Source organism: Microbacterium paraoxydans, from assembly GCF_019056515.1.
In the GTDB taxonomy this organism is placed as follows: Bacteria; Actinomycetota; Actinomycetes; order Actinomycetales; family Microbacteriaceae; genus Microbacterium.
Window position 1 is genome coordinate 2,689,490 of record NZ_CP064873.1, and the last position, 108,521, is coordinate 2,798,010.

Here is a 108,521-nt window from a genome sequence, read left to right on the forward strand (position 1 = left end):
CAGCGACTTCTTGCCGTCGACGAGGATCTTGTTCACCAGCGAGGTGACGATCGGAGCGCCGTAGACCGGGTCGTTGACGACGGGGCGCTTGGGGGCGGGACCCTTACGAGGCATCTAACTCAACCCTTCTTCGCGCCGTAGCGGGAACGAGCCTGCTTACGGTTCTTGACGGCCTGGGTGTCCAGAGCGCCACGGACGATCTTGTAACGCACACCGGGGAGGTCCTTCACACGACCGCCGCGGACGAGCACCAGGGAGTGCTCCTGCAGGTTGTGGCCCTCACCGGGGATGTACGCGGTGACCTCGGTCCCGTTGCGGAGCTTCACACGAGCGACCTTGCGCATCGCCGAGTTCGGCTTCTTCGGGGTGGTGGTGTAGACGCGGGTGCAGACCCCGGCCTGCTGCGGGTTCGACTTGAGCGCGGGCGCCTTGGTCTTCGAGACCTTGGGCGAGCGACCCTTGCGAACCAACTGCTGAATGGTTGGCACGTTCTCTCCTCATAGTGCTGCACGGTGACAGCGTGATGGGTTTCACATCATGACCCACCGGCACGCCGGAACCGGCGAGCTTTTGGTGTGGTGGGTATGCCGTGGGGGCGGACCGGCGAGGTGCCGACGCCCAGCGCGCACGTCAGGACGTGCACACACCTGATCAAGTGTAATGCCGCGTAACCTGACGGTCAAATGACGGCCGCCCTCGCCCGGCCCGCGCGGAGTCAGGGGATGTCGGGGTCGAACGGGGAGTCCAGCGACTCCGTCAGCTCGGCGAGGAGCGCCTCGATCTGCGGCTCGACGTGCCGGGACACCGCCGCCTGGATCGTGATGCGGTGCCGGAGCAGGATCCCGCAGATCTCCCGGCCGACGAGGTTCGCGTACTCGTCCGCGAGGGCGACCTCCTGTCGCAGTGCCGTCTTGGCCTCGTCGGAGAGCGGAGGCAGCGGTGGCAGCTCGGCCGCGGAGTCGTCGGCGAGGCCGGCGATCGTGAAGAGGAAGGGGGCACCGGGCACCGGCTCCGGGTCCAGCGGCATGCCCTCGAACTCGGGGTCGAGGTCTTCCGTCGGTCGATAGCTGCGTGCCCTGTTGCGCGCGGCCTGCTGGTCGAGTTCCCGCTGCAGCGTGGGGAGGTTCCGCGCGGTGTACTCGGCGACCGCGTGGTCGACGATCGTCTTGATGCGCGTCGACAGGCCGTGCTGGACGCCGTGCGGGGTGGTGCCGGCGATTCCCGCGGCGGCGAGGATGGGCGAGCCGAGACAGCGTCGGCAGGGCGCGGTCCGGCCGCGGTGCGTCGCCGGCTCCCAGCGCGGCACCCAGCGCAACCAGGCCTCGACGGCCTGGTCGACCTGCGTCTCCAATGAGCGCTCCACCCCACCAGCGTACGGCGCGTCGCCGCTCACGGCGCGGATTTCCGGGGTGTCATTCCCCCTCGTCGCGCTCCCACGGCCATCGCGGCTGCGCCGACTTCGTGCGGCGCAGGGCGATCCCGCCCCAGGCGGCCACCGCCGCCGCGGCGAGGAGCACGAGACTCGCGCCGCCGCGGACGAGATCTCCGGCGACGGCCGTGGCCACGACCACGTCGCTCGTCGCGACGAGCACGGCGAACCAGACGGTGGCCAGGTGCACGAGGGCCGTGAGCAGCGCGATCACGGGAGCGGAGCCGAAGGAGGCGTGTCCCCGCCGCACCGTCGCCCACAGGACCAGTGCGAACACCACGACCGCCGCGACCATGCCGGACACCCCGGGGATCTGCCCGAGGCCCGGTGCATCGATGATGTCCCGGTCGGTGGCGACGCTGAGCGCACCCAGGCCGAAGACGGCGAGAGCGAAGAAGGCGATGGTGGCCATCACTGCCGCGAGGACAGCCGAAACCCCCGCGGACTCGGGCCCGCGGGGGTTCGGCGTGGTGGTGTTCGTGATTACCTCGACAGGGTGGGACCGGCCTCGAGGGTGCGCTCGTACTCGCGCTGCGCCTCCTCGTTCAGCTCGGTCTTGCGGGCGCCGCTGCGGGCCACCCAGGCGCCGAACCAGATCGTGAGCTCGCGGGCGAACACGAAGGCCGCGATCGCCAGCGGTGCCAGCAGCTGCTCCCCCGCGAGTTCGAGGCCCTGCGACGCCGTGAGCTTCCAGAACGGCGCCTCGAAGAGCTGCCCCAGGATGTGTCCGGCGTAGGCGATGAGTCCGACCACGATGCCGAACACCACCCACAGGCCCCAGCGGCCACGGTTGATGATCGCTCCGAGGAGCCAGAAGCCGAGGAAGAACACGACCACCGGCGTCCAGAAGCCCCAGGTGAGCAGCGGGGCCACGAGCGCCTCGCCGATGTTCTCCCCGTTCACGTCGCCGGCGAGAGCGCCGAGGCCGAGGACGGTCGCGAGGTAGAGCAGCGCGAAGGCGACGGTGGCGAGCAGGCCGATGGCCCCGGCGGTGCCGCGGTTGCCGCGCTCGCGCGGCGGCTCCGGCGCCTGCACGAAGATCGGCTGCGGCTGCTGAGGCTGCGGCGCGGCGGCAGCGGCACCGTTCGTGAGCGGCTCGGAGGGCACGATCCGGGTGTCGGTGTCGTCGGCATGGGAGGCGTAGGCGGCGCCTGCCATGGCCGACTCCTCGTGCGCGCGGGGGGCCGAGGTGTCGTACAGCGAGGTCTCCGGCGTCGCGTACAGCGACGTCTCGGGGGTCGCGTCGCGTCGCTCGTCACCGAAGCGGTCGGCGCCGGGACGGTCGCCCTCCGTGCGGCTCGGTGCCGGTGCGGAGGAGGCGAAGGTGCCGGGGTGCTCCCGCTCGGCGGCCTCGAACGCGGCGAGATCGGGGTCGACCGCGGGCTCCTGCCGCGCTGCGGCCTGGTCGGCCGGCGTCTCCGCAGACGCCGGCGTCGCGCCTTCGGCACGCGAGCGGTCGACGTCGTCCGCGCCGCCGGGAACATCTCCGCGGGCTGCCGCTGCGGCGTCGAGACCGGCGTTCGCGCTGCCGACGACGTCGTCGACGTCGTTCGACTTCTCGGGCTGACGAGCCTCGGGATCACTCATGGGATGCGCCTCTCATCGGGGATGTGCAGTGCGAGATTACCGCCGCGCGTCCCGGCGCTTCCGGAGGCGTGCCGTCGTGTCGCCATACGCGTCGCCGCGCGGGTTCCGCGGCTCAGGGGAAAGTGCTGCGGAGCGCGTCGCCGGCGAACTGCGCGAGGATCGGGAGCATCGGCAGTGAGAGCCAGACCAGAGCGCCGACGATCCCGGCGCACACGATGCCGGCGAACCAGCTCATCCCGAGGTTCCGACCACCCACCCGTGCCATGGTCCCACCGTAGGCCCGCGCCCCCGCCCGGGCCGTGAGCAACGCCGCGACGCGGCGGCCTCGGTCAGCGGACGCCGCGGCCGCGCATCCGCCACAGCAGCCAGAGCCCGGAGGCCGGGACCAGCAGGAACCCCAGCAGCAGGAGCAGGTGCCACTCCCCGAAGGACGGGACGAGCGGGTTCACCACGTCCGACACCGCGTCGCCGTCGGTCGAGCTGCCGGAGGCCGACCCCGTCGAGAACCCCGTCATGGTCGAGGTGATCAGGAAGGACAGCCCCGTGGCCGCGAAGGGCACGAGGATCGCGAGCGCCTTCTCCCAGGTCCGCCACATCGCACTGAGGCTCACGAGCACCGCGCCCACGAACCAGCCGACGACCGGCACCACGATCCCGCCGAAGCTCAGGGTGAGCGCGGCCGCGATCGCGAAGCCCCGCGTCGCCGTCGTCGGCGTGCGAGGTGCCGACGGAGCGGGCGCGGGCGCAGGGAACACGACGGGCGGCACCGTCGGCACCTCGTCCCCCGCTTCACGGGCGATCCCTCGGGGATCCCCCAGCCTGTCGATCCGTTCCGCGGTCGCCTCCGCGTCGAGCCCGTCGAGCTCCTCCGCGATCCCGCCGCGGATGTCCGACGCGACACCGTGCGGGAGGCCGCGCATCGCCTCGTCCAGCCGGGCCAGGTAGTCGTCACGCAGCTCGGCTGCGGTCTTCTCGGTCATGGTCATCCTTCCCCCACCATGCCCGTGACGGCACGGGCGAACGGCGCCCACTGCGCCCGGAAGCGCGCGAGCTGATCGATACCGGCATCCGTGAGCCGGTAGTACTTGCGCGCCGGACCGCTCTCGGACGGCCGGTCGAACGTCGTCACCCAGCCGTTGTCCCGCAACCGCCCGAGCAGCGGGTAGAGGGTGCCGATGCTGGCGATCAGCCCGGCGCCGGTGAGTGCCTCCGACAGCTGCCAGCCGTACATGGGCTCGCGCGAGAGCAGGCCGAGCACGCAGTACTCCACCACCCCCTTGCGCATCTGCGCCCCGGCGTCCGCTGTCATGCCTCACAAGGTAGCATGTGACGCACGCTAGCGCTGCCCGATGCGTCGATCAGCCCTTGGTCGCCCCCGCGGTGAGACCGCCGACGATGTACTTCTGCAGGAAGAGGAAGAGGACCATCACCGGGATCGCCGCCATGACCGCGCCGGCGGAGAAGGCCGACCAGTCGGCGTAGCGAGGGTTCGCCACGAGCTTGGTCAGACCGACGACGAGGGTCTGCTGATCCACGTCGACGAGCATGACGCTGGCGATCACGTACTCGTTCACCGTGCCGATGAAGGAGAGCAGACCGACGACCGCGAGGATCGGGGCGACCAGGCGGAGGATGATCGTGAAGAAGATCCGCGCGTGCCCGGCGCCGTCGATGCGGGCGGCCTCGTCGATCTCCTTCGGGATCGTGTTGAAGAAGCCGTACATCAGGTAGGTGTTCACACCGAGCGCGCCGCCGAGATAGACGAGGATCAGGCCGGTGTGCGTGTTGAGGCCGATCGCCGGGAACCAGTCCCCCAGCGTCGACATCAGCAGGAAGATCGCGACCACAGCGAGGAGCTGCGGGAACATCTGCACCACGACGATGGTGACGAGCCCCACGCGACGGCCCGCGAAGCGCATGCGGGAGAAGGCATATGCCGCACACGCTCCAATGAACACGGTGACCGCGCCCGTCACGACCGCGATGAGCAGCGTGTTCAGGAACCACGTTCCGTACGGGTTCTGCGGGTCGCTGAGGATGCGCACGTAACTGTCGATCCCGATGGCCGAGAAGAGCTGGTTCGACCCGGTGAGCGTGCCCTTCGGGTTGAGCGAGGCCGACACGACGTACAGGAGCGGGAAGAGGGCGAAGGCGCTCACCACGATGGCGACGAGGTGACGCCATCCGGTGTCGGCGAACCAGGCGCCGAACGAACGACGCGGCGGAGCGGTGCGCGGGGCGGTGGCGGTGCTGGGGACGGTGCTCATGTCAGTTCAGCTCCTCGAGGGCCTTGGTCTTGCGGAAGCTGATGATCGAGATCGTCGCGACCACGACGAAGATCAGGATCGTGAAGGCGGAGGCGAGACCGTAGTCGCGGGTCTGACCGGTGAAGGCCACCTTGTAGACCATCGAGATGAGGATGTCCGTGTGGCCGACGGGGATCGACACGTCGCTGAAGCGCGGGCCGCCCTTGGTCAGCATGTAGATCAGGTTGAAGTTGTTGAAGTTGAACGCGAACGACGAGATCAGCAGCGGCGCCACGGTCACCAGCAGCAGCGGCAGCTTGATGCGGCGGAAGATCTGCCACGCGTTCGCGCCGTCCATGACGGCGGCCTCGTTCACGTCGTCCGGGATGCCCTGCAGCGCGCCCATGCAGACGAGGAACATGTACGGGAAGCCGAGCCAGAGGTTCACCAGCAGCACGGACACCTTCGCCAGCACCGGATCGGTGAGCCACGGGATGGCCGCGCCACCGAACAGCACCTGGTTGATGAACCCGAAGCTCTCGTTCATCATCCCGGCCCAGACGAGCGCGGAGAGGAACGCGGGGAAGGCGTACGGGAGGATGAGGATGATCCGGTAGCCGTTGCGGAAGCGCATGCGCGTGTTGTTGAAGACGAGCGCGAGCAGCAGGCCGAGGAAGAAGGTCGTCGCGACGGAAACCAGCGCGAAGACGAAGGTCCAGACGGTGACCGAGATGAGCGGACCGCGGATGGACTCGTCGGTCACCGCGCGGACGAAGTTGTCGAAGCCGACCGTGGTCTGCCAGCCGGGCAGCAGCTGCTCGCCGTCCTCCGCGGTGAACGCACCGTCGCCGGTATCGCTGTAGACCGTGCCGGTCGCGGTGTCCGTGATCGTGTCGGCAGCGGCGTCGTAGGTCAGCGTCGAGACGTACAGGTAGCCGTTCTGCCCGTCGGGTGCACGGAGGCTGCCGTCGTTGGGGTCGTCGCTGAACGGGACGGAGAGCTGCTCCAGCTCCTCCGACAGGGTGAAGACGGTGGCCAGCGGAAGCGTGGTCCACCCGTCGACGGCGACGGCCTTGCCACCCTCGAACTCCGCGTCGACCTCGGCGAGAGGCTGCTCCGCCGTGCCGAGGAGCGCATCCCCGTCGTCGGGATCCGTGACGAGGAGGCCGTAGGTGCCGAACTGCTCGACCACCGTGACGGGATACGTCGGGGAGTCCTCGACGCGCTCCTGCGCGGAGGCGAGCAGCGACGAGATCGCCTGCTCTTTGCTCCCGTTGTGACCGGTGCCGTAGTTCGTGAAGCCGATGTAGCCCGTGTAGAGGAGCGTGAAGACCTGGAACAGGACCAGGAAGATGATGCCGGGGGTGAGGTACTTCGCCGCGATGCGCTTGCGGGAGAAGTAGATGTAGTTGACGACGACCGTCACCGCGACGACGAGGCCGAGCACCAGCCACTCGCGCTGCACGAGCAGCACGAACACGGCGTAGACGGCGATCGCGTCCACGATCGCCAGCAACAGGATCTTGAGCAGCATCCACCCGATCGGTCGGGAGGCCGCCTCGGCGATCTTCGCCGCCTGGCGCTGCCGAGGCGTGGGGGGCGCGGTGCGCTCTTCGGTGTCTGTCATGTCGTCCTCGTCATGGTCCTGCCGGGGCGGGCTGGGTGGCCCGCCCCGGCAGGGTCGTCATCTTGTCGGCCGTTACTCGATCGCGGCGGTCACGTCGTCGACGAGCTTCTGCCACGTCGCCTGCGGGTCCTCGCCGTTGATGATGGCGGCCTCGGCCACGCCCCAGAACTGCCAGACCGCGCCCATGGCAGGGATCGCCGGCATGGGGACCGCGTCGGCGCCGACGGACTGGAAGCCGGCGATGATCGGGTCGGACGCCGCGGTGTCGGCGGCAGCCGTGAGGGCCGGGAGAACGTTGCCGGCCTTGAACAGCTCCAGCTGCACGTCCTCCGTGCCGAGGTAGTTGACGAGGAAGTCGTTGGCCGCGACCTTGTTCTTCGACTCGGCGCTCACGAAGAAGCCCTTGACGCCGGCGAACGGCGAGGCCGTCTCCCCCGTCGGGCTCGGGATCGGGTCGATCTCGACGTTGATGCCCGCCTCGGTGGCCGCGCCCACGTTCCACGGGCCGGTCAGCCAGAAGGCGGCGGTGCCGTCGAGGAACTGCTGCTTGGCGATCTCACCGTCGATGTCGGTGTTCAGCGTGCCGGCCGCGCCCTGCGCGCCCAGCCAGTCGGCGAAGGCGAAGCCGCCCTCGCTGCCGAGCTGCAGGTCGGTCGGGTCGTAGCTGCCGCTGTCGTCGGTGCCGAAGACCGGAGCGCCGAACGCGGTCTGGAACGGGTACAGGTGGTACGGGTTGCCCTCGGCGCCCTGCTCCACCACGAAGGTGCCCTTCGAGACCATGTCGTCGAAGCTCGTCGCGGGCTCGGGGACGAGGTCGGCGTTGCGCAGGACCGCGATGTTCTCGACCGCGTACGGGAGCATGTAGACGGTGCCCTCATAGGTCGCCGCCTGGAGCGCGACGGGGAGGTAGTCCTCGGAGCTGTCGCCAAGCTCGATCGGCGCGACGACACCGTTGGTCGAGAGCTCGCCGAGCCAGTCGTGAGCGCCCATGACCACGTCGGGGCCCTTGCCGGTCGGGACCTGCTGGATGAAGTCATCCTTCATGTCGTCGACGGACTTCCCCACCAGCTTGACCGTGACACCGGTCTTCTCCTGGTACGCGTCCGCCGCGCCCTGCAGCGCGTCGACCCGCTCGGCGTCGACCCAGACGGTCAGCGTGCCGCCGCTGTCCCCACCGGAGGAAGAGTCGTCGCCGCCGGAGCCGGTCGAGCAGCCGGCGAGCGTCAGAGCCGAAACGATGGCGATGGCGCCCGCGGCGACCATGCCCCTCTTGTTCACCTTCATTGGTGTGTGCCTCTCTCAGTGCTGAGCGCCTGCAAGACTGCAAGCGCTTACAGTATGCATCGTTTCGAAAGGCGATCACAATCTGCAACCGCGTCGATATCAACCCGTGATCGGCCCGGCGCCCGGCACGAGGCATGAAAACGCTTCCATATCAGCCGGAGGCGGAAGCGTCAGCGTGCGACGTCACCGCCCGCACGATGCGGCGCATCGCGGATGACGCGGTCGATCCAGTCACGACGCGGCAAGGCGGCGATGGCCCCTCGGGGGAACCAGCCCAGTTCGACGATCTCGCCCCTGTCCGGTGCCGGGTCGCTGAGCAGTTCGCACTCGTAGGCGACTGTGACGTAGCCGACCTGGTCGCCGTTCGGAGAGGTCACCGCCATCGGGTCGCCACCGTACGCGCCGATCAGTCCTGTGATCCGGAGACGCGCTCCCGGGGTGCCGCGCCCACGGGACTTTCCGCACAGCCGCGGATACAGTTGAGGCATGGCTGACAGTTCCTTTGACATCGTCTCGAAAGTGGATCGCCAGGAGGCCGAGAACGCCCTGAACCAGGCGCGCAAAGAGGTGGAGCAGCGCTACGACTTCAAGGGGACCGGTGCTTCGATCGCCTGGAGCGGCGAGCAGATCCTCATCACCGCGAACACCGAGGAGCGCGCGAACGCCGTCCTCGACGTGTTCCAGTCCAAGCTCATCAAGCGCGGCATCTCCCTGAAGAGCCTCGACTCGGGCGAGCCCTTCGCCAGCGGCAAGGAGTTCCGCATCCTGTCGAGCCTGAAGGACGGCATCTCCTCCGAGAACGCGAAGAAGATCGGCAAGATCATCCGCGACGAGGGCCCCAAGGGCGTGAAGAGCCAGATCCAGGGCGACGAGCTGCGCGTGCAGTCGAAGAGCCGCGACGACCTCCAGGCTGTGATCGCTCTCCTCAAGGGCAGCGACCTCGACATCGATCTGCAGTTCATCAACTACCGCTGACGCCACTCGCGTCGGAGGCCAGGGCTCGGGAGTCATCCCGGGCCCTTTCTTTTCCCCGGTCAACGCATACCGAGATATCGGTGTTCTTCGTCGAGACTGGAAGCGGTCGTGACTCGTCACGACTCCGACGCCATCCCCGCCCGACACCCGATCGCCGCGGTGGATGCGCTTCGAGGATGCCACGCCGGCTCAGGGGAGGGAGCGGCGCGGGCCCCCGGAGCTCGCGTCGGCCTGGGGTCTGCCGACGTCGCACGCCGACCGGTCCCGGGTTCATGACAGGCCTCCCCGCCCGCTGCGCGCCCCCACGCGGATCGGCCCCCCGAGGAGGCATGACGGCAATCCTGCGGCCGTCGCTCCCCTCATCGCCCGGGAGCGGACGTCGGTCGCAGACCGAGAACCACCGGGGGCTGGGCCATGGCGCAGATCGAGTCGAAGAGCATCGGAGAGAACAAGCAGCTGCTGGCGGATGAGGTGTTCCACCACATCGGGCGGCTGATCACGGAGGGAGAGTTCGCCGAGGGCGACCGGATCCGGGACGTCGACGTGGCGGACGAGCTCCACGTCTCGCGGACGCCGGTGCGCGAAGCACTGCAGCGCTTGGAGCGACTGGGACTGGTGACGATGTACCCGAGCCGGTACACGGAGGTGACGATGGTCACGCCGCAGGTGGTGGCCGAGTCGCTGGAGTTCGCCGGCTACCAGGGAGGCATCACGGCCCGGATGGCGGTGCCGCGACTCAGCGCGGTCCAGCGCGAGCGGGTGCAGGAGCTCATCGCTCGAATGCACGACTCGCTCACCGACGGCGCGTCCACGGCACGGGCGCGATGGGCGGTCTTCGCCTACCTCGCCGACCACAGCGGGAACCGTCAGCACCGGATGCTCATCGACGATGTCGCCGTCGCGGTGACCCGGAACCTGCGCGCCTGGGTGGTGCGCCCCGGCGATCGCGAGCGGATGCGACAGGTGTATGCCGACTTCGCCGAAGCGGTGCGCACCGGCGACGGCGACGAGGCGGAGCGCCTTGCGCGCGCGATGTACTACGTCTGAGCGGCGCGCCAGCCGACGACCCAGCGGTGCAGGCGACGATACGCGTCCTCGCGGGCTTCATGTCGGGACAGGAAGACGTCGTGCAGGGCGCCGTCGATCCGTTCGACGGTCACGGAGGAGCCGAGCCGCAGGGCCGCGCGGGCGATGTCGTCGACGACGAGCACGGAGTCGGCGGAGGTGAGCTCATCCGACCACCGGGTCGGCGGCACGAACCGCTTCGACAGAAGGACGCAGACCGGCGCCGCGATGTCCAGACCCGCGGCGACGGCCTTGTGCCCGGTGAGGATCGCATTGAGCCACCCGGCGTACACGGCCATCGTCTGCACGGGACGCCACGCGGTGTTGACCTCCATCGGGTCGTCCGGGTCGGCCACCTCCTGCTGCGCCCGCGTGTAGTAGCCGAGGTCGACCTGCGGCGCGACGTCGAGCGGCCGGATCCGCGCTTGGAACTCGACCATCGGGGCGATCGCGGCGCGCACGGGGGCGAACTGGAACTCGAGCCAGGGGCTGTTCAGGATGAGGGCATCGGCCGCGCCGGGATGCCGGGCCGTCCACAGGCTCAGCGTCAGCCCTCCGGTCGAGTGTCCGAGCAGGATCAGGCGTCGCCCGCTCTCCTCGCCGCCCTCGCCGCGCCCCATCGCGTCCAGGGCCGCGGCGATGTCCTCGTCGTAGGTGGACAGGTCGGTGATGTAGCCCGGGGTCTGGCCCTCGCGCAGACTGCGCCCGTACTTGCGCAGGTCGAGAGCGAAGAAGCGGGCACCACGAGCGGTCCAGAATCGGGCCAACCGCTTCTGGAAGAAGTAGTCCGACCACCCGTGGATGTAGAGCACGTCCACGCCCTCGAGCAGCGGGCGACGGCGCCGAGCGCGCTCCCACCACGGGACCGGAGCCGGCAGCGCGCGCACGAGGGTGGCCACCACCGGGCCCTGCTCGTCACTGCCGAGGTCGAGGGTGAGCTGGGCGAACTCGTCTCCGAGCACATCCGGGATCCACTCGGCCATGCGTCCTCCCCCTCGTGCCCAGGCTAGCCCACGGCCGTCATTCGCCGCCGGGGCGGGCCACGGAGAAATCGTCCGCGATGGCGGCGCCGATCGGGGCGAGGTCGTCGATTCCTGACCCTTCGAACGTGGTCAGACGCAGCCAGTCCTGCCCCACCCGGAGGTCGAGCACCGACCGGCCGAGCTCGTCGACGCCGGTCACGGCGGCGTCCGCCCCCTCGACGTCGACGGTGTCCTCGCCTTCCAGCCGGTCGAAGGCCCAGGCGCCGCCGGGAAGCGTGGTGAGGGTGAGGTATCCCTGCGCCGCGTACTCGTCCTCGGCCGAGGCGTAGTAGCAGATCCGCGAGCCGTTGCGCTCCTGGTACACCTCGGCCGGGATGGACCAGCCGCCGAACGCGTCGACGACGTGCACCTCGGCGCCGACCCGCTCTGCGAGCTCGGTGGCGGTGAGGAAGCGCGTGCAGTCGACCCCGGCGACGGCGCTCTCTGGAACCTCCACGGGCTGCAGCGAGGCGGCGGCGGTCGCGGCGAGCCCGCGCAGCACCTCCTCGAGCGACGCGGTGTCGTCCGGTCCGCGCTCCGGGTCGACGACCGCGGCCGAGAGGAGCACGTCGCCGTCGACGATCTGGAAGAAGCAGTACCCGCCGCCTTCGCAGCGCGCCTCCTCACCGAAGTATCCGCCGCGGGACTCCGCCCCCGTCGTGACCTCGTCCGCGTCCGGGAGGATCGTGACCTCCCAGTTGCGCTCCGCCGTCCCCGCCGAACAGGCGATCCCGCCGGCCCGCTGGAACATGTGCTGCGCCGGTCCGGGGTACCAGCTCGGGGAGGACCAGACTCCGAGGACCTCGGCGACGTCGCCGCCGGCTTCGCCGAGCGCACTCGTCATGGCCGCGTCGACATCGGCGCAATCCACGTCGAAGGCGGGCGTCGGCACCTCGGCCCCCGGTGTCGGCGCGGTCGTGACCGCGGCCGACGGCGTCCTGGTCGGCTTCACCTCGGGTTCGGGCGCACAACCGGACAGCAGGAGCACGGCCACGGCGCCGAGGGCCAGGAGTGCACGAGGTCGCATGGCCTCAGCCTAGGGGCGCGGGGACCCGGCGCCGGGAGCACGCCCCGGCGCCGAGACGACTCACTCGCCGCGGGAGACGCGCACCATCTCCTCGCGCGGGACGACCTTCACGCGCGCCCGCTCCTGGGGCGCGCCGAGGCTGATCTCGTGCTCGTCGAGGCGGTGCCAGCCGTCCAGGTCGGTCCAGGCGACGCCGCGCTCGGCGAGCAGTGCCGGGATGGCCTCCTCGGACGGGTCTTCCGGGTGCCACCACGAGCCCTGGTCGTTGATCAGGTGACGGACGGTCTCCATGGCGTCGGACTTCGTGTGGCCGATGAGACCGACCGGGCCGCGCTTGATCCAGCCGGTCGCGTACACGCCGGGGACGCGGTCGTTGGAGTCCTTCGCGAGCACCTGGCCCTCGTGGTTCGGGATGACGCCGTGCTTCTTGTCGAAGGGGACGCCCGGCAGGGGCGAGCCGAAGTAGCCGATCGCGCGATACAGCGCCTGCACGGGTACCTCACGCAGCTCTCCGGTGCCGACCGCACCACCCTGACCGTCCGGCTGGGTGCGCTCGTACACGAGGGCCGCGACACGGCCGTTCTCGTCGGTGCGCACCTCGACCGGGCGCGCCCAGAAGTGCAGGTGCAGGCGGCGCGAGGCGGTGCCGCCGGCGTTGTTGACGGAGTCGCGCTTGCGCCAGGACTGCAGGATGCGGTCGATGACCATGACCTGCTTGTTGCTCGCGACCGCGTCCTTCGAGGCCTCGTCGTAGTCGAAGTCCTCGTCGTAGACGACCATGTCGACGTCGCGCAGCTCCCCCAGCTCGCGGAGCTCCAGCGGCGTGAACTTCACCTGGGCCGGCCCGCGGCGGCCGAACACGTGCACGTCCGTGACGGCGCTCGCCTTGAGCCCCTCGTACACGTTCTCGGGGACCTCGGTGACGAGGAGGTCCTCCGCGTGCTTCGCGAGCATGCGGGAGACGTCGAGGGCGACGTTGCCGTTGCCGAGGACCGCCACCGACGCGGCGTCCAGCGGCCACTCGCGCGGCACGTCGGGGTGTCCGTCGAACCAGCTCACGTAGTCGGCGGCGCCGTAGGAGCCCACCGCGTCGATGCCGGGGATGTCCAGCGACGTGTCACGGATCGCCCCGGTGGCGAAGATGACCGCGTTGTAGTGCTTCTTGAGGTCGTCGAGCGTGATGTCCTCGCCGAACCGAACGTTGCCGAAGAGGCGGATGTCGCCACGGTCGAGCACGTCGCGCAGGGCGGTGATGATGCCCTTGATGCGGGGGTGGTCGGGGGCGACGCCGTACCGGACGAGCCCGTAGGGGGCGGGGAGCTGCTCGAACAGGTCGATGGACACGTCGAACTTGCGCTCGGCCTTCAGCAGGATGTCCGCGGCGTAGATGCCCGCGGGGCCGGCGCCGACGATGGCCAGTCTCAGCTTGGTCATGGAGGTCCTTTCGTGTGCCGTCGCGGCGGACACCCGGGCCCGGGGCCCGTACGGTGTCAGCTGGAGCGCTCGGCGAGGGTCTCGGCGAATCGGGTGAGCGCTTCGCGCACGGTGCCGCGCGGAAGGGCGGTGAGGGCGTCGATCGCCTCCTGCGTCCACGCGTGGGCGAGCTCGAGGGTCTTCTGGGTGACGGCGTGGTCGCGGAGCTCGTCCAGCGGTCCGTCGAGGATCGCCGGGTCGGCGCCGTCGGCGATGAGGGCCACACCGTCGTCGATGCGGGCGGCGAGGTCGGCTGCGGCGTCATCGTCCTCCGCCTTGAGCAGGAGGTATGGCATGGTCGGGACGCCCGCGCGCAGGTCGGTGCCCGGGACCTTGCCCGTCTCCTCGGGCTTGGCCGACAGGTCGATCACGTCGTCGAGGAGCTGGAAGGCGACGCCGATCTTCTCGCCGTAGACGCGCAGCGGCTCCTCGTACTCCGCCGGGGCGTTCGAGAAGATCACGCCGCCCTGGGTGGCCGCCGCGATCAGCGAACCGGTCTTGTCCGCGAGCACCTGGATGTAGAACGCGATCGGGTCGTCGTCCGGCTGCGGACCGAGGGTCTCGTGCATCTGCCCGAGGACGAGGCGCTCGAACGTGTCGGCCTGGAGCCGGATGGCGCGCTCGCCGAGCCGCGACATGAGCTGGCTGGCGCGCGAGAAGAGGATGTCGCCGGTGAGGATGGCGATGTTGTTGCCCCACACCGTCTGCGCGGCGGGGACACCGCGGCGGCGGTCCGCGCCGTCCATGACGTCGTCGTGGTACAGCGAGCCGAGGTGCGTGATCTCCAGCGCCTTCGCGACGTCGATCACCTCTCGGGTGTTGCCGTCGCCGAGCTGGGCCGCGAGCAGCGTGAGGACGGGGCGGATGCGCTTGCCGCCGGCCTCGTACAGATAGCGGCTGGCGGCGTCGGCGAGGGGGTCGGCGACACGCACGTCGTCCGCGAGCCCGGTCTCGACCAGCTCCAGTCCGTCTTCGATGGTGCGGGCGATGCGACGCGCGGCGGGACCGACGAAGACGCGATCGCTGAAGCCGAGACGGCTCGCGAGTCGCGAACCCGGGGCGCTGGGGCTCGAAGTCACGCTCCCAGCCTACCTGCGTCGGGTGCCGCCGTTCGCGCCGTGCTCACGCGGGCTTGCGCGCCCGGTGCAGGGCCACGATGCCGAAGGTGAGGTTGCGGTAGGCGACATCCTGCCAGCCGGCCTCCCTGATCCATTCGGACAGCCGCTTCTGGTCGGGCCAGTCGCGGATCGACTCGTTCAGATAGTCGTAGGCGTCGCCGTTCGTTCCGGCGACCCGGGCCACGCGCGGGAGCACCTGCGCGTTGTAGAACCGGTAGGCCCCGCGGAACAGCTTCCCCGGAGGCGTGGAGAACTCGTTGATGACGAGGCGGCCGCCCGGCTTGGTCACCCGGTAGAGCTCGCGCAGCGCCTTCTTCGGGTCGTTCACGTTGCGCAGCGCGTACGACATCGTCACCGCGTCGAACTCGTCGTCCGCGAACGGCAGGGCGGTGGCATCCGCCTGCACGAAGGAGAGGTTGCGCATCGCCCCGTGGCGGCGCTGACCCTCGGCGAGCATGCCGGGCGAGAAGTCCGCCGCGACGACCTGCGCGCCGCTGCGGGCGAGGGAGGCGGAGGAGGATGCCGTGCCCGCTCCGAGATCGAGGATGCGCTCCCCCGGCTTCGGGGCGACGGCGCGGGTGGTCGCGGCCCGCCACAGCGCGTCGTTGCCGAACGTCATCGCGGTGTTCGTGCGGTCGTACCCGGCGGCGACCTGGTCGAACATGCCGCTGACGCGGGCGGGGTCCTTGCCGAGATCGGCGCGGTTCTTGTCGTTCGCGGTCACGCGTCCAGTCTAGGCGCGAGGTCCAGCGCTTCGAGTCGGTCCAGCCAGGGATCGGCCGTGGCGTCGTCGAACGGCGCCGTGCGTTCCCTGACCCTCGTCTCGAGGTCGAGCGCCAGCTCCTCCAGATGCCGCATGACGGGGGCCGGGTAGCCGTAACGGGCGCTGTGCTCCGCCCACTCGTCGCGGTCGTCGACCCAGGTGCCGCGCTCGCCCTCCACACGGACGACGTCGAGGTCCATGTCGATGCCCGTCGCGAGCAGCGGGTCGTCCGACCACCGCACGTCCCACCCGAGGTCGATGTAGACACGCATCCCCCGGGGGTGCCGGCGATTGACGGTGAGCGCGAAGTCGGCGCTCGGCGGGACGAGGGTGACGTTCGGCGTGGCCGCGTGGAACTCCGCCCCCGGGCGGGCGCTGTGCCAGCCGGTGGGCTGCCCCACCCAGTCGCCCCACCGGTCGGCACCGAGGTACACGCACTCGTGGCGCCAGTGCGGCGAACCGTCCCACTTGCGCCACTGGAAGATCATCTCGGCACCGGCTGCGGGACGCGCATCGCTCATCCGCCCACCCTACGTCCGCGGAATAGGCTGGAGTCGTGCAGCACACCCCCCTGGTCGTGGAGACCCGAGAGATCGATCCGGTCGAAGACCTCCTCTCCTTCGCGGACCCCGCCCGCCCGCTCGCCTGGTTCCGCCGCGGCGACGGGATCGTGGCGGTGGGTGAGCCGGTCGCCGAGCTCCGCCCGTCGGCCGAGGAGGGGCGCACCCGCGCCGAGACCCTCGCGGCGCTCTGGAAGGGGCTCGCGGCGGCGGCCGAGGTCTCCGACCCGCTGCGACTCCCCGGGACCGGACTCGTCGCGTTCGGGGCCTTCACCTTCGACGAGGACTCGCGCGCCGACAGCGTGCTCGTCATCCCGTCGCGGATCCTCGGCCGCCACGGCGACCGCTTCTGGGAGACCCGCATCCACCGCTCCGACGACGAGCGTGCGCCGGGTGCCGTCGAGGCCGCGGAGTACGGACCGCATTGGGCGGGCACCGTGGGCCCCGGAGCGCAGAGCCCCCAGGGCTACCAGGACGCCGTGCGGGGTGCGCTGGCGCGCATCGCGGACGGCGAGCTCAGCAAGGTCGTCCTCGCGCGCGACCTCCAGGGCACCATCCCCGCGGGCTCCGACCTGCGGCGACTCGTCCGCGCGCTCGCCACCGGATACCCGGACACCTGGGTCTTCGCGGTCGACGGACTCATCGGCGCGAGCCCGGAGACCCTCGTCACAGTGCAGGACCGGACGGTGACCGCTCGTGTGCTCGCCGGAACGATCGGGCGCGGGGCCGACGCCGACGCGGACACCGCCGCCTCCGCGCACCTCGCCTCCAGCACCAAGGACCTCGACGAGCACCAGTACGCCGTGCAGAGCGTGCTCGCGTCCCTCCGCCCGTACACCAGGGCCCTGGCGGCGAGCGAGCAGCCCTTCCTGCTCAAGCTGCCCAACCTCTTCCACCTCGCGACCGATGTGGAAGGCGAGCTGGAGAACGGCCGCTCGGCCCTCGACCTCGTGCGCGCACTCCACCCGACCGCGGCCGTCGCCGGCACCCCGACACCGACGGCCATCGCCGCCATCCGGGAGCTCGAACCGTTCGACCGCGAGCGCTACGCCGGACCGGTCGGCTGGGTCGACGCGGACGGCAACGGCGAGTGGGCCATCGCCCTGCGGTGCGCGCAGTTCACGACGACGGACGACGCGATCGCGGTCACCGCCTACGCCGGGGCCGGGATCGTCGCCGGATCCGATCCCGAGAGCGAGCTCCTCGAGACCCGGGTGAAGTTCCGCCCGCTCGTCGACGCGCTGGCCTGAGCCCCCCGGTCAGCTCGCGGCGAGGCGCTTCTTCTCGGCCTCGACGTCGAAGTCGGCGACCGGCCACTGCGGATCGATGTCCTCGAGGGCGGCCAGCAGCAGCTCCTGCACGGCCAGCCGCGCGTACCACTTCGCGTTCGCCGGCACGACGTACCAGGGCGCAGCCTCGGTCGACGTGCGATCGAAGACGGTCTGGTACGCCTCCATGTACTGCGGCCACAGCATCCGCTCGTCGACGTCGCCCGGGTTGTACTTCCAGTGCTTGTCCGGGCGCTCCAGGCGCTCCATCAGCCGCGCCTTCTGCTCCTCCGGGGAGATGTGCAGCATGACCTTGACGATGCGGACGCCGGACGCCGCGACGCGCTCCTCGAACGCGTTGATCGCGTCGTAGCGCCGCTCGATCTCGGGGGCGTCGGCGAGCTGCCGCACCCGTCCGATGAGCACGTCCTCATAGTGCGAGCGGTCGAAGACCCCGATGAACCCGGGCTCCGGCAGCCTCTTCTCGACGCGCCACAGGAAGTCGTGCTGCCGCTCCTCCGCCGTCGGCGCCTTGAACGCGGCGAGCGCGACGCCCTGCGGATCGACGCCCCCGACCACGTGCCGGACGATGCCGCCCTTGCCTGCGGAGTCCATCGCCTGCAGGACGAGCAGCACCGCGTCCTGCGCCGTGCCCACCCGACTCTCGGCGAACAGCCGCTCCTGCAGGTCGTTCAGGCGTTCGAGACCGGCTTCGAGGTCGGCCGTGCCGCGGGACTTGCCGTGGTCGTAGCCGGGCTTGCTGTCGGGATCGACATCGGCGAGGCGGAAGCCGGGCCGCACCCGCAGGTTCTGCGTCCAGGTGTGCGCGTTCATACGCACATGATGCCAGTCACCGCGGCAGCGGCACCTCGATGATCTGGCGACCGCCACGCGGCGTCGTCAGCGCCTGGTCGAGAGCGGTCCGCGTGGTGACCCGCTGATACTCCCAGCCGTAGGCGAGCGCGAGGTGCTCCAGGCGCACCCCGTGCGGGGTGTAGAACACGCGATCGAGGTGCGCGGCCGGCGCGGTGCCCGCCACCTCCAGGCCGTCGAAGATCGTGCCGCCGCCGTCGTTGCCGACGATGACCTGGAGTCGCGGCTCCGTCTCGTCGCTCGGAAACAGCAGCGCACCGACGTCGTGGAGGAACGCGAGGTCGCCGAGCAGCACCCGGGTCACGCCCGGAGCCCCGGCGGCCTGGCTGGCGACGGCGATGCCCGTGGCGGTGGCGATCGTGCCGTCGATCCCGGCGAGACCGCGGTTGGCGTGCACGGGGACCTTCTTGCCGCCGAGCACCTCGTCGGCGACGCGGACCAGGCGGGACGACCCGAACACCAGACGGTCATGCGGCCAGGTGGCCCGCCACACCGCATCCACGAGGCGCTCGCGATCGAGCGGGCGTCGCACGGCGTCGAGCTCCGCGCGCACAGCGTCGCGGCGGGCGGCGAAGTCGGTGGAGGAGAGTCCTTCGGTGTCCGGGGCGTTCTCGCTGAGATCAACGGCCTCGTCGGCGGCGGCCCGCATCCACGCGCCGAGCCACTCCCGGTCGGTCTCCCCCTGGGCGACCGTGACGGCCGCGGCGGCGCGCGTGCGGTGATTCAGATCCAGCTCCTCGCCGCCCCTGCGGACTGCGATCACCTCCACGTCCGCGCGGGACAGCAGCCGTGCGGCCTCGCGGCTGAGCGTCGGGTGTCCGAGCACGACCACCCGTTCGATGCGTCCGCCGAGGTCGTCGCGGGACAGCAGCCGGCGATACCCGTGCACCACCTGGCGTCCGAAGCGTGCGCCGCTGACGATCTCCGCAATGAGCGGCCACCCGCCGGCATGGGCGATCTCCTCCGCCGCGGCACCCGCATCGGCGCCCGCGAGGACCACTGTGCGCGGCCCGCGCTCCAGCGCGAACGCCTCCGGCTCCGGCAGGCGCGGCGCCTCCCCCGGTGTCAGCGTCCGTGTCGGCATCGCGCCCGACAGCGGTTCCCGGGACGGCAGGTTCAGGTGCACCGGGCCGGCGACGCCGGGAAGCCCGGACTCGGGTTCCGCCCCCCGAGCGCGACGGCGACCACGCGCGCGGCGAGGCCGTCCCACTCGCCGTCTCCGGGAACGGGCGCGTCGATCTGCGCCCGGACCCAGGGGTGGAACAGACCCTCCTGGATGGTCGCCTGATTCGCACCGACTCCCCGCAGCTCGGGAGGCCGATCGGCGGTGAGCAGCAGCAGCGGCACCCCGGAGTGGAAGGCCTCCATCGTGGCCGGGAGGAGGTTCGCGACAGCCGTGCCGCTGGTGCACACGAGCGCGACGGGGACCCGGGTCTCCCGTGCGATGCCCAGGGCGGTGAACCCGGCGACCCGCTCGTCGATCCGCACGTGCACGCGCAGCGCGCCCTCGTCGGCGAAGGCCGCCGCGGCCAGCGCGAGAGCCTGTGACCGCGAGCCGGGAGAGAGCACGACATCACGGACGCCGTGGGACACGAGGTCGGCGAACAGGGAGGCCGCGGCCTCCATCGCCGGCGACGACGTCACGGGCGCGGATCCGCGGCGGGCGGCTCGTCGGTCTCCTCGTCGAGCCGCGCGAGCTCCTCCTCGAGACGACGGATGCGGGCGTCCTGCTCCGCCTTGCTGATGCTGCGGAGGAACGCGGGGTCGTCGTCGGGAGCGACGGTGCGCGGCACGCCCTGGTCGTTCGCCCGGCGACGGCCGATGACGAACCAGAGGATCCCGCCGATGACGGGGATGAGGACGACGATGGCGACCCAGGCGGCCTTGGGCACGCCCCGGTGCCGCGTCGCCGGCTGCACGGCACAGTCGACGATGCTGTACACCCAGAACACGGCGGCGAGGAAGCCGCCGACGATCAGTAGTCTCGCCACCCCTCCAGTGTAGGCATGTCGGGGTCGGACGGGCCCGGGGCGGGCAAAGCGTCCGTTGCTAGACTGCGCGGGACATGCCGCCCCTCGCCCCCGTCCCGACGCCGCGAGCGCGCGCCGAGCGGGTCCTGCGGAGCCGGATCGTCATCGCCGTCGGCCTCGCGCTCCTGCTCGTCGTCGGCGCATGGTCGACCTCGCACGGGACGGCGGAGGCGCACGCGACCCTGTGCCTCGCCCCGGGCGTCTCGCAGGCCTCCGACACCGCAGGGACCGCAGGACCGGTCGCCGAGCCCGCTCCCGCGGATCCGGCCGCCGACGCGGCGGCGTGCGCGATGGCCGCCCTCTGCTGCGTCGCCCTCGTCCTCCTCTTCCGTCATCTGCGCACGCGCAGCGGGATCCGTCTCCGCGGCCTCCTCCCGCTGGCGACCGCTCCCCTCCGCGCCGGCCCCCGCCCGTTCCTGCCCGCGGTCTCGCTCATCCAGCTCTCCATCTCCCGCACCTGATCCGACGCCGGCTCCGGCCGCCTCCGCGGCACCCCTCGTCGTATCACCCGTGTTTGGAGACCCCATGAAGACCCCCGTCAAGGCGACCCTCATCGCCGTCGCCGTCGCCGTCGTGCTGCTCGTCGTCGGCATCGTCTATGCCCTCAGCCAGCAGCCCGCGCAGCCCGATCCCGAGGCCGGCGAGAAGCTGCCGACCGTCCGCACCGACTCCCACGTGCTCGACGAGGGCGGCCCCGACGCCGTCACGGTCGTCGAGTTCCTCGACTTCGAGTGCGAGGCCTGCGGCGCGTTCTACCCGATCGTGGAGGAGTTGCGCGCCACCTACGACGGCGACATCCGGTACGTCACCCGGTACTTCCCCCTGCCCGGGCACGTGAACTCGACCCAGGCCGCGCTGGCCGCCGAAGCCGCCGCGCAGCAGGGCCGCTACGAGGACATGTTCCACCGCCTGTTCGAGACCCAGGCGCAGTGGGGCGAGCAGTCGACGGAGACGCCGGAGGTGTTCCGCGCGTTCGCCGAGGAGCTCGGGCTCGACCTGGCCGCGTACGACGCCGCGGTCGCCGATCCGGCGACCCTCGCCCGTGTGCAGCAGGACAAGCGCGACGGCGAGCGGCTGGGCGTGAGCAGCACCCCGACCTTCTTCGTCGACGGCGAGAAGGTCGAGCTCGTCGAGTGGAACGACCTGGAGGAGGCGATCGCCGCGGCCGTCGCCGAGTGATCCGGTCGGTGGGGTCGCCCAGCGGCGGCCCCACCTCTACGCTGAGCGCATGACCTCGGAGCGCCCCTCGTCGGCCCGCCTCCTGTTCGGGGCCCTGCGGACCACGCCGGCGACGCTGACGATGATCGGTCTCGTGCTGCTCACAGGCGTGGTCTGGCAGGGGCTGTGGCGGCCGTTCGAGGACTCGGCCCTCTTCCCCGCCGTCGCCTACGGGCTGCCGAGCCTGGCTGAGGGCAAGTGGTGGACGCCGGTCACGGGGACGTTCTTCGTCAACCAGCCCTGGGTGTACCTCTTCACCATCGCCGGGTTCTGGGGTATGGGCTACCTGGAGCACCGCCGCGGCACCCGGGTCGCCCTCGCCTACTTCACGGTCGGACAGCTCTTCGCGATCTTCGCGACGGCTCTGTTCCTGCTGCTGGTGTCGCAGCTGCCGTGGGCGTGGGCGCAGACCCAGGCGCAGGCCCTCGACGTCGGCGCGTCCGGCGGCACCATGGCGTGCATCGCCGCCGCCGTCGGGCTCTTCCGTCCGCCGTGGCGGGTGCGCGCGTGGCTGGTGCTCCTCGGATTCGTGTTCGTCGCGATGATGTTCTGGGGAAAGCTGGCCGACCTGGAGCATCTGTTCGCGGTGCTGCTCATCCTCTTCGTCGACCGGAGCCTGCGCGTGCGGCGCACGACGGTCCGGGAGCAGCGGCTGATCGCCGTGATGGCCGTGCTCACGCTCGTGGCCATCGAGATCATCACGGTCCTCGTGCCGACCGATGGCCCGTTCGGCCCCACGGACCCGGCATCGGGCGGATTCATCGACACGGCGATCGACGTCGCGGTGATCCTGGTCATCGCGAACGGCCTGCGGCGCGGTCGCCGCTGGGCGTGGGTCGTCGCCGTCATCCTCGGACCTCTCAACGTGCTGGCCGCCACCCTCGTGCTGGTCCTCATCATCCTCACGAGCGAAGCACAGCTCGAGATGGTGATCGACGCGGAGACCGAGCTCACGCTTGCCACGGGCGTGCTCTGGGCTCTCGTGCTCGTGTATCTCGTCGCGGTGCGGCGGGCGTTCCGCGCACGGCGCACGACGGCTCTGGGCCGGCAGCCCGCCCCGACCGCAGACGAACTCCGGCGCGAACTGCGGGCGCACGGCGGGGGCACCCTGTCCTGGATGACGACCTGGGAGGGCAACGGCTACGCCCGCGTGGACGGCGGGATCGTGGCCTATCAGCGCCGCAACGGCGTCGCCCTGGCCCTCGCCGACCCGATCGGGCCGGCGGAGTTCCGTGCGGCGGCGGTGCGCGACTTCATCCGCACGGCCGAGGACGCCGGACTCGTGCCGTGCTTCTTCAGTGCGGACGAGGCGACGAGAGAGGCGGTCCCGGAGACCTGGCGCAGCCTGGTGGTGGCGGACGACACGATCGTCGACCTCCCGGGTCTCACCTTCACCGGCAAGCGCTGGCAACCGGTGCGCACCTCCCTCAACCGGGCGGGGCGGGAGCAGATGACCTTCCGGCTCACCCACCTCGCCGCGGAGACCTGGGGCCTGCGGCAGCAGCTCCGCGCGATCTCGGAGGCGTGGGTCGGCGACAAGGACCTTCCGGAGATGCGGTTCACGCTCGGGACCCTGGAGGAGGCGGAGGACCCCGAGGTCCGCCTCGCGCTCGCGATCGCTCCGAACGGCGACGTCGACGGCTTCCTCTCCTGGCTGCCCGTGTACGGGGAGGGCGGGGTGGTGCGCGGCTGGACCCTCGACCTCATGCGACGCCGCGAGGGCGGTTTCGGACCGGTGATGGAGTACCTGATCGGCGCCTCCGCCCAGCAGTTCTCGGAGGAGGGCGCCCAGATCATGTCGCTCTCCGGCGCTCCGCTCGCCCACGACTACCCGCCGGACGCGGGCGTGATCGCCGCGCTGAGCGAGCGCCTGGCCGACGCGCTCGAGCCCGTCTACGGCTTCCGTTCGCTGCACCGCTTCAAGGAGAAGTTCCACCCCCGCTACGAGACCCTCTACCTCCTCTTCCGCGACGAGAGCGACCTCACCCGTATCGGCGGAGCCCTCACCCGGGCCTTCCTCCCCGATGCCACGCTGCGGCAGTTCGCCGGGGCGGGGGTGGAGCTCGTCCGCGGGGAGCGCTGACCCCCGCGGACCCTCGACGCCGCTCCGGGTCCTTCTGCTCAGAGCCGCGCTTCGGCCACCTCGACGGCCTCCTGCGCCTGCGGCTCACGCTTCGCCGTGTTCGCGATGTGCGCCCGCGCGACGACCAGTGCGGCGACGACCATGATCCCGACGCCCAGCCAGTACGGCGCGGCATGGCTGACCGCGGTGTAGAGGGCGGCCGCGATCAACGGGGCGATCGTGCCCATCGCGGCGTTGAGGGACTGCGTGGCCCCTCCGAGCCAGCCCTGCTCGTCGTCGCCGACGGCGTTGGACATCGCCCCGTCCATCGCAGCCTGCGCCGCGCCCTGACCGGCGGCGAGCAGGAGCGCCCCGACGATGAAGAGCCACGGCTGGGCGAGCAGCGAGGCCACGACCGCGAGGCCGGCGAGACCGACCGCCTGCGCGGTGATGGCGCTGACGATCACGCCGCGCTCCCCCATCCGCGGCAGCAGGATGCCGAGCAGCACGCCCTGGATGAGGATGTCGATGATGCCCACGCCTGCCGTGAGCAGGCCGATCTGCGTCGGTCCCCACTGGATGGCGTCGAGGGCGAGCACGCTGAAGTTGTTCACGAAGAATCCGAACGGCAGCGCGAGCAGTGCGAACGCGATCATCAGCCCGCGGAGCTCGGGCCGACCGAACGCGGTACGGAACACCCCGAACGGCTGGACGTCGCGGAGAGCGATCCGGGCGATGCGGTTCTCCGGCCGCAGGCTCTCCGGCAGCAGGAAGATGCTGAGGACTGCGATCGTGAGCCCGACCGCAGCGGTGAGGAACACGGGCAGGCGCAGGTCGATCGCGGCGAGCAGACCGCCGATGGCGGGGCCGATCATGGTGCCGATGCCGGTCAGCGCGCCGAGGAGGCCGAAGCGCTGCGCGCGCTTCTCGGGCGGCGTGATGTCGGCCAGGTAGGCGAACAGCGCGGGGAGGTCTCCGGCCGTCAGCCCCTGGATGACACGGGCGAGCACGAGCACCCAGATCGCCCCGCCCACGCCGAACAGCGCCATCGAGAAGGCCGCGCCGAACGCCGCGACGATGATGACGGGTCGTCGTCCGAACCGGTCGGAGAGCCGCCCCAGGAGCGGTGCGGCGAGGAAGGCGCACAGCCCGTTGACCGCTTCCAGCACGCCGACCCAGAGGGCGAGGTCCTGTTCGTGCGCGACGTACTGCAGTACGACGAACGGAAGCACAGGAAGGACGACGGTCATGCCGATGACCGTGAGCATCGTCAGGACGACGAGCATGACCCAGGCGCGGCCGGCGCCGCGAACGGGGAGATGAGGTGAAGTCATACCGAAAGTGTAGCGACACCAGTTTTGGTGTCAATACAGTTTTGGTTCGGATGCGCGATAAGGTGGCCGCATGACGACGCCCCCACCCCCGGGCCGCCGCGAGCGCAAGAAGGCCGCGACCCGCAAGAACATCTCCGACGTGGCCACCCGGATGTTCCTGGAGCGCGGATTCGACAACGTGAGCATCCGCGAGGTCGCGGACGCCGCCGATGTCTCCCCCACCACCGTGTTCGCCCACTTCCCGCAGAAGGAGGCGCTCGTCTTCGACGAGGACGACGAGCAGCGCGATCGCCTCGTCTCGGCGGTGCGCGACCGGCCGACCGGCGTGACGATCAACCGGGCCATCCACGACTTCTACGCCGCCGAGGTCGGCGCCAACCTCGACGAGCACGGCGACGACGTGGCCCGCGTCTTCCTGCGCTTCCTCAACGAGACCCCGGCGCTCCGCGACTACGCGTCGAAGATGTGGCTGCGCCATGAGGACGCGCTCGCCGCGGCCATCGCCGACGAGCTCGGCATCCCGACCCCCACTCCCGAGGTCCGGGTGTACGCGCGGTTCGTCCTGCAGATGCAGATCCTCGTCACCGAGAGCGACGACCAGCAGGCGGTGCTCGACGCCGGCTCCGCGCTCCTCGAACACGGCTGGGCCCCGATCGAGGAGCAGCTCACCGGCTCGCGGAGCGCACAGACGGGTCCGGACGTCAGTCCTCGCGGGGGCGCCGCCGCAGGCTCTTGACGTCGGTGCGGCGGTGCTTCGCCGTCAGCCGCCGCTCCTTCGATCCCCGACTCGGCTTCGTCGCCCGTCGGGCCGGCGCCGGCGGACGTATCGCCTCCGCGACGAGCGCGGCGAGCCGTTCCCTGGCTGCTTCCCGATTGCGCAACTGTGCGCGGTGCTCGGACGCGGCGATCGTCAGCACGCCGTCGACCAGCCGTCCGCGGAGCCGCTCCAGGATCCGCTCGCGCTGCGTCGGCGACAGGGCCCCCGAATGCGCCGCATCCCACACCAGCTCGACCCGGGAGTCCGTGGTGTTCACGCCCTGACCGCCAGGCCCCGACGATCGGGAGAACCGCCAGGACAGCTCGGCCTCCGGGATCGTCAGACCCGCGGAGACCCGGAGTCCGGGGCGAGGGGCGGAAGGCATGCCTCCATCATCCGGGATGAGCGGCCAAGCATGGGACCGAGTGGACGCGACGGCGGGAGTCGAACCCGCAACGCCTCCGGATATGAGCCGGGGCCCGGGACCGCCCGGATCGCCGCGATGGGGATGACGTTACCCGGCCGTGATCCTCCCCGCCAGGACCGTTGCCTGGGATAACACCATGAGTCGCCGGATGACGGAGACGGCTAGCGTCGCTGCCGCGTGTCGTCAACCGGTTCGACCGCACCGCGCCGCCGCCGTACCGTCGCTCGCACCGATGACGCCCGAGCAGGAGGCCGACATGTCCGAATCTCAGCACAACGACAAGACCCCGACGCCGATGGCGGAGGCCGGTGACCCGCAGGCGCGGCTGGAGGCCGAGGCCCGCCGCGCGATCGTGACCGGTGCCGACTCCGGGATCGGCCGCGCCACCGCCGTCGCCCTCGCCGCGGCGGGTATCGACGTCGGCATCACCTGGCACCGCGATGAGGCCGGCGCCCAGGAGACCGCGGACGAGGTGCGCAGCCACGGCGCCCGCGCGGTGGTGACGCAGCTCGACGTCTCCGACATCCCCGCCTGCGGCGACGTGATCGACGGGCTGATCGCTGAGCTCGGGGGCGTCGACGTGTTCGTCAACAACGCGGGTGCCGGACTCCAGACCCCGTTCCTCGACGTCACGCTCGAGGAGTGGAACCGCGTGCTCGACACCGACCTCACCGGCGCGTTCGTCTGCCTGCAGCGGGCGGCCCGGTCGATGGTCGCCGCGGGGCGCGGGGGGCGGCTCATCTCCGTGACCAGCGTGCACGAGCACCAGCCGATGGTGGGGGCGAGCGCGTACGACACCGCCAAGCACGGCCTCGGCGGCCTCATGAAGAACCTCGCGCTCGAGCTCGGCCGGTACGGGATCAGCGCGGTGAGCGTCGCCCCGGGCGAGATCGCGACCCCGATGACCGGGCAGACCGACACCGACCCGCACGCCGAGGACCGTCCCGGCATTCCGCTCGGCCGCCCGGGCGATGCCCGCGAGGTCGCCGCCCTGATCACGTTCCTCGCGTCGCCCGAGGCCGCGTACATCTCCGGCGCCTCGGTCGTGATCGACGGCGGCATGCTCCAGATGGGGCCCCAGGCGGGTGCGGCGATCGAGAGCCACGACTGGCGCACGATCTGAGCACGACACAGGCGGCGTCAAGGAGGGCGGACGCTGAGGTGTGGCCCGCACCCGAACGAGCCACACCCCCAGTGCGTTGCACTGCCGGATGCGAGCATCCGGTGAACCGCCACCGTGAGGCGACGGCCACCTCGCGGCGGTACTGGCCCCCACCAGCGGACCGCGAGGAGTCGTCGAGCGCGACTCCATGAAGATCAGCACTCAACACGTAACACGATACAACTGTCTGTTCGATCGTGCGAATCGACCTAGGTCAATCCGTGAGAATTCGCATGCGGTCTCCGGATCGGCGACGATGGACGGATGCGGTGGCCGTGGAACACGATGTGGCGCCCGATGCGTCGGCGCCGCCGGCGGGGCGGCATCGAGCTGCGCTGGCTCACCGCCCGCTCGTGGACGCAGCGCTGGTACCCCCAGGGCATCGACGTCGGCGAGCGCCGCGGACGGCGCGCCCTCGCGGTGAGCTGGTTCCGCCAGGATCGCACCGGTCGCCACCTCGCCTCGCGGGTCGTCCTCGTGGATCGAGCGCGCGCCCGCCGCATCGACATCGTGTTGGCGGTCGCCGACGACGACGGCGTCCTGCAGCCCGCGCCCATCCATGCGGGCGGTCTCGCCTGGTTCGGCGACCGCCTGTTCGCGGCGGCGACAGGGCAGGGCATCTGGGAGTTCGACCTGGGTGCGCTCCGGCGCGTGCACGGCACGGAGGCGCAGCGGATCCGCGGCGGCACGAGCCGCCGGGACCGGCGGACGACGGTCGTCGCGGTGCGGACCCGTCGCCACCCGGTGGCGCTGCGGTGCTCCTTCCTCGGTCGCGTGTTCGACGCGGACGGGACGCCGCTCCCCCGCGTGCTCATCGGCGAGTACCGGGGTCAGGAGACCGGGGCTATCGGCGAGTTCACGATCCCCGGCGGCACCGACGACGGCTTCGTCGAACACGAGCGGTTCACTCCCGGCATCCGGCACATGCAGGGGGCCGTGCGGTGGGGCGACCGCTACTTCGTGTCGCAGTCCGACCACCTGCGCCCCGGGGTGCTGTGGTCGGGGCCTCGCCAGGCCCTCACCCGACACCCGGTGGCTCTGCCGGTCGGCTGCGAGGATCTGGCCCTCGACCCGGATGACGAGCTGCTGTGGACCCTGGGGGAACACCCGTGGCGGCGCGTGGTGCGGGCCATCCCGTTCGCGAGCCTCGGACTCCGGCGTCACAGCGGGAGCACGGAGCGGCGAACGTAGACTGAACGGGTGAAGAAGCCCGCCCCCCTCCTCGTCTACACCGTGCTGCGCCTGCTGGCGTTCCTCGTCCCGCTGGCCATCCTGTGGTTCTTCTTCCCGATCTTCCGCGAGTTCTGGTGGCTGGCGGCGATCTTCGCGGCCCTCATCGGCGCGAGCATCTCGATGCTGTTCCTCCGCACCCCGCTCTCCGACGCGTCCGCCCGCCTGCATGAGCGTCGGCAGGGCAGGGTCTCCGGCCGGCAGGCCGACGCCGCGGCCGAAGACGAGCTCGTCGACGGCGCCTCCGACGACCGCCCCTGACGCAGGCCCGCCGTACACAGCTTCGAAGATCCGAGGCAGGTCCGATTGTTGGACCGGGTCTCAAAACTCTCGGCTAAACCATAGGTTCGACCGGCATCTCGGTCCCTGTGCCCGGCGAGGCGCGGGAGACGGCGAGCAGGTCAGCCGACGAAGGCCCAGAACAGGGCGCCGGCGTAGAGCAGCGAGGTGAGCGACGTCAGGGCGAGGGCGATGACCAGCTCCCGCGGCTGCCGGTAGGTCCAGACGATCACGATCGCGGGGAGGCCGGCGAGAAGGGCGAGCAGCGAGATCCAGGCGATCGGGAACAGCAACGCGAGGAACACGGCGATGCCGAACGGCACGAGCACGAAGAGCGTGAAGAGGACCTGTGTGGCGCGGCGGCCGATGAGGACCGTCAGCGTGCGTTTGCCGACCTCGCGGTCCTGATCGATGTCGCGGAGGTTGTTGGCCAGCAGCACGGCGCAGGCGAACAGTCCGGCGGCGATCGCTCCCAGCCAGGCCTGCTGCGGGAGCATGAAGACCTGCACCCAGGTGGTGCCGAGAGTGGCGACGAGCCCGAAGAACACGAAGACGAAGACCTCGCCGAGGCCGTAGTACCCGTAGGGCCTCTTGCCCCCGGTGTAGAACCAGGCGGCGACGATGCAGGCCGCACCCACGGCGAGCATCCACCACTGCCCGCTCCGCACGACGATCGCGATACCGACCGCCGCGGCCAGCGCGAAGAACACGAGTCCGACGACGAGCACCGTGCGCGGCTTCACCCGCCCGGAGGCCGTGAGCCGCGCCGGGCCGACCCGATGGGCGTCGGTGCCGCGGATCCCGTCGCTGTAGTCGTTGGTGAAGTTCACGCCGATCTGCAGCAGGACCGCGACGGCGAGGCACGCGAGCGCGATCACCCAGTGGAACTCCGGCCCGGTGCTGCGCGCGGCTCCCGTGCCGATGACGACGGGGGCGATCGCCAGAGGCAGCGTGCGCAGACGAGCCGCGCCGATCCAGTCGCCGATCGTCACGGGACCCGCCTCGACGACCGGCCGCTTGGCCGGGTTGCCGCTGGTGCGCGGCGGGGTGCGCCGACCGGACTTCTTCTTGCGCTGGGAGGATGCTGCCACCCACGGAATCCTAGTCGTCGCGGCGAGGCGGCGAACTCAGCGGTGCGGGTTGCTGTCCTTGCCGTCGAGCCAGAGCTCGTCGGTCTTGTCGGCGTGCGCCCCGGTCGTGCCGACGTGCTTGTCGCTGATCTTCGGCCCCTTGAGGATGACGTGGACCATCGCCTGCGCGTGGCCGTGGCCGAGGCCGTACTCCTGCTTGAGCCAGTTCAGGACGACGGTGGACTTCGTGCTCTCGTCGAACCCCTGCTCCTGCGCGAGGGCGATGAACTGCCGCGGCGTGAGGCCGGTCTGGGTCTCGACCTTGTCGAGGTACGCCTGGAAGGACATGGTGGTCTCCGCTCTCAGTCCTCGTCGAGGAACGTCTGGATGATCGTGTCGGACGCGTGGATGCACAGGATCCGGAGGAGTCCGGTCCCCGCGTTGGTGAAGCCGTGCGGCGTGAAGGCGGGCGCGGTGGCGGTGTCTCCGGCTCGCGCGACGAGGACGTCGTCGCCGATCCGGATCCGCACCGTGCCCTCGAGCACGATCCAGGTCTCAGAGTAGGGGTGCCAGTGCAGCCCCGGCCCTTCTCCGGGCTGGTTCTCGACGAAGAAGTAGGAGACGGCGGCTCCGTGGTCGGCGCCGACGAATCGGCGGCTGCGCCCTGTGCCGATGCGGATCGCACCGCTCGGGACGAGGGGAGGAACGTGGATCTCGGTCATGACCCCAGTGTCGACAGCAGGCGTCGCACCTCCTAGAGTTTCGACGTGGATCGAAACTCCGCGCCGGTCGAGGGCGTCGACCACCCGGATCACCGGGTCGAGTTCCACCTGAGTGCCGGCGACATCCAGGCGGTGCGGTTCGGCATCTCCCCCGGGCACGAACTGGCGCATGCGGTGCGCGTGCTCCTCCGCCCGGCGGCGCACCCCCTGCAGTGGGGGTGGCTCCGCACCGCGCGGGAGGGGCTGCCTCGCGACGCCTTCGCGCTCCTGGCGACGGTGATCGGCGACGACGGCTACCTCCCGGACTTCCTCACCAGCACGCCGCGCGGCGACCTGACCCCCGAGGCGGAACTCACCGCACTGCGGAAGGCGGCACTCGACCCGCTGCGGGTCGACCTCGGCAAGCGGATCCAGCGCTCGACGGGTGCACAGCGTCAGGCCCTGCGCGACCTGTCCGCCCGGCCGGCGCGCGCCCGTGCGATGATCGCCGATGCCTGGGAGGAGGTCTGGGAGGCCGCGTTGGCACCGGCCTGGCCTCAGCTGGAGCGCCTCCTCCGGGCCGACATCGCCGTTCGCGCCCGGGCGATCGCGACGACCGGCATCGCCGGGATGGCCGGAGCCCTCCATCCCCAGGTCTCGTGGGGCGCGGGCGCGGTGCGGGTCTCGCTCCGCCGCCACAGCGAGGACGTGGACTGCCGCGGCAGCGGTCTGGTGCTGGTGCCCTCCGTCCTCTCGTCCTGGGGCTGCCTGGTGCTCACCGAGCCGCCGGCGCAGCCGACGCTGTTCTATCCCGCCCGTGGCGTGACCGCGGGGTGGGCACGGGACACCACCGAGACCGTGGCCGCCCTGGGCGCCCTGCTCGGCCCGGCGCGCGCCGGCATCCTCCTCACCGCGGGGACGCCCCGCACGACCTCGGAGGTGGCCGCCGATGCGGGGCTCGCGCTGTCGACGGCGTCACACCATCTCACCGTGCTGCGGGACGCCGGACTCGTGGTGAGCGAGCGGGAGGGCTCCCGCATGCAGCACGTGCGCACCCCCTTGGGCGAGGCGCTCGTCGGCGCGCTGCTCTGACGCCGCCCTACTCGGTGGTCGAGACCGGGATGATGGGCCGGTGCTCGTAGTAGGTCTGCAGGACCACGGTCGTGCGGGTGCTCACGTTCGCCGCGAGCCGGACGTCGCGGACGAGCTGCTCCAGGTCGCGCGGCGTCGGCACCCGGACGAAGAGCATGTAGCTCGCGTCGCCGGCGATGGAGTGGCAGGCCTCGATCGCGTCGAGGTGCTCCAAAAGCTCGGGGGCGTTGTCGGGCTGGGCCGGATCGAGCGGGGTGATCTCGATGAAGGCGGACAACGGAGTGCCCGCCTGCTCGGGATCGAGGATCGCGCGGTAGCCGGTGATGACGCCGCGGGTCTCGAGCCGCCGCAGCCGGGACTGCACCGCCGACACCGACAGCCCGACGGCGTCGGAGAGCTGCGACAGCGTCGCCCGCCCGTCGCGGGAGATGGTCGCCAGGATCGCACGGTCGACAGAATCATCCATGGCTGTAAGATTATCGTCAGGATTCCGTTATCACCGGAATCTTTCCGTTTTTCACTGCGATCGGAGGTTCCGATGTCCCTCGTTTCCGCCAACAGTTCCGCTGTTCAGGCCGTCGTCGGCGAACCCGAGGTCGTCGAGGATGCGTCGATCGCGGAGAACTCCGCCGCCTGGGCACAGCTCAAGCAGGCCGCGATCGCCATCCGTGAGCTGCAGATCAAGGACGGCTCGATCCCTGGCGCTTCGACGAGCTCAGCGACCCAGGACCAGGCGACCGCCCTCGTCGGGCAGATCACCGCCGCGATCCGGGCACTCGCGCCCGCCTTCCCGCACGACGCGGACTACCTCGCCGCCTCCGTCGCCGACTTCGAGCGCTGGGCGTCCGAGGGCTTCGGCGTGCCCGACTTCCTCGACTCGCTCGTGGCGTTCCAGCCGCAGCAACACCGCATCGACGGGATCCGCCACCTCGTGGTCTTCCCGATGTACACGCAGAACGGCTCCAGCGACCGCCTGGTCGAGGCGCTCATCGTCGAGACCATCTGGCCGGAGTTCATCGCCGCACTCGAGGCGGGCGACTACGGCAACAAGCTCTTCGTCTCGCTGCGCCTCGTGGACTTCACGCCCGGCTACGACACGAATTCCGCGGTGCTCTTCCCGGAGACCGTCGCTATGCGCGAGATCCCGACCTTCACCTGGGGCGCGATCTTCCAGGACCGTGAGGCCGCCCGTTACCGCCGCGTGGTCCGTGCGGCCTCGGAGATCACCAACCTCGACCTCCCCGAGCGTGCGGCGGCGATGCTGGAGGATCAGGAGGTCGCCGAGAAGACCTTCGTGATGTGGGACATCATCCACGACCGCACCCACATGCGCGGAGACCTGCCGTTCGACCCGTTCATGATCAAGCAGCGGATGCCGTTCTTCCTCTACTCGCTGGAGGAGATGCGCTGCGACATGACGGCGTTCCGCGAGTCGGTGAAGATCGAGCGAGCGCTGGATGCCCGGGTCGCCGCGGGCGAGGAGCTCACGGAGACCGAGCGGGAGATGCACGAGTACGCGCACCTCGTGCAGTACGCCGTGATCTTCGACCGCATCTTCCGCTTCGCCATCACCGGCACGCGCGTGCGCAACTACGACGCGGTCGGCGGTCAGCTCCTGTTCGCGTGGCTGCACCAGCGCGGCGTGCTGCGCTGGACCGACACGGCGCTCGCCTTCGACTGGGAGAACGTGCCGGACGCCGTGGTGGCCCTCGGGGACGCGATCGACGACCTGTACTGGCACTCGATCGACCGCCCCAAGGTCGCGCACTGGCTCGCCGCGTACGAGCTGGTCCGCGGCACGCTGACCCCGCATCCTGCCTCACAGTGGGCGCGCGGCCTGTCGGACGAGATCCTCGCCGGGGCCCCGAAGGGCTACACCGACGCGGTCCTGGACGACGAGTTCCCGTTGTCGATGTTCTTCGAGACCCTCGACAAGAAGATGAAGCCGGTCATCGAGTCGACGGTCGGCATCCGCGGTACGGACGACTGATCCGCACCGCTCCGTTGTGACGCTGGGGCGCACCCCCTCTGCGGCCGGAGACCCGGATCCCGGGTCCGGCCGCAGAGGTATCTCCGACCGAGAGGACACCGCATGACGACGCCGACGAGCCAGGGAGCACGGGGCCGCGTGGTCGTGCTGGCGGGGGCCACGAGCGCGGCGGGACTCGCGGCGACGCGAGCACTGCGCGATGCCGGTGCCCGGGTGATCGCCACCGGCCGCACGGCCGAGCGGCTGCGTCCGCTGGCCGAGGCGGGGGCGGAGACCGCGGTCGCCGATGCGACATCCTTCGCCGAGATGACGACGCTCGCCGATCGGCTCGACACGGTCGATGCGGTCGTGCCCCTCGTGGGCGGCTGGCGGGGCGGCGGCGGACTCGCCGGGCAGACCGACGACGACTTCGCGGCGCTGCTGCCGGCGCTGGAGGCGGTGCGGGCGACGAGCCGCGCCTTCGACGGCCCCCTCCGCGCCTCCGCCGCCGGACGATTCGCGATCGTGTCGTCGACCGCCGTCGCACGCCCCCTCGCCGGCGGAGCGAACTATGCAGCGGTCAAGGCGGCGAGCGAAGCGTGGACCCGCGCCGTCGCTCAGGGGTACGCCAAGGCGGCGCGCGAGGCCGACGAACCGCTGCGGACCGCTGCCGTCGTGTTCCGCGCCAAGGCCCTCGATCCCGAGGCTCTCGCGGCGCGTCTCGTCGGGCTCTGGGACACCGACGCCGCAGATCTCAACGACCGGGTGCTCGATCTGGGCTGAGCCCCGCTCCTCGGACCGCCACCGGGGCTCGGATCGTCACCGGGACTCGGGCGGTATGCCGGGGACGATCGGCGGGGCGTCGCGGAACGTGTCCGGTTCGCCGGTCGCTTCGTGTGCACCGTCGGCGGCCTGCTCGGGAGCCTCGTCGGGAGCTGAATCCGGGGCGGTCGCGTACAGCTCGGTGAGCGTGCGATACGACCGGGTGAAGAAGGCCAGGGTCGCGGCGACCACCATGATCAGACCCGCGAAGAGGCAGATGAGCGCGATGCCGCGCGCCTCACCTTCGCCGAGGAGCCACCCCCACTGCCGCTGCCCCTGCGCGCTGTCCATGTACGGGATCACGAGGAACTCGGCGATCGGGGCGATGAGGAACGCGGTGATCGGGGCCGCCGCTGCCTCCATCGCCGCCGCGGTGCCGAACACCCGTCCCTGGCGCGCGAACGGGACGACCTTCTGGATCACGGTCTGCTCCGCGGCCTCGACGGGCGGCACGAGCGCCATGTACACCCACATGCCGAGGACGTACAGCGGCCACCATTCGCGCAGCATGAAGATCGCCCCGAGGAGTCCCATCGCGATCACGATGAGCAGCATCGTGCGCACGGGCTTCCTGCCGAGGCCGAACTTGGCCACCAGTCCCCCGCCGATCAGGAATCCGGTCGACGCGAAGGCCAGGGCGAACCCCCACATCTGCGCGTCGAAAAGCGTGAGCCCGTACGGATCCATGAGCGCCATGTAGACGCCGCCGATGAGGTTGTTGAAGGTCGAGAAGACGATGAGCGCGAACAGTCCGGGAGCTTGGCGGATCGCCTGGACGCTGCCGCGGAAGTCGACGGCGCTCTTCGCCTCCGGGTCGACCTCGGGCTCGGACTCCGGGATCCGGATGAACAGCAGGTGCGCGAAGGTGAGGGCCATCGCCACGACCGCGATCCCCAGAGTCCACCCCATGCCGAGGAAGCCGATGGAGAGGCCGGAGAAGACGCTCGTGACGAGGAAGGCGAGCCCCTGCACCGTGCCGACGAGACCGTTGGCGTTGGCGCGCTTCTCCTCCGGCACCAGCAGCGTCACCGTGGTGGACAGCGCGATGTTGCGGAGCTGCTCGATCACCCCGCCGAACAGGATGACGCCGGAGAACAGCCAGAACCACGGCCCGCCGAGGTCGAGCAGGGACGCCTCGGGCTGCCACAGGTAGAGGACGCCCGCGACGAGGAACGCCGCCGCCGAGATGACGCTCGACAGGAGCATGACGCGGTGCTTGCGATGACGGTCGACGATGGTGCCGAACACCATCGCGAAGAACGCGACGAACAGCATGTAGGCACCGCCGATGATGCCCGTGGCCAGCACCGACCGGGTCTCGATGTAGACCCAGAAGGTGAGGGCGAACCACAGGAAGCTCGTCGTGACGTTGGCGATCAACGTGTTGACGAGGACGTTCGCGAAAGCTGTCTTCGCCGCGCTGCGTTCCATGGGTTCGAGGGTAGAGCGGGCCTCGGACATCCGGTAGGGGAAGGCGATTAGGCTTGTCCGGTGAGCATCCCGCACGACCCCGCCATCCGGGGCTTCGCCAGTGACAACTACTCCGGCATCCACCCCGAGGTCCTGGCGGCCCTCGCGGCCGCGAACGGGGGCCATCAGGTGGCCTACGGCGAGGACGCCTACACCGCCCGCCTGCAGGAGGTGTTCCAGGCGCACTTCGGTGACACCGCCGCTGCGTACCCCGTGTTCAACGGCACCGGGGCGAACGTCACCGGTCTGCAGTCGATGCTGCCGCGCTGGGGTGCCGTGATCGCGGCCTCGACCGCGCACATCAACGTCGACGAGGGCGGAGCGCCGGAGAAGATCGGCGGCTTCAAGCTCCTCACCGTCCCCACCGACGACGGCAAGCTCACCCCCGAGCTCATCGACCGCGAGGCGTGGGGCTGGGGCGACGAGCACCGCGCGCAGCCGCTCGTGGTGTCGATCACGCAGTCCACCGAGCTCGGCACTCTGTACACCGCGGAGGAGATCCGCACGATCGCGGATCACGTCCACGCGCGCGGCATGAAGCTGCACGTCGACGGTGCGCGCCTGTCGAACGCGGCCGCCGCCCTCGATCTGCCGCTGCGGGCGTTCACGACCGACGCCGGGGTGGACGTGCTGACCTTCGGCGGCACGAAGAACGGCGCCATGCTCGGCGAGGCCATCGTCGTGCTGAACCCGGACGCCGCCGTGGGCCTCAACTACGCGCGCAAGTTCAACATGCAGCTCTCGTCGAAGATGCGCTTCGTCTCGGCGCAGCTCATCGCCCTGCTCGACGGCGACCTGTGGCTGCGGAACGCCCGGCACGCCAATGCCATGGCGGCCCGGCTCCGCGCGCGGATCGAGGACGGCCTCGCCGACGGATCGATCGTCGGGGTGGAGTTCACGCAGCCGACGCAGGCGAACGGCGTGTTCGCGACCCTGCCCGAGGGCGTCGCCGATCAGCTCCGCGACGTGTTCCGCTTCTACGACTGGGACGCCGCCCGCCGCGAGGTGCGCTGGATGTGCGGCTTCGACACCGAGGAGTCCGACGTCGACGCCTTCGTCGACGCCCTCGCCCGCCTCACCCGCCCCTGACCCCGCCCCGCCCCCTGATCGCCGAGACCCCGGGTTCGCGTCGAGACCCCGGGGTATCCGTGGGTCGACGCCGGGGTGTGGGCGGGAAGCCGGGGTCTCGGCAGAGGGACGGCTACCGCTTCGACTTGCGGTAACCGGCCTTGACGGCGGCGCTCTCCGTGGAGAAGCACACCTCGGGCTTGGTCTTCGCGTAGTACGCCCCGCTCCGCACGTGGTAGATCATCGACTGCGCGTTGCCCTTGATGGGAGCCCAGGCGGGGCAGTTCCACGTGGAGACCGGCGTGGTGCGGGCGGGATACGTCACGGCGGCGGTCTGCGCGGAGGTGCGCGCGGCCGTGACGTAGCCGCTCTTCGTCCCGGTGACCTTGACCGTGATCCTCGACTTCACCATGGCCGCCGTGACGACCAGCGTGGAGCCGGTCGCCCGCGCGATCGCGCGACCATTCAGGTACCACTGGTAGCTCAGGCGCGTGCCGCCGGTCCACGTCGACGCGACCGCCGTGAGACGGGAGCCCACGATCGCGGAGCCGGTGATCCGGGGCGTCGGCGCGGAGAGGATCCCCTTGACGGCGGCCGTCGGCTTCGAGCGCTTCGATGCTGCGGCGTACCCCGACTTGGTCCCTGACACGACGACCGTCACCGGCTTCAGCGCCGCGGAGGACGGGATCTTGAAGGAGGTCCCGGTCGCTCGGGCGACGGCCACGCCGTCGACGTACCACTGGTAGGTCAACCGCGTCCCCGCCGTCCACGTCCCGGTCTTGACCTTGAGCGTCTGTCCGACCGTGGCGGTGCCGGTGATCGTGGGCGTCGGCGCGGTCAGCACGCGCAGCACGGCCGACGTCGCCGCCGACGCGACGGTCGCCGACGCGAAGGCCGCCTTCTTCCCGGTCACGCGCACGGTGATGCGGGCTCCCGCGTGCGCGGTGGTGAGGGTGAGCGACGATGCCGTGGCCTTCGAGATCGCGACGCCGTTCGCGTACCACTGGTATCCGAGCGCGGCGCCCGACGTCCACGCCCCCGGCGCCGCACGGAGCGTCTGCCCGACCGTCGCCGTCCCGTTGATCGTGGGAACGGACGTCTCCATCCGGTGCAGCGGCTCGAGCGCGGCGACGACTCCGGACTGCGTGGCCCCGGCGGCGAGCGTGATGGTCCGCGCCTTCTCGAAACGAGGAGCATCGTCCCACCACTCCGAGACCGCTCCCGCAGCTCCCGAGACGAAGGCCACGCGATATGCGCCCGCGGGCAGTCCGCCGACGGCGAAGGTGCCGGCGTCGGTCACGGGGACGGCGGCACCCACCACGGTCCCCGCCCCCGAGACCGGGTAGACGGCGACGACGACGCGCTGCCCGGTGATATCGGTCCCCTTCGGCGCGGTCACGCTTCCGGAGATCAGGGCCGAGCGCTCGAGCTGCACGTCGCGGACGACGCCCTCGGTCCCGACCGCCAGGACCTCGCCGCTCTGCGGACCGCCCTGGTCGAAGACGGCGCGCCCCTCGGACACCACACCGAGGACGACGTCGCCCTGCGGCACGCGCAGGGAGTACGAGCCGTCGGTGACGGCAGCGGCCGCGACGGGGACGCCGGCGCCGGGAGCGTAGGCCGCGACGAAGGTGCGGCCCCGCGAGACGTCGACGCCGGTCGGGAACGTGACGCGACCGGAGACGGTGGCGGTGCTCTCGGGGTCGGCCTGGCCGGGAGACGCGGCGACGTCCGCAGCCGCGGCGACCGCGGTGGGGAGCGCTTCCGCGACGCCGGGGAAGGCCGGGTCGAGCGCGGTCGTGGCCGCGGTCGCGGGTGTCGCGACGAAGACCAGACCGGAGGCGAGGAGGGCGGCGGCGACCGTGACGGCCAGCGCACGGAGACGGCGGAGCGGAGCGGCGAACGCCATGGGCATCCTTCGGGACGGACGCGGTCATCGACCGCGCGGATCAGGGCGTTCTGAGCAGATCACCTCCGTCATGAATACCGGTTCCCCCGCTCCGAAGACAAGCTTTCATCTTCCGCCGAGGCCCCCGGTTCTCGCCGAGACCCCGCCTTCAGCGCGCGGCGTAGCCGGGGTCTCGACGCGAACCCGGGGCCTCGGGGAGAAGAACGCGCGTCAGCGGAGGAGGCCGAGGCTGGCGAGCGCGTGGCGGATGAGGGTGCCGCGGCCGCCCTCCATCTCGGCGGCGACGGCGTCGGAGGCGGCGGCCTCCGGGGAGAACCACGTCACCTCGAGGGCGTCCTGGCGCGGCTCGCACGTCCCGGTCACGGGCACCACGAAGGCGAGGGAGACGGCGTGCTGACGGTCGTCGTGATACGCGCTCACCCCCGGGATCGGGAAGTACTCGGCCACCGTGAACGGCAGCGGCTGCGGCGGCAGGAGCGGGAAGGCCATCGGACCGAGGTCGTTCTCGACGTGGCGGAACAACGCGTCGCGGATCGTCTCGCCGAAGCGCACCCGGCCCGACACGATCGTGCGTGTGATCTCGCCGAGCGGGGTGGACCGCAGCAGCACGCCGATCTCGGTGACCTGACCGGAGCCGTCCGTGCGCACGGGGATCGCCTCGACGTAGAGCATCGGAAGGTGGCGCCGGGCCTCTTCCAGCTCGACGTCGCTCAGCCAGCCGGGGTTCGCATCCGGCACCGGCGGGTTCGCATCGCGGAACGAACCGAGGCCCTCGTCTTCGGGCTCCGGCTCCGGATCGGGTGTGCGCACCGCCATGCCTCCTTTCTACCAGCCGTCCTCGTCGATGGCAGCACCGGCGCGAGCCCTGGCAGGATGACGGTGTGACCGAGAACCTGACGATCGACGATGCGGCGACGCGCTGGTCGCACACCGACCGCGCCGGGCTCCCGCTGCTCGTGCTGCTGCACGGGTACGGCGCCGACGAGCACGACCTCTTCGGCATCGTCCCGTATCTCCCCGCCGGCGTCGCCGTGGCCTCGGTCGCCGCACCACTGACCCCGCCGTGGCCGACCCCCGGTCGCTCCTGGTACCCGATCGAGGGGCTCGACGGACGCAGCTCCGCCGCCGTCACCCTCGCGGCGGAGGCGTTCCTGCGCTGGCTCGACGACGCCGCGGCGGACGCGCCGTCGGTGGCGCTGCTCGGGTTCTCCCAGGGCGCCGCGGTGTCACTCCAGGCCCTGCGGCTGGCCCCCGAACGGTTCGGCGCGGTCGTCGCGCTGAGCGGCTACGCCGCCCCGGACGCCCTCCCCGGCGATGCGTGCCTCGCGGAGGTCAGCCCCCCGGTGTTCTGGGGCCGCGGTTCCCACGACGACGTCATCCCCGCGCCGCTGATCGCCCACACGGCGCAATGGCTCCCCACGCACACGTCCCTGTCCGGTCGCGTCTACAGCGGACTGACCCACAGCATCTCCGAGGAGGAGCTCGGCGACGTGCACCGGTTCCTCACGACCTGGGTCGAGGGGATCGGCGCGGATCAGGCGGACGGGTCCCGGCCGTCCTGAGCGCCGTCAGCGGAGTCCGGGTCTTCGACATCGCCCTCCGCCGCGTCTCCCCTGCCGCCCGCGGAACCGCGGAACGCCACGGACAGGGCGACGCCGATCGCGAGACCGATCCCGATGCCGAGGATCCAGTTGCCCAGCGCCATCCCCATCGAGACACCGATGGCCATGCCCACCGCGAGACCGATGCCGAGGCCCGTCCGTGCGCGCATTTCGTCGGGACTGGGGTTCCGATCATCTGCCATGCCTCCACGGTACGAGCCGTCGCGCGGCCCCGCATCCCCCGCGCGACGGAGCGGCGACACGCCCGGGAGTTGCGCGGCGCGACACGCCCGGGTATCGTCGTGGCGTCCTGTCCGCCGTGTCTGGAAGTCCTTTGATCTGAATCGTCGCCTCCGCGCCCCTCTTCTCGCGCGCTGACCCGACGATCGCCGACTCCCCGGCAGATGCCCTCCTCCGCTTCCGTGACTCCACGGTCCGAAGGGCTCGGTGTCAGTGCACCCTCGCACTCGACAGGAGACACCCCATGTCACAGCCCTCTTCCCCGCACGCCGCCGTCGTCCTCGACCGCCTCTCCCTCACCTGGCCCGACGGCACGGTCGCCCTCGACGGCGTGTCCGGAGCCTTCGGCGCCGGGCGCACGGGACTGGTCGGCCGCAACGGCGCCGGCAAGTCCACGCTGCTCCGGCTGATCGCCGGGGAGCTCGCCCCCACCTCCGGAACGCTCACCACCTCGGGCGAGGTCGCCTTCCTCCCCCAGCAGCTCACCCTCGACGTGGACCGTCGGGTGTCCGACCTCCTCGGGGTGACGGCCGCCCTCGATGCCGTGCGGGCCATCACCGCCGGTGACGTCGACCCCGCGCACTTCGACGCGGTCGGCGACGACTGGGACATCGAGGCGCGGGCGGAGGCCTCCCTCGCGGAGGCCGGGCTCGCCCCCGCCTTCCTCGACCGCACGGTCGGTGAGCTGTCCGGAGGGGAGGCCGTGCTCGTCGCGATCGCCGGCATCCGGCTGCGCCGGGCTCCCATCACCCTCCTCGACGAGCCGACGAACAACCTCGACCGCGACGCCAGGGCGGCCCTCGCCGCGATGGTGCAGTCCTGGAAGGGCACGCTCATCGTCGTGAGCCACGACCTCGCTCTGCTCGAGCTCATGGACGACACCGCCGAGCTGTACGGACGGAACCTCTCCGTGTTCGGCGGCCCCTACTCCGAGTGGCGCGCGTGGCTCGACGCGGAGCAGGACGCGGCGAAGCAGGCCGAGGTCGCCGCCGCCCAGGTGCTCCGCAAGGAGAAGCGGCAGCGGATCGAGGCCGAGGTCAAGCTCGCCCATCGGGCCCGGACCGCCAAGAAGGCCGAGGTCGAGAAGCGCGTCCCGAAGATCGTCGCGCACGGTCGGAAGATGGCCGCCGAGGTGTCCGCGGGGAGGCTGCGCACCGAGGTCGGCGCGAAGGAGGACGCGGCCCGCGCGGCACACGATGCCGCGGGGCGACGGGTCCGCTCCGACGCCTCGATGAAGATCGAGCTGCCGGACCCCGACGTGTCGCGGAGCCGGCGGATCGCCGAGCTCGGCGGACCGGAGCGGTCGTGGGTGATCCAGGGTCCGGAGCGCGTGGCCCTCATCGGCCGCAACGGCGCCGGCAAGACGACGCTGCTGGAGCGGTTGGTCTCCGGCGCCGCGCCCGACTCCGGAGACGAGGCGCGGGAGCGGCCGGAGCTCCGGGCGGAGGCGCTCACCGACCGGATCGGCTACCTGCCGCAGCGGGTGGACGGTCTCGACGAGGGCCTGTCCGTGTTCGCGAACGTGGCCGCCGCGGCACCCCAGGTCCCGGAGAAGGAGCTCCGCAACCGGCTCGCCCGGTTCCTCATCCGGGGCGGGACGACCGACCGCCCGGTGTCGGCGCTCTCCGGCGGGGAGAGGTTCCGGGTCGCCTTGGCCCGGCTACTCCTCACGGATCCGGCTCCGCACCTCGTTGTCCTCGACGAGCCGACGAACAACCTCGACCTCGACACGGTCGACCAGCTCGTCGAGGCGCTGCGGGCGTACCGCGGGGCGGTGCTCGTCGTGAGTCACGACGACGCCTTCCTCGCCCGGCTCGACCTCGACCTCACCCTGGAGATCGATGCCGACGGCGGGTTGCGGGAGGTCGGGTGACGTCATCCGTCGTTCCGTCTGCACGACCCGGGTCCGCCCGCACGACCGGAACCGTGGTTCCGTCGTGCGGGCGGAACCAGGTCGTGCGGGTGGCGCAGCCGGGTGTCAAGGTCCGGGCCGGATGTCGGTGGGGTCGGGAATGATGGAGGCATGAGCGACGTGCTCGACCGCTTCACCCCGGCCACACAGGACTGGTTCCGGGGTGCCTTCACCGCACCCACGCCGGCACAGGCGGGGGCGTGGGAGGCGATCTCCGCCGGCAAGCACGCCCTCGTCGTCGCTCCGACGGGCTCCGGCAAGACCCTGTCGGCGTTCCTCTGGGCGATCGACAGCGTGTTCCGCGAGCGCGCCGACCTCCCGGAGGAGCCGAAGAAGGACGGGTCCCGCACGCGGATCCTGTACATCTCCCCGCTCAAGGCCCTCGGCGTCGACGTGGAGCGCAACCTGCGCTCGCCCCTCATCGGCATCGGGCAGTCCGCGCGGCGACTCGGTCTCACCGCCCCCGGCATCACGGTGGGCGTCCGCTCCGGTGATACCACGTCGAGCGATCGCCGCAAGCTCGTGTCCGATCCACCCGACATCCTCATCACGACGCCCGAGTCGCTGTACCTCATGCTCACGAGCCGGGCCGGCGACACCCTGCGCGACGTGCACACGGTCATCATCGACGAGGTGCACGCGGTCGCCGCCACCAAGCGCGGCGCGCACCTCGCGGTGAGCCTGGAGCGCCTCGACGCCCTCCGCCGCTCCCACGGCGCGGAGACCGCGGCGCAGCGCATCGGCCTCTCGGCCACCGTCCGCCCGATCGACGAGGTCGCGCGCTTCCTCGGCGGCGCCGACCCGGTCGAGATCGTCGCTCCCCCGGCATCGAAGACCTTCGAGCTCGGCGTCGTCGTGCCGATGGACGACATGACCAACCCGCCACCCCCGCCCGGGGCGCCGCCGGAGGCCCCGGGGATCGATGCGGAGTACACCGAGGTCACCGGCTCGGTGTGGCCGCACGTCGAGGAGGCGATCGTCGACCGCATCCTCCAGAACAACTCGACCATCGTCTTCGCGAACTCCCGCCGCCTCGCCGAACGGCTGACCGGACGGTTGAACGAGATCTATGCGGAGCGGATCGGGGTCGCTCTTCCGGAGCCGACCGTGCCCGCCGCGATGATGGCACAGGCGGGGTCGACCGCCGGCGCCGATCCCGTACTCGCCAAGGCTCACCACGGCTCGGTGTCGAAGGAGCAGCGCGCGCAGGTCGAGGAGGAGCTGAAGTCGGGGGTGCTCCGCTGCGTGGTCGCCACGAGCAGCCTGGAGCTCGGCATCGACATGGGCGCCGTCGACCTCGTGATCCAGGTCGAGGCGCCGCCGTCCGCGGCCTCCGGGCTCCAGCGCGTGGGACGGGCCGGACACCAGGTCGGCGAGATCAGCCGCGCGGCCCTGTTCCCCAAGCACCGCGGGGACGTGCTGCACACCGCGATCGTGACGGAGCGGATGCTCGCGGGGAAGATCGAGGCCATCCAGGTGCCGCGGAACCCGCTCGACATCCTCGCCCAGCAGACCGTCGCGGCCAGCGCCCTCGGAGCGATCAGCGTCGAGGAGTGGTTCGAGACCGTCCGCCGTTCCGCCCCGTTCCAGTCGCTCCCCCGCTCCGCGTACGAGGCCACGCTCGACCTGCTGGCCGGCCGCTTCCCCTCCGACGAGTTCGCCGAGCTGCGCCCGCGCCTGGTCTGGGATCGCGACGCCGGCACGCTCACGGGCCGCCCGGGGGCACAGCGGATCGCGGTCACCAGCGGCGGCACCATCCCCGACCGGGGGCTGTTCGGCGTCTTCGTGGCCGGCGAGTCCACGGGCGCCCGAGTGGGCGAGCTCGACGAGGAGATGGTCTACGAGTCCCGCGTCGGCGACGTCTTCACCCTGGGCACCACGAGCTGGCGCATCGCCGAGATCACCCACGACCGCGTCAACGTCATCCCCGCCTACGGCCAGCCCGGCAAGGTGCCGTTCTGGCACGGCGACGGCATCGGCCGCCCGTTCGAGCTGGGCGAGGCGCTCGGGGCGTTCTCCCGCGAGGTGTCCGCCGCGAAGCCGGAGAAGGCGGAGCAGCGGCTCATCGCGGCCGGACTCGACGAGCAGGCGCGCGCCAACCTCCTCGCGCATCTCTCCGAGCAGCGGGAGGCCACGGGCACCCTGCCGACGGACCGTACGCTCACCGTGGAGCGCGGACACGACGAGGTCGGCGACTGGCGCGTCATCCTGCATTCCCCGTACGGCATGAAGGTGCATGCGCCCTGGGCGCTCGCCATCAATGCGCGCGTGCGGGAGCGTCTCGGCGTCGAGGGCTCCGCGGTGGCGAGCGACGACGGCATCATCGTGCGCATCCCCGACGCCGAGTCCGAGCCGCCCGGTGCGGAGCTCTTCGTGTTCGATCCGGACGAGCTCGAGCAGCTCGTCACGCAGGAGGTCGGCGGCTCGGCGCTGTTCGCCTCGCGGTTCCGCGAGTGCGCCGCGCGGGCGCTGCTCATGCCCCGCACGAACCCCAACCGCCGCACGCCGCTGTGGCAGCAGCGCCAGCGCTCGGCCCAGCTCCTCGAGGTCGCCCGCCGGCATCCCACCTTCCCCGTGATCCTGGAGACCCTGCGCGAGGTGCTGCAGGACGTCTACGACCTGCCGTCGCTCCGGAAGCTCGCGACGAGCATCGCCGACCGCCGCATCCGCCTCGTCGAGACCCAGCCGGGACAGCCGTCGCCCTTCGCGCGCGACCTCCTCTTCGGCTACGTCGGCGCGTTCATGTACGAGGGCGACTCGCCGCTGGCCGAGCGCCGAGCGGCCGCCCTGTCCGTCGATCCCGCGCTGCTCGGGGAGCTGCTGGGCACGGTCGAGCTGCGCGAGCTCCTCGACCCCGACGTCATCGCGCAGTTCGAGCGCGAGGCCCAGCGCCTCGACCCGGAGCGTCGGGCGCGCGGCCTGGAGGGCGTCGCCGACCTGCTCCGGCTGCTCGGGCCGCTCGACGCCGACGAGGTGGCGGCACGCCTCGATCCGGAGTCCACCGGCGGAGCGACCGCGGCGACGCTGCTCGACGACCTCGTGACCGCGCGGCGGGCCATCCCCGTCACGTTCGCCGGGGTGGCCAGGGTCGCCGCGATCGAGGACGCCGGGCGCCTGCGCGACGCGCTCGGAGCAGCCCTGCCGACCGGCATCCCCGTGGCCTTCCTCGAGCCCCTGGCGGATCCCCTCGGCGACCTCGTGGCCCGTCACGCCCGCACCCACGGCCCCTTCACCACCGCAGCCGTCGCCGAGCGCTTCGGTCTCGGCACCGCGGTCGCCCGGCACACCCTGCAACGTCTGGAGACGAACGGCCGCCTCACGAGCGGGTACTTCCTCCCCACCGCGGCCGGCAGCGGCGACGACATCGAGTGGTGCGACACCGAGGTGCTACGGCGGCTGCGCATGCGGTCGCTCGCGGCGATCCGCGGGTCCGTCGAGCCGGTCTCCCCGGAGGCCTATGCGCGGTTCCTGCCGGACTGGCAGCATCTCGGTCGACCCCTGGAGGGCATCGACGGCGTGCTCACGGTGATCGAGCAGTTCGCCGGGGTGCCCATCCCGGCCAGCGCCTGGGAGTCGCTCGTCCTGCCGTCGCGGGTGCGCGACTACAGCCCGGCGATGCTCGACGAGCTCACGGCCGCGGGCGAGGTGATCTGGTCGGGACACGGCACCCTCCCCGGGCGCGACGGGTGGGTCTCGCTGCACCCGGCCGATCTCGCCCCGTTCACCCTGCCCGATCCGGACGCGGAGATCGCCGCGGAGTCGCTGGAGGCGCGCCTCCTCGCGGCCCTCGCGGCGGGCGGCGCCTACTTCGCCGCGCAGCTCAAGGAGATGACCGGCGCCGAGAACGAGCAGTCGGTGCTGGAGGCCCTGTGGTCGCTGACGTGGTCCGGGCACGTCACCAACGACACGTTCGCGCCGATCCGCTCGCTGCTGACCGGGGGCTCCCAGGCCCACAAGGTCAAGCGTCGCGCCCCGCGTGCGCGTACCTATCGCGGCATGTCGCTCACGCGCACCGCTCCGCGCCCGGCCTCCATCGGCGGTCGCTGGTCGCTGCTCCCCGAGGTCGAGACCGATCCGGCGCGGCGCGCGACCGTCACCGCCGGACTGCTCCTCGACCGCTACGGGGTGGTCACCCGCGGAGCCGTGCAGTCGGAGGGCGTCCCCGGCGGATTCGCCCAGGCGTACCGCGTGCTGGCCGGGTTCGAGGAGGCGGGGCACTGCCGCCGCGGCTACGTGATCGAGAAGCTCGGCGCCGCTCAGTTCGCCGCCTCCGCCACGGTCGACCGCCTCCGCACGTACGCCGGCCTCGCCGACCCACCACCGCGGAAAGCCGTCACCCTGGCGGCCACCGACCCGGCGAACCCGTACGGCGCGGCGCTCGGGTGGCCGAAGCTCGAGGGCGTGTCGCATCGACCCGGCCGCAAGGCCGGGGGCCTCGTGGTGCTCGTCGACGGCGCCCTCGTCCTGTCGCTCGAGCGCGGCGGACGGACCGTGCTGTGCTTCACGGACGACGAGGAGGTCCTGCAGGCCGCCGCCGCCGACCTCGCGACGACGGCCAGGGACCGCCGCCTCGACACGCTCACCGTCGAGAAGGTGAACGGCGAGGGGGTCTACGGCACGATCCTCGGGCGGGCTCTGCAGGAGGCGGGCTTCGTGCAGACGCCGCGCGGCTTCACGCTCCGCAAGGCCGTCTGACCCGGCCTCACCACGACCACTACTGACCCCCCTACCCTGGAGCCATGATCCGAGAGTTCGCCGCCGGCGTCCGCACCCTGTTCCGCGGCTTCGGCGTGTGGCGCACCCGTCCGGGCCTGATGGCGCTCGGGCTCGTCCCCGCGATCATCGCGCTCGTGCTCCTCGCCGCCGTCCTCGTGCCGCTGGTCCTGTCGCTGCCCTCGCTGTCGGCCTGGCTCACCCCCTTCGCCGACGGATGGGTCGAGCCCTGGCGCGGGTTCCTGCGGACCGCGGTCAGCCTCGTGGTGGTCGCCGCCGCGCTCGCGCTGGCCAGTTCGGTGTTCAGCGCCCTCACCCTCACGATCGGCGACCCGTTCTACCAGCGGATCTGGCACGCCGTGGAGAAGGACCTCGGCGACCCGCCTCCCGCCGACGGCGGCAGTTTCTGGACCACCGTCGGTGAAGGTCTCCGACTGGTCGTGCTCGGCATCCTCATCGCCCTCCTCGTGCTCCTCATCGGCCTCGTGCCCGGTGTCGGCGGCGTCCTCGGCGCGGTGTCCGGCGTGGTCCTCACGGGCCGCCTGCTCGCGCGGGAGCTGACCGGTCGAGCCTTCGATGCGCGCGATCTCAGCCCCGCCGCCCGCGCCGCGCTGTTCTCCGGCAGTCGCGCCCGCGTGCTCGGCTTCGGGGTCGCCACCCAGCTCTGCTTCCTCATCCCGGGCGGCGCCGTCGCCGTGATGCCGGCCGCGGTCGCGGGAAGCACGATGCTGGCGCGCGACATGCAGGCCCGCACCCCGCTCGCGGTCGCCACCCCCGCACCGGCGCCGGGACGGCACGACCGCACGACCGGGATCGCCTGATGCCTGAGGGCGATACCGTCTTCCGCACGGCCCGCCGCCTGGACGAGGCCCTCGCGGGCGGCGAGGTCACGCGCTTCGACCTCCGCGTGCCGCGCTTCGCGACCCTCGATCTGACCGGACAGCGGGTGCACGGCGCCGTCCCCCGTGGCAAGCACCTGCTGCTGCGGATCGGCGAGAGTACGCTGCATTCGCATCTGCGCATGGACGGCGCCTGGTTCGTATACCGGCCCGGTGAGAAGTGGCGGCATCCCGCGTTCAAGGTGCGGGCGATCGTGGGCACGGCGGAGCGCGAGGCGGTCGGCGTGGACATCGCCGAAGTCGAGGTCGTCCCCACCCGCGATGAAGACGACCTCGTCGGCTACCTCGGCCCCGACCCCCTCGCCGCCGACTGGGACCCGATCGAGGCCGCGCGACGACTCAGCGCCGACACCCGGGCCATCCACGTCGCCCTGCTCGATCAGCGCAACGTCGCGGGCTTCGGCAACGAGTACGCGGCAGAACTCCTGTTCCTCCGCGGAATCCTGCCGACCACTCCGACCCCGGAGGTCGACGTCGCCGCCCTCCTCGACCTGGGCGTGCGGACCATCCGCGCGAACCGCGACCGCCGCAACCGCACCTTCACTGGCATCGACCGCCCAGGGCAGGCGACGTGGGTCTACGGACGCGCCGGACGCCCCTGCCGACGCTGCGGAACCCTCATCCGCCGCGGGGAGCTGGGGGCCGATCCGACCCGCGAGCGGATCACGTTCTGGTGCCCTCGGTGTCAGCGTTGAGCCGTATCCATCCGCGGGAATGAATATCCCCCTCCCGTGGTTGTTGATATATCCGGAGAACTCCGGAGCACGGGAGGAATCGTGGGCAAGAACTACGTCGACATCGAGAACGACCACGGAGCGACGCTGCGGTACCGCAAGCACGCCAACGGTCGCGGTCTCGTCGCGCATGGCGCCAAGGTGCATCCGAAGGCGCACATCGAGGCGGGAGCCTACATCGAACCGGGAGCACGCGTCGGAGCGGGGGCCATCGTCGCCCGCGGTGCGTGGGTGGACGAGGACGCCGTGATCGGCGAGGGCGCGTACATCGACGCCCACGCGCACGTCGGCCAGGGCGCGGCGGTCGGCGATCACGCGCACGTCGGCGTCCGCACCGACATCGGTGCCGGGGCCCGCATCGTGCGAGGCGCCCGCATCGGCGACGACGAGACGGTCGCGGCGGGGCTCACCGTCGCCACCGATCAGAAGGGTCTCTGGCTGGCGGCCTGACCGCTCTCAGAGCAGTCGCCGCTCCGAGGCCCACGCGGTGAGCTCGTGGCGGGAGGAGAGCTGCAGCTTGCGCAGCACCGATGAGACGTGGGTTTCCACGGTCTTGATGGAGATGAAGAGGGCGGCGGCGACCTCCTTGTAGGCGTAGCCGCGGGCGATCAGTCGCATCACCTCCTGCTCGCGCGAGGAGAGGCGGTCGAGCTCGTCCGTCGCGGTGGCGGTCTCGCCGGCCACGGCGCCGAACGCGTCGAGCACGAACCCCGCGAGCCGCGGCGAGAACACCGCGTCCCCCTCGGCGACGGCGCGCACGGCCTCGCTCACCTCGCGGCCCGATGACCCCTTGGTGATGTAGCCGCGCGCCCCAGCCCGGATCACCCGCACGACGTCGGCCGCCGCATCGGAGACGCTCAGCGCGAGGAACCGCGTCGCGGTCGGTCGCGTCCCTCGGATCACGGCCTCCCCACCCGTCGCGTCGTCGCCCCCACCGCCGGGGAGGTGCACATCGAGGAGCACCACGTCCGGGGCCGTCTCCACGATCACGGCGATCGCGGAGGGCACGTCCGCCGCCTCGCCCACGACCTCGACGCTCGCATCGAGATCGGCCCGCAGGCCCGAGCGGAAGATGGAGTGGTCGTCGACGATCACGACGCGGAGACGGTCAGCCACGGGGCTCCTGTCGGATCGGTCCCCGCTCCGGGGACGAGATGGTGGGCAGGCGCAGATGCACCTCGGTACCGGCGTCGTCGCTGCGCACCGACCCCGTGCCGCCCGCGCGACGCAGCCGCCCGATGATCGACTCCCGCACGCCGAGCCGATCGCCGGGCACCTCGTCGAGCCGGAATCCGGGACCGCGGTCGCGGACGAACACGTCGACGCCGTCGACACGACCCTCGATGTAGACGGAGATCTCGCCGCCCGCGTGCCGGGCGGCGTTCAGCATCGCCTCCCGGGCCGCGGCCGCCAATTCCCCGCTCGCCCGCTCCGCCGACAGCCCGGCCGAGACCACCTCGATCCGGACCGGGTGGTCGATCTCGAGCGCTCCGGCGTAGTCGCGCAGGTCGGTCGGCAGGTCGCTGTCCGCCGGAGCATCGCCGTCGTACAGCCAGGCACGCAGCTCCCGCTCCTGCGCGCGGGCCAGCCGTGCCGCCTCGCTCGATGCCCCGGCCCGGTTCTGGATGAGGGCGAGCGTCTGCAGCACCGAGTCGTGCAGGTGGGCGGCCATGACGCTGCGCTGCTCCTCCCGGATGCGGCGCACGCGCTCCCCCGCCAGCTCCCGCCAGCGCGGGATGAGGGCCGAAGCCACCACCGCCACCAGCCCGGCCAGCGGGAGCAGCACGAGCACGACACCCGAGCGCGCGATCGGCCACGAGAGGAGCAGGAGGACCACGAGGCCGAGGATGAGCACCGCGAGGATGCGGACGGTGGTGGTGTGCCGAGGGCCGCGGGCCGTGTCGGTGCGATCGATGAGCGTGGCCCACAGCCCGGAGGCGGTCGCGCACAGCGTGGTGCCGCCGACGACCACGGCCGCCATTCCCGGAGGGATCGAGCCGTTCAGCCAGTCGCTGCCCCCGCGCCACACCACGACGACGAGGGCACCGACGGCCGCGGGGACCAGCAGGAGCCAGGCGACCGGGAGGCGACGCGTCGGCGCCGTCGTCCCCTCCGTCCACGGCATGAAGGTCCAGCACCAGGCGTACAGGAGCACACCCGCGCCACCGCAGAGCGCCAGGGCGACGAACAGCGCCCGCACCAGCCCGACGCGCACACCGAGGTGGCGTGCGAACCCGGCGCTCACTCCGGTCACGAGAGCATCGCGATCGCGGGTCAGCGCCGGACGCGCGGTCGCCGGCGCGGGGCCGGGGAGCGTGGAGACGGCGGAGGGCATACGGTCATCCAATCATCCGCCTCCGCTCTCCGGGACCTCCCTGTCGCGGAATCAGGGTGCACTCAGGGGATCCCCCCATGGCCCCGCGGCGCCGCCGACCGCGAGGATCGACTCATGACGATTCCGACCGCTCCGCCACCGCCCGCCGACCACGAGGCACCGGCACCGGAAGCGCCCCGCCGACCGCGCGGCGCCGACCGCTTCCTGCTGTGGGTCGCCGGCCTCGGGGTGGTGCGCACCGACGGCTGGCTCGGCGGTGTCGCGGCGGGCATCGCGATCCGCCTCCGCATCGATCCGCTGATCGTGCGCGGGGTCCTCGTCGTCGCCGCCCTCGTCGGTCTTCCGGCCCTGTTCCTGTACGCCCTCGCCTGGGCGGTGCTGCCGGACGTGGACGGCCGCGTGCATCTGCGTGATCTGCTGCAGCGCCGGTACGACCCCGTGCAGCTCGGCATCCTCGCCCTCGCCGTGACCGGCCTCTTCCCGACGGCGCCGCTCGCCGGGCGCCTGTTCGGCCTCGGCTACGACGGCTGGTCGGCACTGTCGACGGTCACCTGGGTGGCCGGGCTCGTGCTCGCCGCCGCCTTGCTCTTCCTCATCGTGCGTGCCGCGCGCCGCACTCCGGGCGCTTCCGCGCCGGATCCGGCGGGGGCTTCCGCAGATCCGGCGGCCCCGGCCGCGTCCGCCCCCGACGCGGGTTCGGGTCCCGCCACGGGGGCGGACGCCATTCCCTCCATGGCGACGGATGGTCCGGTCTCGGTACCGCTCGCCGACGCCGTCGGGCACGACGTCCTCGCCATTCCCGCACCTCCCGCACCCCTGCCTCCGGGCACCCAGGACCCCGCCGCGCTGGAGGCCTGGCGCGCCCAGCACGCCGCCTGGAAGGAGCAGGATCAGGCCTGGCGCCGCCAGCAGCAGGATGCGGAGCGAGCCGCACGCGACCAGCTCCGCCGGGAGCGTCAGGCCGAGGCGGCCGTGTTCGCCGCCGCAGCCGCGGAGCGCCGACGTATCCGCCGCGCGTCGAATCCGCGCGCCGGCTTCGCCTTCGTCATGACCGCCCTCGGACTCGCGATCGTCGTCGGCGCCGGCGTGGGACTCGCCGTCGGTGAAGCTTTCGGCGGCGCGCTGGGGCTGTTGTCCGGCGCGCTGGTCCTGGCCCTGGCGATGATCACGGCCGGAGCCCTCCGTCGCCGCAGCGGCGCCCTGGCCTTCCTCACCGTGGTGACGCTGGCCGCGGGTCTCCTCACGGGCTTCCTGTCCACGATGCCCGGCCTCACCCTCGGGTACGCCTCTCTCACGAACAACCAGGAGGCGCACGTCCGACAGCCGTTCGACGACCTGTACCTGCAGCTCCACCGGCACGACGGCGGCCCCCGCCCGATCGAGATCGAGAAGGGGTCGGGGCGGACCGAGATCTTCGTCGACGCCGGCGTACAGCTGCAGCTCCGCGGCACCGTCGGCGACGGAGTGGAGGTGAGCTGGCTCCGCGTCGATCCGGACGATCCGATGGTCATGGACACCGGCGTCATCGCCGCCACGCCGCGGGGTGACGAGAACGTCATCTCCGCGAACATCTCCGCCGAGGAGGGCAGTCCCTCGACGATCCAGCCCGTGACCATCGACCAGGCGAGCGGCGTCATCGTCGTGACCTTGCAGGAGCCCGAGGAGGGCCAGGAATGAGCACCGAGACCGTCACCGCACCCCGGGTGCGCTGGGCAGCCGTCATCTGGGGGACGACCTTCGCCGCGATCGCCGCGGGGGCGCTGTGGTTCCTCACCGATACGGAGCGCCGCGCCGCGCTGGCCGACGGCGTCGGGACGATGACTCCCGCCACCCTGCTCACGATCGTGCTCCTCACGGCGGGGGCCTTGTTCCTCGTCGGCGGTGTCGCCGGACTGGCCCGGCGGACCCAGCGGAACTCCCCCGCCGAGGACTCGGAGGACGCCGAGTAGCCTGGATCCCATGGCGCACCAGGGACGACGACCCGCGAAGGGCTCCGGCAAGGGCTCACCCGCCCACCGGGGCCGTGCCGCGGGCGGCGGCTCACGCCAGGGGAAGCCGGCTCCGCGCCGCGCACCCCGCGCCGAGAAGGTGGTGTTCGACGCACCGACCGCCGCACCCGAGGAGCCGCGGACGTTCCGCCTCGGCGCCGTGCCCGGAGCGACGCCGGGCAAGTGGATCGACACGTGGAAGCGGCGCCTGCCCCACGTGGCCCTCGAACTCGTCCCGATCGAGGTCTCCGGGCAGCGAGAGGCGCTCGACGATCTCGACGCCGCCCTCGTGCGCCTCCCGCTGGACGACGACGCCCTGCACGTCATCCCGCTGTACGGCGAGGTCCCGGTCGTCGTGGCCTCGACCGATTCGCACCTGCTCGCGGCGGACGAGCTGACGACCGCCGACCTCGACGGCGAGGTGCTGCACTCCCTGTCCGACGACGTGCTCGGGCCGGTGGAGGTGCCGGGCACCATCCCCGCACGCGGCGGCCCCCTGTCGACCGCCGACGCGATCGCCACGGCGGCGACGGGTGTCGGCATCGTCCTCGTGCCGATGTCGCTGGCCCGACTGCACCACCGGAAGGACGCCGACTACCGGGTCCTCGCCGACGGCCCGGTCTCGACGGTCGCACTCGCCTGGCCCCGTGCCCGCACGACGCCCGATGTGGAGACGTTCGTCGGGATCGTCCGAGGACGCACCGCGAACTCGTCCCGCTGAGCCGTCGGGCCCGCACCCTCCCCCTCGTTAGAATCGCCTGATGGCCTCGCTTCTCTACGTCTGCGTGCGACCCGAGACCGGGGCGGCGGATGCCGAGCACGCCTCGTTCCGGCGGGCGCTCGGAGTCGACGTGGTCGATCGTCTCGATCTGCTGCACGAGCCGCTGACCGAGGCCCACCTGGATCAATACCGCGGGGTCGTCATCGGCGGTTCTCCCTTCAACGTCACCGACGTCGAGAAGACCCCGGTGCAGCGGCGCGTGGAGGCCGATCTGGAGACGCTCGCCCGCGCCGCACGGGAACAGCGGATCGCCGCGTTCTTCACCTGCTTCAGCATCGGGGTGCTCACCCGGCTCCTCGGCGGCGAGGTCGTGACGACCATGCCGGAGGCGGCGAGCGCGACGGTCATCGACACGACGCCCGACGGCGCGGTCGATCCCGTGTTCGGCCCGTCCGGCCCCGCGCTCACCGTGTTCACCGCGCACAAGGAGAGCGCCGCGACGACTCCGCCGGGGGCGGTGCTGCTCGCCACCAACGCGGTCTGCCCCGTGCAGGCCTACCGGGTGGGGACGCACCTGTATGCCGCGCAGTTCCATCCCGAGCCGACGCCGCGCGACTTCGCCGATCGGATGACGTTCTACCGCACGACGGGGTACTTCGATCCGGCGCAGTTCGACGCGGTGCAGCAGGAGGTCCTCGCGGCCTCGGTCACCGAGGGCGCCGCTCTGCTCCGCCGCTTCGCCGAGCTGTTCGGCTGAGCGATACCCGGCGCGTAGAGGTGGCGTCGACGGCAGAATGCAGGGATGAAGTCTGTATGGATCGTGTTCGACGACGAGGATGACGCTGGCATCTACGGCGTCTTCGACAACCGCGAGGACGCGGATACCTATGCCGATGAGGTCAGTCACATGTCCTCGAATGGCATGAAGATTGCGGATTTTCCGGTGCCATGGCGCCTGACGGACAGGGCCACGCGCATAGAGATCTGACACCTTGCGGTGGGTCGGAGCGCATGTGCTCGCTCTTACAGACGAGGCGACGGTCGACGCCGAGACGTTCGGCTGAGATCAGGACGGCGCGTCGCCGCGGAGCAGCGGGATGCGCTCGCGCAGGTAGGCATCCAGCGGCATGAAACCGCCCGCCTGACTCCAGCGCACCGACGGCACGCCGTCAAGGAGCGCGAGCGGACCGGAGGAGCCTCCGGCGTCCACCGCGTCGACGTCGATCACGCTCCAGCCGACGTGCACGACATCCCCCTCGTGGAAGCCGCCGCGCAGGGCGAGGGCCCGGCGCTCGGCCCGTGCGCGCGCCGACTCGGCGGTGTATCCCCGACGCCCCGGGTCCGCCGCGCGGAGCACCTCCGCCGTCGCCAGGGCATGCGTGTCGGTGAGCAGGATGACGCCGAGGTGCCAGGCCTCGCCGACACGGACGATCCGACGCCCGCGCCAGCGCGAGTCCTTCTCCTCGCCCAGCCCCTCCTTGGGGGCGCCGGCGAGATCCTGCACGGCCTGGGTCAGCAGGGCGGAGGCGGTGGTCACAGCTCCCCCAGCGTGGTCTGGTCGGCAAGGCGCGGGCCCGCGACCTGCGCACGATCGCCCCGCAGCGTCATCCCGATCAGCGGGTACAGGAGCACCGACAGCATGCCCGCCCCGACCAGCGCGGCCGCGGTCCCGGAGTCGAGCATGTCCTGATCCACGCCGATCGCTGTGACCGCGACGATGATCGGCAGCCCGGTGGCTGCGAGCAGGCCGAGCGCGGCGCGGTCGCGTCCGCTCGCGCCCGCCGGGGCGGACAGCTGGGCGGCCGATCCGCGGATCACCAGGAGCGCCAGCAGGAACACCGGCACCAGGGACATCGCCGAGGGAGACGTCAGCAGCGCCTGCAGGTCGAAGGTCACCCCCGTGTAGAGGAAGAACACCGGGACGAGGAAGCCGAACGCCAGACCCTCGATCTTGCTCTCGACCTCCGCCGCATCCTTCTCGGGCGCCCGCGCCATGATGATGCGCCAGATGGCCCCCGCGACGAAGGCGCCGAGGAGCATGTCCAGGTCGAGCATCACGCTGAGGCCGACGAGGGCCGCGATGATGAGGATCACGAAGCGCACCCCGAACTGGTCGGAGGTGTGGAGGGTCGCGCGCACGATGCCGTGCAGGCGCCCGTGCGGCACCCGGTGCGCGACGAGGACGGCGAGTCCCGCCAGCACGACGAAGGTCAGCAGCACCGCCGTGGCCAGGGGCGTCGTCCGGGTGCTGAGGAAGATCGAGATCGCGATCAGCGGCAGGAACTCCCCCACGGCGCCGATCGTGCTGATGGCACGGCCGAACGGGGTGTCCAGCTCCTTCGCATCGCGCAGGATCGGCATCAGCGTGCCGAGAGCGGTCGAGCTCAACGCGATCCCGATGACGACCATGCCCTCGCCCGGGGCGAAGAAGAACCCGAGCCCGATGCCCAGCAGCACGCTGAGCAGCCAGCCCAGCGACGCCCGGGCGAGGGGCTTCCCGGCCACCTGGCGGAAGTCGATCTCCGAGCCGGCGACGAAGAACAGCACCGCCAGGCCGAAGTCGCTGAGCTTCTCCAGAAGGGGGCCCGGTTCGACCCAGCCGAGCACGGCGGGGCCGACGAGGATCCCGAGGACGAGCTCGAACACGACGATCGGCACCCGGACGAGCGGGCGGACGCCGCGAGCCAGAAGCGGTGCGGCCACCGCCAGCAGCGGGATCAGCACCAGTCCGACGTCGCTCGCATCCACGGTCTCAGGGTAGCGACGCCGTGGGCGATTCGCTCCCCACCCGCGCGGCACGGCAGAATCGATGCACACCCCGAGGAGCAGCCATGACCCAGCCCGATACCGCCCGCCTGCTGATCGCCTGCGACGACCAGCCCGGCATCGTCGCCGCGGTCGCCGGCGTGCTCGCCCAGCACGGGGCCAACATCATCTCGCTCGACCAGCACTCGACCGACTCCGAGGGCGGGCGGTTCTTCCAGCGCACCGTCATCCACCTCGACGGGCTGGCCGCCGCGCGCCCCGCGCTGGAGGCCGACATCGCGACTGTCGCCGAGCGCTTCGGCATGGAGTGGTCGCTGCACGACGTCGCCCGCCGCAAGCGCGTGGCGATCTTCGTGTCGAAGTACGACCACTGCCTGATGGAGCTGCTGTGGCGCACGCAGCGCGGGCAGCTCGACATCGACATCACCATGGTCGTCTCGAACCACCCCGACCTCGCCGAGGCCGTCCGCTCCTTCGGCGTGCCGTTCGTGCACATCCCCTCGACGGACAAGCAGGCGATGGAGGAGCGTCAGCTCGACCTGCTCCGCGGCAACGTCGACCTCGTCGTGCTCGCCCGGTACATGCAGATCCTCAGCGACGACTTCATCACGCGCCTCGAAGCCCCCGTCATCAACATCCACCACTCGTTCCTGCCCGCGTTCATCGGCGCGAACCCCTACGCCAGGGCGAAGGAGCGCGGCGTGAAGCTGATCGGGGCCACGGCGCACTACGCCACGGCCGACCTCGACGAGGGGCCGATCATCGAGCAGGACGTCACGCGGGTCACGCACTCCGAGTCCGCGGCCGAGCTTCAGAGCCGGGGCGCCGACGTCGAGCGTCTGGTGCTGGCCCGGGCCGTGCAGTGGCACGCCGAGGACCGGGTGATCGTGCACGGCCGCTCGACCGTCATCCTATAGCGCTCCGCCGCTCAGCGGTCGAGGATGTCCACGGCGAGCCCGTGCGACGCGGCGGCGAGGCGCTTGTCGTTCGTCCACAGCTCCGTGCACCCCGACAGCTGGGCGGCGGCGAGGTGCAGCGCGTCCGGGGTCTTCAGGCCGAAGTCGGCACGGAGCTCGGCCGATCGGACGAACGCGGTCGTATCGAGCGCGACGATCTCCATCCGCTCGAAGAGAGCCAGGTACCGGTCACGGAGCTCCGGATTGCGCTCGCGGGCGGGGAGCACGAGGCATTCGTGGAGCGCCAGCGGACTCGACGCCACCTCGTCATCGACGTCGCGGAGTGCCTGCCGCACGGCATCGCCCCTCGGACCGCGGTCCTCGATGGCGTAGATGAGGATGCACGAGTCGAGATAGATCATTCCCAGGCGTCCCGGTTCTCGGCGACCTGCGCGTCCAGTTCCTCGGCGGTCCGAGCGAGCCGGGGCGGAAGCGGATGCTGTTCGATCCACTCGACGAGGAGGCGGCCGCTCCGCACCACGTCGACCGGACCGATGGGGACCAGACGGGCGACCGGAGTGCCCCGCTTCGTGATGACCACGTCCTCACCCGCCTGGGACTCGGCGATCAGGCGCGAGAGGTTGTTGCGCGCTTCCAAGACGTTCTGCGTGGACATGACGCCATTCTAGCCAGGAACCTGGCGTTCCTCACCGGCCGGAGACTCCGGCTGCCAGCTCCGCGAAGACCTCGGCAGCGGTGGTCCCGCGCGCGAGAGGGGCGGCCTGCCCCATCCACAGCGACTGCAGCTCGCCGAGATTCTGCTCCCCTGCCGCCGTGCGGAAGCGTCCGGTGAGCCAGTTCTGCATCGGGAACGGGGCGATCGTGCCGCTCGCCTCGATCGCCCGCACCGCGCGGTTGCGGGCTCCGCGGGCGAGGCGTCCGCTCATCGCCCTGGTCAGCACGGTCTCGTCGGCGGCGGTGGACCGGATGGCGTCGCGGTGCGCGGCCGTCGCGGCGGACTCGGCGGTCGCGAGGAACGCCGTCCCCACCTGCACGCCGGAGGCGCCGAGGGCGAAGGCCGCAGCGACCCCGCGGCGGTCCGCGATCCCGCCGGCGGCGATGACGGGCACGTCGACGGCGTCCACGACCTGCGGCACGAGCGCGACGGTTCCCACGAGCGACTCGGCCGCGGGGCGGAGGAACGACACCCGGTGCCCGGCCGCCTCGGCTCCCGAGGCGACGACCGCATCGACTCCGGCCTCGGCGAGTGCGACGGCTTCCGCGACCGTGGTGGCGGTGCCCACGACGCGGATGCCGCGGTCGCGGGCTTCGGTGACGAGAGCGGCGGACGGCACCCCGAACACCACGCTCAGCACGGCCGGGGCGACCTCCCAGATCGCGTCGAGCTGCTCGTCGAGCTCGGGGACGTAGCGCTCGGGCCGGGCTGGCACCGGAACCCCGACGGCCTCGTAGAACGGCTCCAGCGCCTGGGCGAAGACCGCGTGCTGCGGGTTCGGCGCGACCTCGTCCCCCAGGGGCAGCCAGATGTTCAGGGCGAAGGGCCGGTCGGTGGCGCGGTGCAGCTCGGCCCCGACGGCGCGGATCCGGTCGCCGTCGTAGCCGTACAGTCCGTACGACCCCAGCCCGCCGGCCGCGCTCACCGCCGCCGTCAGCGCCACCGACGAGCTCCCCCCGAACGGTCCCAGCACGATCGGATGCTCGACTCCCAGAAGTTCTGTCGCCATACCCCGACCGTACGCCCTTCGAATCGCCTGAATGGCTCCATCGGCGGCCCGGATACAGCAATTCAGGCGATTCGAACGGGGTAAGCTCGCGGCATGAGCGAGTGGTTCGGGCAGATGCTCGGCTTCGTCGCGGCCGCGATCGGTCTCGTGACGGTGCCGGATGCCGCCGCGCTCGGCCTCGCGATCGCGCTGCTCGCCGTCACGGTCCTCACGCTCGCGCTCGTGCTGAGCGTGCGCCACCAGGCCTCCGCCGATGCCCCGCACCCGCTGCGGGCGATCGATGTCGGAACCCTCCTGCCACAGAGCGATCCGGATGCCGCCGGACACCCTCGTCCGCGAGCGCCGGGAGTCGCGACCGCCGCGTAGTCCGTCCGACCGGGACCGCGCGGCCTTCGCCGACCCCTCCCGACCTCATCGAACGGACCTTCCCGTGGACATCTTCGCCTTCCCTCCCCTCGCTGCGCTCCTGGACGCCGCCTACGGTGCCCTGAACGGCCTCTCCACCCTTCTCGCACCCCTCGCCGGCCCCTCCGCCGCCGCCCTCGCCGTGGTCCTGGTGACCCTCCTCGTACGCGCCCTCCTCATCCCCGTCGGCATCTCCCAGGCCCGAGCCGAGCAGACCAGGGCCCGCCTCGCCCCGAAGCTGCGCGCGCTGCAGCAGCGCCACCGGAAGAACCCGGAGCGCCTGCAGCAGGAGATGATGGCGCTCTACCGCGCCGAGAACACCTCGCCCTTCGCCGGGATGCTGCCCGTGCTGGCGCAGGCACCGGTCGTCGGCCTGCTCTGCACGCTGTTCCTGCGACCGGAGATCGCCGGACACCCGAACGAGCTGCTCACCCACGACCTCTTCGGCGCCCCGCTCGGCACGAGCCTAGTGTCGGCCCTGTTCGGCGGCACCGCGACCCCGGCGACGTTCGCGGTCTTCGGCGTGCTGCTGGCCGTGATGATCGCCGTCGCCGAGGTCACCCGGCGGGTGTTCCGACCGGCCCCCGTCGAGGGCGACGACTCTCCACTCAGCTCCCCCGGCATGCTCCGGATGATGGCCGCGCTGCACTACCTCACCGCGGTCTTCGCGGCCTTCGTCCCCCTCGCCGCCGCGCTCTACCTCACGGTCACGGTGGTGTGGACCCTCGTGCAGCGGGTGATGCTGCGCCGCCGTTACCCGCTGCCGCAGCCGGTGGCCGTCCGGGCATGAGAGCCGCCCGACCGGAGGGGCGTCAGTCGGGAAGCGGGATCGGCGCGGTGAACGGTCCCGCGGGGCCGTCGCCCCTCCGGTCGCGGCGCACGCCCAGCGTCGTCCCGACGCTCGCGGCGATCACGAGCGCCACCGCGAGCAGCCGCAGCGGCGTGGCGTCCTGTCCGAGGATGAGCCACCCGGCGAGGGTCGCGAACGCGGGCTCCAGGCTCAGCAGCACGCCGAACACCCGCTGTGGGAGCCGGCGGAGCGCCGCGAGCTCGAAGCTGTACGGGATCACGGACGACAGCACCGCGGTGACCGCCGCGAGCAGGAGGAGCTGCGGATCCAGCGCCACCGTCGCCGCCGCGGGCACGCCCACGGGGATGAGGAGCACCGCCGCGACGACGAGTCCCATCGCGAGACCGCTGCTGCCGGGGATGAGGGCGCCGACGCGCGCGCTCATCCGGATGTACATGACCCAGAATCCGGCCGCGATGAGGATGAAGACGACGCCCAGCGGATCGAGGGGCTCGGCGCCGACGAGGCCGTCGACGCCGAGCAGCGCCATGCCCAGCAGGGCCACGCCCACCCAGACCGCGTCGGCGAGACGGCGGGTCAGCACGGCGGCGAGCACGAGCGGCCCGAGGAACTCGATGGCCACGGCGGGCCCCAGGGGGATGCGGTCGATCGCCGCGTAGAAGAACCCGTTCATCGCGGCCAGGGACACCCCGAACAGCACGGCGGCGAGCCACTGCGACCGGGTCCAGGCGCGGGGCCGCGGGCGCACGATGACGACCAGCAGCAGCGCGGCGATCGCGACGCGGAGCGACGTCACGCCCCACGGCCCGAGGACGGGGAAGAGCTGCGCGGCCACGGCGGCGCCGAACGGCAGCGAGAGGCAGGATCCGATGACGAGCGCGACGCCCATGAGGGGGCCGGATGCCGCGGGTCTCTGCACCAGACAAGCTTAGGCGGCGGGGCCCTGCCTCCCCGCCGCCTGCGCCGTCCTCGCGCGGATCAGAGCGGCTTGCCACCCGTCACCGCGAGCACCGCGCCGGATACGTACGACGACTCCGCCGAGGCGAGGTACACGTAGGCACCGGCGAGTTCTGCGGGCTGCCCCGCGCGTCCGAGCGGGGTGTCCTGTCCGAACGTCTCCAGGCGCTCCGGCCCCCATCCGGTCGCGGGGATCAGCGGCGTCCAGATCGGCCCCGGCGCGACGGCGTTGACGCGCACGCCGCGCGGCCCGGCCTCCTCCGCGAGCGCCTTGACGAACGCGACCTGCGCCGCCTTCGTCATGGCGTAGTCGATGAGTCCCGGCGACGGCTGCGCCGACTGCACCGACGAGGTCACGATGATGCTGGATCCCGGCTCGAGGTCGGGGAACGCAGCCCGGGCCGAGAAGACGAGGCCGGCGAGGTTCGTGTCGAACACGCGGCGCATCTTCTCGGTGTCGAGGTTCTCGAAGCCGTCGATGTCGTGCTGATAGGCCGCGTTGAGCACGAGCACGTCGAGTCCGCCGAGCTCGCGACGCGCACGGTGCACCGCATCGGTCGCGAAGGCCTCCTCGCGGACGTCGCCCGGGATGCTGACGCCGGTGCGACCGGCTTCGCGGACGAGCGCGAGCGTCTCCTCCGCGTCCGCCTGCTCCTCGGGCATGTGCGCGATGGCCACGTCGGCACCCTCGCGGGCGAAGGCGATCGCGACCGCCCGTCCGATGCCGGAATCACCACCGGTGATGAGAGCGCGCCGTCCCTCGAGCCGGCCGTGGCCGACGTAGGACTGCTCGCCGTGGTCCGGCTCCGGGGTCGTCTTCTCGGTGAGGCCCGGCTGGTCCTGGCTCTGCGCCGGGAAGCCGTCCTCGTGGTGGGCGTGTCGGGGGTCGGTGAGGCCGCCGTCGCGGGTGGTGTCGGTCATGTCCGCTCCTCCTGTCATGGGGCTGTCGATCAGGTCGTGATCGAGCCTCGTGGGTCCGGAGGAGGGACGGCAGGGGGTTGACAGCCCGGGGCGGTCTCCGCGACAGCAGGTGTCAGCCGGCGGAGGAGACGTCGCCGTGCGGGGGCTCGGCGCCCTCGGCGGGCTCGGGGACGAGGTAGAGCCCGCTGGGGGAATTCGCGGTGAAGGCGAGCGCTTCGACCCAGGCCCGGTTGACCGCGGGCTGGCGGCTGCCGAAGTACTTGAAGACGAGAGAGCTGCCCGGCTGGATCCAGACGGTGGTCCGGCCGCCGCCGACGCTGGCGTCCTCGCGCCAGTTGAACGGGAACGGCTCGCCGCGACGCAGCTTGGCCGTGATGACGAGCTGCAGGTGCGTGAGTGCCCGGTCCTCGATCTCGGTCTTCACGCTGCCTTCGTAGATGAACTTGCCCATCGGGTGATGCTCCTCGGTCGGGTGGTCCTCAGCCCGGCGGACACTGCCGGGATCGGCCTATGGGTAGAGGGTAAGCCCTCGGGCGGGGCGCACGGCAAATCAGCCCCGGAGGGCGATGCGCGCGTCGAAGTCAAGGCCCTGCGCGCGATCCGCGCGGCGATTAGCCTCGAATCATCGACACCCGAGGAGGGCACCGCCATGACTGACCGCCACATCGACGACCGTCCCGACGAGGGCTACACGCCCGGCACAACCCACGCCGAGCGCGGCGCGGGCAACCCGCGACTGCGCGTGCGGCGCGACGACGAGCGCACCGAGTTCGCGCTCGACATGGAGGAGGTCCGCATCGGATCGGCCGCCGGGAACGAGCTGCGCCTCGCCGACACCGAGCCGGTGCACGCGACGGTCGTGCACGACGACCGTGACGAGTACGTGGTGACCCTGCACGCCGACGGTGAGATGAACTCCAACCCCGATGCCGACGCGACCCACCCGGGCGACCGCACGGAGACGCTGCGTACCGGATCGCGCTTCACGGTGGGCCCGTGGGAGCTGGTCTTCGCCCGCGAGGAGTTCGCCGACCACGGCCGTCCGTTCGGTGGACGCCAGGGCGGCGAGTACTCCGACCAGCCGCTGCAGGAGGCGCGTGCGGGCTACGACGCCGACGACGAGCGGCTGTCCCAGGCCGACGTCAACGACGAGCGGTCTCAGTCGGACTCCAAGGCCGACTGATGGTGCGGGGTGCCGACGGGCTTCGACTCCGCTGACCCCCGCTGGCGGAGGTAGATCGCGAACGCGACCATCGTCCCCACCGCGAGGAACTCGGACTGCCAGTTCTGCAGGGTGCGGTCCCAGAAGTCGGAGCTGGTCACGTAGTCGCCCCAGGTGATCGCGGCGAGGCCGTGCATCGCGTTCTCCTCGTTCATGACCACTGTCCCGGCGAGCGACTGCGCGAGCCAGGACAGCACGAAAACCGCCCCCATCACGAGCAGCAGCGAGTTGCCGAACACCGCCGCTCGCCACCCGCCCGCCCGGGCCCACCGCGGAGAGTCCGGGCGGGCGTGCGCGCCGACGAGCTGATCGGCATCGCTGCCCGGCCCCTCGTCGCCGGGCTTCTTCGACTCCGGGGAGCCCTTCTGCACGAACCAGATCGTCGCGGCGATGAAGAGGAAGAACTGCAGGAACTCCGACTGCCAGTTCTCGGCGACGTCGACCGCGAAGTCGGACGACCAGAGGAAGTCTCCGAAGCCGATCGTCGGCTGCCCGTGGTCGAGGAGCTCGTCGTTGTTCCGGAGGTAGCCGGCGACGGCCTGTCCGGCCAGAGCCAGCACGAAGAGGGCGAGGAAGAAGAGGCTGAGGGCGTGGTCCTTGATCCGCGAGCGCATGTCATCGCCCTCCCAGCGGCAGGCCGATCATCACGGCGAGCCCGACGCCGATGATCCCCGCCCAGATCCAGAAGACCGCCCGCATCCCTGCGGTGTCCCGCGCATCCTCCGCCATGTCCGCCTCCTTCGTCGGTGTGACGTTCCTCGACGATGGCGGGCCGGGCGACGGCCCTCCAGGGGCTTGACGCGGGCGTCGTTGTCAATCCCCTGCGACAGGGCGCCACGGGGTCCGTAGCGTAGGGGGAACCGACGAGAGGAGCGCCCCGATGACCGCACCGAACGAGACCCCCGACCTCGAGCACCTCGGCGAGCTCGCCCGCAGCCGAGGTCTGCGCGTGAGCGTGGCGGAGTCGCTCACCTCCGGACGCCTCGCGAACACGATCGGTGCGGGCGAAGGGGCGTCGGGGTGGTTCGCCGGCGGCATCGTCGCGTACTTCACGGAGGTCAAGGAGAGGGTGCTGGGGCTGACCCCGGGGACCGACCCGACGTCCGCCGCCTGCGCCGAGCAGCTCGCCCGGGGCGCACGGGAGCTCTTCGACGCCGACATCTGCGTCTCGACGACCGGGGTGGGCGGGCCCGGTCCGGAGGGCGGTCATCCCGCCGGCACGGTGTACCTCGGCTGGGCCACCAACGACGACGCCGGGCACCGGAGGCTGGCCCTGACCGGCGACCCGGACGAGATCCTGTCGGCGAGCGTCGACGCCGCGGTGCGCCTGCTCGCTTTCCACGCCGAGGGACTCCATCCCGCAGGGCCTCGGCGCACCGGTTCCGACTGAGGGCTCAGCGGCCCGGCACCAGACCCACCCGCAGCGGGGCGCCCGGCACCGCAGCCTCCGTGAGAGCGGCGTCGATGTCGAGCAGCGGTCGCACGGCGCCCACGGCCTCGGCGAACGGATAGGCGCGCCCGCGCCCCGCGAGGAACGACACCGCTGCTGCGAGGTCGTCAGCGCTGTAATTGTGCACGCCGGTCACCGTGACGAGACGGCGGACGAGATCCTCCGCCTCCAGCGGGACGGGCGCCGCCGGGAACACGCTCCCGACCAGGACGACCGTGCCGCCGACGGCGACGCCGGCGAGCGCCTCCCCGACGGCGTGCCCGGAGGCTTCGATGACCACGTCCGGGTCACGGTCGAGCGCGGTGGCTCCGAAGCGGGCGGCGAAGCCACGGCGATCGTCGTCTGGATCGCGCACCTCGACCACGGCCCCGTGCTCGGCCGCGATCGCCGCGGCGCTGATCCCCACCAGTCCTGCACCGTGGATGCGCACCGCGGCACCGTCGAGATCGATGTCGCGCGCCGCTCGCGCCACGGCCGCCCATGCCGTCGCCGTCGCGCAGCCGGCCGGAGCCAGCACCGCGGCCGGCAGCGCCTCCGGTACGCGCGCGATCGCGGTGCCGGCCCGCAGCTGCACATGACTGGCGAAGGCTCCGGTCAGGTCGCCGTGCGCCCCGACGCGGTCATGGCCGTACTTGCCGAGGTCCCGGCACTTCTGCGTGAGGCCGCGCCGGCAGCGATCGCAGGTGCCGCACGACACCGTGACAGACCACACCACGCGGTCGCCGATCCGCAGCGGGGTCCCGTCCACCGCCTCCGCACCGTCGTCGCCCAGCGCGATGACCCGACCGACGCTCTCGTGCCCGAGGACGAGGGGCGCGGGCGCGGACCGGCGGCCCTGCACGGTGTGCACGTCCGATCCGCAGATCGTCGACATCTCCACGGCGACGAGCACGTCCCGATCACCGAGCGCGACCCCGGGGACGGCGATGGTCTCGTGCGGGTGGCCTTCGCCGATCCAGACCATCGCGGTGGCTGCGGGGCGCAGCGCGACGTCCCTCCGGTGGCCGGGTGGGCGGATCAGCACCGTTCCCATGACACGACCTCAGACGGAGGCGACGGCAGGAAGGAGCTCGCGCTGCGCCAGCGCTGTCCGCAGCGCCGTGACGTCGGACAGCACGGCATCAGCCCCCGCTCCGCTCAGCGCCGCGCGATCGTGCGCCCCGGTGAGGACCCCCGCGACGAAGCCCGCCCCCGCACGACGGCCGGACTCGACGTCGCTCACGGTGTCGCCGGCGACGGCCACAGCCTGCACCGCTGACGCGCCCGTCCGCAGAAGGGCGGTGAGGACGAGGTCGGGCGCGGGGCGTCCGCGGCCGGCATCGACCGGAGACAGGGCGAGGTCGACGAGTCCTCCCCACCCGAGCCCGTCGATGAGCGCCTGTCGCGTGACCGGAGCGAATCCGGTGGTGAGGACGACGGTCAGCCCCGCGTCCTTCAGCCCCTGGATCGCGTCCGCCGCTCCAGGGATCTCCGCGACGCCGCTCTCGGCGACGATCTCGGCGTATGCGGTCTCGAACGCCGCCGTGGCCTTCCGCGCCGCGCTCGCATCGCCGCCGGCGAGATGGAGGAAGACATCGAACTTGGACTGCCCCATCGTCTCCCGGACGTAGTCGAGGGCATCCTCCCACGGCAGCCGCGCGGCGACGCCGGTGCGCTCGGCGGCGCGCTGGAACGCCTGCTCCACCACGCCGTCGTCCAGGACGGTGGTGCCGGCCATGTCGAGGACGACGAGTTCGATCGGAGTGGTCATGGTGTTCCTTCCAGAGCAGGGGTGCCGCCGAGGGCGGCGGTGAGGTTCAGGTCGGCGAGCCCGAGGCCGCAGGTCATGCCGATGCCGGTGGTCGCGGCGAGCACGAGGGCGCCGTCGTCTCCGCGGTCGACGAGGAACTCGCCGGGGGCTTTCGCGTACACGCCCTGCCACCGCTCGATGACCCGCGGCGCCGCCCCGTCGAACAGGGCCTCGGCCTCGTCGAGGAACGCGGTGAACGCGGCCTCCGGCTGGAACGGCGACGGGGCGGCGTCGGTGGCGTGGGAGTCTCCGAGGATGAGCGTGCCGTCCGGCAGCTGCGTGTACATCTGATTGAGATCGAGGGCCGCGAGGTCGGGGCGCTCGGCGTGCAGGCGCTCACGGAGGACCCGGGCCTGCAGTCCTTCGGCGAACCTCCCGTATCGGATGAGGGACCAGCCGGTCAGTAGGGGCGCGGTCAACGGTCGCGGGAAGGAGACGGCCGCCCGCATCATGTCCAGCGCACACCGCACGACCCCGTGCCGTTCCGCGACCTCGGGCAGGAGCTGGTCGATGTCGTGGTTGACGGCCACGACCACCGCCCCGGTGTCGATCGCCCCGCGCGTGGTCTCCACCCGGCCGGGGCCGAGGGCCGTCACCGCGGTGCGGAAACGGAAATCGACGCCCTGTGCCGTCAGGTGGCGCACGATCGCGGTCGCCGCCGTGCGCGGATCCGTCTGCAGATCGGCCTCGATGAGGGCACCGCCGACGAGCCCGTCCCGGCGCAGCGGCGCACGGCGCAGGAGCTCGGCGGCCTCCAGCATCCGGATGCCGCCGTCCCGCGCCGCCGCGGAGAGCACGGCGAGCTCGTCCTCGTGGCGGGCGGCCACGAGCGTTCCCGACTCGCGGAGCCAGAACCCCGCGTCGCGGGCGAGCTGCAGCCAGAGCTCACGGGACGCATCCGCGTATCGCCGTGCCTCTCCGCCCTGCGCGCCGATGCAGAGGTGGCCGAAGTTGCGGATCGTGGCGCCGGTCGGGGCGGCGCTGCGCTCGACGACGACGACCCGGAGCCCGCGGCGCACGGCGGCGAAGGCGGCGCCGAGACCGACGATCCCGGCCCCCACCACGACGAGGTCCGGATTCTGCTTCGCCCCGGTCATCGGAACACCTTCCTCATCCACATCCCGAGCCCCTCGACGGCGAGCACGGTGACGAGGATCATCAGCACGATCGCGGTGACGGTCTCGTAGCGCGATCCCTGGCTGGCGTTCAGCAGGTAGTAGCCGACCCCGCCGCCGCCGACGATGCCGAGGATCGTGGCCGCGCGGATGTTGGTGTCGAGCATGTAGAAGCTGTGCCCGATGAGGGCTCGGGTGCCCTGGGTCAGCGTGGCCGACGTGTACGTCTGCATCCGTGTGGCGCCCACCGCCCGCAGCGCGCGCTCGGGCCCGCGGTCGACCTCCTCGAAGGAGTCGGCGATGAGCTTGCCGAGCAGACCGATGCCGCCGATCGCGAGCGCGATGACGCCGGCCTGCGCGCCGAGACCCGTGATGACGACGAGGACGATGGCGAGGATCAGCTCGGGGATGCCGCGGATGCCGACGAGCAGCAGACGGGCGATGCCGCGCCCTGCCGCGTGCGGGGCGACGTTGCGCGCGGCGAACGAACCGAGCAGCAGCGAGGGCAGGAGCGTGAGGACGGTGGCGGCGAGCGCGATGGCGACGGTCTCCCGCATGGCCTCCAGCATCGCGACCGTGTCGTAGCTGCCGAACGACGGCGGCCAGAACCGGGCGGCGACGTCGGGCAGCTTCGCCCAGAAGGTGAACAGGTCCGACCAGGTGATCTGGCTCACGACGACGCTGCCGATCACGACGAGGAGCGCGACGGCACCGGCCGCGGTGTGGCGCACGCGTTGCGCGGTCCACGGACGACGCACCGCGGTCTCCGGGCTCGCCGCCCACGCCGGGCGGCCCTCGGCGGGCGCCTGCGACCGCCGACGCAGGCGCGGGTGCACGATCCGGTCCATCCAGGAACGGGTCTGCTTCTGCTCACCGAGCATCGCGCCCCGCACCGTGCTCGAGATGATCTCCATCACGATGCACAGCACGAAGATCACGAGCGCGATCCCGAGACCCTTGCCGTAGTTCAGCGCCTTGAACGCGTAGGACATCTCAAGACCGAGGCCGGCGACGCCCACGTAGCCGAGCACGACGCTCCCGCGCAGGTTGATGTCGTTGCGGTGCAGCACCGTCGCCACCCAGCTCGGCAGCACCTGCGGGAGGATGCCCGCCGTGAACTCCTGGAGCTTCGAGCCGCCGGCGGCGCGGATCGCGAGACGCGGCCCCTCGTCGATCTGCTCGATGGCATCCGCGAACATCTTGGAGATCATGCCGATCGAGTGGATGCCGATCGCGAGGATGCCGGGCAGCGTGCCGAGCGAGAACATCAGCACGAAGGCCATGGCCAGCACGACGTCCGGCAGGGCACGGGTGAGGACGCCGAGGAAGCGGGCCGCCGCGCGCCAGCCGGCGCCCGGGGTGGTGTTCGCAGCGGCGAGGTAGGCGATCGGCACGGAGAGCACGGCCGCCAGCAGCGTGCCGACGAGCACGAGGCCGACGGTCAGGGCGATCAGCCAGGCGAGGTCGGCCGGCGCGGGGAAGGAGAGTCCGCCGACCCGGGCGAGGAAGTTCTCGGCGTTGCCCCAGCTCTGCACCATCGCGGGGATCGAGATGCCCACGTCCCGCACCGCGACGATGCCGAGCACGACGAGGACGACGAGGGTGAGCCCCGCCGCGATGCGCTCCGCCGAGAGCGGCCGCTTCGGCGCCCGCTCCGCGACGCTCCCTCCGCCCTGGTTCGCTGAGCCCGTCGAAGCACCCTGGGTCGCTGAGCCGCTGCCCTGGGTCGCTGAGCCTGTCGAAGCGGCCTGGGTCGCTGAGCCGCCGCCCTGGGTCGCTGAGCCTGTCGAAGCGCCCCGTGTCGAGGCCCCCACCGTCGTCATGACGCCCCCACCGTGGTCACGGCGTCGACGAGTTCCACCTGCACGGCGCGGATCTCCGCCGTGGTCGTCGCGACGCGGCCGTAGATCTCCATCACCTCGGCCTTGGTGAGTCCGTCCGTCGGGGTGTCCAGGACGACCTCGCCGTGCCGGAGCCCGACGATCCGGTCGGCCCAGCTGATCGCGAGGTCGACCTGGTGCAGGCTGCACACGACGGTGAGGCCTTCGTCGGCGGCGATCTCGCGGATGAGGGCCATCACCTGCTCGCTCGACTCCGGGTCGAGGGAGGCGACGGGCTCGTCGGCCAGGAGGATCGCCGGCTTCTGCATGAGGGCCCTGGCGATGGCCACGCGCTGCTGCTGGCCGCCGGACAGGGTGTCGCTGCGCTGGTAGGCGCGGTCGAGGAGGCCGACGCGGTCGAGGTGCTCCAGCGCGGTGAGCTTCGCGGCGCGGGGATAGCTCCACAGCCCGAGCCGCGGGCCGCGCATCCGCGAGAGCGACCCTGTCAGCACGTTCTCCAGCACGGTCAGCGAAGGCACGAGCTCGAACTGCTGGAAGATGAAGCCCACGCTGCTGCGAAGCTGTCGCAGCGCCCGCCCCTTCATCGAGGGAACGGACGCGCCGAGCACCTCGACGGACCCGGAGCTGGGCAGCTCCAGGCCGTCGAGATGCCGCAGCAGCGTGGACTTGCCGGAACCGGAGAGCCCGAGCAGCACGACGATCTCTCCCTGGGCCACCTCGAGCGTGACGTCCTTGAGGGCGGTGGTGCTGCCGAAGGTCTTCGTGACGCCGGCGAGGCGGATGAGGGTGTCGGATGCCGCGGTCATGGCTTCTCCTGTCGTCAGGCGCGGGGCGTCAGCCCTGGCACTGCTCGGCTTCGGTCTCGGCGCAGATGTCGCGGATGAGGTCGTAGTACGCGTCGTCCACCGGCTTGGTGGCGAAGAACACGCTGCGGAACGCGTCCGAGTCCGCGCTGTCGATGCCCGCCGCGATGATGTCGTCGATGGTGACCTCGCCGAGGGCGTCGACGAGCTGTGTCGCCACGTCGTCCGGCAGCGACGACGAGTAGACGAGCGGAGCACCCGGGACCATGGTCTCGGCGATGACCTTCACCGTGTCCGACTTCTCGACCTCGGAGTCCTCGGCGAAGCCGGCCTCGCACTCGACGCCCTCGCCGACCTTCTGCACGCTGACATCGTGCTTGCCCGCGAACACGGGGGTGATGTCGGTCTTCGGGTCGACGCCCGCCTCGATGAGGTTGTACGACGGGAAGAGGTAGCCGGAAGTGGACGAGGGGTCCACGAAGCACACCTTCTTGCCCGCGAAGTCCTCGAGGCTGGAGATGTCGCTGTCCGCCGGCACGATCGCCTGCGAGTAGTAGCCGGGCTCCTGGCCTTCCTCGGTGACGATGGAGGAGATCGGGGTGAGCTTCGCGCCGTTGTTCGTCGCGGTGACGTAGGTGAACCCCGAGAACGAGGCGACGTCGACCTTGCCGGCGACGGCGGCCTCGATGAGCGCGGCGTAGTCGGTGGACTCGTGGTACTCGACGGCCTTGCCGGTGACCTCGGCGATGTAGTCCATGAGCGGCTGGTAGTTCGTCTCGGTGTCCACCGAGTCGGGGACGACGCCGAAGACGAGGGTGTTCTCGTCGACGGCGAATCCGCTGGCCGACTGAGCGTCGGCGGAGGCGTCGGTGGCGTCGGCCGATCCGGAACAGCCGGCGAGGCCGAGCGCGAGGATCGCAGCGCCGGCGAGGGCAGGGAGAGCGCGGAGCTTCATGAGGACCTTTCAGGGTGGGAGGAGTGATCCAGGGACGACTCTCCCAGCCCCGCGGCCGAGATGTATACCTATCTCGGAAGAGTTCAGGCGGCGTTCACCCGGCATTCGCTTGGGTGAACAGGCGCGCAACGCCGACTGTGCGACGGCGTCGAACGAAGTAATGTACCTATGTGGCAGAAGCTGTGTACACCCAGATCGCCGACGAGCTCCGCGCGCGGATCGCCGACGGGACGCTCCGCCCCGGGGACGACGTGCCGACCGAAGCGGAGCTCGCGGACCGCTGGCGCACGTCTCGCGGTCCGATCCGCAACGCCCTGGCTGCCCTCCGCGCCGAAGGGCTGATCGAGACGGGCCGCGGCCGCCCCGCGCGCGTGGTGGCACGGAAGGCGAATCAGGCGGTGGACGTCTCGGTTCCCTTCACCCGCTGGGCGCGGGACCTCGGCGTCTCGCCGGGCGCGCAGACGCAGGAGCTCAGCCTGCGTCGCGCGGGAGACCTCGCCTCGGCCCTGGGCGTGGGACGCGACGACACGATCGTGAGCGTGGTCCGGCTGCGGCTTCTCGACGGTCGACCGACGATGCTGGAGCGCCTCGCGTACACCGAGGACGTCGGGCGACGCCTGTTCGAGGTGGACCTCGACGAGGTGTCGATCACCGAGTACCTCGCCTCGGTCGGCCATCCCATCGTCACCCTGCAGCACGTGATCGATGCCGTGGCCGCCGACGACCAGGACGCCGCGCTCCTGCGTGTGCCGCGCGGAACCCCGATCCTCCGCCTCACGCGGACGTCGCGGGACGCCGAGGGGCGCATCTTCGAAGCATCGGAAGACCGCTACCTCAGCGAGGTGGTGCGCTTCACGGTGGCGGCATCCGGGATCTCGACGGACGGACACTACATGAGAGCGGTGGGCGGCTGAGCCCCGGAACAGATTCGCGACCGCGGGCGCGGGAGTTTAAGAAGCCAGAAAGATCGCGCCCGCGATCGCAGCGCTGGGGACGCTTTATCTGGGGAGCCTTCAGGATATGTCGGCGCCGCGAGGCCGCTGAAGTGCCGAATGTCGAGACACTCGTAGACTTTCGTCTACGGTCTCAGACCCGGAATCACGGGCGTCGTCTCAGACTACGCGGGGCTCACACCACCGGCAACACGGCGGAGACGAGCCAATGCCCGTCCACCTCCCCGGCGCTGAACTCGCCGCTGGCGCCCATCACGCGTTCGGCCATCCGTCCGAGTCCGGTCCGGCTGGAGGAGAGCTCGCGACGCGGCGTCGTGGGCAGCGGACTCCGCAGCGACAGGTGGGCCTTGTCGTCGTCCACGGCGAGACGGATCTCGACGGTGCCGGGGCCCGCGTACTTCAGGACGTTCGTCGCCGACTCGCGCACGATGCGCGCGAGCACGATCTCCACGGCCCGGGGGATGCGCTCGTCGCCGGGGTCGCCATCGAGGATGACCTCGTGCCCGGCCGCTTCGAACTCGGTCTGCGCCTCCTCGACCGCCGCGACGAGGTCGCCCGTCGGCATACCCGCGGCACGGGGGCCGTCGTCGGCGAGGTCGATCACGAAACGGAGGTCGGTCATGGCCTTCCGGGCGGCGACACGGATCGCCTCCCGGGAGCCATCGCTGGCGTCGGGGTCTTCGAGCATCTGCACGTGCAGCGACACCACCGTGAGGTGGTGCGCGATGCTGTCGTGCAACTCGCCGGCGATCCATCGTCGCTCGGCGAGGACGGCTTCCCGTTCCTGCTCCGCCGCAGCCTCCAGCTCGTGCTCGAGGCGACGTCCCCGGTCGAAGGCCAGCCGGAGTCCGAGGCCGATGGCCCCGGCGACCGTGGCCGCAATCAGGTAGATGCCGACATTGACGGGGACATCGGAGTCTCCGTACGCCATGACCGACGCAGCGACGAGGAAGACTCCGGTGTACGAGAGAACAAGAGGGGTCCAACCCAGGCGCATGACCAGCGCAGACGCCAGGGCGGCGGTGATGAGGACCTGCGATTCGGTCCCCGTGAAGAAGGAGGCCACCAGGACGACACCGATCGCACACGTGGCGATCAGAGGCGACCAGAGAAACAGAGCGGTAGCCAGAGTGGAGGCGATGCTCACCGCGGAGGCGAGGGGATTCACGGTGGGATCCGTGAAAAGAGTGAAGACGTCGATCGCGACCATCACGCCGATGATCGCGAGGATGACGATGCTCTCCACGCGTGTGAGGCGTTCGCCGCGTGCGAGTCGGAAAATGTCAGGCACCGCCCGTTTTGACTGGTCTAAGGCCATGGTGCACTGTCTCCTATTCGCCAGCTATCCTAGCGAGTGAAACCGAAAAGCTTGCCAACCTGCTGCCAGAAAGTCATTACATTCACCTCCGTTCTAGTGCCGTTTGTCGATGTCTGTATTCATCTTCTCGGCGGCGCGCGGAGCGCACATCTGGCGTTCGTCCAGACCTCGATAGCCAAAGGTCTACATCCTCAGAGCGCCCGCTTCACGCCGTTAGGCTTCCTCCATGCAGGAAATCCGCGTGGTGATCGTCGATGACGATCCTCTGGTCCGCTCCGCGCTGTCGCACTTCGTGTCGCGCGCGCCCGAGATCACGGTCGTGGCGCAGGCGGAGGACGGTGTGGAGGCCCTTACGACGGTCGAGCGCGAGAAGCCCGACGTCGTGATGATGGACGTCCAGATGCCGGAGATGAACGGCATCGAGGCGACTGCGGCGATCGCCGAACGGTGGCCTGACGTGCGCATCCTCGCCGTCACCACGCTCGACGGGAGCGACACCGTGCTGCCCATGCTGAGCGCAGGCGCCTCCGGCTACCTGCTCAAGGACTCCAGCGCGGAGGAGATCGTCACGGGCGTGCGCGAGGTGTTCGCGGGAGCGAGCTCGCTGTCGCCCCGCATCGCGTCGATGCTCATCCGCCATGTGCGCGACTCCACCCCCACCGCGGCGGCGGAGACCCTCGAACCGCTCACCGAGCGCGAGGAGGAGGTGCTGCAGTGCCTCGCGAAGGGCATGTCCAATGCCGAGATCGCGAAGGCGCTCATCGTCTCGGAGGGAACCGTGAAGGCCCACCTCGGTCGCATGATGTCGAAGTGGCACCTGCGCGACCGCGTGCAGATCCTCGTCACGGCCGCCCACGCCGGCCTCGTCACCTTCCGGTGAGCCGCGGCCTCAGAGCGCGAGCAGCACGATCCCGGTGAGGACGACCAGCGAGGCGCCGATCCGCCAGCCGGGCCGGGACTCGCGCAGGACGAAGGCGCCGAACAGGCTCACGAGCACGACGCTGACCTCCCGCAGCGGTGCCACGAGAGCCACCGGAGCGATCTGGATGGCCGTCAGCACGAGGATGTAGGACAGCGGCGACAGGATGCCGAAGGCCAGGATGCGCCGCCACTGCGTGCGCCCCAGCGCCACGACCGCACCCCATCGTCCGCGCACCGCCACGGAATAGAACGGCACCTGCAGCAGCGTCGTCCCGACCATGAACGCCACGGGTGACAGCTCCCACTCCCGCACCGCGTGGGCGTCCCAGATCGTGTAGACCGCGATGGCCACGCCGGTGAGAGCACCGAACAGGAGGCCGGGGTCGATGCGGCGCCCGCTGCCCGCCGGACGGCGGTCGACGAACCCGATCGCGACCACACCGGCGATCACCGCGGCGACGCCGACGAGCGCCAGGGCCGAGGGGCGTTCGCCGAGCAGGAGCACGGCGACGATCACGGAGAGGAAGGGGCCGGTGCCGCGTGCGGTCGCATAGACGGTCGACAGGCTGCCCTCCCGGTAGCCGCGCTGCAGCACGGCCATGTAGGCGACGTGCAGGACCGCGGAGACCGAGACCCCGAGCGCGAACGAGCCGAGGTCGACCGCACCGAGTCCGCCCGTGAACGGCACGGCCCCGATCCAGACGGCGGTGCTGGCGACCGCACCCCACCACAGGAACGGCGAGCCGGCGCGGCTGATGCCGTGCGCGATGACGTTCCAGGACGCGTGGGCGATCGCGGCGGCGAGGACGAGGACGAGAGCGACAGCGGACACGGCAGACCCTTCCCTCCGCCGCGGGCGCGACGAATCGGGTCCTCCGGGCTTTTGTCCTGTCAGATGACGGCCCTCCTGCGGAGGAGGACCGTGGCGCCGCTCGGACCAGACGGGTGCAGACCCCGGAACCCTAGGCGCTATCGCCACCACCCTATCTCCGACCGGGAGGGGCGCGGTGACCAGGCGCGACTACGCTCGAAGGACACCCTGCGCAGGAAGGTCATGCCATGCCCGTCACCCCGGACGCCCTCGCCCACGCCGAAGACCTCGCCGACTTCGTCGCCGCCTCCCCGTCGAGCTATCACGCCGCCGCCGAGACCGCCCGCCGTCTGGAGGAGACCGGGTTCACACGGCTGCAGGAGGCGGACGCCTGGCCTGCGCAGCCCGGAGGCCGGTACCTCGTGGTCCGCGACGGCGCGACGATCGCGTGGGTGGTGCCGGAGGATGCGTCTTCCACGACGCCCGTGCACGTGTTCGGAGCGCACACCGACTCCCCCGGCTTCAAGCTCAAGCCGCAGCCCACCACCGGAGCCCGCGGCTGGCTGCAGGCCGCCGTCGAGGTGTACGGCGGTCCGCTGCTGAACTCCTGGCTCGACCGGGAGCTGCGCCTCGCCGGCCGGCTCGCCCTCGCCGACGGCCGGGTCGTCCTCGCCGACACCGGAGCCCTGCTGCGCCTCCCCCAGCTCGCCATCCACCTCGATCGCGGGGTCAACAACGGCCTCGCGCTCGACAAGCAGACCGAGACGCAGCCGGTGTGGGGTCTGGGCGATCCGACCGAGGCCGATCTGCTGGCCGAGCTCGCCGACTCCGCCGGCGTGGACGCCGCAGAGATCCGCGGCTACGACGTCGTGGTCGCCGACGCCGCGCGGGGTGCCGTGTTCGGCAAGGACGACGCGTTCTTCGCCTCCGGCCGGCTCGACGACCTCGCCTCGGTGCACGCGGGCGTCGTGGCCCTCGCGGCACACGCCCCCGTGGCGGGCGCGCCGATCGCGATCCTCGCCGCGTTCGATCACGAAGAGCTCGGTTCCGAGTCGCGCTCCGGCGCCGCAGGCCCCTTCCTCGAAGACGTTCTGGAACGGCTGTACGCGGGGCTCGGCGCCGACGGCTCCGCCCGCCGCCAGGCGTACGCGTCGTCGTGGTGCCTGTCCAGCGACGTGGGGCACTCCGTGCACCCGAACTACATCGGCCGGCACGACCCCGTCGTGCAGCCCGTGCTCGGCTCCGGACCCATCCTCAAGCTCAACGCCAACCAGCGCTATGCGACCGATGCGGTCGGCGCCGCCTCGTGGCGGAACTGGTGCGATCGGGCCGAGGTGGTGACGCAGGAGTTCGTCTCGAACAACAGCGTGCCGTGCGGCTCGACGATCGGCCCGATCACCGCGACCCGGCTCGGCATCCGGACGGTCGACGTGGGCATCCCGATCCTCTCGATGCACTCCGCCCGCGAGCTCGCCGGCGTCTCGGACCTGCACGACCTGACCCGCGTGGCCGGGGCCTTCTTCGCCGGCTGAATCGGGCCGCGCGGAGTGTGCCCCCGGAGTGCCAGGATGTGAGGATGACCGACATCAGGCCGGCTCTCATCGAGCGTGCAGGCATCGAGATCATCCCCGAGTCCGAGCGGACCGCCCAGCCCCGCGACCTGTTCTGGCCGTGGTTCGCGGCGAACGTGTCGGTGTTCGGGATGTCGTACGGCTCGTTCGTGCTCGGCTTCGGCATCTCCTTCTGGCAGGCGACGGTCGTCTCGGTCATCGGCATCGTCGTGTCGTTCCTGCTGTGCGGACTCATCGCGATCGCGGGCAAGCGCGGGTCGGCGCCGACGATGGTGCTCTCCCGGGCCGCGTTCGGCGTGCAGGGGCAGAAGGTGCCAGGGATCGTGTCCTGGCTCACGTCGATCGGGTGGGAGACGTTCCTCGCGATCATGGCCGTGCTCGCGACGGCGACCGTCATCACGCAGCTCGGCGGCGACGGCGACAGTCTGTGGCTGAAGATCCTCGCGACCGTGATCGTCGCCGCGCTGATCGTCGCCGCCTCCGTGCTCGGGTACCACACGATCATGCGGCTGCAGTCGGTGCTGACGTGGATCACCGGCGTCGTGACGATCGTCTACATCATCCTCGCGGCGCCGACCATCGACCTCGCTGCGGTGCTGGCCCGTCCTGACGGGGGCATCGGCCAGGTCGTCGGCGCGCTCGTGATGGTGATGACCGGATTCGGGCTGGGGTGGATCAACATCGCCGCGGACTGGTCGCGCTATCAGAAGCGCACCGCGTCCGACGGGGCGATCGTCGCCTGGAACACCATCGGCGGATCGGTGGCACCGGTCATCCTCGTCGTCTTCGGTCTGCTGCTCGCGGGATCGGACGAGGAGCTCATGGTCGCGATCGCCGCCGATCCGATCGGCGCGCTGGCGAGCATCCTGCCCGTGTGGGTGCTCGTGCCGTTCCTGTTCACGGCCGTGCTCGCGCTCGTCTCCGGCGCAGTGCTCGGCATCTACTCCTCGGGCCTGACCCTGCTCAGCCTCGGCATCCGCATCCCGCGGCCGTCGGCGGCGGCGATCGACGGCGCGATCCTCACCGCGGGCACCATCTTCGTGGTCTTCTTCGCGACCGACTTCCTCGGCCCGTTCCAGAGCTTCCTCATCACCCTCGGCGTGCCGCTGGCCTCCTGGGCCGGCATCCTCATCGCCGACATCCTGCGTCGCCGGAAGGACTACGACGAGGCGGCCCTGTTCGACAGCCGCGGCCGCTACGGCGCCTGGGACTGGACCTCGATCGGCACCATGGTCGTCGCGAGCGTGATCGGGTGGGGCCTCGTCCTCAACGGCTTCGCGGACTCGGCGCCGTGGAACAACTGGCAGGGATACCTCCTGTTCCTCGTCGGCGGGACGGACGGGGACTGGGCGTACGCGAACCTCGGGGTGTTCGTGGCGCTCGTGCTCTCGTTCCTCGTGACCTGGTTCGCGCGGGCCGGGAAGATCCGGCGGCAGGAGTCGTGAGCCCTTCGACAGGCTCAGGGACCCAGGGGGCGGCAGGCTCGGGGACCCAGGGGGCGGCAGACCGCGGGGCCGAGGAGGCGGCCGGTTCCGCAGACGAGAGCTGGCTCGTGGTAGTCGATCCGCAGGTGATCTTCGCGTCGCCCGACTCGGCCTGGGGCTCGCCGTTCTTCGCCGCCGCGATGACGAACATCCGGCGCCTCGCGGACGCCTTCGGCGAGCGCGTGCTCGTGACCCGGTGGCTGCCGACGGCCGACCGCTCGACCTCCTGGGGCGAGTACTTCGCCGCGTGGCCGTTCGCCGACCGCCCCACTGACGACCCGTTGTACGCGCTGGTCCCCGAGGCGGAATGCCTGTCGCCTCATCCCACCGTCGACCTCCCGACGTTCGGCAAGTGGGGCCCGGAGCTGGAGGCGGTCGTGGGTCGCGGTGGTCGGATCGTGCTGGCGGGCGTGTCCACGGACTGCTGCGTCGTGTCCACCGCTCTCGCCGCCGCGGACGCCGGGGCACGCGTGACGCTCGTGGCGGATGCCTGCGCCGGCTCCACGGCCGAGAACCACTCCGCCGCCGTGCAGGTCATGTCCCTGTATCCCCCGCAGATCACCGTGACCGACACCGCCACCCTCCTCTCCCCCTGACCCCCTCCCCCGGGCCCGCATCCCGCGCCCGTGCCGGACGGAAATCGCACCTCCGCACACCGTTTCGCGCCCGTTTTCGATCCCGCACGCCGGCGAGCCCTGCCAGCGGGACGGATTCCGCCCCTCGCGCGGGCCCACCGGGCACGTTTTCGATCCCGCACGGAGTCCCCGTCGCGGGACGCGAAATGCACCTCCGCCGCGCGACGGCGGTGCGTTATCGATCCGGCACCGTGGTGCGGCGTTCGGGCGGGACGGAAAGTGCACCTCGGCAGAGGCGGTGAGGAGCTTTATCGAACCCGACAGGGGCGAGCGTCAGGCGTGGGCGCGGACCGCGGCGGCGATGTCGGCGGGAGTTCCGCGCCACGGAGCACCATGGCCGGGAAGGACCCACTCGGCGTCGAGCGCCGCGAGGCGGTCGAGCGAGGCCAGGGCTTCCGCGGGCTCGTCGGTGAACGGGGCGGGTTGCGCGCCCTCCTCCCCCGTGAGCACATGCCGCGTGGTCAGGGTGTCACCGACGAACACCGCGCCGACCGCCGGGACGTGCACCGCGATGCTCCCCGGCGAGTGCCCCGGAAGACCCACGACGATCGGGGCCCCGGGGAGGTCGAGCACGTCACCGTCCGCGACCTCGGAAACCTCGGTGACGTAGCGCGTGCGGAGCGCACTCTTGCGGAGGCCGTAGGCGAGGAACCCGAGCATGGGACCGATCCGGGAAGGACCCATCGGGGTCTTCGGCTTCTCCCCGGTACGCACGCGGTGTGCATCGGCGCCGTGGATGTACACCGGAACGCCGGACTCGCGACGCAGTCGTTCCGCGAATCCGATGTGGTCGCTGTCGCCGTGGGTCAGCACGAGTCCGCGGATGTCGGACAGCGGGCGGCCGATCACGGCGAGCTCCCGCTGAAGGTCATGCCAGTGCCCGGGCAACCCGGCGTCGACGAGGGTGATGCCCTCGGGCAGGTCGATGAGGTACGAGGCGACGATGTCGTTGCCGAGGCGGTGGAGGTGAGGGGCGAGCTTCATGATGATCCTCTCGGGCGATTGCGATGGCTACGTTACGTAGCTATCATGGCTACTGTCAATAGCCATCGAGGAGGATCCATGCCCACCCCCGAACGCACGTCGATCGATGCCATCGTCGCGGCCGGCCAGGAGATCATCGAGGCCGACGGTCCTGCGGGGCTCACGATGCAGGCGGTCGCGGAGCGTGTCGGCGTGCGGGCCCCCTCCCTCTACAAGCGCGTGCGCGATCGTGAGGCGTTGCGAGTCGCGGTCGCCACGGCATCCGTCGATGCCCTCGCGACCCAGCTCGAGGCGGCCGGCGACGACCTCTCCACGCTCGCCCGGACCTATCGCACCTTCGCTCATGCGCACCCGGAGGGTTTCCGCCTCATGTTCAACGCCGCGGTCTCCCGCGAGGCCCTGGAACGCTCCGCCGCCCCCGTCATCCGCGCCTGCGCCACCGCGGTCGGCGAGACGGACGCTCTCGACGCCGCGCGTCTCTTCACCGCCTGGGCCACCGGATTCCTGCAGATGGAGCTGTCCGGGGCGTTCCGACTCGGCGGTGACGTCGACCGCGCCTTCGAGTACGGCCTCCGGCGTCTCCTCGCGAGCCTCGCCGGGTGAGGACGCTCGTCATTCCCGGTCCATGACGGCGGATGCTGGCACACTGAGGCCGTGGAAGACTCCCGCAGCACCGCCGGAACCGTGGCCGCGAAGACCGGTCGGACGCCCTGGCGTCGCACGAAGATCGCCGTGGGCACCCTCGCCGCGGTCGCCGCCGTCGTCGCGATCGTCGGCGCGCTCACCCCGTGGCCCTCGGCGATGGTCATCCGCTCCGTGTTCACGAAGGGCGGCGACGAGACCGCCGCCGAGATGACGAAGCATGTCCCCGACACCGCCCTCGACGAGCGGAAGGATGTCGCCTACGGTGACGCCGGCGCGGACACGACGATGGACGTCTTCCGCCCCGCCTCCACCGACGGCGCACTGCCGACCGTGGTGTGGATCCACGGAGGCGCCTGGATCTCGGGCTCGAAGGAGGACGTCGATCCGTACCTCCGCATCCTCGCCGCGGAGGGCTACACGACCATCGGCGTGAACTACACCCGCGGACCCGAGGGCGTATATCCGCTCGCCGTCCACCAGCTCGACGAGGCCCTCGCCTACATCGACGCGCACGCGGCGGAACTGGGCGTCGATCCGCGCCGCATCGTGCTCGCAGGAGACTCCGCCGGGGCCCAGCTCGCCAGCCAGATGGCGACACTCATCACGAATCCGGACTACGCGGAGATCCTCGGCATCCGCCCGTCGATCCGCGCCGATCAGCTCGTCGCCACCGTGTTGAACTGCGGCGTCTACGACCTCGCCGCACTGGCAGAACTCGACGGGGTCGCCGGATGGGGCTTCAAGTCGGCGATGTGGGCGTACTCCGGCACGAAGACCTGGGCGGAGGACTCGACAGGCGCCACGATGTCGACCGTCGATTGGGTCACGGCCGACTTCCCCGCGACCTACATCTCCGGCGGCAACGGCGACGGGCTCACCTGGCTCCAGTCGATCCCGATGTCGAAGCGGCTCCAGGAGCTCGGGGTCGACGTGACGCCGGTGTTCTGGCCCGCGCCGCACGAGCCGGAGCTCCCGCACGAATACCAGTTCCACCTCGATCTCCCCGAGGCCCGGAAGGCGCTTGCGGACACCATCGCCTTCCTCGACGCGCACACCCGCTGACCCGGCCTCTTTCGTCCGACCTCGGCTCCGACACGGATGCACGACTCCGGCCCGGGTGCACGACCGAATCCTCCGGATACCCGTGCCACCGTCGCCGAATCGTGCCGATGCGTCGGGAATCGGACATAACGTCTCTGTGACGACCGGCACGGAAATGATATGTTCACGGGATGCACACCGAGAACGAACGCGCACTCGAGTCCGGGATCGTCACGGACCTCTCCGGTCGCATGACCTACGGCTCGTACCTCGCGCTCGACCAGCTCCTCACGGCACAGCACCCGGTGAGCGACCCGCAGCATCACGACGAGATGCTGTTCATCATCCAGCACCAGACGACGGAGCTCTGGCTGAAGCAACTGCTGCATGAGCTCAGCTCGGCGCGGGAGCTGCTTGCGGCCGACGACCTGCGCGACGCCCTCAAGCGCATCGCCAGGGTCAAGCGCATCCAGGACGTGATGACGCAGCAGTGGTCGGTGCTCGCGACACTGACCCCGACGGAGTACGCCCAGTTCCGTGGCGCGCTCGGCAACTCGTCCGGCTTCCAGTCGGTGCAGTACCGCGCCGTGGAGTTCGCGCTGGGCAACAAGAACGAGAAGATGCTGAGCGTCTTCCGCGACCACCCCGCGAACCTTGCGCTCCTCACCGCCGAGTGGGAGAAGCCCACGCTGTACGACGAGTTCCTCCGCTACGCCTCGCGCCGCGGCCTCCCCGTCCCGCGCGAGATCCTCGACCGGGACGTGCGGGAGCCGTACCGCGAGACCCCGGCCCTCGTACCCGCCATCCGCGCGATCTACCAGGACCCGCGCACCCACTGGGACCTCTACGAGGCCTGCGAGGACCTCGTCGACCTCGAGGACAACTTCCAGTTCTGGCGCTTCCGCCACCTCAAGACCGTGTCCCGGACCATCGGGATGAAGGTCGGCACGGGTGGATCGAGCGGCGTCGGCTTCCTGCAGCGCGCCCTCGACCTCACGTTCTTCCCGGAGCTCTACACCGTCCGCACCGAGATCGGCTCCTGATGCTCGCGGCGACGTTCTTCGACGGCGAGCGCTGGCGCGACGGCGTCGTCGGGCTCGGAGCGGACGGGCGCCCCCAGCTCCGCGACGAGGCGCCCTCCCCCGGCACCCCAGCCCTGGTCGGACGCATCGTCGGCGGCTTCACCGACCACCACGTGCATCTGCAACTCGTCGACCACACGCTCCTCGCCTCGTCGTGCCTCGGGCGGGTGGTCGACCTCGGCGGCGACCCGTCGACCGTCGCGTCTATCGCCGTCCACAATGCAGGAGAACTGGCCGACGGAGGCGGCGCCGGCGCGGTTTCGCGCACGGTGGGGCCGGATTCTCCTGAGTTGCGAACCGTCCGGTACGCCGGCGCCTTCCTCACTTCGCCGGGTGGCTACCCCTCGGATCGGGCATGGGCTCCGGCCGGATCGGTGCGGGAGATCGCGGACCCCGCCGGGGCGGCGGCCGCCGTGGCGGAGATGGCGGCGTCGGGCGCGTCCTTCATCAAGGTCGCGAGCAACAGCACCGCCGGCCCGGTCTTCTCCGACGCCCTCTTCCGCGCGATCGTCGAGCTCGCCGTGGCGCACGGCCTCCCCGTCGTCGCCCATGCGGAGGGCACCGGCGAGGCGCAGCGCGTCGTCCGCCTCGGAGCGACGCAGCTCGCGCACGCCCCGTTCACCGAGCGTCTGGATGACGAGGAGATCGCGGAGCAGGCCGTCCGGGCCTCCTGGATCAGCACCCTCGCCATCCACGACCCCGCCGCGAGGGCCATCGCGATCGACAACGTCGCCCGCTTCCATGCCGCCGGCGGCACCGTCCGCTACGGCACCGACATGGGCAACGGCCCGACCCCCGTCGACCTGAACCCCGACGAGGTCCGTGCCCTCCGCACCGCCGGGCTCGACGACGAGACCCTCCTCCGCGCCCTCGCGCCGGTCGACCCGCTCGATCCCCGCTCTCTCCTGCTCCTGCTGCCACCGGGATCCGCCGATCCCCTGGCCGCCCGCCCCCTCACCGCCGCCGACCTGAAGGTGTGACATGACCGACCGCTCCGCCGACACCGCCCTCCTCGACGCCGCCCGCACCCTGGACGCCGCCGACCCGCTCGCCGCGCACCTCGACGCGTTCGTCGAGGCCCCGGGCGTCACCGCCTATCTGGACGGCAACTCGCTCGGCCGCCCGCTGCGCGACGTGCCGGAGAAGCTCGCCGCGTTCGTGCGCGAGGACTGGGGCACACGCCTCATCCGCTCCTGGGACGAACAGTGGATGGCCCTGCCGATGGAGCTCGGAGACCGCATCGGCGCCATCACCCTCGGTGCGGGGCCGGGGCAGACGGTCGTGTCCGATTCCACGAGCGTCCTGCTGTACAAGCTCATGCGGGGGGCCCTTCGACAGGCTCAGGGACCCAGGGGCACGGCGCAGGGGCCCACGGGGCGGACGGAGCTCGTTATCGAAGAGGGGAACTTCCCCACCGACCGGTTCCTCGCCGCGGGCGTCGCGGCGGAGATGGGGGCCACGCTGCGCTGGATCACGCCCGACCCGGTGCACGGCGTCACGGTCGACGACGTCGCGGCCGTGGTCTCCGAGCGGACCGCGCTCGTCTCGCTCAGCCACGTCGACTACCGCTCCGGCGCCCTCGCCGACATGCCCGCCATCACCGCCGTCGTCCATGACGCGGGAGCGCTCATGCTGTGGGACCTCTGCCACTCGGCGGGCGTCGTGCCGATGCAGCTCGACGGCTGGGGCGTCGACATGGCCGTCGGCTGCACCTACAAGTACCTCAACGGCGGCCCGGGATCGCCCGCGTTCGCCTACCTCCGCCACGACCTGCAGGGCCTGCTGCGGCAGCCGATCCAGGGCTGGTGGAGCGCAGCCGACATCTTCGCCATGGGCCCGGAGTACGTCCCCGCCGACGGCATCCGTCAGCTCCTCAGCGGCACGCCCCCGGTGACCTCGATGCTCGCGATGCAGGGGATGATCGACCTCATCGAGCAGTCGGGGATCGACGGCGTGCGCGCGAAGTCGGAGTCGCTCACCGCACTCGCGGTCCGGGCGTACGACGAGCTCCTCGCGCCGCTGGACGTCCGCCTGCTCAGCCCTCGCGACCCGGCGCGACGCGGCGGACACATCACGATCGGCCACCCCGATTTCCGGGAGGTCACCCGGAGGCTCTGGGCGGACGGCGTCATCCCCGACTTCCGCTTCCCGGACGGGATCCGGCTCGGGCTGTCGCCGCTCAGCACTTCGCACGCCGAGACCGTCGCCGGGGTGCTCGCGGTCAGGGATGCGTTGGAGTCCGGTGTCTCCTGAGCCCGCGGCGCCGGTCGTGCTCGATGACATCGACGCCCGCCCCGGCAGCACCGCCTCGCTCCTGCGCACCCTGATCGGCCTGTATCTGCGCCCGCTGGGAGGCTGGATCTCGGCCGCCGATCTCGTGGCGCTGGCCGCCGACCTCGGCATCCCCGCCGCTCCCGCCCGGACGGGCATCGCCCGTCTCAAGCAGAAGGGCCTGCTCCTGCCGGAGCGCCGCGACGCCGTCGGCTACCGGCTGAGCCCGGCGGCCGTGCCGATGCTGGAGCGCGGCGACCGCCGGATCTTCCGGATGCAGGAGATGACCGACGACGATCCGTGGTGCCTCGTGTCGTTCTCGATCCCGGAGAGTGCGCGCAGCGTGCGTCATCAGCTGCGCCGGCGCCTGCAGTGGATCGGCGCCGGCGTCGTCTCCCCCGCCCTGTGGATCTGCCCCGGGCACCTCAGGGCGGAGGCGGAGCAGATCCTCGACGAGCTCGGTGCCCGCCGCTGGGCGACGCTGTTCGACGCGTCGGCCCCCGCCCCGGCCGGCACGCTGGCCGAGGCCGCGGCGGCGTGGTGGGACCTGGACGCGCTGCGCGGCGAGCACGAAGCCTTCCAGGCCTCGCTCACCGCGCTCCCCGATGCGCCGTTCCCCGCGTACGTGCACCTCATCGACCGCTGGCGGGTGCTGCCCTACACCGATCCGGGACTGCCCCCGGCGATGCTGCCGGCCGACTGGCCGGGCGGACGCAGCTTCGAGGCGTTCGCCCGGCTGTCGGCGGCGTGGGCGGCACCCGCCCTCGCGCATGTCCGCGCCGTGACGGCCTAGTCGGTCCGGGCGACCTCGCGCACGAATCCGGTCACGTGCTCCTGCAGCCGCAGGATCCGCATCTCGCGCGCGAGCTCGCGGTCGTACCCCGGATAGGCCAGCGGCGGGAGCTTGCGCACCGCCGCGTTGCAGCCGAACTCCGCGCACGCGAGCACACCGACCGTGTCGCCCTTGCGGCCGGCGGCCCCGGCGCGTCGGGCGACGTACAGCTGCACGTCGTTGCGGAGCGTCACGTCCTCGCACCACGAGCACTGGGCGCGGGCGAGCACGCGCTGCTCGGCGCGCTGCAGCACGACGCCCACGGGTTCGTCGTCGATCCACACGACGACATAGGCGCGCCGGGGCAGCTTCGGGTCGATCCAGCCGAGGTAGTCGAGCCGGTCGAAATCGGTCTCGGCGAAGCCGGGCGGCAGAGTGATGTCGGAGACCTCCTTGCGGGAGGCGTTGCAGAAGGAGGCGCGCAGGGCGCGCTCGTCGATGGGACGCATGAGGGGAAGAGCTTTCGGTGTGATCGCCGGAACGGCGAGACGGATCGGAGGATCACCCGGACGATGCCGGGGTACGACGCAGCACCGGGGACGGGGTTCCGCCTCCGGCCGGTCCTCAGCCTCTGCCTGCGGCGCTGAACGCGCCTGCAGCTCCGCTCCGCGCCCCGAGGGCACTCATCGACGACAGCACCCGGCGAGCCTACACCCGTTTGTTTCGTCGCGTGTCGGGAGCGCTGCGGGATCCCGACCTCGTCGACGTACTCTGGCCGGACGCCGATCCGAAGGAGTCCCCGTGTCCACGCCGCTGCACCGCCGTCCGCCCCTCGAGGTGCGTGAGCGTGCGACGTGCATGTGCAGGAACGGCGGCCGCTGCTCCTCGTCGGCCCCCGGCCACGCCCTGCACCTGATCCAGGAGCGTCTCGCCGCGGCGACCCCGGCGCGATGGGCGGACGCGTTCGTGATCGCGGCGGATCCGGTCGCCGGAGACCTCGTCGTCCGCACGCTCGACGGCACCACGCACACGCTGTGGAACGGCTCCGGCGCCGCGCTGGAGGCCACCATCGGCAGCCCGGTCGCCCTCCACCTCGACTACGCCGTGCTCGCCGTGGGACGCACCCGCTTCAACGTCGCCGTCGTGTGACGAGGGCCTGATCCCCTCGGGTCAGGCGCTCGCCATCATCATGTCGCGGACCGCCATGCACGCGTTCATGCAGGCCTGGCACGCCTGAGCGCAGAGGCGGCAGACGTCGCTGTGATCGGCATGCTGCATGCACTCGTCCATGCACATCTGGCACATCGCGATGCAGGCGTCCAGCATCGCCATCATCGTGGCCGGGGTCATCCCCTGCATGCGGAGCATCGATCGCATCATCGTGTGGCACATGTCCGCGCAGTTCATGCACGCGGGGGCGCAGTCCATCTCCTGCGTCGCGCACACCGTGCAGGCCTGCTCGCAGGCGGCACACGCGTCCATACACGCCTGGAGCACCGACATGTCCATCATCGCCATGTCCGGCATCGACTCCATGTTCTTGGACATGGCACCCATCATCATCGCGTCCATCGCACACCGCTCCCTTCGTCCAGGACGACGGGCAGGACACCCGCCTGGCGCCAGGCTAACCCCTGTGCGGGCGGGAGTCGATGGGGGCGGAACGCTGACACGCCCGTCGGTGAATGTCAATCCCGTGGACGGACCGCGACGCCGGTGCGACGCTCGAAGAGAAATCGATCCGTCCAGGAGAGGAGCCTCTTATGAGTGGCGCAGATGACATGAAGAATTCCGCTGAGAAGCTGGGTGGCAAGGTCAAGGAAGGCTTCGGCAAGCTCACCGACAACGAGAAGCTCGAGGCCGAAGGCCAGGCGGATCAGGTGAAGGCCGACGCGAAGCAGGCCGGCGAGAACGTGAAGGACGCCGCGGGCAAGGCCGGCGACAGCGTCAAGGACGCGTTCAACCGCTGATCCCCCACCCGCTGAACCCATGAAGAGGGGGAGGCTCGCCGATGGCGAGCCTCCCCCTCCGCACTCGGGTCAGACCTTGCGGCTGCCGGTGATCGCTCGGATCAGCCAGGCGATCACGGCGATGGCCAGGAGCACCAGACCGACCCACAGCAGGAACTGGAGCGACTGCACCAGTCCTCCGGTGATCGCGAGGATCACGGCGATGACGATGACGATGATCAGGAGGATGTTCATCGGTCTTTCCCTTCTCTGGGGGCGCGGGCGCCCGACTGCGGTGACCTCACGCTAGACCCGAACCACACCCTCTCTGGAGGGGGTTGACTTGGACCCTCCCGATGCGCGAAGGAGCAGAGCAATGCCAGGACGACGCAACAACTCGCTGAAGGATCCGGAGCTGTACGAAGAGCTCCGCGACGACGGGGCTTCGAAGGAGAAGGCCGCCCGCATCTCGAACGCGGCCGCACGAGACGGCCGCAGCTCGGTCGGCCGCCGCGGCGGGAAGCACGGGGACTACGAGGACTGGACCGTTCCCGAGCTGCGGAAGCGCGCGAAGGAGTTGGGTCTCACCGGCTACAGCGGCAAGCGCAAGGCCGAGCTCATCTCCGAACTGCGAAACCACTGACCCGGATGACGCGCTTCGGGATCGAGGAGGAGTTCCTCCTGCTCGATGAGGATTCGCTCGTCCCCGTCGCCCTCAGCGGTGACATCCTGGAGCGCATCGGCGATGACGTCACCGCCGGACGCGTGACCACCGAGTACCTGGCCTCGCAGGTCGAGGCGCTCACCGACCCGGTGCGCACCGGCGCCGAGGCCGTCCAGGAGCTGACGGCGTTGCGCACGGCCATCGGGAGGCAGGCACGCGTCCGGCGCGCGATCGCGGCACCGACCGGCGCGCCGTTCACCACTCTCCGCTCGCCGCGCCTCTCGCCGTCGGCGCACTACGACGACGTCGCGCGACGGCTGGCGCACCTCACCCGCGAGCACGAGGTCAACGGCCTGCACGTGCACGTGGAGGTGCCGGACGAGGAGGAGCGGGTCCGTTCCCTGAATCGGCTTCGCGCGTGGCTGCCCCTGCTGCTCGCCCTCAGCACGAACAGCCCGTTCGGCAACGGTCTCGACACGGGCTTCGCGAGCTGGCGGAGCATGCTCATCCGCCGACTCCCCTCGTCGTGGTGTCCGCCCCGGTTCGCCGACGTCGACGACTACCGCACGCGCGTGGACCAGCTCCTCGACCTCGGGACCATCGGCGAGGCGACCTCCCTCTCCTGGGCGGTGCGCCTCTCCGAGCGCTACCCGACCGTGGAGGCGCGCGTCGCGGACACGCAGCTCACCGCGGAGGACGCCGTCCTCTCCGCGCTGCTGACCCGCGGGATCGCCCTGTCGTCCGGGCAGCGGATCGTCGCCGATGAGACGGAGACGATCGACGCGTCGATCTGGATGGCGTCGCGAGCCGGGATGACGGCCCGCCTCCTGGATCCGCTCACGGGCGAGATCGCCCCGGCCTGGACGGTGGCGGAGCACCTTCTCGACGACATCGGACCGGTGCTGGACGAGCTCGGCGATGCGGACGCGGTGCGGGCGGGCCTCGCCCGGATACGGGCCGACGGGACCGGCGCGGCACGGCAGCGTGCGGCGCACGCACGGGACGGGCTCCCCGCGCTCCGACGGCTCCTGCAGGAAGGTACCGGAACACCGCCTGACTGACCGGCCCTCGCGTCCGTCGCCCGGAGTAGGGTCGGCCTGTGTCATCCTTCGCCCCGCTCCAGCGGCTCGTCATCGCGATCGCCGTGCTGGCCTCGTTCGTCACGTTCCTCGACGGGACAGTGGTGAACGTCGCCCTTCCCGCCATCAGCGAGGAGCTCGGCGGCGGGATCACCACGCAGCAGTGGGTCGTCGACGCGTACCTCATCACCCTCAGCGCGCTGATCCTGCTCGCCGGCTCCCTGTCCGACGCCTACGGACGGGTGCTGGTGATGCGGATCGGCCTCATCGCCTTCGGCATCGCGTCCGTCGCGGTCGCCGCCGCGATCGACCCGCTCATGCTCATCGTGGCCCGCGGGGCCCAGGGGGCGGCCGGGGCCCTGCTCGTCCCCAGCTCCCTCGCGCTCATCACCGCGACCATGCGCGGCGACCTGCAGGCGAGGGCCATCGGCGTCTGGACCGCCTTCACCACGGCCGCTCAACTGGTCGGTCCGCTGCTCGGCGGGCTCTTCGTCGACTTCCTGTCCTGGCGCTTCGTCTTCCTCATCAACGTCCTCCCCATCGGGGTGACGCTGGTGCTGCTCGCCCGCCTGCATCTGCCGGAGCACCCGCGGGGCGTCCGCGTGGACTGGTGGAGCGGTGTACTGTGCGCGCTGGGGCTGGGCGCCATCGTCTTCGCCCTCATCGAGCAGCCGAACCTCGGGTGGGCCTCCCCCGCGATCTGGATCCCCGCCGTGGCCGGGGCCGCGCTCTTCGCCGTCTTCCTGTGGCGCCAGGGCCGCTCGGCCACGCCGCTCATGCCGCTCTGGCTGTTCCGGGTGCGCGACTTCGGGTGGGGCAACCTCGCCACGCTGTTCGTGTACGCCGCGCTCTCCCTCAACGGCTTCGTCGTCGGCGTCTACCTCCAGCAGGGGGCGGGACTGAGCGCGACGGCGGCGGGGCTCGCGAGCCTGCCGATGACGATCCTCATGATCCTGCTGAGCTCCCGTGCCGGCGGGTGGGCGGGGCGCTGGGGCCCGCGCATCTTCATGACCGTCGGGCCGCTGATCATGGCCGTCGGAGCGCTGATGCTGCTGACCGTGAACGCCGCCTTCGACTACTGGGCGCAGGTGCTCCCCGCCATGATCGTGATGGGCCTCGGCCTGTCGCTCACCGTCGCCCCGCTGACGGCCGCGATCCTCGGCGCCATCGATGAGAACCACTCCGGCATCGCCTCCGCCGTGAACAACGCCGTCTCCCGCGTCGCCGGTCTGCTCGTGGTCGCGATGCTGTCGACCATCGTCGGCGGCACCCTCGACCTCGGCGGGTTCCACAACGCGGCCTGGGTCACGGCGGCGCTCCTCGTGCTCGGCGGCGTCGTGTCGTGGATCGGGATCCGCCGGAACCCCTCGGAGGCCGCGGCCCCGCCCGCCGACGCCCCCGCGCAGCCGACGCCTCAGCCGCGATGAGCCTCCCCCGTCCCCCGCGCGGTCGAAGCAGCATACGCGTCTCCCTGGCGCCGGCGGCCCTCGTCGCGGTCGGGATCCTCGCCCTCTCCGCCTGCACCGCTCCGTCCGCTCTCCCCGCGGAGGGAACGGCGCCGTCGGCCGCGGTCGCGCTGCCTCCGACCGCCGCCCTCCCGGACTACCAGCTCGGCGGCGCGTACGATCCGGCCGAGGGTGTGGGCATCGTCGGGCGAGACCGCAGCGCGGAGCCGGCTGCCGGCCTCTATTCCGTCTGCTACGTCAACGGCTTCCAGACCCAGCCGGGCGAGCTCGCCGAGTGGCCCGATGGCCTGCTCCTGCACGACGGTGACGAGGTGGTCTTCGATCCCGACTGGCCCGACGAGGCCCTCCTGGACACCACCAGCGCGGCACAGCGGTCCCGCATCGCCGAGATCGTGATCCCCTGGATCGAGGGCTGTGCGGACTCCGGCTTCCAGGCGGTCGAGTTCGACAACCTCGACTCGTTCTCGCGCGCGGACGGCGCCCTGACCCTGGACGACAACCTCGCCCTCGCAGAGCTCTTCGTCGACGCGGCGCACGGCGTCGGGCTCGCCGCCGGGCAGAAGAACGCGGCGGAACATGCGGACGCCCTGAAGGAGCGCGCGGGCTTCGACTTCGCCGTCACGGAGGAGTGCGCCGCCTACGCGGAGTGCGGCGCGTACACCGCGGTCTACGGGCCGCACGTGATCGACATCGAGTACACGGATCAGCTCCCTCGGCCGTTCGCGGAGCTGTGCGCCGACCCGGACACCCCGGCGTCGACAGTGCTCCGCGATCGCGACCTCGTCACTCCGGACGAGGAGGGGTACGTGTTCGCCGGGTGCCCGTGACGGCGGGCGCGCTTGCCTGCCGAGCGCCTCGGCGTCAAGTCCCTGGTGGTCTCCGCTCGCGCGGGTGAGGATGCGGGTGATCGATCCGATGGGAGCCCCTCCTCATGACCGTTTCCACCCTCGACGCCGACACCGCCGTCGCCTTCTCGCCGCGCGGCCCCCTGTCGAGCGCCGCCCTCGGTGTCCTCACGGGTCGCGGTGACGACGCCGCCACCCTCCCCGATCTCGCCGCCACAGCCGTCGCCGCGAGCGACGACGTGGTCAGGGACGACGACATCCAGCTCGCCCTGTTCGTCCTCTACGCGTCCTCCTACGGCTCGCTTCCGCAGCTGGATGCGAGTCTCGAGTGGGACGCCGGGGTGGTCACGGCACGCCGTATCCTCGAGGACGCCTTCGAGGCCGCACTGCGTGACACCATGCCGGTGCCCGAGCTTCCCGAACCCACGGTCGACGCCGTGGGTCGCGCCCTGTTCGCCCTCGCTGCCGCGGACACCGGCCCCAGCCTGTCGCGCCACATCGCCAGGAAGGCCACCCGTGAGCAGGCCGAGGAGTCACTGATCCTGCGGTCGGTGTACACGCTGCGGGAGGCCGATCCGCATTCGTGGGCGATTCCGCGGCTGACCGGGCGCCCCAAGGCCGCGCTCGTGGAGATCCAGTCGGACGAGTACGGCGGCGGCCGCCCGCAGCGGGTGCATGCGGAGCTCTACGCCCGAGCGCTGCGCGCCGCAGGACTCGACGACACGTACGGCGCCTATGTCGACGACGCCCCGGCGATCACACTCGCCTCGCACAACATGATGAGCTTGTTCGGACTCAACCGCCGGCTCGTCGGCGCCATCGTCGGCCACCTCGCCGCCTACGAGATGACCTCGTCGATCCCCTGCCGGTTCTACGCCGACGGCCTGCACCGGCTGGGGTTCGCCGACGAGGTCGCCGCGTACTTCGAGGAGCATGTGGAGGCCGACGCGGTACACGAGCAGATCGCCGCCCGTGACCTCGCGGGCAGCCTCGCCGAGGACCGTCCGGAACTGCTGGCGGACATCCTGTTCGGCGCGGCCGCGTGCCTCACGGTCGACGGCTGGGCCGGAGCCCACACCCTCGACGCCTGGACCGAGGGCCGCTCGGCACTGCGGGAGAGGACGACCGCATGAGCGGCCGGGACGAACCGGTCACGGTCACCGCGTACCCCGACGGCCCGCTGCTCGTGCGCGGTGAGATCGAGCTGCACGCGAGCGACGGCACGGTGATCGACCCGCGCCGACGCACCGTGGCCCTGTGCCGCTGCGGGCTCTCCGCGCTCAAGCCCTTCTGCGACGGCACGCACAAGGCGGCCGGCTTCCGCACCGAGGACTGAGCGGGGTCAACCCTCCGGCCAGTAGTGACTGTCGGGGACGGCACGCGCACCGAAGATCGCCTGCCCGACCCGCACGCACGTCGCCCCCTCCTCGACGGCGATCTCATAGTCTCCGGACATGCCCATCGAGAGGGCGCCGTCGCCGATGAGCTCGGGGGTCTCCTCGCGCGCCCTGTCCCGAAGAGTGCGCAGCAGCGCGAAGCACTCCCGCACCCGGGCGTCGTCCGGTGTGAGCAGCGCGAGCGTCATCAGCCCGCGGACACGGAGGGCACCGTAGGACGGCAGGGCCTTCAGGAAGCCCGGAAGCTCGTCGGGCGGCATCCCGAACTTCGAGTCCTCGGCCGAGGTGTTCACCTGCACGTACACGTCGAGGCTGCGCCCTGCGGCCTGCAGGCGCCGGTCCAGGGCTTCGGCGACCCGGAGCCGGTCGAGCGCCTGGAACTCCGCGGCGAACGAGGCGACGTCCCTGGCCTTGTTCGTCTGCAGATGGCCGATGACCACCCAGTCCACGTCGAGATCGGCCGTCTCCCGGTTCTTCCGCACGGCTTCCTGCACCTTGTTCTCCCCGAGGCGACGCAGCCCCGCGCCGATGGCCACCCGCACCCGCTCGGTCGGGACGGTCTTGCTCACCGGGAGCAGGTGCACCGCACCGGGTTCCCGTCCCGCACGCTCGGCGGCGGCGTCGATACGGGCGCGGACGGCGGCGAGGTTGGCACGGAAATCCGCGGCGGTGACGGCCGTCGGGTAGCGCGCGGCGCCGTCTCCGACAGGCTCAGACTTTGACATAGGTCAAAATCTAACATAGCTTCGGGACCACGTCGCGCGCCCGCCGACACCCCCTTCGCGAAGGAGCCCTCTCATGTCCGCACCCGGCCTGTTCTCCGACACCGCACTGACGGCTCCGCGCCTGCGCACCGAGATCCCAGGGCCGCGGAGCCGGGCGCTCCACGAGCGCCGGCGACGGGTCGTCCCCCGCGGCGTCGGCAGCGTGCTCCCCGTCTACATCGAGCACGCCGACGGCCCCTGGGTCACCGACGTCGACGGCAACCGCTTCCTCGACCTCGGCAGCGGCATCGGCGTGACGACGATCGGCCACACCAACCTCGCCGCCGTCACCGCCGCGGCCGAGCAGCTCGATCGGGTCACGCATACGCTCTTCACCGTCACCCCGTACGAGGGCTACGTGCGCCTCGCGGAGCTGCTCGCGGAGAAGGTGCCCGGCACCCACGAGACCCGCACGGCCTTCGCGAACTCCGGCGCCGAAGCCGTCGAGAACGCGGTGAAGATCGCCCGGAGACACACGGGACGGCGCGCTGTCGCCGCCCTCGACCACGCGTTCCACGGGCGCACCAACCTCGCGCTCGCCATGAACCACAAGGCGGCGCCGTACGGAACCGGGTTCGGCCCGTTCGCTCCCGACATCCACCGTGTCCCCAATTCCTATCCCTACCGGGACGGCCTCGACGGGACGGAGGCCGCGGCGCGCACGATCGCCCATCTCGAACAGCGCATCGGCGTCCACGACCTCGCCGCCGTCATCGCCGAGCCCGTCCAGGGCGAGGGCGGCTTCGTCGTCCCTGCCGCGGGCTACCTGCCGACCCTGCAGGAGTGGTGCACGCGGAACGGCGTGGTGTTCATCGCCGACGAGATCCAGACGGGCCTCGGGCGCACCGGGACATGGTTCGCGAGCACGCACTTCGACCTCGTTCCGGACCTCGTGCTCACGGCGAAGGGCATCGCCGGCGGGTTGCCCCTGGCCGGGGTGACCGGTCGCGCCGAGATCATGGACGCACCCGACCCGGGCGGCCTCGGCGGCACGTTCGGCGGAAACCCAGTCTCGATCGCCGCCGCCCTCGCGGTGTTCGACGAGCTGGAGCACGGGACCTTCTTCGCGGACGCCCGGCGGATCGGCGCGCACCTGTCCGCGCGGCTCGAGGGCCTGCGCGCCCGTCACGCCGTGATCGGCGACGTCCGCGGGATTGGTGCCATGCAGGCCTTCGAGCTGAGCACCCCTGGCACGACGCGACCGCTGGCCGGGGCCGCCTCCATGGTCGCGGAGTTCGCCGCCCAGCGCGGGATCCTGCTGCTCACCGCGGGCAGCGACGGCAACGTGATCCGCTTCCTGCCGACACTCACGACGACGGACGAGCAGCTCGACGTCGCGGTGGACGTCATCGACGAGGCCCTCAGCGCGCTCCGCTGAGCACTTGCAGGCACAGCGCCTCGCCGCTCCAGCGCACGCGGGCGAGGTCGTGCACGATCAGGTCGGGGTGGGCCGCCGCAGAGCTGGCGCCCACTCCGACCACGAGCCCCGCGCCTGCCGCCCGCGCCGCACGGATCCCCGGTGCCGAGTCCTCGAAGACCACGCAGTCCCGCGGGTCCCGCCCGAGCAGACGCGCGGCGCGGAGGTAGGGGTCGGGAGCGGGCTTGCCGCGGTCCACGTCTTCGGCGGCGACGAGCAGGGCGGGTGCCGGGATGCCCGCACCCCGCATCCGCGCGGTCGCGACCGCCCTGTTGCTGCTCGTCGCAACCGCCCAGAGCTCGGACGGCAGCGCAGCGAGCAGGGCAGCGGCCCCCGGGATCCCGGTGGTCGCCGGGGCGACGGCGAGCTCTCGCGCGAGGAGATCGACGGTCGCCTCGGCGGCCCGCTCCGACCCGACGATCGCCGCGACCACCTCACTCGGTCGCATGCCGTGCGGGGCGTCTCGGAGGAAGTCGAATCCCGGGGCGTACCGGCGGGCCCAGGCGTCCCACGCGATCGCCGCCGAGGGGACCGAATCCACCAGCACGCCATCGCAGTCGAACAGGACCCCCGCGGCGTGCACGATCACTTCGGAGCCCTGAACCTCCTGTGCTATTTTTGGCATAGGTCAAATCTATCCGAGGAGAGTGCATGTCCGCGTCCCGCACGCCCCGCACGGCCGTCGCCGTTCGCCACGTCCCCTTCGAAGACCTCGGGATCCTCGCTCCTCTGCTGGCGGAGCGCGGTCACGAGACCACCCTCCTCGATGCCGGCATCGACGAACTCGACGCAGACGCCGTCGCCGGAGCCGACCTACTCATCGTCCTCGGCGGTCCGATCGGGGTGTACGACGACGATCGCTACCCGTTCCTGCGCTCCTCGAAGGCCGCCGTCGCGGCGCGACTCGACAGCGGCGGCGCCACGCTCGGCGTCTGCCTCGGCGCGCAGCTCCTCGCCGAGTCCCTGGGCGCAGCGGTCCGGCCGACCGGCGCGGTCGAGATCGGCTTCGGTCCGCTCACGCTGACGCCCGAGGGCCGGGAGTCGGTCCTGGCCCCGCTCGACGGCGAGCCGGTGCTGCACTGGCATGGGGACGAGTTCGCGATCCCCGCCGGGGCGCAGTCCCTGGCGCACACGCCCGGCTTCCCGCATCAGGCCTTCGCGGTGGGGCGCACTCTCGGCCTTCAGTTCCACCTGGAAGCCGACCACCGCACGATCGAGCGCTGGCTCATCGGCCACGCCCACGAACTGCATCACAACGGCATCGACCCGCGGGTGATCCGGGAGCAGGCACGCGCCCTCGGCCCCCGGCTCGAGACGCTCGCCACCCGCGTCCTCACCGACTGGCTGGATGCGGTCGAGGCCTAGCGAGCCGGCCGGGGCAGCGGAAGAGGCCGGACCCCCAGCGAATCCGGCCTCTGCTCCCCTCGACCTCAGGCGGCGCGACGCAGCGGCACCGTCGGGAAGTCGATCGGCACGTCGAGCGCGATGTTCACGTAGTTCGTGAAGAGGTTCAGCGCGACCTGGCCGATGGTCTCGACGATCTGCTCGTCGTTCCAGCCGTGCGCGCGGAGGGCGTCGACATCGGCCGAGGTCACCTGGCCGCGCTCGTCGACGAGCTTGAGCGCGAAGGCCAACAGCGCCGCGGTGCGCGGGTCGTCGGAGGTGCCTTCCTGCGCCTCGGCGAGGACCTCGGTCGAGAGGCCGGCCTTCTTGCCGAGCGCGGTGTGCGCGGCGAGGCAGTAGCCGCACGAGTTGCGGTTCGCGACGGCGACGGCGATCTGCTCACCCAGGGCCGCACCGAGCGTGCCCCCACCGTAGGCGCCGAACGCGCTCCACATGCTGGTCAGGGCCGCAGGCGAGTTCGCGACCGCGCGGAACATGGCGGGGACGGCGCCGAAGGCGGAGTCGATCTGCTCGAGCTGGTCCTTGACGGGGCCGGTGGCGGTCTCACGGTCGACGAGAGGGACGTTGGGCATGGGATGCTCCTTTGTTTCGAGACGAGCCGGGTTCGGCTTCCCCTTCAGTCTTCCGCGGCAGTGAGTACGATACGTATCATTTGATCTTGCTTTCATGACACATCGTCCAGAAGAATGGAGGAATGCCGCCGCTCGACCGCCTCACCCCGTTGCTCGACCGCTTCCGAGTGCGCAGTCGCCTGTTCCACACCGGACCGCTCTGCGGCACCACGGTCTTCGCGGCGAGCGCCGGCCACGGCTTCCTCCACGTGCTGCGGCGCGGCGAGATGGAGGTGACGCATCAGCGCCCGGACGGACGCATCGAGCGCGAGACCATCACACGCCCGAGCCTGTTGTTCTTCCCCCGCCCGATCGATCACACCTTCCTCAATGCCCCGACCGAGGAGTCCGACTTCGCCTGCGCCACGATCGATTTCGACGGCGGGGCCACCCACCCGCTCGTGCGCACCCTCCCCTCCGTGATCGTCCTGCCGCTCGACGAGGTGTCCACCCTCGCGCCTGCGCTCGACCTCCTCTTCGCCGAGGTCGACAACGTGCGCTGCGGTCGTCCCCTGCTCGCCGACCGGATGTTCGAGGTCGTGCTCATCCAGCTCCTCCGCTGGATGCTCGACCACTCCGGCGAGCTGGCGCTTCCCCCGGGACTGCTGCCCGGACTCTCGGACGAGCGTCTGGCACCCGCGCTCGTGGCGATGCACGAAGCACCCGGCGAGCCCTGGAACCTCGACACGCTCGCGCGCACCGCGGCCATGTCGCGCAGCGCCTTCGCCGCCCGCTTCAAAGAGGTCGTCGGCCGCGCGCCGGGCGACTACCTGACGGAGTGGCGGCTCACGATCGCCCAGGAGCAGCTGCGCGCCGGCATGTCGGTGAGCGCGGTCGCCGCCGATCTGGGCTACGCCAGCGCGTCGGCGTTCTCCCGCGCGTTCGCCCAGCGGCTCGGCCGTTCGCCGCGCGCCTGGCTCGGCCTCGCGGCCTGAACTCACCCGCCGGCCGCGGGTGTCCTCTCAGAGGTGGAGGCAGGAATCGAACCTGCGTACACGGTCTTGCGGACCGCGACCTGGCCACTCGGTCACTCCACCGGGTTCGGGCGTCGTCAGTTCCGGGGCGGCGAGTACCCCTGCAGGAACCTGCCGAAGCGCTGCACGGCGTCGACGAGGACCTCCGTCTCGGGCAGGAAGGCGACGCGCACGTGGTCGGAGTCCGCGCCGTTGAAGGCCCGCCCGTGCACCAGGAGGATGCGCTCCGCATCGAGGAGATCGAGCACCAGGCGCTCGTCGTCCTGGATGCCGTAGACCTCCGGGTCGAGCCGCGGGAAGAGGTAGAGCCCACCACCGGCCTCCTGCACCTCGACACCGGGGATCTCCCGCAGCGCCGCCGTCGCCGCGTCGCGCTGCACCGTCAGACGCCCCTCCTCCGCGACGAGGGCGTCGAGCGACGTGTCGTGCTCCAGCGCCGCCGTGATCGCATGCTGCGCCGGTACGGACGCGCACATCCGCATCGAGGCGAGCAGCCGCACTCCCGAGAGGAAGGCGTCGTCTGCGGCGAACCCTGTCGTCAGCGCCCAGGCCGCCCGATATCCGGCGACGCGGTGCGTCTTCGACAGTCCGGCGAAGGTCACACACGGCACGTCGGGCGCGACCTGCGCCGTGGAGAGGTGCGTGAAGCCCGGGTACACGACGCGGTCGTAGATCTCGTCCGAGAGCAGGAGCAGTCCGTGACGACGGGCGAGGTCGGCGATGCCCTCCAGCGTCGCGCGGTCGTACACCGCCCCGGTCGGGTTGTTCGGGTTGATGATGACGATGGCCACCGTGCGCGGTCCGATCGCCGCAGCCATGGCCTCGAGGTCGGGACGCCAGCCGGCTTCCTCGACGCAGGGGTAGTGGACCGGCTCTCCTCCGGCGAGGACGGTCGACGCCGTCCACAGCGGATAGTCGGGGCTCGGGATGAGCACCTCGTCCCCCGGTTCCAGGAGCGCCTGCAGGGTGAGGCCCACGAGCTCGGACACCCCGTTGCCGACGGTCACCGCATCGATCCCCAGGGCCGGGAATCCGGGACGGCGCGCGTAGTGCGCGCGAATCGCCTCGCGCGTCTCCGGCAGACCAGGGGACTCGGAGTAGCCGTGGGCACGGGGAAGCGCCGCTCGCAGCGCCTCCACGATGACCGGCGGCGCCTCGAAGCCGAACGGGGCGGGATTGCCGATGTTCAGGCGGAGGATCTGCTCGCCACGGGCCTCCAGCTCTGCGGCCCGCTCCGCCACCGGACCGCGCAGGTCGTAGAGCACGCCGTCCAGTCGCGACGACCGCCCGACCCGGAAGACACCCGCCGTCTCGCCCTGCATCACGCGCCCTCCTCGGTCGAGGCCGGTCCGGCGGCTGCGGCGACATCGTCGGCGAGGCGGCGCAGCTCCGCGTCGTCGAGATCGTGCACGGTCACCCGCACGTGGCGCCCCCCGGCGGATTCGTCCTCCAGGGCGAACTCGGAACCCGGACGGACGAGCCATCCGCGGCGCGCCAGTCGATCCGCGACCACGCCGGCGTCGTCGCGGACGTCGACCCACACGTTCAGGCCGCTCGCCCCGGAGGCTTCCACTCCGCGGGCGGCGAGGAGCGCCACGAAGGACCGATTGCGGGCCGCGTAGCGGGCGCCCGCCGTCGCGATGAGCCGATGGACCTCCTCGTCACGGAGCATGGCCGCGGCGAGCTGCTGCATGACATGACTCACCCACATCGTCCCGGGGCTGAGCCGGAGGGCGAGCCGCTCCGCCGTGACCGGGTCCGAGGCCGTCACCGCCAGGCGCATGTCCGGCCCGAGGAACTTCGACACCGACCGCACGAGGGCCCAGCGTTCGTGCGCCGGGCCGATGATGCTCGCGTAGGGCCTGGGGGCGAGCAGGGAGAAGTGGTCGTCCTCGATCACGAGGACATGCGGATGGGGCGCGAGCACCTCCTGCAGTTCCGCAGCGCGGGCGGCGCTGGTGCTGACCCCGGTGGGGTTGTGCGCACGGGGCGTGCAGACGATCGCGCGCACGCCGGCCTCCAGGGCCTCGCGCACTCCCTCCACGGTCAGCCCCTCCTCGTCGACCGGGATGGCGACGGGCGTGTACCCGGCCAGCCGCGCGGTCTGGATGCTGGAGAGGAAGCAGGGGTCTTCGAGGCCCACCCGGTCGCCGTGCACGAGCGTCTGGGCGAGCAGCCGCTCCACCGCGTCGACGGCGCCCGCGGTGACCGAGAGCCGGAAGGGACGCGGCTGGTCCTCTGCGATCCAGCGCGTCGCCCACTCGGCGAGTTCGGCGTCGATCACCGACTCGCCGTAGAGGACGGACCGGGGATGCACCGCCGCGAGGGCCGCGGCGAGATCGGGCAGCAGGGCCGCCTGGGGGTTCCCACTGGCGATGTCACGCAGGGCCGTTCCGGGCGTGAAGCCCTCATCCGGCGTGGCAGCCGGTCCGAGCACCGTCGTGCCGGTGCGCCCGCCGGTGGTCGCGATGCGCGCCGTCACGAGGGAGCGATAGGCCGCGAGCACGGTGTTGCGGTTGACGCCGAGGCGCTGTGCGAGGGTGCGGACAGGAGGGAGGCGGTCGCCGGCGACGAGGGTTCCCCGTTCGACGAGGTCGCGCACGCTCTCGGAGATCTCGGCGGCGGTGACACCGCTGATCGCATCGGTCTCGCCGTCTCTGCTCTCCGCCGTGCCCATGACTCGACGGTAGGGGAGATTTTGACCTATGTCAAAATCTCCCCCACCGATCAGGGACGGTCGTCGACCTCCACGCCGTCCTCGATCTCCTCCGGCTCCAGATCGGTCACGTCGACCTCCGGGGCGTCGCCTTCTCCGTTGTTGGCGGTCGGGGGCTCCCCCGGGAACCCGGTCGTCTCGTCCTGGCGCGGATCGGTCATGCTGCCTCCTCGGTCGATGGGGATCCATGATCTCCGTACCGTCGGACGGCGACGAGCGCCTTGACAACGCCGGCTCCTCCCGCTCCCTGCGCACGCAGGCGGAGTCCAGGGAAGGGCGATACCGTGCAGAGGCGATGTCCGCTCCGACGGACCCGCTCTCCGCACGATCACCGCGATCCCCCGACAGAGGACACGATGACCCCCGGCACCCTGCCCCTCGCCGCTTCCGCCCCCGGCTACGACGGATTCATCGGCTGGGTGCTCAGCCTGATCGAGACCCTCGGTGAGGTCGGTGTCGGCCTCGCGGTGCTCATCGAGACGTTCGTCCCCCCGATCCCGTCCGAGGCGATCCTACCCGCGGCGGGGTTCCTCGCCTACGACGGCCGGATGAACGCCTGGGGCGCCTGGGCCGCGGCCACCCTCGGAGGGCTCGTCGGCGCGTGGATCTGGTACGGACTCGGCGCGGCGGTCGGCCGGGACCGCACCCGACGCATCGTCGGACGCATCCCCCTCCTCGACCACGACGACTTCGACAAGGCGGAGGCGTTCTTCGCCCGCTGGGGCGGCGGCGCGGTGCTGTTCGGCCGCTGCGTGCCTCTCGTGCGCTCCTTCATCTCGATCCCCGCCGGCATCGAGCGCATGGCGCTGTGGAAGTTCACGCTGTACACCCTGGTCGGGTCGGCCGTCTGGAACGGCATCTGGATCGGCCTCGGGTTCGCCTTCGGCCCCGCCATCCGGCCGATCCTCGAGCAGTGGAGCGGCGTGATCTCCGACGTGGTAGTCGGCCTGCTCATCCTGCTGCTCCTGGTGTTCATCGCGCTGCGCATCCGCCGCCGTATGCGGGAGGCCGCGGCACGGCGCGCGGAGGACAACGGGTCCGCCTGAGATACGGCCACCCGATGTCGGCGGGCCGGGGCACGATGGAGGCATGACGGACGGCTACGACCCCGGGTTCCTCGGCATCCCGCTCCCGCTCCCCGTGCCCCCGATGGCGGTGCGCACCCTGCCGGCGCCGCGGTTCACGGTGCTGCTGGACCCGGAGCGGCGGCTCGCCGCGGTGACGGCCGTCACCATCGACGGCGCCCGCCTGCGGGATCTCCCCCGGACGGGCGAGTGGCGTCTTGACCCGCGAGTGCCCGCAGAGGAGCAGGCGGGTCCGGCGGTCTATGCGGGGAACGACCTCGACCGCGGGCATCTCGTGCGCCGCCGCGATCCGGGCTGGGGCGAGCGCTCCGACGCCCGCGCGGCCATGGAAGCCACCTTCACCTACCCCAACGCGGCGCCGCAGGCGGCCGTCTTCAACCAGTCGAAAGACCTCTGGCTCGGGCTGGAGGACCACGTGCTCGCGTATGCCGAGACGACCGCACAGCGCCTGTCCGTCTTCACCGCCCCGGTGCTCGCCGACACCGACCCGCCGTACCGCGGCATCCGCATCCCCCTCCGGTTCTGGAAGATCGCGGCCTGGAGCTCCGAGGGCCGACTCGCCGCCGCCGCGTTCCTCCTCGACCAGACCGAGCTCGTCGACACCCGGGAGGGTGTCCTCGCCGTCGCGTCGCTCGGAGCCTTCCGCACCTTCCAGGTGCCCGTCGCCGCGGTCACCACCCTCACCGGAGTCGACCTCGGCCCGCTGCCCGACGCCGACGTCCTCCCCCGACGCGGGATCCGCGAGACCGGATGGCGCCCGCTGCACACGGCCGACGACATCGTCGTGTGACAGCGGGCGCTCCGCATCACTCGCCGGCGCGCGCGACCTCCAGGGACGGGTAGTCGATGTACCCCTCGGCGGTCGAACCGTAGAACAGCTCGGGGCGCGGTTCGTTCAGCTCGGCCCCGGTCCGCCAGCGCTCCACGAGGTCGGGGTTGGCGATGACGGGACGCCCGGCCGCGACCGCGTCCGCCCAGTCCTCGGCCACCAGCTCCTCTGCCGCGGCACGGGTGGTCTCGACGCCGAAGCCGGTGTTGACGATCAGCGGTGCGCCCGCCGCCCGGCGGATGGCCTGGACGAGCTCTCCCGCGGGCTCGGGGTGCAGCACATCGACGAAGGCCAGCCCCAGAGGCGCGAGTCCTTCGGCGAGCGCGGTGTAGGTCGCGAGGACGTCGGCCGCGTCGTCCTCGATGACGCCCTGGATGCCGTGGGCCGGAGAGAGCCGGATGCCGGTCCGGTCGGCACCCACCGCGGCGGCGACCGCCGTGGTCACCTCGATCGCGAAGCGCGCGCGGTTCTCCGGCGCGCCGCCGTACCGGTCGTCGCGGACGTTGGACACGGGAGACAGGAACTCGTGGACGAGGTAGCCGTTGGCGCCGTGCACCTCGACGCCGTCGAAGCCGGCCACGATCGCGTTCCGCGCGGCCTGGACGAACTGCTCGACGACCACCGGGATCTCGTCGAGGGTGAGGGCGTGCGCGACCGGCAGGTCGGCCTTGCCCTGGGGCGTCCGCGTCTGGCCGGGGGCGGCCAGGGCGCTCGGGGCGACGACGCGGGGCTCACCGGAGATCTCCGGGTGGCCCACCCGGCCGCCGTGCATGAGCTGCATGACGATGGTGCCGCCCTCGGCGTGCACGGCGTCGGTCACGCGTCGCCATCCGTCGATCTGGGCGGGGGTCACGATCCCCGGCTGCCCGGGGTACGACTTGCCCTCGAGGACGGGCCAGACGCCCTCGGAGATGATCAGCCCGTGCCCCGCGCGCTGACGGTAGTACTCCTCGATGATCGCGGTCGGCACGCCGTCGGCGTCCGCACGCGTGCGGGTGAGCGGCGCCATGACGACGCGGTTGGACAGGTGCAGCGAGCCGAAGTCGGCGGAGTCGTAGAGAGTCACAGAGGGACCAAGGACACGGCCGGCCGCTGTATTCCCGTGAATCGACCAGGTGTTCCGGTGTATCAACCGCCCAGATCGGCGACGAGGTTCGCGAAGTGGTCGAGGTCGGCGGCCGTCCAGCCGCGCAGTCGCTCGCCGATGCGCCCCTCATACCGGGAGCGGGCGAGAGCGACGCGCTCTTCGGCCAGCGGGGTCGCCACCAGCACCCGGGCGCGGCGGTCCTCGGGATCGGGGATGCTCTCGACGAGCCCGAGCTGCTCGAGCTGACGCACCTGCCGGCTCACGGCGGATTTGTCCGTCTGCAGGCGCTCGATGAGAGCCCCCGCCGAGGTCGCCCGTCCGGCGAGGATCGAGGTCAGCACCTGGTACCCGAGCGGCTGGAGGTCCGGATGCACGGTGGCGGCAGCCTCGCGCCACCCGACGCGGATGCGGGCGAACAGACGGCCGAGCTCGTGCTCGACGCGGGCGACCGCCTGGTCGAGATCGTCGAGGGGAGCGTCGTCGGCGGGATCGTCGGACGAGGCGCGCATATCGCCAGTGTACGGCGAAGCCCCGCGACCGCAGGCGGTCGCGGGGCCCGGTTCAGACCTCGGCGAGGAGCCGGAACACCTTGGACGCGGCGTCGATCTCGGCGGGCGTGAGCTCGTCGATCACGGCGCGGAGCCGGGTGCCGTACTCTCGCCGGACCTCGGTGAGAGCGGTGCACGCGGCGGGCGTCGCGGTGAGCACCCGGAGCCGGCCGTCACGCTCGTCCGGCACGGAGGCGATCAGCCCGAGGTCCTCCAGCATCCGCACCTGGCGACTGACGACGGACTTGTCCATCTCGAAGCGCTCGGCGAGCTCGTGCGCGCTGGCCGAGCCCGCCCGGTCGATGAACGTGAGCAGCTTGTACCCCGCCACCTGCAGCTCCGGGTGGACCCGGGACGCCGATTCCTTCCACAGCGACCGGGTCCGCGCGAAGATGAGGTTGAGATGCGCCTGGAGGTCGCTGAGGGCGGTGTCGACGTCGGGGGTGCCGACCGCCTCGGACGCGATCATGTCAGCGCTCCTGCTTCCGATCGTCGCGCTCGAGCACGCTCACCGACCCCGTGGTGGTCGCCGGTCCGGCCTGCCCGGTGCGGATCGTCCCCGTCGAGAGGTTGGCGCCGACCTCGGCCTCGGAGACCTCGATGACGGACTCCTCGGCCTGCTCGCGCAGCTGCTCCGCGGCGTTCTTGGTGGACAACGGCTTGTTCTTGATGAACGCGATCGCGATGATCGCGATCACGGCCAGCGGGATGGCGAGGATGAACGCGTCCGCGATGCCGTGCCCGTAGGCGCTCTCGACGATCGTGCGGATCGTGTCGGGCAGCTCGCCCACCTTCGGCACGTCTCCGGAGCCCAGGCGCTCCAGGGCGCTGATCTCGTCGGGCGTGGTCGGGACGAAGCCCTTCAGGCCGTCCTTCATGAAGTCGGCCACGCTGGTCGACAGCAGCGATCCCATGACGGTCACGCCGATCGTGCCGGCGATCGTGCGGAAGAAGTTGACGTTCGACGAGGCGGCACCCAGCTGCTGCGGTGCGGTGTCGTTCTGCACGATCAGGGTGAGGTTCTGCATGACCATGCCGAGGCCGGCGCCGAGGACGAACATGTACACGGCCACCAGGGTGAACGGGGTGTCGTAGCGCAGGGTGGCCATCAGGCTCACACCGATGGTGGCGAGGATCGAGCCGGTGACCATCCAGCCCTTCCACTTGCCGAAGCGGCTGACGAGCTGTCCGATGATGATCGACGCGCCCATCTGACCGATGATCATGGGGATGGTCATCAGGCCCGACTCGGTCGGCGTGGCGCCACGGGCCAGCTGGAAGTACTGCGCGAGGAAGACCGAGGTCGCGAACATCGAGACGCCGATCGCGATCGAGGCGATGACCGACAGCGTGAAGGTGCGGTTGCGGAACAGCGACATCGGGACGATGGGTTCCTTGACGAAGAACTCCACGGCGACGAAGGCGGCGATGGCGACGCCCGCGGTGACGGCGAGGGCGATGCTGGTCCCGGAGTCCCAGTCGAACTGGTTGCCGCCCAGGGAGACCCAGATCAGCAGGGTCGAGACGCCGACGGCAAGCAGGACGATGCCGAAGTAGTCGATGGACACCTTGGTGCCGCGCTGCGGCTTGGGCAGGTGCAGGGTGAACTGCAGCAGGACGAGCGCGACGATCGCGAACGGGACGCCGACGAAGAAGTTGGCGCGCCAGCCCCAGGCGTCGGTGATGACGCCGCCGAGCAGCGGGCCGCCGATCGTGCCGAGGGCCATGATGCCGCCGACGACGCCCATGTACTTGCCGCGCTCGCGCGGGGAGATGATGAGGGCCACGGCGATCATGACGAGCGACATGAGGCCGCCGACGCCGATGCCCTGCACGACGCGGACCGCGATGAGCATGTTCGTGTCGGTCGAGAAGCCGGCGATGACCGTGCCGACCGTGAAGAGGATGAGCGAGATCTGGATGAGGACCTTGCGGTCGACGAGGTCGGCGAGCTTGCCCCAGATCGGCGTCGAGACGGCGGTGGCGAGAAGGCTCGCGGTGATGACCCAGGTGTACTGCGACTGGGTGCCGCCGAGGTCGGCGATGATGACGGGCATCGAGGTCGAGACGACCGTGCCGGAGAGCACGGCGACGAACATGCCGACGATGAGGCCGGAGATCGCGGTGAAGACCTCGCGGGCCGAGCGCGCGGTCTCGGAAGAGGATGAGGTGTGTGTCACGGGGGAATGCTCCTGCATAGAAAGTTGATCGAGATCAACCATACGCCGATAGTTGCGGTTTCGCAACTATCGGCTCGTACCGCACCCGCGGGATGCGGTCAAGGACATCGCCGCAGCGGACGGACCGGACGACGCTGACCCCATGACCAGCGCAGCCCCCTCCCGCCTCGACCGGCGTCTGCTGCTGTCGGGCTTCGTGTTCGGATGCGGGATCGCCGCCTCGATGATCGACCTCTTCGTCTTCCACCTCGTGCTGCACTGGCACCACTTCTACGACCTGTCGACCTCCGACGTCGCCCTCGTCTCCGACGGGTTCTTCCACGCGTTCGGCTGGTTCCTCACGATCCTGGGCGCCTTCCTCCTCGCCGACGTCGGCCGCCGCGGCCCCCTGCGCTGGACGCGGTGGACGGGCGCGGTGATCGCCGGGGTCGGGTTCTTCCAGCTCTTCGACGGCGTCGTCGACCACAAGCTCCTCGGCATCCACCAGATCCGCTACGGCGTCGACCTCGTGCTCTACGACACCGTCTGGATCGTGTCGGCCGTCGTGCTGCTCGCCGCCGGAGCCCTCACGGTGTGGCGGACCCGACCCGCCCCGAGGGGGTGACAGCCGTGCACGACGGGCACGACGACCCGCCCCGGCTTCCGGGCCTCGATGCGGATGCGACGGGCGGGGGCATCGACGTCCTCCCCTTCCTCGCCCTCGTCCTCCTCCTCGGCGCCGCCGTGCTGTATCTCGTCGCGCTGCGGCGGACCCGCGACCGCAGTCCCTGGCCGCGGCCACGGACGGCCGCCTGGATGAGCGGTCTGCTGTGCACCGCGGTCGGCACCGTCGGACCGTTCGCCGCCCTGGCCCACAGCAGCTTCCCGGTGCATATGGCCGGCCACGTCCTCGTGGGCATGCTGGCCCCGCTCCTCCTGGTGCTCGGGCGTCCGGTCTCCCTGGCCCTCCGCGCCCTTCCCGTCGCCGAGGCCCGTGCGCTCTCCCGGGTGCTGCGCAGCGCCCCGATCCGGGTGCTCACGCACCCCGTGGTCGCAGGCACCCTCAACATCGGCGGGTTGTGGCTCCTCTACGCCACGCCACTGTTCCCCCTCATGCACGCCTCACCGTGGCTGCATGCTGCGGTGCATCTGCACGTCCTGCTGACGGGGTATCTGTTCACCTCGAGCATCCTCGGCCTCGATCCCGATCCGCATCGAGCCTCCGTCACCGTACGGGCGTCCGTCCTCATCGTCTTCATCGCCGCGCACTCGATCCTCGCCAAGTGGCTGTGGGCACACCCTC

General features: G+C 71.4%; 119 protein-coding genes, 2 tRNA genes and 1 pseudogene (2 of these 122 running past the window's edge). 56 read left to right on the plus strand and 66 right to left on the minus strand.

Features of this window, described 5'->3' with window-relative positions; all coding sequences use genetic code 11:
- From rpsG to IZR02_RS13250, 12 genes are all read right to left on the minus strand, one after another.
- On the minus strand, window positions 1-114 hold the 5' portion of the coding sequence (gene rpsG, locus IZR02_RS13195) for a 30S ribosomal protein S7 (RefSeq protein WP_017201608.1). Its footprint begins 357 nt before the window's first position; only the first 114 of its 471 coding nucleotides appear in the window; it begins with the start codon at window positions 112-114; its stop codon lies beyond the left edge, outside the window.
- A 5-nt stretch (window positions 115-119) separates the two neighbouring features.
- Window positions 120-488, minus strand: coding sequence for a 30S ribosomal protein S12 (gene rpsL, locus IZR02_RS13200; protein WP_013584051.1), 369 nt, complete (start codon window positions 486-488; stop codon window positions 120-122).
- Window positions 489-715: 227 nt separating this feature from the next.
- Entirely contained in the window at window positions 716-1,363 is a 648-nt protein-coding gene (locus IZR02_RS13205; RefSeq protein ID WP_062765222.1) for a hypothetical protein, read from the minus strand.
- A 49-nt stretch (window positions 1,364-1,412) separates the two neighbouring features.
- A complete protein-coding gene (locus IZR02_RS13210) occupies window positions 1,413-1,841 on the minus strand; it encodes a hypothetical protein (RefSeq protein WP_238695598.1) in 429 nt (142 codons plus the stop codon).
- A 71-nt stretch (window positions 1,842-1,912) separates the two neighbouring features.
- Window positions 1,913-3,016 (minus strand): ABC transporter, encoded by a 1,104-nt coding sequence (locus IZR02_RS13215; RefSeq protein ID WP_126893295.1) that lies wholly within the window; start codon window positions 3,014-3,016, stop codon window positions 1,913-1,915.
- A 112-nt stretch (window positions 3,017-3,128) separates the two neighbouring features.
- Complete coding sequence (locus tag IZR02_RS13220) at window positions 3,129-3,281, minus strand: hypothetical protein (protein ID WP_164498161.1); 153 nt, start codon at window positions 3,279-3,281, stop codon at window positions 3,129-3,131.
- Between the two features lie 64 nt (window positions 3,282-3,345).
- Window positions 3,346-3,996, minus strand: a complete 651-nt coding sequence (locus IZR02_RS13225) for an HAAS signaling domain-containing protein (protein ID WP_085606386.1) — start codon at window positions 3,994-3,996, stop codon at window positions 3,346-3,348.
- A 2-nt stretch (window positions 3,997-3,998) separates the two neighbouring features.
- Window positions 3,999-4,325, minus strand: a complete 327-nt coding sequence (locus tag IZR02_RS13230) for a PadR family transcriptional regulator (RefSeq protein ID WP_062765234.1) — start codon at window positions 4,323-4,325, stop codon at window positions 3,999-4,001.
- 49 nt (window positions 4,326-4,374) lie between these two features.
- Entirely contained in the window at window positions 4,375-5,283 is a 909-nt protein-coding gene (locus IZR02_RS13235) for a sugar ABC transporter permease (RefSeq protein ID WP_062765238.1), read from the minus strand.
- A gap of 1 nt (window position 5,284) precedes the next feature.
- Window positions 5,285-6,889 carry a maltose ABC transporter permease MalF gene (malF, locus tag IZR02_RS13240; RefSeq protein ID WP_062765241.1) on the minus strand — a complete coding sequence of 535 codons (1,605 nt, stop codon included), beginning with the start codon at window positions 6,887-6,889 and terminating at the stop codon, window positions 5,285-5,287.
- Between the two features lie 72 nt (window positions 6,890-6,961).
- On the minus strand, window positions 6,962-8,173 hold the full coding sequence (locus tag IZR02_RS13245) for a sugar ABC transporter substrate-binding protein (protein WP_062765244.1): 1,212 nt from the start codon (window positions 8,171-8,173) through the stop codon (window positions 6,962-6,964).
- A 170-nt stretch (window positions 8,174-8,343) separates the two neighbouring features.
- Entirely contained in the window at window positions 8,344-8,556 is a 213-nt protein-coding gene (locus IZR02_RS13250) for a hypothetical protein (protein ID WP_217316514.1), read from the minus strand.
- A gap of 103 nt (window positions 8,557-8,659) precedes the next feature.
- On the opposite strand from IZR02_RS13250, the gene IZR02_RS13255 reads away from it, so the two are divergent.
- Together IZR02_RS13255 and IZR02_RS13260 are read left to right on the plus strand one after the other, a co-directional pair.
- The gene (locus IZR02_RS13255) at window positions 8,660-9,148 is read left to right on the plus strand and encodes a YajQ family cyclic di-GMP-binding protein (RefSeq protein WP_025102421.1); all 489 of its coding nucleotides are present in this window, start codon (window positions 8,660-8,662) and stop codon (window positions 9,146-9,148) included.
- Between the two features lie 414 nt (window positions 9,149-9,562).
- Window positions 9,563-10,195, plus strand: a complete 633-nt coding sequence (locus IZR02_RS13260) for a GntR family transcriptional regulator (RefSeq protein WP_217316515.1) — start codon at window positions 9,563-9,565, stop codon at window positions 10,193-10,195.
- Here IZR02_RS13260 and IZR02_RS13265 read toward each other — a convergent pair.
- Genes IZR02_RS13265 through IZR02_RS13290 form a run of 6 tightly spaced genes read right to left on the minus strand, consistent with a single transcriptional unit; the run spans window position 10,186 to window position 16,137 of the window.
- A complete protein-coding gene (locus tag IZR02_RS13265; RefSeq protein WP_217316516.1) occupies window positions 10,186-11,196 on the minus strand; it encodes an alpha/beta hydrolase in 1,011 nt (336 codons plus the stop codon). The genes IZR02_RS13260 and IZR02_RS13265 overlap by 10 nt on opposite strands.
- A gap of 37 nt (window positions 11,197-11,233) precedes the next feature.
- On the minus strand, window positions 11,234-12,262 hold the full coding sequence (locus IZR02_RS13270) for a hypothetical protein (protein ID WP_217316517.1): 1,029 nt from the start codon (window positions 12,260-12,262) through the stop codon (window positions 11,234-11,236).
- A 60-nt stretch (window positions 12,263-12,322) separates the two neighbouring features.
- Window positions 12,323-13,696 (minus strand): FAD-dependent oxidoreductase, encoded by a 1,374-nt coding sequence (locus IZR02_RS13275; RefSeq protein ID WP_062632898.1) that lies wholly within the window; start codon window positions 13,694-13,696, stop codon window positions 12,323-12,325.
- Between the two features lie 56 nt (window positions 13,697-13,752).
- Complete coding sequence (locus tag IZR02_RS13280; RefSeq protein WP_060921235.1) at window positions 13,753-14,814, minus strand: polyprenyl synthetase family protein; 1,062 nt, start codon at window positions 14,812-14,814, stop codon at window positions 13,753-13,755.
- A gap of 43 nt (window positions 14,815-14,857) precedes the next feature.
- On the minus strand, window positions 14,858-15,577 hold the full coding sequence (locus tag IZR02_RS13285; RefSeq protein WP_101848414.1) for a class I SAM-dependent methyltransferase: 720 nt from the start codon (window positions 15,575-15,577) through the stop codon (window positions 14,858-14,860).
- Complete coding sequence (locus IZR02_RS13290; RefSeq protein ID WP_126893290.1) at window positions 15,574-16,137, minus strand: DUF402 domain-containing protein; 564 nt, start codon at window positions 16,135-16,137, stop codon at window positions 15,574-15,576. The genes IZR02_RS13285 and IZR02_RS13290 overlap by 4 nt, the downstream gene beginning before the upstream one ends.
- A 35-nt stretch (window positions 16,138-16,172) precedes the next feature.
- On the opposite strand from IZR02_RS13290, the gene IZR02_RS13295 reads away from it, so the two are divergent.
- A complete protein-coding gene (locus tag IZR02_RS13295; protein ID WP_126893289.1) occupies window positions 16,173-17,426 on the plus strand; it encodes an isochorismate synthase in 1,254 nt (417 codons plus the stop codon).
- Window positions 17,427-17,435: 9 nt separating this feature from the next.
- Here IZR02_RS13295 and IZR02_RS13300 read toward each other — a convergent pair whose 3' ends face one another.
- From IZR02_RS13300 to IZR02_RS13310, 3 genes and pseudogenes are all read right to left on the minus strand, one after another.
- Window positions 17,436-18,278: a polyphosphate kinase 2 family protein gene (locus tag IZR02_RS13300; RefSeq protein ID WP_085606404.1), complete on the minus strand. Its 843-nt coding sequence runs from the start codon at window positions 18,276-18,278 to the stop codon at window positions 17,436-17,438.
- Between the two features lie 16 nt (window positions 18,279-18,294).
- A pseudogene (gene menD, locus IZR02_RS13305) lies at window positions 18,295-19,943 on the minus strand (2-succinyl-5-enolpyruvyl-6-hydroxy-3-cyclohexene-1-carboxylic-acid synthase).
- Between the two features lie 14 nt (window positions 19,944-19,957).
- Window positions 19,958-20,308 (minus strand): PLD nuclease N-terminal domain-containing protein, encoded by a 351-nt coding sequence (locus IZR02_RS13310; protein WP_025102432.1) that lies wholly within the window; start codon window positions 20,306-20,308, stop codon window positions 19,958-19,960.
- A 74-nt stretch (window positions 20,309-20,382) separates the two neighbouring features.
- On the opposite strand from IZR02_RS13310, the gene IZR02_RS13315 reads away from it, so the two are divergent.
- The 3 genes from IZR02_RS13315 (at window position 20,383) to IZR02_RS13325 (ending at window position 23,648) form a co-directional block, all read left to right on the plus strand.
- The gene (locus IZR02_RS13315; RefSeq protein WP_062765283.1) at window positions 20,383-20,808 is read left to right on the plus strand and encodes a hypothetical protein; all 426 of its coding nucleotides are present in this window, start codon (window positions 20,383-20,385) and stop codon (window positions 20,806-20,808) included.
- 64 nt (window positions 20,809-20,872) lie between these two features.
- Window positions 20,873-21,526 carry a DsbA family protein gene (locus IZR02_RS13320; protein WP_217316518.1) on the plus strand — a complete coding sequence of 218 codons (654 nt, stop codon included), beginning with the start codon at window positions 20,873-20,875 and terminating at the stop codon, window positions 21,524-21,526.
- Window positions 21,527-21,575: 49 nt separating this feature from the next.
- Entirely contained in the window at window positions 21,576-23,648 is a 2,073-nt protein-coding gene (locus IZR02_RS13325) for a bifunctional lysylphosphatidylglycerol flippase/synthetase MprF (RefSeq protein ID WP_217316519.1), read from the plus strand.
- Window positions 23,649-23,686: 38 nt separating this feature from the next.
- On the opposite strand, the gene IZR02_RS13330 is transcribed toward IZR02_RS13325, so the two are convergent.
- Window positions 23,687-24,961 (minus strand): MFS transporter, encoded by a 1,275-nt coding sequence (locus IZR02_RS13330; protein ID WP_254385366.1) that lies wholly within the window; start codon window positions 24,959-24,961, stop codon window positions 23,687-23,689.
- A 70-nt stretch (window positions 24,962-25,031) separates the two neighbouring features.
- Between IZR02_RS13330 and IZR02_RS13335 the strand changes: the two genes are divergently transcribed.
- Entirely contained in the window at window positions 25,032-25,697 is a 666-nt protein-coding gene (locus IZR02_RS13335) for a TetR/AcrR family transcriptional regulator (RefSeq protein ID WP_062765296.1), read from the plus strand.
- On the opposite strand, the gene arfB is transcribed toward IZR02_RS13335, so the two are convergent.
- The gene (gene arfB / locus IZR02_RS13340) at window positions 25,663-26,103 is read right to left on the minus strand and encodes an alternative ribosome rescue aminoacyl-tRNA hydrolase ArfB (protein WP_217316520.1); all 441 of its coding nucleotides are present in this window, start codon (window positions 26,101-26,103) and stop codon (window positions 25,663-25,665) included. The genes IZR02_RS13335 and arfB overlap by 35 nt on opposite strands.
- 41 nt (window positions 26,104-26,144) lie before the next feature.
- Window positions 26,145-26,220 (minus strand) — tRNA-Met (locus tag IZR02_RS13345).
- Window positions 26,221-26,440: 220 nt separating this feature from the next.
- Between IZR02_RS13345 and IZR02_RS13350 the strand changes: the two genes are divergently transcribed.
- The 3 genes from IZR02_RS13350 (at window position 26,441) to IZR02_RS13360 (ending at window position 28,798) form a co-directional block, all read left to right on the plus strand.
- Window positions 26,441-27,268 carry an SDR family oxidoreductase gene (locus tag IZR02_RS13350; protein ID WP_062766973.1) on the plus strand — a complete coding sequence of 276 codons (828 nt, stop codon included), beginning with the start codon at window positions 26,441-26,443 and terminating at the stop codon, window positions 27,266-27,268.
- A 303-nt stretch (window positions 27,269-27,571) separates the two neighbouring features.
- Complete coding sequence (locus IZR02_RS13355) at window positions 27,572-28,498, plus strand: hypothetical protein (RefSeq protein ID WP_062765303.1); 927 nt, start codon at window positions 27,572-27,574, stop codon at window positions 28,496-28,498.
- 9 nt (window positions 28,499-28,507) lie between these two features.
- Complete coding sequence (locus tag IZR02_RS13360) at window positions 28,508-28,798, plus strand: DUF4229 domain-containing protein (protein ID WP_062765306.1); 291 nt, start codon at window positions 28,508-28,510, stop codon at window positions 28,796-28,798.
- A 140-nt stretch (window positions 28,799-28,938) separates the two neighbouring features.
- Here IZR02_RS13360 and IZR02_RS13365 read toward each other — a convergent pair whose 3' ends face one another.
- The 3 genes from IZR02_RS13365 to IZR02_RS13375 are packed head-to-tail and all read right to left on the minus strand — an operon-like array spanning window position 28,939 to window position 30,608.
- The gene (locus tag IZR02_RS13365) at window positions 28,939-29,907 is read right to left on the minus strand and encodes a 1,4-dihydroxy-2-naphthoate polyprenyltransferase (RefSeq protein WP_062765309.1); all 969 of its coding nucleotides are present in this window, start codon (window positions 29,905-29,907) and stop codon (window positions 28,939-28,941) included.
- Between the two features lie 36 nt (window positions 29,908-29,943).
- Window positions 29,944-30,234 carry a DUF4287 domain-containing protein gene (locus IZR02_RS13370; protein ID WP_062765313.1) on the minus strand — a complete coding sequence of 97 codons (291 nt, stop codon included), beginning with the start codon at window positions 30,232-30,234 and terminating at the stop codon, window positions 29,944-29,946.
- A gap of 14 nt (window positions 30,235-30,248) precedes the next feature.
- Window positions 30,249-30,608, minus strand: a complete 360-nt coding sequence (locus tag IZR02_RS13375) for a cupin domain-containing protein (RefSeq protein ID WP_060922392.1) — start codon at window positions 30,606-30,608, stop codon at window positions 30,249-30,251.
- A 45-nt stretch (window positions 30,609-30,653) separates the two neighbouring features.
- Here IZR02_RS13375 and IZR02_RS13380 point away from each other — a divergent pair, with 45 nt between their 5' ends.
- Window positions 30,654-31,679, plus strand: a complete 1,026-nt coding sequence (locus tag IZR02_RS13380) for an ArsR/SmtB family transcription factor (RefSeq protein WP_062765317.1) — start codon at window positions 30,654-30,656, stop codon at window positions 31,677-31,679.
- Window positions 31,680-31,686: 7 nt separating this feature from the next.
- On the opposite strand, the gene IZR02_RS13385 is transcribed toward IZR02_RS13380, so the two are convergent.
- The gene (locus tag IZR02_RS13385; RefSeq protein WP_062765321.1) at window positions 31,687-32,145 is read right to left on the minus strand and encodes an Lrp/AsnC family transcriptional regulator; all 459 of its coding nucleotides are present in this window, start codon (window positions 32,143-32,145) and stop codon (window positions 31,687-31,689) included.
- Window positions 32,146-32,217: 72 nt separating this feature from the next.
- On the opposite strand from IZR02_RS13385, the gene IZR02_RS13390 reads away from it, so the two are divergent.
- The gene (locus IZR02_RS13390) at window positions 32,218-33,669 is read left to right on the plus strand and encodes a DUF6421 family protein (protein ID WP_062765325.1); all 1,452 of its coding nucleotides are present in this window, start codon (window positions 32,218-32,220) and stop codon (window positions 33,667-33,669) included.
- 102 nt (window positions 33,670-33,771) lie between these two features.
- The gene (locus IZR02_RS13395; RefSeq protein ID WP_217316521.1) at window positions 33,772-34,431 is read left to right on the plus strand and encodes an SDR family NAD(P)-dependent oxidoreductase; all 660 of its coding nucleotides are present in this window, start codon (window positions 33,772-33,774) and stop codon (window positions 34,429-34,431) included.
- A 36-nt stretch (window positions 34,432-34,467) separates the two neighbouring features.
- On the opposite strand, the gene IZR02_RS13400 is transcribed toward IZR02_RS13395, so the two are convergent.
- On the minus strand, window positions 34,468-35,901 hold the full coding sequence (locus IZR02_RS13400; RefSeq protein WP_062765337.1) for an MFS transporter: 1,434 nt from the start codon (window positions 35,899-35,901) through the stop codon (window positions 34,468-34,470).
- A 60-nt stretch (window positions 35,902-35,961) separates the two neighbouring features.
- Here IZR02_RS13400 and IZR02_RS13405 point away from each other — a divergent pair, with 60 nt between their 5' ends.
- Window positions 35,962-37,029, plus strand: coding sequence for a threonine aldolase family protein (locus IZR02_RS13405; protein WP_025102460.1), 1,068 nt, complete (start codon window positions 35,962-35,964; stop codon window positions 37,027-37,029).
- A gap of 112 nt (window positions 37,030-37,141) precedes the next feature.
- Here IZR02_RS13405 and IZR02_RS13410 read toward each other — a convergent pair whose 3' ends face one another.
- Window positions 37,142-38,917 carry a sunset domain-containing protein gene (locus IZR02_RS13410; RefSeq protein WP_062765343.1) on the minus strand — a complete coding sequence of 592 codons (1,776 nt, stop codon included), beginning with the start codon at window positions 38,915-38,917 and terminating at the stop codon, window positions 37,142-37,144.
- Between the two features lie 210 nt (window positions 38,918-39,127).
- Window positions 39,128-39,733, minus strand: a complete 606-nt coding sequence (locus tag IZR02_RS13415) for a DUF4916 domain-containing protein (RefSeq protein ID WP_025102462.1) — start codon at window positions 39,731-39,733, stop codon at window positions 39,128-39,130.
- A gap of 65 nt (window positions 39,734-39,798) precedes the next feature.
- Here IZR02_RS13415 and IZR02_RS13420 point away from each other — a divergent pair, with 65 nt between their 5' ends.
- Complete coding sequence (locus tag IZR02_RS13420; protein WP_062765346.1) at window positions 39,799-40,479, plus strand: alpha/beta hydrolase; 681 nt, start codon at window positions 39,799-39,801, stop codon at window positions 40,477-40,479.
- Here the strand turns inward: IZR02_RS13420 and IZR02_RS13425 are convergent.
- Complete coding sequence (locus tag IZR02_RS13425; RefSeq protein WP_126893276.1) at window positions 40,452-40,721, minus strand: hypothetical protein; 270 nt, start codon at window positions 40,719-40,721, stop codon at window positions 40,452-40,454. The genes IZR02_RS13420 and IZR02_RS13425 overlap by 28 nt on opposite strands.
- Before the next feature lie 281 nt (window positions 40,722-41,002).
- Between IZR02_RS13425 and IZR02_RS13430 the strand changes: the two genes are divergently transcribed.
- The 5 genes from IZR02_RS13430 to IZR02_RS13450 all read left to right on the plus strand — a co-directional run bounded on the left by IZR02_RS13430 (window position 41,003) and on the right by IZR02_RS13450 (window position 49,466).
- Window positions 41,003-42,631 carry an ABC-F family ATP-binding cassette domain-containing protein gene (locus IZR02_RS13430; RefSeq protein WP_062765352.1) on the plus strand — a complete coding sequence of 543 codons (1,629 nt, stop codon included), beginning with the start codon at window positions 41,003-41,005 and terminating at the stop codon, window positions 42,629-42,631.
- 150 nt (window positions 42,632-42,781) lie between these two features.
- Window positions 42,782-47,365, plus strand: a complete 4,584-nt coding sequence (locus IZR02_RS13435) for an ATP-dependent helicase (RefSeq protein ID WP_062765355.1) — start codon at window positions 42,782-42,784, stop codon at window positions 47,363-47,365.
- Window positions 47,366-47,409: 44 nt separating this feature from the next.
- Window positions 47,410-48,204 (plus strand): EI24 domain-containing protein, encoded by a 795-nt coding sequence (locus IZR02_RS13440; RefSeq protein WP_062765358.1) that lies wholly within the window; start codon window positions 47,410-47,412, stop codon window positions 48,202-48,204.
- Entirely contained in the window at window positions 48,204-48,977 is a 774-nt protein-coding gene (locus IZR02_RS13445; RefSeq protein ID WP_062765362.1) for a DNA-formamidopyrimidine glycosylase family protein, read from the plus strand. Before IZR02_RS13440 ends, IZR02_RS13445 begins: the two co-directional genes overlap by 1 nt.
- A gap of 81 nt (window positions 48,978-49,058) precedes the next feature.
- On the plus strand, window positions 49,059-49,466 hold the full coding sequence (locus tag IZR02_RS13450; RefSeq protein ID WP_025102471.1) for a DapH/DapD/GlmU-related protein: 408 nt from the start codon (window positions 49,059-49,061) through the stop codon (window positions 49,464-49,466).
- Window positions 49,467-49,472: 6 nt separating this feature from the next.
- On the opposite strand, the gene IZR02_RS13455 is transcribed toward IZR02_RS13450, so the two are convergent.
- Both IZR02_RS13455 and IZR02_RS13460 read right to left on the minus strand, forming a co-directional pair.
- Window positions 49,473-50,132, minus strand: coding sequence for a LuxR C-terminal-related transcriptional regulator (locus IZR02_RS13455; RefSeq protein WP_062765367.1), 660 nt, complete (start codon window positions 50,130-50,132; stop codon window positions 49,473-49,475).
- The gene (locus IZR02_RS13460) at window positions 50,125-51,351 is read right to left on the minus strand and encodes an ATP-binding protein (RefSeq protein WP_062765370.1); all 1,227 of its coding nucleotides are present in this window, start codon (window positions 51,349-51,351) and stop codon (window positions 50,125-50,127) included. Before IZR02_RS13460 ends, IZR02_RS13455 begins: the two co-directional genes overlap by 8 nt.
- A gap of 114 nt (window positions 51,352-51,465) precedes the next feature.
- On the opposite strand from IZR02_RS13460, the gene IZR02_RS13465 reads away from it, so the two are divergent.
- The 5 genes from IZR02_RS13465 to IZR02_RS13485 are packed head-to-tail and all read left to right on the plus strand — an operon-like array spanning window position 51,466 to window position 55,048.
- Window positions 51,466-53,028: a PspC domain-containing protein gene (locus IZR02_RS13465; RefSeq protein WP_062765375.1), complete on the plus strand. Its 1,563-nt coding sequence runs from the start codon at window positions 51,466-51,468 to the stop codon at window positions 53,026-53,028.
- Window positions 53,025-53,300, plus strand: coding sequence for a hypothetical protein (locus IZR02_RS13470; protein WP_062765379.1), 276 nt, complete (start codon window positions 53,025-53,027; stop codon window positions 53,298-53,300). Before IZR02_RS13465 ends, IZR02_RS13470 begins: the two co-directional genes overlap by 4 nt.
- Before the next feature lie 10 nt (window positions 53,301-53,310).
- Window positions 53,311-54,060, plus strand: coding sequence for a substrate-binding domain-containing protein (locus tag IZR02_RS13475; RefSeq protein WP_062765383.1), 750 nt, complete (start codon window positions 53,311-53,313; stop codon window positions 54,058-54,060).
- Window positions 54,061-54,100: 40 nt separating this feature from the next.
- Window positions 54,101-54,817 carry a glutamine amidotransferase-related protein gene (locus IZR02_RS13480; protein ID WP_062765386.1) on the plus strand — a complete coding sequence of 239 codons (717 nt, stop codon included), beginning with the start codon at window positions 54,101-54,103 and terminating at the stop codon, window positions 54,815-54,817.
- Window positions 54,818-54,862: 45 nt separating this feature from the next.
- On the plus strand, window positions 54,863-55,048 hold the full coding sequence (locus tag IZR02_RS13485) for a hypothetical protein (protein WP_062765390.1): 186 nt from the start codon (window positions 54,863-54,865) through the stop codon (window positions 55,046-55,048).
- A gap of 78 nt (window positions 55,049-55,126) precedes the next feature.
- Here the strand turns inward: IZR02_RS13485 and IZR02_RS13490 are convergent, their stop codons facing one another.
- Window positions 55,127-55,597, minus strand: coding sequence for a hypothetical protein (locus IZR02_RS13490; RefSeq protein WP_062765395.1), 471 nt, complete (start codon window positions 55,595-55,597; stop codon window positions 55,127-55,129).
- A complete protein-coding gene (locus tag IZR02_RS13495) occupies window positions 55,594-56,808 on the minus strand; it encodes a cation:proton antiporter (protein WP_217316522.1) in 1,215 nt (404 codons plus the stop codon). The genes IZR02_RS13490 and IZR02_RS13495 overlap by 4 nt, the downstream gene beginning before the upstream one ends.
- Window positions 56,809-56,891: 83 nt before the next feature.
- On the opposite strand from IZR02_RS13495, the gene purU reads away from it, so the two are divergent.
- The gene (purU, locus tag IZR02_RS13500; protein WP_062632982.1) at window positions 56,892-57,743 is read left to right on the plus strand and encodes a formyltetrahydrofolate deformylase; all 852 of its coding nucleotides are present in this window, start codon (window positions 56,892-56,894) and stop codon (window positions 57,741-57,743) included.
- A gap of 11 nt (window positions 57,744-57,754) precedes the next feature.
- On the opposite strand, the gene IZR02_RS13505 is transcribed toward purU, so the two are convergent.
- Genes IZR02_RS13505 through IZR02_RS13515 form a run of 3 tightly spaced genes read right to left on the minus strand, consistent with a single transcriptional unit; the run spans window position 57,755 to window position 59,467 of the window.
- Window positions 57,755-58,144 (minus strand): type II toxin-antitoxin system VapC family toxin, encoded by a 390-nt coding sequence (locus IZR02_RS13505; RefSeq protein WP_062765400.1) that lies wholly within the window; start codon window positions 58,142-58,144, stop codon window positions 57,755-57,757.
- Entirely contained in the window at window positions 58,141-58,398 is a 258-nt protein-coding gene (locus tag IZR02_RS13510) for a type II toxin-antitoxin system Phd/YefM family antitoxin (protein ID WP_025102482.1), read from the minus strand. The genes IZR02_RS13505 and IZR02_RS13510 overlap by 4 nt, the downstream gene beginning before the upstream one ends.
- 31 nt (window positions 58,399-58,429) lie before the next feature.
- Window positions 58,430-59,467 carry an NAD(P)H-dependent flavin oxidoreductase gene (locus IZR02_RS13515; RefSeq protein WP_062765405.1) on the minus strand — a complete coding sequence of 346 codons (1,038 nt, stop codon included), beginning with the start codon at window positions 59,465-59,467 and terminating at the stop codon, window positions 58,430-58,432.
- A gap of 93 nt (window positions 59,468-59,560) precedes the next feature.
- Between IZR02_RS13515 and IZR02_RS13520 the strand changes: the two genes are divergently transcribed.
- Both IZR02_RS13520 and IZR02_RS13525 read left to right on the plus strand, forming a co-directional pair.
- The gene (locus IZR02_RS13520) at window positions 59,561-59,833 is read left to right on the plus strand and encodes a DUF6412 domain-containing protein (protein ID WP_062765409.1); all 273 of its coding nucleotides are present in this window, start codon (window positions 59,561-59,563) and stop codon (window positions 59,831-59,833) included.
- 64 nt (window positions 59,834-59,897) lie between these two features.
- Complete coding sequence (locus IZR02_RS13525) at window positions 59,898-60,662, plus strand: YidC/Oxa1 family membrane protein insertase (protein ID WP_217316523.1); 765 nt, start codon at window positions 59,898-59,900, stop codon at window positions 60,660-60,662.
- A gap of 22 nt (window positions 60,663-60,684) precedes the next feature.
- Here IZR02_RS13525 and IZR02_RS13530 read toward each other — a convergent pair whose 3' ends face one another.
- The 3 genes from IZR02_RS13530 to IZR02_RS13540 form a co-directional block, all read right to left on the minus strand.
- Complete coding sequence (locus IZR02_RS13530; protein WP_062765416.1) at window positions 60,685-61,602, minus strand: EamA family transporter; 918 nt, start codon at window positions 61,600-61,602, stop codon at window positions 60,685-60,687.
- A gap of 59 nt (window positions 61,603-61,661) precedes the next feature.
- Window positions 61,662-62,561 carry an SDR family oxidoreductase gene (locus tag IZR02_RS13535; protein ID WP_062765420.1) on the minus strand — a complete coding sequence of 300 codons (900 nt, stop codon included), beginning with the start codon at window positions 62,559-62,561 and terminating at the stop codon, window positions 61,662-61,664.
- 112 nt (window positions 62,562-62,673) lie between these two features.
- Window positions 62,674-63,012 (minus strand): DUF7882 family protein, encoded by a 339-nt coding sequence (locus tag IZR02_RS13540; protein WP_062765424.1) that lies wholly within the window; start codon window positions 63,010-63,012, stop codon window positions 62,674-62,676.
- Between the two features lie 198 nt (window positions 63,013-63,210).
- Between IZR02_RS13540 and IZR02_RS13545 the strand changes: the two genes are divergently transcribed.
- Window positions 63,211-63,744 carry an FHA domain-containing protein gene (locus tag IZR02_RS13545; protein WP_062765427.1) on the plus strand — a complete coding sequence of 178 codons (534 nt, stop codon included), beginning with the start codon at window positions 63,211-63,213 and terminating at the stop codon, window positions 63,742-63,744.
- Here the strand turns inward: IZR02_RS13545 and IZR02_RS13550 are convergent.
- A complete protein-coding gene (locus IZR02_RS13550) occupies window positions 63,720-64,397 on the minus strand; it encodes a DUF6766 family protein (protein WP_062765430.1) in 678 nt (225 codons plus the stop codon). The genes IZR02_RS13545 and IZR02_RS13550 overlap by 25 nt on opposite strands.
- A 266-nt stretch (window positions 64,398-64,663) precedes the next feature.
- Between IZR02_RS13550 and IZR02_RS13555 the strand changes: the two genes are divergently transcribed.
- A complete protein-coding gene (locus tag IZR02_RS13555) occupies window positions 64,664-65,173 on the plus strand; it encodes a CinA family protein (RefSeq protein WP_062765433.1) in 510 nt (169 codons plus the stop codon).
- A gap of 4 nt (window positions 65,174-65,177) precedes the next feature.
- Here the strand turns inward: IZR02_RS13555 and IZR02_RS13560 are convergent, their stop codons facing one another.
- From IZR02_RS13560 to IZR02_RS13585, 6 genes are read right to left on the minus strand one after another with little or no spacing between them, the layout of a single operon-like run.
- Entirely contained in the window at window positions 65,178-66,266 is a 1,089-nt protein-coding gene (locus tag IZR02_RS13560; RefSeq protein WP_062765436.1) for an alcohol dehydrogenase catalytic domain-containing protein, read from the minus strand.
- A 9-nt stretch (window positions 66,267-66,275) separates the two neighbouring features.
- Entirely contained in the window at window positions 66,276-66,983 is a 708-nt protein-coding gene (locus IZR02_RS13565; protein ID WP_062765441.1) for an HAD family hydrolase, read from the minus strand.
- On the minus strand, window positions 66,980-68,119 hold the full coding sequence (locus IZR02_RS13570; protein ID WP_062765444.1) for a TIGR03364 family FAD-dependent oxidoreductase: 1,140 nt from the start codon (window positions 68,117-68,119) through the stop codon (window positions 66,980-66,982). The genes IZR02_RS13565 and IZR02_RS13570 overlap by 4 nt, the downstream gene beginning before the upstream one ends.
- Entirely contained in the window at window positions 68,116-69,960 is a 1,845-nt protein-coding gene (locus IZR02_RS13575; RefSeq protein WP_082758417.1) for a PhnE/PtxC family ABC transporter permease, read from the minus strand. Before IZR02_RS13575 ends, IZR02_RS13570 begins: the two co-directional genes overlap by 4 nt.
- The gene (phnC, locus tag IZR02_RS13580) at window positions 69,957-70,784 is read right to left on the minus strand and encodes a phosphonate ABC transporter ATP-binding protein (RefSeq protein WP_062765447.1); all 828 of its coding nucleotides are present in this window, start codon (window positions 70,782-70,784) and stop codon (window positions 69,957-69,959) included. Before phnC ends, IZR02_RS13575 begins: the two co-directional genes overlap by 4 nt.
- Before the next feature lie 28 nt (window positions 70,785-70,812).
- Entirely contained in the window at window positions 70,813-71,736 is a 924-nt protein-coding gene (locus IZR02_RS13585) for a phosphate/phosphite/phosphonate ABC transporter substrate-binding protein (RefSeq protein ID WP_062765451.1), read from the minus strand.
- Between the two features lie 170 nt (window positions 71,737-71,906).
- On the opposite strand from IZR02_RS13585, the gene IZR02_RS13590 reads away from it, so the two are divergent.
- Window positions 71,907-72,650: a GntR family transcriptional regulator gene (locus tag IZR02_RS13590; RefSeq protein WP_231729501.1), complete on the plus strand. Its 744-nt coding sequence runs from the start codon at window positions 71,907-71,909 to the stop codon at window positions 72,648-72,650.
- 214 nt (window positions 72,651-72,864) lie between these two features.
- Here the strand turns inward: IZR02_RS13590 and IZR02_RS13595 are convergent, their stop codons facing one another.
- Complete coding sequence (locus IZR02_RS13595) at window positions 72,865-73,935, minus strand: sensor histidine kinase (protein WP_231729502.1); 1,071 nt, start codon at window positions 73,933-73,935, stop codon at window positions 72,865-72,867.
- Between the two features lie 298 nt (window positions 73,936-74,233).
- Between IZR02_RS13595 and IZR02_RS13600 the strand changes: the two genes are divergently transcribed.
- Entirely contained in the window at window positions 74,234-74,887 is a 654-nt protein-coding gene (locus IZR02_RS13600) for a response regulator (RefSeq protein WP_231729504.1), read from the plus strand.
- Window positions 74,888-74,896: 9 nt separating this feature from the next.
- Here IZR02_RS13600 and IZR02_RS13605 read toward each other — a convergent pair whose 3' ends face one another.
- Window positions 74,897-75,760 carry an EamA family transporter gene (locus IZR02_RS13605; RefSeq protein ID WP_062765461.1) on the minus strand — a complete coding sequence of 288 codons (864 nt, stop codon included), beginning with the start codon at window positions 75,758-75,760 and terminating at the stop codon, window positions 74,897-74,899.
- A 227-nt stretch (window positions 75,761-75,987) separates the two neighbouring features.
- On the opposite strand from IZR02_RS13605, the gene IZR02_RS13610 reads away from it, so the two are divergent.
- The 3 genes from IZR02_RS13610 (at window position 75,988) to IZR02_RS13620 (ending at window position 79,390) form a co-directional block, all read left to right on the plus strand.
- Window positions 75,988-77,271 (plus strand): M18 family aminopeptidase, encoded by a 1,284-nt coding sequence (locus tag IZR02_RS13610; protein ID WP_062765465.1) that lies wholly within the window; start codon window positions 75,988-75,990, stop codon window positions 77,269-77,271.
- A 44-nt stretch (window positions 77,272-77,315) separates the two neighbouring features.
- Window positions 77,316-78,755 (plus strand): purine-cytosine permease family protein, encoded by a 1,440-nt coding sequence (locus IZR02_RS13615; RefSeq protein ID WP_062765468.1) that lies wholly within the window; start codon window positions 77,316-77,318, stop codon window positions 78,753-78,755.
- 107 nt (window positions 78,756-78,862) lie between these two features.
- The gene (locus tag IZR02_RS13620; protein ID WP_062765471.1) at window positions 78,863-79,390 is read left to right on the plus strand and encodes a cysteine hydrolase family protein; all 528 of its coding nucleotides are present in this window, start codon (window positions 78,863-78,865) and stop codon (window positions 79,388-79,390) included.
- Window positions 79,391-79,702: 312 nt separating this feature from the next.
- Here IZR02_RS13620 and IZR02_RS13625 read toward each other — a convergent pair whose 3' ends face one another.
- Complete coding sequence (locus IZR02_RS13625; RefSeq protein ID WP_062765477.1) at window positions 79,703-80,413, minus strand: MBL fold metallo-hydrolase; 711 nt, start codon at window positions 80,411-80,413, stop codon at window positions 79,703-79,705.
- Window positions 80,414-80,491: 78 nt separating this feature from the next.
- On the opposite strand from IZR02_RS13625, the gene IZR02_RS13630 reads away from it, so the two are divergent.
- The 6 genes from IZR02_RS13630 (at window position 80,492) to IZR02_RS13655 (ending at window position 86,245) form a co-directional block, all read left to right on the plus strand.
- Window positions 80,492-81,016 carry a TetR/AcrR family transcriptional regulator gene (locus IZR02_RS13630; RefSeq protein ID WP_062765483.1) on the plus strand — a complete coding sequence of 175 codons (525 nt, stop codon included), beginning with the start codon at window positions 80,492-80,494 and terminating at the stop codon, window positions 81,014-81,016.
- 51 nt (window positions 81,017-81,067) lie between these two features.
- Window positions 81,068-82,120, plus strand: coding sequence for an alpha/beta hydrolase (locus IZR02_RS13635; protein WP_062765487.1), 1,053 nt, complete (start codon window positions 81,068-81,070; stop codon window positions 82,118-82,120).
- Between the two features lie 170 nt (window positions 82,121-82,290).
- Entirely contained in the window at window positions 82,291-83,142 is an 852-nt protein-coding gene (locus IZR02_RS13640; protein ID WP_025102508.1) for a tryptophan 2,3-dioxygenase, read from the plus strand.
- Window positions 83,142-84,161, plus strand: coding sequence for an amidohydrolase family protein (locus tag IZR02_RS13645; protein WP_062765491.1), 1,020 nt, complete (start codon window positions 83,142-83,144; stop codon window positions 84,159-84,161). The genes IZR02_RS13640 and IZR02_RS13645 overlap by 1 nt, the downstream gene beginning before the upstream one ends.
- Window position 84,162: 1 nt before the next feature.
- Window positions 84,163-85,434: a kynureninase gene (locus IZR02_RS13650; protein WP_062765496.1), complete on the plus strand. Its 1,272-nt coding sequence runs from the start codon at window positions 84,163-84,165 to the stop codon at window positions 85,432-85,434.
- Window positions 85,424-86,245, plus strand: a complete 822-nt coding sequence (locus IZR02_RS13655) for a PaaX family transcriptional regulator (RefSeq protein ID WP_082758419.1) — start codon at window positions 85,424-85,426, stop codon at window positions 86,243-86,245. Before IZR02_RS13650 ends, IZR02_RS13655 begins: the two co-directional genes overlap by 11 nt.
- On the opposite strand, the gene IZR02_RS13660 is transcribed toward IZR02_RS13655, so the two are convergent.
- Complete coding sequence (locus IZR02_RS13660) at window positions 86,242-86,733, minus strand: FBP domain-containing protein (RefSeq protein ID WP_025102512.1); 492 nt, start codon at window positions 86,731-86,733, stop codon at window positions 86,242-86,244. The two genes, IZR02_RS13655 and IZR02_RS13660, sit on opposite strands and share 4 nt — an antisense overlap.
- Before the next feature lie 292 nt (window positions 86,734-87,025).
- Between IZR02_RS13660 and IZR02_RS13665 the strand changes: the two genes are divergently transcribed.
- Entirely contained in the window at window positions 87,026-87,373 is a 348-nt protein-coding gene (locus tag IZR02_RS13665) for a hypothetical protein (protein ID WP_217316524.1), read from the plus strand.
- A gap of 21 nt (window positions 87,374-87,394) precedes the next feature.
- On the opposite strand, the gene IZR02_RS13670 is transcribed toward IZR02_RS13665, so the two are convergent.
- Window positions 87,395-87,796, minus strand: a complete 402-nt coding sequence (locus IZR02_RS13670; RefSeq protein WP_025102514.1) for a hypothetical protein — start codon at window positions 87,794-87,796, stop codon at window positions 87,395-87,397.
- Between the two features lie 209 nt (window positions 87,797-88,005).
- Here IZR02_RS13670 and IZR02_RS13675 point away from each other — a divergent pair, with 209 nt between their 5' ends.
- Window positions 88,006-88,194: a CsbD family protein gene (locus IZR02_RS13675; protein ID WP_370670658.1), complete on the plus strand. Its 189-nt coding sequence runs from the start codon at window positions 88,006-88,008 to the stop codon at window positions 88,192-88,194.
- A 69-nt stretch (window positions 88,195-88,263) separates the two neighbouring features.
- Here the strand turns inward: IZR02_RS13675 and IZR02_RS13680 are convergent, their stop codons facing one another.
- Window positions 88,264-88,428 (minus strand): hypothetical protein, encoded by a 165-nt coding sequence (locus IZR02_RS13680; RefSeq protein ID WP_164498167.1) that lies wholly within the window; start codon window positions 88,426-88,428, stop codon window positions 88,264-88,266.
- Between the two features lie 121 nt (window positions 88,429-88,549).
- On the opposite strand from IZR02_RS13680, the gene IZR02_RS13685 reads away from it, so the two are divergent.
- The 6 genes from IZR02_RS13685 to IZR02_RS13710 all read left to right on the plus strand — a co-directional run bounded on the left by IZR02_RS13685 (window position 88,550) and on the right by IZR02_RS13710 (window position 93,563).
- The gene (locus IZR02_RS13685) at window positions 88,550-88,816 is read left to right on the plus strand and encodes a DUF7218 family protein (RefSeq protein ID WP_025102516.1); all 267 of its coding nucleotides are present in this window, start codon (window positions 88,550-88,552) and stop codon (window positions 88,814-88,816) included.
- Between the two features lie 5 nt (window positions 88,817-88,821).
- Complete coding sequence (locus IZR02_RS13690) at window positions 88,822-89,898, plus strand: carboxylate-amine ligase (RefSeq protein WP_025102517.1); 1,077 nt, start codon at window positions 88,822-88,824, stop codon at window positions 89,896-89,898.
- Between the two features lie 38 nt (window positions 89,899-89,936).
- Window positions 89,937-91,343 (plus strand): MFS transporter, encoded by a 1,407-nt coding sequence (locus tag IZR02_RS13695; protein WP_025102518.1) that lies wholly within the window; start codon window positions 89,937-89,939, stop codon window positions 91,341-91,343.
- A complete protein-coding gene (locus IZR02_RS13700; protein ID WP_051582153.1) occupies window positions 91,340-92,209 on the plus strand; it encodes an endo alpha-1,4 polygalactosaminidase in 870 nt (289 codons plus the stop codon). The genes IZR02_RS13695 and IZR02_RS13700 overlap by 4 nt, the downstream gene beginning before the upstream one ends.
- Before the next feature lie 104 nt (window positions 92,210-92,313).
- Entirely contained in the window at window positions 92,314-93,360 is a 1,047-nt protein-coding gene (locus IZR02_RS13705) for an iron-containing redox enzyme family protein (protein ID WP_025102520.1), read from the plus strand.
- On the plus strand, window positions 93,357-93,563 hold the full coding sequence (locus tag IZR02_RS13710) for a CDGSH iron-sulfur domain-containing protein (RefSeq protein ID WP_025102521.1): 207 nt from the start codon (window positions 93,357-93,359) through the stop codon (window positions 93,561-93,563). The genes IZR02_RS13705 and IZR02_RS13710 overlap by 4 nt, the downstream gene beginning before the upstream one ends.
- A 6-nt stretch (window positions 93,564-93,569) precedes the next feature.
- Here the strand turns inward: IZR02_RS13710 and IZR02_RS13715 are convergent, their stop codons facing one another.
- The gene (locus IZR02_RS13715; protein ID WP_025102522.1) at window positions 93,570-94,349 is read right to left on the minus strand and encodes a YggS family pyridoxal phosphate-dependent enzyme; all 780 of its coding nucleotides are present in this window, start codon (window positions 94,347-94,349) and stop codon (window positions 93,570-93,572) included.
- Window positions 94,350-94,422: 73 nt separating this feature from the next.
- On the opposite strand from IZR02_RS13715, the gene gabT reads away from it, so the two are divergent.
- Entirely contained in the window at window positions 94,423-95,766 is a 1,344-nt protein-coding gene (gabT, locus tag IZR02_RS13720; protein ID WP_025102523.1) for a 4-aminobutyrate--2-oxoglutarate transaminase, read from the plus strand.
- Here the strand turns inward: gabT and IZR02_RS13725 are convergent.
- Window positions 95,750-96,430 (minus strand): HAD-IA family hydrolase, encoded by a 681-nt coding sequence (locus IZR02_RS13725; protein WP_051582154.1) that lies wholly within the window; start codon window positions 96,428-96,430, stop codon window positions 95,750-95,752. The genes gabT and IZR02_RS13725 overlap by 17 nt on opposite strands.
- A gap of 26 nt (window positions 96,431-96,456) precedes the next feature.
- On the opposite strand from IZR02_RS13725, the gene IZR02_RS13730 reads away from it, so the two are divergent.
- Window positions 96,457-97,170 (plus strand): glutamine amidotransferase, encoded by a 714-nt coding sequence (locus tag IZR02_RS13730; RefSeq protein ID WP_025102525.1) that lies wholly within the window; start codon window positions 96,457-96,459, stop codon window positions 97,168-97,170.
- A gap of 65 nt (window positions 97,171-97,235) precedes the next feature.
- On the opposite strand, the gene IZR02_RS13735 is transcribed toward IZR02_RS13730, so the two are convergent.
- Window positions 97,236-97,781: a carboxymuconolactone decarboxylase family protein gene (locus IZR02_RS13735; protein WP_025102526.1), complete on the minus strand. Its 546-nt coding sequence runs from the start codon at window positions 97,779-97,781 to the stop codon at window positions 97,236-97,238.
- Window positions 97,782-97,903: 122 nt separating this feature from the next.
- On the opposite strand from IZR02_RS13735, the gene IZR02_RS13740 reads away from it, so the two are divergent.
- Complete coding sequence (locus IZR02_RS13740; protein WP_025102527.1) at window positions 97,904-98,755, plus strand: AraC family transcriptional regulator; 852 nt, start codon at window positions 97,904-97,906, stop codon at window positions 98,753-98,755.
- A 31-nt stretch (window positions 98,756-98,786) separates the two neighbouring features.
- On the opposite strand, the gene IZR02_RS13745 is transcribed toward IZR02_RS13740, so the two are convergent.
- The 4 genes from IZR02_RS13745 to IZR02_RS13760 form a co-directional block, all read right to left on the minus strand.
- Window positions 98,787-98,857, minus strand: a tRNA-Cys gene (locus tag IZR02_RS13745).
- A gap of 14 nt (window positions 98,858-98,871) precedes the next feature.
- A complete protein-coding gene (locus IZR02_RS13750; RefSeq protein WP_025102528.1) occupies window positions 98,872-100,116 on the minus strand; it encodes an aminotransferase class I/II-fold pyridoxal phosphate-dependent enzyme in 1,245 nt (414 codons plus the stop codon).
- Complete coding sequence (locus IZR02_RS13755; protein WP_025102529.1) at window positions 100,116-101,471, minus strand: aminotransferase class I/II-fold pyridoxal phosphate-dependent enzyme; 1,356 nt, start codon at window positions 101,469-101,471, stop codon at window positions 100,116-100,118. Before IZR02_RS13755 ends, IZR02_RS13750 begins: the two co-directional genes overlap by 1 nt.
- A 50-nt stretch (window positions 101,472-101,521) precedes the next feature.
- Complete coding sequence (locus tag IZR02_RS13760) at window positions 101,522-101,671, minus strand: hypothetical protein (RefSeq protein ID WP_157544381.1); 150 nt, start codon at window positions 101,669-101,671, stop codon at window positions 101,522-101,524.
- A gap of 195 nt (window positions 101,672-101,866) precedes the next feature.
- On the opposite strand from IZR02_RS13760, the gene IZR02_RS13765 reads away from it, so the two are divergent.
- Both IZR02_RS13765 and IZR02_RS13770 read left to right on the plus strand, forming a co-directional pair.
- Window positions 101,867-102,556, plus strand: coding sequence for a DedA family protein (locus IZR02_RS13765; RefSeq protein WP_025102530.1), 690 nt, complete (start codon window positions 101,867-101,869; stop codon window positions 102,554-102,556).
- A gap of 43 nt (window positions 102,557-102,599) precedes the next feature.
- Window positions 102,600-103,385: a DNA/RNA non-specific endonuclease gene (locus IZR02_RS13770; RefSeq protein WP_025102531.1), complete on the plus strand. Its 786-nt coding sequence runs from the start codon at window positions 102,600-102,602 to the stop codon at window positions 103,383-103,385.
- Between the two features lie 16 nt (window positions 103,386-103,401).
- Here IZR02_RS13770 and IZR02_RS13775 read toward each other — a convergent pair whose 3' ends face one another.
- The 4 genes from IZR02_RS13775 to IZR02_RS13790 all read right to left on the minus strand — a co-directional run bounded on the left by IZR02_RS13775 (window position 103,402) and on the right by IZR02_RS13790 (window position 107,257).
- A complete protein-coding gene (locus IZR02_RS13775; RefSeq protein ID WP_025102532.1) occupies window positions 103,402-104,490 on the minus strand; it encodes an alkene reductase in 1,089 nt (362 codons plus the stop codon).
- 62 nt (window positions 104,491-104,552) lie between these two features.
- Window positions 104,553-105,020: a MarR family winged helix-turn-helix transcriptional regulator gene (locus tag IZR02_RS13780; protein ID WP_025102533.1), complete on the minus strand. Its 468-nt coding sequence runs from the start codon at window positions 105,018-105,020 to the stop codon at window positions 104,553-104,555.
- A gap of 52 nt (window positions 105,021-105,072) precedes the next feature.
- The gene (locus IZR02_RS13785) at window positions 105,073-105,528 is read right to left on the minus strand and encodes a MarR family winged helix-turn-helix transcriptional regulator (RefSeq protein ID WP_025102534.1); all 456 of its coding nucleotides are present in this window, start codon (window positions 105,526-105,528) and stop codon (window positions 105,073-105,075) included.
- 1 nt (window position 105,529) lies between these two features.
- Window positions 105,530-107,257: an MDR family MFS transporter gene (locus tag IZR02_RS13790; protein ID WP_025102535.1), complete on the minus strand. Its 1,728-nt coding sequence runs from the start codon at window positions 107,255-107,257 to the stop codon at window positions 105,530-105,532.
- Window positions 107,258-107,381: 124 nt separating this feature from the next.
- On the opposite strand from IZR02_RS13790, the gene IZR02_RS13795 reads away from it, so the two are divergent.
- Window positions 107,382-107,843: a DUF2243 domain-containing protein gene (locus tag IZR02_RS13795; RefSeq protein WP_217316525.1), complete on the plus strand. Its 462-nt coding sequence runs from the start codon at window positions 107,382-107,384 to the stop codon at window positions 107,841-107,843.
- A protein-coding gene (locus tag IZR02_RS13800; protein WP_025102537.1) for a cytochrome c oxidase assembly protein crosses the window boundary here: on the plus strand, window positions 107,813-108,521 show its 5' portion. 200 nt of this gene lie beyond the right edge of the window; 709 of the gene's 909 nt are visible here — the first part of the coding sequence; it begins with the start codon at window positions 107,813-107,815; its stop codon lies off the right edge, out of view. The genes IZR02_RS13795 and IZR02_RS13800 overlap by 31 nt, the downstream gene beginning before the upstream one ends.

Coding starts and splice junctions, on each gene's coding strand:
- IZR02_RS13210 (WP_238695598.1), bottom strand. CDS start 1,841: ATGGCCACCATCGCCTTCTTCGCTCTCGCCGTCTTCGGCCTGGGTGCG.
- IZR02_RS13215 (WP_126893295.1), bottom strand. CDS start 3,016: ATGAGTGATCCCGAGGCTCGTCAGCCCGAGAAGTCGAACGACGTCGAC.
- IZR02_RS13220 (WP_164498161.1), bottom strand. CDS start 3,281: ATGGCACGGGTGGGTGGTCGGAACCTCGGGATGAGCTGGTTCGCCGGC.
- IZR02_RS13225 (WP_085606386.1), bottom strand. CDS start 3,996: ATGACCGAGAAGACCGCAGCCGAGCTGCGTGACGACTACCTGGCCCGG.
- IZR02_RS13230 (WP_062765234.1), bottom strand. CDS start 4,325: ATGACAGCGGACGCCGGGGCGCAGATGCGCAAGGGGGTGGTGGAGTAC.
- IZR02_RS13235 (WP_062765238.1), bottom strand. CDS start 5,283: ATGAGCACCGTCCCCAGCACCGCCACCGCCCCGCGCACCGCTCCGCCG.
- malF (WP_062765241.1), bottom strand. CDS start 6,889: ATGACAGACACCGAAGAGCGCACCGCGCCCCCCACGCCTCGGCAGCGC.
- IZR02_RS13245 (WP_062765244.1), bottom strand. CDS start 8,173: ATGAAGGTGAACAAGAGGGGCATGGTCGCCGCGGGCGCCATCGCCATC.
- IZR02_RS13250 (WP_217316514.1), bottom strand. CDS start 8,556: ATGGCGGTGACCTCTCCGAACGGCGACCAGGTCGGCTACGTCACAGTC.
- IZR02_RS13255 (WP_025102421.1), top strand. CDS start 8,660: ATGGCTGACAGTTCCTTTGACATCGTCTCGAAAGTGGATCGCCAGGAG.
- IZR02_RS13260 (WP_217316515.1), top strand. CDS start 9,563: ATGGCGCAGATCGAGTCGAAGAGCATCGGAGAGAACAAGCAGCTGCTG.
- IZR02_RS13265 (WP_217316516.1), bottom strand. CDS start 11,196: ATGGCCGAGTGGATCCCGGATGTGCTCGGAGACGAGTTCGCCCAGCTC.
- IZR02_RS13270 (WP_217316517.1), bottom strand. CDS start 12,262: ATGCGACCTCGTGCACTCCTGGCCCTCGGCGCCGTGGCCGTGCTCCTG.
- IZR02_RS13275 (WP_062632898.1), bottom strand. CDS start 13,696: ATGACCAAGCTGAGACTGGCCATCGTCGGCGCCGGCCCCGCGGGCATC.
- IZR02_RS13290 (WP_126893290.1), bottom strand. CDS start 16,137: ATGAGCGATGCGCGTCCCGCAGCCGGTGCCGAGATGATCTTCCAGTGG.
- IZR02_RS13300 (WP_085606404.1), bottom strand. CDS start 18,278: ATGAACGCGCACACCTGGACGCAGAACCTGCGGGTGCGGCCCGGCTTC.
- IZR02_RS13315 (WP_062765283.1), top strand. CDS start 20,383: ATGCCGCCCCTCGCCCCCGTCCCGACGCCGCGAGCGCGCGCCGAGCGG.
- IZR02_RS13320 (WP_217316518.1), top strand. CDS start 20,873: ATGAAGACCCCCGTCAAGGCGACCCTCATCGCCGTCGCCGTCGCCGTC.
- IZR02_RS13325 (WP_217316519.1), top strand. CDS start 21,576: ATGACCTCGGAGCGCCCCTCGTCGGCCCGCCTCCTGTTCGGGGCCCTG.
- IZR02_RS13330 (WP_254385366.1), bottom strand. CDS start 24,961: ATGACTTCACCTCATCTCCCCGTTCGCGGCGCCGGCCGCGCCTGGGTC.
- IZR02_RS13335 (WP_062765296.1), top strand. CDS start 25,032: ATGACGACGCCCCCACCCCCGGGCCGCCGCGAGCGCAAGAAGGCCGCG.
- arfB (WP_217316520.1), bottom strand. CDS start 26,103: ATGCCTTCCGCCCCTCGCCCCGGACTCCGGGTCTCCGCGGGTCTGACG.
- IZR02_RS13350 (WP_062766973.1), top strand. CDS start 26,441: ATGGCGGAGGCCGGTGACCCGCAGGCGCGGCTGGAGGCCGAGGCCCGC.
- IZR02_RS13355 (WP_062765303.1), top strand. CDS start 27,572: ATGCGGTGGCCGTGGAACACGATGTGGCGCCCGATGCGTCGGCGCCGC.
- IZR02_RS13370 (WP_062765313.1), bottom strand. CDS start 30,234: ATGTCCTTCCAGGCGTACCTCGACAAGGTCGAGACCCAGACCGGCCTC.
- IZR02_RS13375 (WP_060922392.1), bottom strand. CDS start 30,608: ATGACCGAGATCCACGTTCCTCCCCTCGTCCCGAGCGGTGCGATCCGC.
- IZR02_RS13385 (WP_062765321.1), bottom strand. CDS start 32,145: ATGGATGATTCTGTCGACCGTGCGATCCTGGCGACCATCTCCCGCGAC.
- IZR02_RS13390 (WP_062765325.1), top strand. CDS start 32,218: ATGTCCCTCGTTTCCGCCAACAGTTCCGCTGTTCAGGCCGTCGTCGGC.
- IZR02_RS13395 (WP_217316521.1), top strand. CDS start 33,772: ATGACGACGCCGACGAGCCAGGGAGCACGGGGCCGCGTGGTCGTGCTG.
- IZR02_RS13400 (WP_062765337.1), bottom strand. CDS start 35,901: ATGGAACGCAGCGCGGCGAAGACAGCTTTCGCGAACGTCCTCGTCAAC.
- IZR02_RS13410 (WP_062765343.1), bottom strand. CDS start 38,917: ATGGCGTTCGCCGCTCCGCTCCGCCGTCTCCGTGCGCTGGCCGTCACG.
- IZR02_RS13415 (WP_025102462.1), bottom strand. CDS start 39,733: ATGGCGGTGCGCACACCCGATCCGGAGCCGGAGCCCGAAGACGAGGGC.
- IZR02_RS13425 (WP_126893276.1), bottom strand. CDS start 40,721: ATGGCAGATGATCGGAACCCCAGTCCCGACGAAATGCGCGCACGGACG.
- IZR02_RS13430 (WP_062765352.1), top strand. CDS start 41,003: ATGTCACAGCCCTCTTCCCCGCACGCCGCCGTCGTCCTCGACCGCCTC.
- IZR02_RS13435 (WP_062765355.1), top strand. CDS start 42,782: ATGAGCGACGTGCTCGACCGCTTCACCCCGGCCACACAGGACTGGTTC.
- IZR02_RS13440 (WP_062765358.1), top strand. CDS start 47,410: ATGATCCGAGAGTTCGCCGCCGGCGTCCGCACCCTGTTCCGCGGCTTC.
- IZR02_RS13445 (WP_062765362.1), top strand. CDS start 48,204: ATGCCTGAGGGCGATACCGTCTTCCGCACGGCCCGCCGCCTGGACGAG.
- IZR02_RS13460 (WP_062765370.1), bottom strand. CDS start 51,351: ATGCCCTCCGCCGTCTCCACGCTCCCCGGCCCCGCGCCGGCGACCGCG.
- IZR02_RS13465 (WP_062765375.1), top strand. CDS start 51,466: ATGACGATTCCGACCGCTCCGCCACCGCCCGCCGACCACGAGGCACCG.
- IZR02_RS13470 (WP_062765379.1), top strand. CDS start 53,025: ATGAGCACCGAGACCGTCACCGCACCCCGGGTGCGCTGGGCAGCCGTC.
- IZR02_RS13475 (WP_062765383.1), top strand. CDS start 53,311: ATGGCGCACCAGGGACGACGACCCGCGAAGGGCTCCGGCAAGGGCTCA.
- IZR02_RS13480 (WP_062765386.1), top strand. CDS start 54,101: ATGGCCTCGCTTCTCTACGTCTGCGTGCGACCCGAGACCGGGGCGGCG.
- IZR02_RS13485 (WP_062765390.1), top strand. CDS start 54,863: ATGAAGTCTGTATGGATCGTGTTCGACGACGAGGATGACGCTGGCATC.
- purU (WP_062632982.1), top strand. CDS start 56,892: ATGACCCAGCCCGATACCGCCCGCCTGCTGATCGCCTGCGACGACCAG.
- IZR02_RS13505 (WP_062765400.1), bottom strand. CDS start 58,144: ATGATCTATCTCGACTCGTGCATCCTCATCTACGCCATCGAGGACCGC.
- IZR02_RS13510 (WP_025102482.1), bottom strand. CDS start 58,398: ATGTCCACGCAGAACGTCTTGGAAGCGCGCAACAACCTCTCGCGCCTG.
- IZR02_RS13515 (WP_062765405.1), bottom strand. CDS start 59,467: ATGGCGACAGAACTTCTGGGAGTCGAGCATCCGATCGTGCTGGGACCG.
- IZR02_RS13520 (WP_062765409.1), top strand. CDS start 59,561: ATGAGCGAGTGGTTCGGGCAGATGCTCGGCTTCGTCGCGGCCGCGATC.
- IZR02_RS13535 (WP_062765420.1), bottom strand. CDS start 62,561: ATGACCGACACCACCCGCGACGGCGGCCTCACCGACCCCCGACACGCC.
- IZR02_RS13540 (WP_062765424.1), bottom strand. CDS start 63,012: ATGGGCAAGTTCATCTACGAAGGCAGCGTGAAGACCGAGATCGAGGAC.
- IZR02_RS13545 (WP_062765427.1), top strand. CDS start 63,211: ATGACTGACCGCCACATCGACGACCGTCCCGACGAGGGCTACACGCCC.
- IZR02_RS13550 (WP_062765430.1), bottom strand. CDS start 64,397: ATGCGCTCGCGGATCAAGGACCACGCCCTCAGCCTCTTCTTCCTCGCC.
- IZR02_RS13555 (WP_062765433.1), top strand. CDS start 64,664: ATGACCGCACCGAACGAGACCCCCGACCTCGAGCACCTCGGCGAGCTC.
- IZR02_RS13560 (WP_062765436.1), bottom strand. CDS start 66,266: ATGGGAACGGTGCTGATCCGCCCACCCGGCCACCGGAGGGACGTCGCG.
- IZR02_RS13565 (WP_062765441.1), bottom strand. CDS start 66,983: ATGACCACTCCGATCGAACTCGTCGTCCTCGACATGGCCGGCACCACC.
- IZR02_RS13570 (WP_062765444.1), bottom strand. CDS start 68,119: ATGACCGGGGCGAAGCAGAATCCGGACCTCGTCGTGGTGGGGGCCGGG.
- IZR02_RS13575 (WP_082758417.1), bottom strand. CDS start 69,960: ATGACGACGGTGGGGGCCTCGACACGGGGCGCTTCGACAGGCTCAGCG.
- phnC (WP_062765447.1), bottom strand. CDS start 70,784: ATGACCGCGGCATCCGACACCCTCATCCGCCTCGCCGGCGTCACGAAG.
- IZR02_RS13585 (WP_062765451.1), bottom strand. CDS start 71,736: ATGAAGCTCCGCGCTCTCCCTGCCCTCGCCGGCGCTGCGATCCTCGCG.
- IZR02_RS13600 (WP_231729504.1), top strand. CDS start 74,234: ATGCAGGAAATCCGCGTGGTGATCGTCGATGACGATCCTCTGGTCCGC.
- IZR02_RS13610 (WP_062765465.1), top strand. CDS start 75,988: ATGCCCGTCACCCCGGACGCCCTCGCCCACGCCGAAGACCTCGCCGAC.
- IZR02_RS13615 (WP_062765468.1), top strand. CDS start 77,316: ATGACCGACATCAGGCCGGCTCTCATCGAGCGTGCAGGCATCGAGATC.
- IZR02_RS13625 (WP_062765477.1), bottom strand. CDS start 80,413: ATGAAGCTCGCCCCTCACCTCCACCGCCTCGGCAACGACATCGTCGCC.
- IZR02_RS13630 (WP_062765483.1), top strand. CDS start 80,492: ATGCCCACCCCCGAACGCACGTCGATCGATGCCATCGTCGCGGCCGGC.
- IZR02_RS13640 (WP_025102508.1), top strand. CDS start 82,291: ATGCACACCGAGAACGAACGCGCACTCGAGTCCGGGATCGTCACGGAC.
- IZR02_RS13645 (WP_062765491.1), top strand. CDS start 83,142: ATGCTCGCGGCGACGTTCTTCGACGGCGAGCGCTGGCGCGACGGCGTC.
- IZR02_RS13650 (WP_062765496.1), top strand. CDS start 84,163: ATGACCGACCGCTCCGCCGACACCGCCCTCCTCGACGCCGCCCGCACC.
- IZR02_RS13660 (WP_025102512.1), bottom strand. CDS start 86,733: ATGCGTCCCATCGACGAGCGCGCCCTGCGCGCCTCCTTCTGCAACGCC.
- IZR02_RS13670 (WP_025102514.1), bottom strand. CDS start 87,796: ATGGACGCGATGATGATGGGTGCCATGTCCAAGAACATGGAGTCGATG.
- IZR02_RS13675 (WP_370670658.1), top strand. CDS start 88,006: ATGAAGAATTCCGCTGAGAAGCTGGGTGGCAAGGTCAAGGAAGGCTTC.
- IZR02_RS13680 (WP_164498167.1), bottom strand. CDS start 88,428: ATGAACATCCTCCTGATCATCGTCATCGTCATCGCCGTGATCCTCGCG.
- IZR02_RS13685 (WP_025102516.1), top strand. CDS start 88,550: ATGCCAGGACGACGCAACAACTCGCTGAAGGATCCGGAGCTGTACGAA.
- IZR02_RS13690 (WP_025102517.1), top strand. CDS start 88,822: ATGACGCGCTTCGGGATCGAGGAGGAGTTCCTCCTGCTCGATGAGGAT.
- IZR02_RS13700 (WP_051582153.1), top strand. CDS start 91,340: ATGAGCCTCCCCCGTCCCCCGCGCGGTCGAAGCAGCATACGCGTCTCC.
- IZR02_RS13705 (WP_025102520.1), top strand. CDS start 92,314: ATGACCGTTTCCACCCTCGACGCCGACACCGCCGTCGCCTTCTCGCCG.
- IZR02_RS13710 (WP_025102521.1), top strand. CDS start 93,357: ATGAGCGGCCGGGACGAACCGGTCACGGTCACCGCGTACCCCGACGGC.
- IZR02_RS13715 (WP_025102522.1), bottom strand. CDS start 94,349: ATGTCAAAGTCTGAGCCTGTCGGAGACGGCGCCGCGCGCTACCCGACG.
- gabT (WP_025102523.1), top strand. CDS start 94,423: ATGTCCGCACCCGGCCTGTTCTCCGACACCGCACTGACGGCTCCGCGC.
- IZR02_RS13725 (WP_051582154.1), bottom strand. CDS start 96,430: ATGCCAAAAATAGCACAGGAGGTTCAGGGCTCCGAAGTGATCGTGCAC.
- IZR02_RS13730 (WP_025102525.1), top strand. CDS start 96,457: ATGTCCGCGTCCCGCACGCCCCGCACGGCCGTCGCCGTTCGCCACGTC.
- IZR02_RS13735 (WP_025102526.1), bottom strand. CDS start 97,781: ATGCCCAACGTCCCTCTCGTCGACCGTGAGACCGCCACCGGCCCCGTC.
- IZR02_RS13740 (WP_025102527.1), top strand. CDS start 97,904: ATGCCGCCGCTCGACCGCCTCACCCCGTTGCTCGACCGCTTCCGAGTG.
- IZR02_RS13750 (WP_025102528.1), bottom strand. CDS start 100,116: ATGCAGGGCGAGACGGCGGGTGTCTTCCGGGTCGGGCGGTCGTCGCGA.
- IZR02_RS13755 (WP_025102529.1), bottom strand. CDS start 101,471: ATGGGCACGGCGGAGAGCAGAGACGGCGAGACCGATGCGATCAGCGGT.
- IZR02_RS13760 (WP_157544381.1), bottom strand. CDS start 101,671: ATGACCGATCCGCGCCAGGACGAGACGACCGGGTTCCCGGGGGAGCCC.
- IZR02_RS13765 (WP_025102530.1), top strand. CDS start 101,867: ATGACCCCCGGCACCCTGCCCCTCGCCGCTTCCGCCCCCGGCTACGAC.
- IZR02_RS13770 (WP_025102531.1), top strand. CDS start 102,600: ATGACGGACGGCTACGACCCCGGGTTCCTCGGCATCCCGCTCCCGCTC.
- IZR02_RS13780 (WP_025102533.1), bottom strand. CDS start 105,020: ATGCGCGCCTCGTCCGACGATCCCGCCGACGACGCTCCCCTCGACGAT.
- IZR02_RS13785 (WP_025102534.1), bottom strand. CDS start 105,528: ATGATCGCGTCCGAGGCGGTCGGCACCCCCGACGTCGACACCGCCCTC.
- IZR02_RS13790 (WP_025102535.1), bottom strand. CDS start 107,257: ATGCAGGAGCATTCCCCCGTGACACACACCTCATCCTCTTCCGAGACC.
- IZR02_RS13795 (WP_217316525.1), top strand. CDS start 107,382: ATGACCAGCGCAGCCCCCTCCCGCCTCGACCGGCGTCTGCTGCTGTCG.